This is a genomic window from Methylobacterium sp. CM6244 (assembly GCF_054817885.1).
This window is the reverse complement of record NZ_CM139247.1, coordinates 4,897,843-5,002,500: the sequence shown is the minus strand read 5'-3', so window position 1 is coordinate 5,002,500 and position 104,658 is coordinate 4,897,843. Positions and strand designations below refer to the sequence as shown.

Here is a 104,658-nt window from a genome sequence, read left to right as displayed (position 1 = left end):
GTTGACACGCGCCTTCGTGTCCTGACCCCTTGGCGTGTCATGCCGAACTGGACCGAGGAAGGTGAGACCCGCAGCATCGTTACCTTCGAGCGCGCGTCTGACAGTTAAGAGCCCTGTGGCTCAGGCCGCCTGGGCGGCCGCCGCTCCTTCGGGAATCTCCCTGGAGACGTGAGCCACCGCTTCGCGCAGGGTCGAAAGATCGGCATCCGCACGGGTGCCGAAGGTCGACAGATGTCTGCGGTAGGCGCGGGCCCCCGGGCGCCCAGTGAACAATCCGAGCATATGGCGGGTCAGCGAGTGCAGGCGGATACCTTGCGCCAAAGCCCCGGCAACGATCGGCAAGAACGCCTCCACCGCCTCGAAGGCATCCGCGACCGGGGCCTCCTCGCCGAAGACCAGGCGATCCACATCCAACAGAAGTGCGGGTTCGTGATAAGCCGCGCGGCCCATCATCACGCCGTCGACCGCATTCAGTTGGTTCAGCGTCTCCTCGATCGTGGCGATGCCGCCATTGATGGCGATCGGCAGGGAAGGACGGTTCCGTTTCAGCCGTGCCACACGCTCGTAATCGAGGGGGGGGACATCACGGTTCTCCTTTGGCGACAAACCTTGCAGCCACGCCTTGCGGGCGTGAACGATGAGCCCATCGACACCCGCACGTTCCACGGCATCGACCAGGGAATCGAGCGCGAACTCAGTATCCTGGTCGTCCACCCCAATCCGGCATTTCACCGTGACCGGAACCGAAACCGCGGCCTTCATTGCGACCACGCATTCCCCCACGAGAGTCGGATCCCGCATCAGGCAAGCGCCGAAGCGTCCATCCTGGACCCGATCCGACGGGCAGCCGACATTCAGGTTGATCTCATCGTAGCCGAAGCTTTCCGCGATACGGGCCGCCGCAGCGAGATCCGCAGGCACCGAACCGCCAAGCTGGACCGCTACAGGATGTTCCGCATCCGAGAATCCGAGCAGACGCCCCCTATCTCCGTGCAGAACGGCGTTGCTCGTTACCATTTCGGTATAGAGACGTGCACGGCGCGACAGGACGCGGTGGAACGACCGGCAGTATCGGTCGGTCCAATCCATCATCGGTGCGACCGAAAACCTGTACGGGCTGAAATCGCTGGGTTTTTTAACGCTGTCAGTCACTTCGCTTGCATCTCATGCTGTACTCGGGCCGGCTCAGACAGGCTCGATACGCCTCAAACGTTGTCGCATTTACAGCAATGCTGTAGGACTCTACCCCATGCTGTAGCTCGCTGCGGGGCGTCATGGGAACCATTCTCGAGCGGAAGCGGCGGAACGGTTCCACCGGATACCATGCGCAGATCGCTGTCCAAAGAGATGGGGTTAGCCATCGAGAGACTAAGACCTTCGACAGGCGACCGGCCGCAGCCGCGTGGATAGCCAAGCGTGAGCATGAGCTGTCGCAACCGGGCGCGCTCGCGGCCAGTAAGGTCGAGGATCCGACCCTCGGCGAGGCCATAGATCGCTACACCGCCGATTCCCGCCGTGCGCTCGGACGCACGAAGGTCCAGGTGCTGCGGGCCATCAAGACGTATGATATCGCCGCTTTGCCGTGCTCGGCTGTGACGAGCGCTGAGGTGGTCACGTTCGCTCGTGAGCTTTCGGTCGGGCGCATGCCGCAGACCGTGGGTAATTACATGGCCCATCTGAGCGCCGTGTTTGCCATCGCCCGACCCGCCTGGGGCTATCCCCTCGACCCTTCGCAGATGGATGCCGCTCACAAAGTTGCCAAGCGACTGGGCCTCACCTCCGCCTCGACCATGCGGGATCGTCGGCCAACGCTGGCCGAGCTCGATCAGCTGATGACGCATTTCGGTGAGGTGCGGGTGCGCCGTCCGAGCGCGATGCCTATGCAGCGCATCATCGCATTCGCGCTGTTCTCGACGCGCCGGCAAGAGGAGATCACCCGTATTACGTGGGCTGACCTCGATGAGGCTGGTTCGCGCGTCCTCGTGCGGGACATGAAGAATCCGGGTCAGAAGGTCGGCAACGACGTGTGGTGTGAACTCACATCGGAGGCTATGCGCATCGTGATGGCGATGCCTCCCACCCATCCTACCATCTTCCCCTACACGACAGATGCGATTTCAGCCGCGTTCACGCGGGCCTGCGCCTTCCTTGGCATCGAGGATTTGCATTTCCACGATCTGCGCCACGAGGGCGTCTCTCGGCTGTTCGAGATGGGGCGGACCGTGCCGCTTGCCGCATCAGTGTCAGGACACCGATCCTGGCAGAGCCTACAGCGCTACACCCATGTGCGGGCCGTGGGGGACAAGTATGCCGGCTGGCCGTGGCTGGAAAAAGTGACGAATAAGCTTGTTCCATCAGCCTCTCTTGATCAACTATCTCAATAGAACCTAATTGCGATACGTATAGGATTGGCCCGATATGCCTAGCTACATAAATACTATAATTATCAATGGAAGCAATCATGAGAGATATGAATCGAATTTTGACGCTCCTGATGACGCAACTGCACTTGCAAGCCATCGACAACACCTTCCGACGCGATCTCAAGGTCTAGCAAACCAGTTTAATTGCGTGAGGGCGGAGGTGGACGCTTTAACCTTTTTCCCAAGAATGGCTCGGCCACAAATTGGTTTCCCTGGATATATTGGTCTCAAGGGGCCCGGTCCACTGTACCGCTATGAGGAAGGAGGCCAGCCAGAGCTTCCCCATGACCCGCGCGTAAAGACTTCAAGTATCAACCAGTTGACCATACTTATTAGTTATCTGAAAGAGGTGTTTAGGTCCGTGGAGCCTACAAGTGGCAACATGCAAGTCTATGGCCATACTATTCGAAACGTGTTGCTTTTAAGTTCGATGGAATTTGAAAATGAATGCAGAGGTGTGTTGACTGCAAATGGCTATCCTCAGCCTCCGCGAGATAGATGGACGACTAACGATTTTATCAAAGTTCTTGCGCCGCTTCGCCTCAATGAATATGAGGTGGAGCTTAGCCATTACCCTACCGTTGCGGCGAGGCGTCCTTTCGGCAGCTGGGACGCCAATGCGCCCACATCCTCCCTAGGCTGGTACAATGCCTATAATGCAGTAAAGCATAATCGAGACCTTAATTTTAATCAAGCAACATTGAATTATGCTATTGACGCGATCTGTGCGTGCGCAATCATGTTGACTGCGCAATATAGATTGATAGATGGATGGCATGACCAAATAGGTGGTTTTTTCGATTTTGGCACCACACCTGAGTGGACGTTTGCTCAGCATTATATTTATCGCGATAGTGCGGCTGGGTTGAGAGGATGGCGACCTATAGATTTTAACTTCAGTTAGTAAGCCAGAGGCGCCTCTTTGACTTTGCCTAGTGCGCTAATGCCACACATGTCTCTTATCGTAATCGTTTATACAAAATCCCGCTATCGCCGATTGTATCCCTATGTAAAATCGCATGTGAGAATTCGTCTTCAGGGGTTATTATTGTGGGTCTTATTGCAAAGCTTCGCGAAGGCGTTTTAAAGATCACGGGCGACCCCGTTCAAGCTGGATCGCAATTTCAAGTCAGCATCGACTACAACAAACAAGTATCTATCAGCGATAATGGGCCGTCTCAGGCTGACGTTGCCGTCAAAACAGACGGAAGTCTGCTCGATCGTGTGATGCTCGACGAAGCTGGCGGTCCCGCGCGCGTTTACAGCTACGGCAACTCGGCTGACATTCGGGGGTCAGACTACAACGATTCTATCTACTTGTTTGGGTATGGTTCCTCATATGCCGCCGGCGGTCGAGGTAACGACTATCTCGTGTCGTCAGGCAGTGCAGATCGCCTGTCAGGTGGTCTCGGGCACGACCAGCTAGTTGGAGGCGGCGGGAACGACATCCTGAACGGCGGAGCGGGAGACGACAGCCTCGACGGTGGGGATGGCTTCGACATTGCCGCCTACAACGGGAACCGGTCCGATTTCAAATTGACCACCGTTGGTGACCATTATGTGCTCAATGATCTCCGGTCCAAAGGCCCGGAAGGAACTGACAACCTCTACAATATTGAGCAGCTTCGGTTCAAAGACGGTCTCGTCGATTTGCGTGCACCGTCGACCGATTTGACGGCCACTCTTCGTGAAGGCGTTTTAAAGATCACGGGCGACCCCGTTCAAGCTGGATCGCAATTTCAAGTCAGCATCGACTACAACAAACAAGTATCAATCAGCGATAACGGGCCATCTCAGGCTGACGTTGCCGTCAAAACAGACGGAAGTCTGCTCGATCGTGTGATGCTCGACGAAGCTGGCGGTCCCGCGCGCGTTTACAGCTACGGCAACTCGGCTGACATTCGGGGGTCAGACTACAACGATTCTATCTACTTGTTTGGGTATGGTTCCTCATATGCCGCCGGCGGTCGAGGTAACGACTATCTCGTGTCGTCAGGCAGTGCAGATCGCCTGTCAGGTGGTCTCGGGCACGACCAGCTAGTTGGAGGCGGCGGGAACGACATCCTGAACGGCGGAGCGGGAGACGACAGCCTCGACGGTGGGGATGGCTTCGACATTGCCGCCTACAACGGGAACCGGTCCGATTTCAAATTGACCACCGTTGGTGACCATTATGTGCTCAATGATCTCCGGTCCAAAGGCCCGGAAGGAACTGACAACCTCTACAATATTGAGCAGCTTCGGTTCAAAGACGGTCTCGTCGATTTGCGTGCTCCGTCGACCGATTTGACGGCCACTCTTCGTGAAGGCGTTTTAAAGATCACGGGCGACCCCGTTCAAGCTGGATCGCAATTTCAAGTCAGCATCGACTACAACAAACAAGTATCTATCAGCGATAACGGGCCGTCTCAGGCTGACGTTGCCGTCAAAACAGACGGAAGTCTGCTCGATCGTGTGATGCTCGACGAAGCTGGCGGTCCCGCGCGCGTTTACAGCTACGGCAACTCGGCTGACATTCGGGGGTCAGACTACAACGATTCTATCTACTTGTTTGGGTATGGTTCCTCATATGCCGCCGGCGGTCGAGGTAACGACTATCTCGTGTCGTCAGGCAGTGCAGATCGCCTGTCAGGTGGTCTCGGGCACGACCAGCTAGTTGGAGGCGGCGGGAACGACATCCTGAACGGCGGAGCGGGAGACGACAGCCTCGACGGTGGGGATGGCTTCGACATTGCCGCCTACAACGGGAACCGGTCCGATTTCAAATTGACCACCGTTGGTGACCATTATGTGCTCAATGATCTCCGGTCCAAAGGCCCGGAAGGAACTGACAACCTCTACAATATTGAGCAGCTTCGGTTTCAAGATGGAATCCTAGATCTGTAAAGAGCGGGTTAGCGCAATCGCCAACGCTATCCGCAGAGCTGCTTGCATTCCTTGCGGGCAGCTTCTGCCCGTTCATCGATCCAGCGCGCCAAGTCGTTCAGGTGGACGCCCTTCGCGCAGCGCTCACTTGATTCCATGCGGACGAGCGGCAGGGCAATGGCGCCAGCAGATATCTTCCGGACGAGTTTTTCCGGCGTGAGGTGCGAGAAGTAATCCCTACACACTCGGTCGATCGGGATGACGGCAGACCCGCTGTACTGCGCCATGAGGAGGAAGGCTGTGTTCATGGCCGGTCACCTTCTATCCGCCTGATCTCATCGTCAACGTACCAGCGGGCCTTCTTCAGATCCTCAATGGCGGACGGTGTCTTGAGGCCGGCGCGCCAGAGGTATTTGATGGCGTTGCCGACGTTGAAGCCCATGTGGCGGACGACCGTGATGCACTCCACGCCGCTTGGGTGAGAGGTGTAGTGCTCAGGATGATTCACTACATCTGGCGATGGGGCGGCTTCGTTGATCCTGAACATTAGCGTTGCTCCTCATCACGGCGGGCGGCGCAAGCGCCCATGATCATCAGCCCGAAGGTGAAGAAGACGACGGCGGTAAGGGCGTGGGCGAGGATGGTTCCGATCATGACCATGCTCCGGCTTGCCGGGTGGTCGGCGGATTGATGCGGCGGCGGACGGCGCGGGCCGCCTTCACCAGTTGCTCGCCCTCCATGCGACCGGGCGGGGCGGCGAGGACGAAGGCCGGTCGGCCCGAGAGGATCGCGCGGGCCTCGTCGCGGTAGGCCTCTATCTCCGCCGAGGTGAAGCCGGCGGCGGTGAGGTGGTGGAAGGTACACGCCTCCTCGGGGCCGTGCCGGTGAAGGCGCATGGTCTCCGCCATGAGGCTGATGCGGGTGGCGCGGTCGGGGGCGGCCTGGGCCGCGCGGATGAGGGATGGTGCGGTCACGGCTGGGCCTCGCTGACGAAGAGATCGGGATTCGCGGGACGCGGCATCCGAGGACGCCCGCGACGGGGTTTGCGCTCAGCGAGTTCCGCCTTGAGCAGGGCGGTCGTCGTCTCCCTCAGGCGCTCGCCGATGGAGGCGTGGGCGCGGTGCTGCCGGCGGGCCTTGGTGTAGGCGGCGGACAGTTCGGCGCGGCGGTGGTGAAGGTTGGTCGGTTTCATCGTCAGACCCTCATCGGCATCAGCACGATCGTCAGATCGTCCGAATTCTTGCGCGTCAGGATGGTGGGTGAGCCGGGGTCGCCGAGGGCGATTTCGATGGCGTCGGCGTCGAGGACAGTGAGGATTTCGGCGAGGTAGTCGCCGTTGAAGCCGATGCTGAGCGGCTTGCCGTCGAGTTCGCCGTCCACCTCGTCCGTGGCGTCACCGCTGTCCGGATTGTGCTGGGAGAGCGTGACGCCCGCCTCGGTGATATCGAGCTTCACGGCCCGGCCGCGCCCGCCAGAGACCGTCTTCACCCGGTCGAGCGCGCTGGCGAAGTCGGCGCGGGCCAGGGTGAGGCGGTTGCCGTTCTCGGCCGGGATGACACGCTGGTAGTCAGGGAAGGTGCCGTCGATCAGCTTCGACGTGAGCACCAGGTCATCCCGCTCCAGGCGGATCTTCGTTGTCGATACGGCGACCTGAAAGAACGCCGCGCCGTCCGTGGTGACGACCTTCTTCAGTTCCTCGACGAGTTTGCGGGGCAGGATGATGCCCGGCATGCCGGCGGCGCCTTCGGGGCGCGGCAGGGTGAGGCGTGAGAGCTTGTGCCCGTCGGTGGCGACGGTGCGCAGGCCGTTGTGGTGGTCGCCCTCGGGCCAGGCGTGGAGGTAGACGCCGTTGAGGTAGTACCGCGTCTCCTCGCTGGAGATGGCGAAGGTCGTCTCCGTCACCATGCGGAGCACGTCGGCGACCGGCCACGCGAAGTGATGGCTCATCTCACCGGCCTGGAGGTCGGGGAAGTCTTCGGCCGGCAGGGTGCCGATCTGGAAGCGCGAGCGGCCCGCCTTCAGCACCATGCGGCTGTTGTCCTCGGACTTGTCGAGCGACACGATCGCGCCTTCGGGCAGCTTGCCGACGATGTCGCGCAGCATCTGCGCCGGCACGGTGGTGGTGCCGAGCTCCGCAACCTCAGCCGCGCAGGCGGTGGAGGCTTCCAGATCCAGGTTCGTCGCGCGGAGCGTCAGGCGCTTGCCGTCGGCGGTGAGCAGGGCGTTGGACAGGATCGGAATCGTGTTGCGGCGCTCGACGATCCGCGAGGTGACCGACAGGGCCTTGAGCAGGGCGGAGCGTTCGCAGGTGAGGCGCATGGGTCTGCCGGTGCGAGGGTGAGAAAGGCGGCGGGGCGGCGTGATCGCTGCGCCCCGCCGAAGTGCCTGCGGCGAGAGGGTCCAGGTTGCCGCAGGATCGGGTGTCAGCGCGCGACGGTTTCGGGCGAGCCCTCGAAGGTCGGCAGGGCGGTCTCCTTGCCGGCCTTCGCCAGATCCTGGCTCACGCGGTCGCGCAGCTCGTCCTGCCAGCGATACAGGTCGTAGAACCACGTGACGGTGCCGCCGCCGGCCCTGTAGCGCAGGCGGACCGGGATGCGGACCTGCTCGCCATCGAGGAAGGCCGGCAGGGCGATCATGAAGATGCCCGGCACGGTGATGGCCTCGCCGTTCCGCCCGGTGTGCTCTTCCTGGTAGACGAGCTCGGCCTCGCCAGACTGGAGCTTGATCGCCTGCTTGAAGGTCTGGCCGACGCGGATCTCCAGGCTTCGCGCGAGGTCGATCAGTTCGTTGGGCGTGGCGAACTTCGCCTTGAACAGGCGCTCGTATTCGCCCTTCTCGGCATCGTAGGGTGCGCTCAATTCGGCCGCGTGATCCTCGAGGAAGGCCGCGAAATCGGCCTGGCTCAGCTTCTCGCCGGCATTGTTGATCCAGGCCTCGAATTCGGGCGTGATCGGGAAGGCGTAGTGGACGCGGTGGTCGGCGTTGCGGGGCTCGCCCTTGAGACCGTGATAGTCGAGCACGGCGGTGAGGGCGGGCTTGGGCCAGTCCGTCTTGGCGAAGATCACCGATCCGTCGTCCTTGTGCCGGTTCACCAGTTCGATGAACGAAAGCAGGGTGGTGACGGTGGCCGTGCCCCGGCGGCGCTCGGGTCCGGTGCGGAACTTCTCGATTTCGTCCTTCAAAACGCGGACCGTGCCACCGTTCGGCCCTGGCGTGACGACGACCGGGATAGCGCTCGGCAAGCCGCCGCCGAGGCCGGTGACCGGGATGGTGGTGATGACGGGCGTGACGCCCTGACGGCTAAGATCGGCGATGCGCTGGATCGCTTCTGCGTCGCCGCTCGGGCTCAGGACGGTATTGTTCGTGGCCATGGTGGAATCCTCGGTTGGGGGTGGAAGGGGGGCTCGGCCTCAGTAGCCAGGGACGGCTGGGCGCGGCGGTATGGGGCGCTCGCCGCCCGGTGCATTCGTCCGTGGGGTGATATCGAGGACGTTCGGCACGTCGAGCACAACGAGCTGCTGCTCATCGAACGTTTCGCTGTCGATCGGCTTGCCGTCCTTGAGTTCACGAGACTGGACTGTGATGCGCGTGCATCCGTGCAAGTATTCGTGCCGAGATGTGACGACGCCTTCGAAAGACGTGATGACTTCGCGCACTGTTTGGCCGAGATGAATCATTGCAAAGGTCTTTCCGGCAGCGCTTTAGAGGGAAAGGGTCAGGCGGAATCGCGCTCGCGATCACGGTCCGCGCTGCGGGGGCCTGCGAACATGTCGCTCTGGCTGGGGTGCTGGACGGAGAAGCCGCCTTCCATCGACCAGAAGGGGGTGGCGCCGAAGGATTTCTCCTCGGGCAGCTTCGACTTGACCGACGGCTTCACGTCGACCCGTCCTTCCTGAAAGGCGATGTCGAGCGTGACGGTGAGCGTCACCTTGCCTTTGCCGTCAGGCAGGGCGTCCAGCGCCTGCATGGCGTCGGTCAGGTGCTGGTCGCATTTCTCGGAGAAGCGGCCTCGGCTGAGGACGCCCACCAGATCGGTGAAGCTGCGGATGGGTTTCGTGGACACGGGTTCTCTCCGGCGGTCAGGCGGGGGGAAGGATGGCGCCGAGCGCCGGGGGTGAGCTGAGAGCGCGGGCGACCGCGAGGGTGCCGGCGAGGCCGGGCAGATCGCGGCGGATGCGGCGGGCGACCGGGGTGCGCGCCGTGTCGGCCTGCGAGCAGAGCAGGGTGAGGCAGAGGTTCGCGTTCGTGAGCTGGCCGCGCTCCATTGCGATGCGCGCGAGGCACATCATCGCCCATGCGGTTTCAGCGCCGCGCGCGGTGGCGGACCTGATGAGGCCGTCAGCCATGGTGCGGGCCTCCGCCAAAGCGGTGGTGACCGGCTGCCCAGAGGAGGCCGAAGGCGATGAAGGCGGCGAAGGGTGCGGCGTTGGCGAGGAAGCTGCCCATCACGCCACCGCCGACGAAATGCCGCAAAGGCCAATGCGAGCCAGGGCTTTAACGATAATGTCCTCGCGGACCGCCTGCGTGTCGAACTCACGACAGCTGGCGAGATAGCCAGCGATTTGGTCGTTCGAGAGCGGCCCGAAGAAATAGGCGGCTGTCTTCCCGCACCATCCCAGCTTCTTCGCGAGGTGGCGTGTCAGGGCCGCACGGATCTGTGCGGGCGTGATGGGCTGTAGCTGAGAGACTTCAGACACGGTCGGCTCCATCGCGAGGTGGCGATGGCAGAACGCTACAAGCCGTAGCGATAACCGTCAATACATGGTGTAGCGATAATTCTCGGGCAGCGTAGCGATTGGCGTTGGAAGCGCCATCGTCTCATCCACAGCAATCCACAGGCTGCATCTTTGTTCTTGAAATGTTCTTACAACGGAGCGCAATCTGGGGCTCAACCCCTGGAGGTGCTAATGGCTAGCAGCGATCGATACGCGGTTCAGACTTTTAAGCGCAGCGGCACTGGAGCTTTCAGCGCAGCTCGATCCATCGCTTGCAAGACGGCGGACGAGGCGCGGCTTCAGGCTGAGCGTAGTTGTGCGGGCCGGGACGACGCAGGCGCAGCGGCCTTCTTACTGAAAGGCGATGAATATCTTGGCTCAACCGACGAGCCTATAGCGATCGCAGTCTTTGGGGTCTGCCCGCCAGAGATTGTTGACAATATTCCGTTCTAAATCGCTATTCAGCGGCGACGCTAGGAGCTGACGCTATCTGCGACCAGCGCTTTGCGTGCACCGTACTGATAATGCCAGACGCCCATTTCAAGCGGGCGTCAGTAATAAGGGGTGCGTTATAGCTTTCTAGGTGAAAGCGTCCCTTCTTTGATCCCTGTAATATTCTCTTTAGGTATCGGTCGCCGCTCTGCGTCATGACCGCAGCATAGAATCCGACCAATCTTTCAGGGTTTTCACCATACTCGGAGCATAATACGACATCGTCCGGATCGAATTTGGGGTAACCCGACATGCCGGTGACACGGAACGCAATGGTTCCTTCCTCAATGGGGAATGGAACGCTGATTTCGTAAAGATTGGCTCCTTCGGGTAACTGCTCTGTGCCGGTTTCGATTACACCGCCAGCGCTGATCAGCCCTTTCACGCCGACGATGTTCGTTCCGACCGCCGTCTGTTCGGGAGCGTCGGCATCGCCGAAAAGTATGCCGCGCGCGGTCACCTCCACGCCGTCGAACCGGAAGCGTGCCGCGTAACGCTCGGCGTCGTCCTGCCCAATCGTCCGCGTGCCGTTTTCGTGGGCGCGATAGCTGCTTTCCGCCCACTCGTTCTGCATCGCTGCTTCACGCGCTGACCGGTAGCCGGCGGCTGCCCTGGCGGCTTTGAGACGAGAGCCCTGCGCTTTGCGAATTTTCTGATCGTCCATGCCACACAGTGTAGCGGCGTGAACGCTACGTGCCGTATTGACGACATTCGCTACCTCATGTAGCGATAATGCCATGAACACGTTCTCTGATGTCATCGACGCGCTCGGAATAGCCGTCACGGCTTCAATCCTCGGGATATCGGAGAGCCATGCGCGAACACTCAAGGCTCGCGACAGCATCCCGCCGGCCTACTTCAAGCGGCTGGTGGATTCGGATGAGGGAAAGGAGAAGGGCGTTACCTTTGACCTTCTCTTCGGCCTGCTTGAGAATGTCCCCGACCGGAAGGCCAAGTCCTCATCTGCCGAGGCCGCCGCCTGATGTCAGTGCTGCGCACCCTTCGCCGCCTGGTCGGCCATGTCCTTCCACATCTGCCGACGTCGGGCGGGCTCCATCATGTGGGCCAGCTCGTCGGCATCCTTCGCCGGCAGGGTGAGGGTGCCGATGACGCGCGGCTCACCTGCCGGGCTCCGCTGGTCGATCAACACGATCCGGCAGGCCCCGTCCGGTCCGTACTGGACCTGAAACAGTCCGGTGTCGGGGGCCTGTGGGTGGCTCGCGATGGCTCCATCCCTCGGTTCGTTGTCGTCGCTCATCGTGGTCCCCGTCGGGCCGGTGCGCCGGCCGCGCTGTCTGATGCGCCCGAACATACGGCTGCGCCGTCGGGTGTCGATGAAATTCCCGAGGGGTTCCTTTCATGATCGCGGCCCGTCAGCTTCCCCAGCGGGATTACCTCGCCCTCAAGGCGGCCCTGCGCGATCTGGTCGAGGCCGCAGGCGGTCCCGGCCGCGCCGCGGTAACCTCGCGGGGCAACGCCTCGCTGATGTCGCGCTACGGCGCCGTGCATGAGGACATGCACGCGCCGATCGATGTCATCGCGGACCTCGAGGCGCAGGTGGGCGACCTCATCGTGACGCGGGCGCTCGCCGCGTTGCACGGCTACGTGCTGGTGGCGGACCCTGACATCGCCCCGGCCGCTCCGAATTTCGGCCGGCATGTGGGCCATGTGGCGAAGGAAGCCGGCGACGTGCTGGCCGCGCTCGGCACCGCGCTCAGCGATGACGGCAAGCTCGACGCACGGGAGGCGCAAGCCTGCCTGCCGGAGGTGCGCGAGGCGCAGGCCGCGATGGCGCAGCTCAGACACGATCTGGAACGGGTCGCCGACTCGCCGCCGATGGTGCCGCGACGCGCGCCCGGCTGACCCGCCCTTCCTGTTCCAACCGCCTCTGTTCCTCGCCGCGCGAGCGCTTCGACGCGCCTGCATTCCATGGAGCCCGATCATGACCGGCACCGCTTTTGACGAATGGGTCGACGATGCCCGCGCCGTCAGCATCGCCGTGCCAGTGGAGCGCCGCACGGTGTCGCTGAAATCCAGCGGCGGCGAGCGCGTGGGGCCGTGCCCGGTCTGCGGCGGCAAGGACCGATTTTCGATCAACCTCACCAAGGGGGTGTTCCACTGCCGTGGCTCGGGCCTCGGCGGGGACGTGATCGCACTGACGCAGTATCTTGAGGGCTGTGAGTTCCGCGTCGCCTGCGAGATCCTGACAGGGCGGCCTCCGCCTGATCGCCACCAGGGTGAAACGGCAGAGGCCAAAGCCGCGCGCGAGGCTGCGTGGCGCAAGCGCCAAGCCGAGGCCGCACGGCAGGAAGAGATCAAGGACGCCTCAAAGGCCCGCGCTCGCGAGCGCGAGCGCAGGGCGTGCTGGGACATCTGGTCGAGGGCGATCGGCCTGCCGGGCACGGCGGCGGAGGCCTATCTGACCAAGCGCGGTCTTATCGCCCCGCCGAGCGCCCTGCTGCGCGCGGTTGTCGACCACCCGTATTTCGAGACGGTGGAGACCGGCGCCGAAAAGGTGGTGATCCATCGCGGGCCTGCGCTGGTGGCGATGATTGTCGGGCCGGACGGCCGGTTCGCCGGCCTGCATGCCACCTGGATCGACCTCGCCACCGCCTCGGGCAAGGCTGAGATCGTCCACCCGAAGACAGGCGAGCTGCTGCCGGCGAAGAAAGTGCGGGGCAGCGCCAAGGGTGGACGGATACCGCTCGTCCGCGTGCCGGAGCCGACCGATCTAGTCATGGGCGAGGGGACGGAGACCGTCCTGTCGGTGTGGCGAGCGCGGCCCGTGCTTGATGGACGCTTCGCCACCACCGCGTTCTGGTCCGCCTATAGCCTCGGCAATATCGGAGGCACCGCCACCGATCGGGAGAAGCACCCGTCGGCAACCCTCACGGACAGCCTCGGCCGCACTCGCGCTCGCAAGATCCCTGGCCGGGTGCCGGACCTCGCGCATCCGTCGATTCCGATCCCGCCGAGCGTGCGCAAGGTGTGGCTCCTCGGCGACGGGGACAGCGACCGGGCCTTCACCGAGAACGCCCTGGAGCGCGGCGCTCGCCGGTTCAAGCATCAGCGTCCGGGTTTGGAAGTGGTCGCTTCGTGGGCGCCTGAGGGTGGCGATTTCAACGATGTGCTTCGGAGGGCTGCGGCGTGAACAACCGGGTCGAGCACCTCGCCGAGGGCGTCACCCTCTACCTCGGCGATTGCCGTGAGATCCTGCCGACGCTGGGTCGGTTTGATGCTGCAGTGACAGATCCACCCTACGGGATCGGGGAGTCCGCAGCCAAGAACCGCACTCGCGGTAACAAGGTCGCCGCAGCGAAGGACTACGGCGACGATGCCTGGGATGAACAGCCGGCACCGCCTGAGACGATTGCTTGGATGCGCGAGAATTGCCGGTGGCAGATCATCTTCGGTGGCAACTACTTCACCTTGCCGCCTACCTCATGCTGGCTGGTTTGGGACAAGGAGAACACTGGCGATTTCGCCGACTGTGAGTTGGCGTGGACCAACATGCCGAAGGCCGTCCGTCGGCTTCGCTGGATGTGGAACGGCATGCTTCGCAAGGGGAGGGAGCCGCGCTTCCACCTGACGCAGAAGCCTTTGGGTGTCATGTCTTGGTGCCTGGATCATCTGCCCAAGGATGTCGCCACGGTCTGTGATCCGTTCATGGGATCGGGAACAACCGGCGTCGCCTGCGTAGGCAAAGCGTTGTCGTTCACCGGCATCGAGCGCGAGCCCCGTCACTTCGATACTGCGTGCCGCCGGATTGCTGACGAGCTTTCGCGACCCCGGATGTTCGCTGGGCCTGCGCCCGTGACCAGCGTTCAAGAGGCGCTGCTGTGATCGTCTGGCTCCATTACGTCCGCCATGCCGAAGTTCCGGCTTTTGAGGCCGCCGGCTGGCGCTTCGCCTCTGACCTTGGCCCGACGCACGGCCGGTATTCGGTTCTCATGATCTGGGCCGGTGAGGGCGATCCCGCCTCCGTTGCCCGGCCCTCTGACCTCCCAAGCACATCATTGGACTTCGCATGACCGACGATCCGCGTCACGACATTGCACGGCTGGTCGATGAGGCGCAGCCGATCGGGGCTGAGCCGGTGGGCGGCGAGGGCGAAGAGTTCGACCCGTCTGATAGCTGGGGTGGTGGCGACCCTCCGGAACCACCCTTCGGGGACGGTGAGGATGCTGGCGACGATCCAGGCAAGCCGAATGCCGACGATCTGGCCTGGTGCGCCACCCTCGACCATTCCGACACCGACAACGGCAAGCGGCTGATCCGCCACTTCGGCGCCGACCTATCGGTGGTGGCGCAGGACGAGGTGTCCGGCGGATCGTGGCTTGCCTGGACGGGCACGCATTGGGATCTGGCCGGCGGCCTCGCGCGGGCCAACGTGGTGGTCCAACGCCTCGGCGGCCGGATCATCCTCGAGAGCGAGTTCATCCATCCCACACCGCGCGAGAAAGCGGCGCTCGATGAGGCGCGCGCCCTGGAAGGGAAGGCCAAGGCCGAACTCACCGACGACGAAAAGGTGGCGATCGGCAAGGGGGCGGCGGCGGCCGATGCGCTGGACAAGCGCAGAGGCAAGCGGCGCGCCTTCGGGGTATCCTCAAAGAACAAGGCCCGGATGGAGGCGGCCCTGTTCTGTGCCGGGCCCCGCCTGCGCCGCAACCCGGACGCCTACAACGCCGACCGCTACCGCGTGGCCTGCCTGACGCACACGCTGAGCTTCCGGGCCGAGCAGGATCTGGAATGCCCGGACCCGGACGTGAAGCGCCTGATCGGCATGTGCGACGCCATCGAGGGGCATCGTCGCGACGACTGGATCACCGCCGTGGTCCCGCAACCCTATCGGGAGGACGCCGAAGCGCCCTTGTGGCGGGGCTTTCTGGAGCGGATGCTGCCGGATGCCGACAAGCGGCGCACGGTCCAGATCTTCACGGCTCTGGGCCTGCTCAGCGTGCCCGTCCAGCACCTCATGTTCCACTACGGCCTCGGGGCGAACGGCAAGTCCGTGTTCCTCGAAACCGTGGCCCGTGTGCTGGGGCCGAGCCTCGCGGTCGGTCTGCCGCGCGAATCCATCGTGGGGGGCTCGGAGCGCGCTTCGGGCGGGGCCTCACCCGACATTGCCAGGCTCTACGGTCGACGGTTCGTCCGCGTGCTCGAAGTGGCGGGCAACGTGCCGCTGCAAGAGGACATGATCAAGAAGCTCACGGGCGGCGAGCCGATCCCGGTCCGGTCTCTCTACAAGGGGTATTTCGAGTTCCAGAACTTCGCCACGCCGCACATGAGCGGCAACGATTACCCGACCATTACTGGCACCGATAACGGCATCTGGCGGCGAATGCTTCTGGTGCATTGGGACCAGACCATCCCCGAGGCCGAGCGAGGAGAGTTCGAGGCGGTGGTCTCCCGCTTCGTGCGGGACGAGGGGGCCGGCATCCTCAACTGGCTCATTGAGGGCGTGAAGGATTTCATGACCAATGGGCTCGTGATCGCGCCCTCTGTGACGGCCGACACCAAGGAATACCGGGAGGATATGGACCCGGTGGGCGAGTTCCTGGCCGCCTGCGTGCGGCCCTCGGTGGAGGGTCGGGAAACGGCGCACGCGCTCTATGAGGCGTACCATTCGTGGTCGTTGGCGAACGCGAAGCGAACGCTGTCTCAGAACCGGTTCGGGAAGCGGCTCAAGCAACTCTACGAGCATGGCCCGGTGCAGGGGCGCGTCTTCTATCGCGGGGTCGAACTGCACGACGTTCCCGACCGTCCGGATGCCCCGCAACCCCAAGATCGGATGGATTTCCATCGGTGAGGCTCGCGCGCGCCCTTTTGGGGTGATGATGGTGACCTTCGGGTGATGCTCGTATTCGCATGGTCACCCGCGATTTATCAAGCTGAAACAACGGGTTAAGTGCGACGGGTGACCAAGGTGACCTTTTCGCGCGTAGCTATAGACAAACGGGGTTTCGGGGTCAGCTTCTTTTATTAAACATAGACACTACGTGGAAAAATCATCACCTTGGTCACCCAAGGTATATATCTTGTTGGAAGTGTTGGAGAATTGTTGGGTGATGATTGATTTCGCGATACCCTCCAATCCTCACCTTGGTCACCTGAAGGAGTTAGCCGCTATGCAAGGCGATGTTGCTGGTGCTTCTGCTCTGCGTTCCTTGAGCCCGAAGGATTTCTCACCCGAGCAACTGTCCCGTTGGGTCGGGGCGAGCGAGCTAAAGGCGCAGGCTGAGGCGACCGTCGAGCCTGAGGCTGTGCGCCCTGGTGATGGCGACACGGCTCAGTGGTTCGTAGCTGTGTCCGACCCTCGGCGTGAGACGTCGGTGGCCCGTACCCTGCGGCGCCGGGCCTATCGCACCTATGTGCCGACCATGCGGGTGAGCCGCACGCTGCATCGGCGTCGCGTCACGGAGGAGAGCCCGGCCTTCCCTCGCTACGTGTTCGTGGGTCTGGATGCGGGCCAGACGTTCTACGGCATGCGCGACACGCCTGGGCTGGGTGGGTTGGTGAAGAACCACGGTGCGCCGGTGCTGGTCACCCATGAGATGATCCAGGGCCTGCGGGTCTTGGAGGGTAACGGAACCTGGGACTTCTCTGACGAGGCCGAGAAGGCGCGGGCCGAGGCCGAGGCTGCTAAGGCGCGGGCGGAGGAGTGGGCTCACCGAGAAGCGATCTATGTCGCCGGCCGAAGCGTGGAGTTCACCGAAGGGCCGTTCCGTGGCTTCACCGGCACCGTGGTCGAGTTGCTGCCGGGCGACCGGATCTCCGTGTTGATTACTCTGTTCGGACGGCCGAGCGTCGCGCCAATGCCGCTTGCTTCGGTGAAGGCGCAATGATAGCTCTGATCTTGCGCACGAACTGACTGTTGTAAATTTGCAACCGTCGCTTCGTGCGGTAGCTATGGTGGACGGCCCCGATGCGCGAGCATGCGGGGCTTTTTCGTATCCAGAGGTATGCCCACGCGCCCACGGACTTTCCGTCCTGCCTCCGGGCCTGGATCGGATGCGGATCGCAAGGCTCGCACGCAGGCCTATGATCGACGTCGCCGGGCCGAGACTGAGACCCGCGCCCTCTACGGCACGGCTCGATGGCAGGCGACCCGGCGCGAGCAGCTTCGCATCGAACCGCTGTGCCGCATGTGCCTCGCCCTCGACGTCGTGACTGCTGCCATCGTGTGTGACCACGTCGAGCCGCATCGAGGCGATGTGGTGCGGTTCTGGAGCGGCCCGTTCCAGTCCCTCTGCGTGCCCTGCCACGATGGTGCCAAGCAGGCCGAGGAGCGCGCAGGCCGGTAGGCCTGTCCCTCGGTGTTGCCCCCATGCAACGGTTCGGGTGTGACATTCCTGCCGACACGGCAGGGGGTGGGGGGTGTCGAAAGTCTACAGGGCGACGGCCCTAGACCGGCCCCTCAAGCTCTTCTTTTTCTCCGCGAATTTGCCGGAAACTTTTTTATGAGAGGAGCCAAGCAGCGGTTTGGCTGATCGCCCATGACCCGAGGACGCAAGCCGGACAGCCCGGCTCTACAGGCCGCGAAGGGAAGCCCCGGAAAGCGCGCCCGCGCGGCCCGGACCATGGCTCGAACTGATCGGCTCGCGGCGAACGATCCGCTTCGCCCGCCGGCCTTCCTCACGGATGGCAAGGGCGACGACGCCTTCAAGCTCGCGGTCAAGATCTGGCGCGAGCAAGCTCCGAACCTCCTCCGCCGCAACCTGCTCGACCGGATGGACCGATACGCCTTCGCGCGGTGGTGCGTCTATCAGGCCGAGTGGATCGAGGCGACGCAGACGATCAAGGCCGAGGGCATCACGCGCATGGTCAAGAACGTCAACGGCGATGAGATGCCCCGTCGCCACCCGGCGGCGAACCACCGCGACCGGCTCGAACTGGCGATGGGCAAGCTCGAAGCGGCCTACGGCCTCACCCCGGCCGACCGCTACAAGGTCATGCGCGACCAGGCCGCCAACCCGCTCGGCGGCCTGTTCGACGACGACCAGGATCAGGGCCGCCGACCGGCCTCGCAATCGGGTCCGGCCGAGGTCGATCCGATCGGCTTCATGGCCGACCACGCCACTCCGGCGCCGGGCACTCGGCCGAACTGATGGTCGCTTCAGCCGCCGTCGCGGCGGCGCCCGTCCACCCCGTCGCGCCGCATCGGCCCGAATGGGTGGTCACCGCCGAGGGCCAGACGGCGCTCGCCTTCGTCGCCCTGCATTGGGCGCGCGCGGCGGCGACGCCGGGCGCCTGGTACGATCAGGCCCTGGCCGACAAGGTCGTGACGCTGTGGCCCAACCTGTTCCGGCACACGGAAGGGCGCTGGGCCGGCAAGCCATTCCGCCTCGCCTTCTGGCAGGAATGCGTGGTCCGGCTGCTCGTCGGCTGGAAGACGGCGGATGGGTTCCGGCTGTTCCGCCGGCTGTTCCTCTGGATCGGCCGCAAGAACGGCAAGACCGAGTTTCTGGCGGCGCTCGCGCTGCTGTTCTGGATCTGCGACCGGGAAATGGGCGGGCAGGCCTATGCCATGGCCCGCAATGAGAATCAGGCCAAGCTCGTGTTCGAGAAGGCCAAGACGATGGTGCGCCTGTCGCCGGCCTTCTCCTCGCGTGTCCAGGCGTTCAAGAAATCGCTCTACCTGCCGGACCTTTGGGCCAAGTTCGAGGTCCTGTCCGGGAAGGCCGAGGGTAAGCACGGGCTCTCCGCGTCTGTCATCGTGAGACCATCATGACCCGCAAGCTTCTGCTCGCGGCGCTGGCGTTCGCCTGCCTCGCCGTTTCGATCTTCGTCCCCGTGGCTGCCTTCGCGCAGGTCACCACCACGCCGAGCGTCACCCCGGCGGTGGTCATCCCCTATGGTGAGTATGTGGTGGCGGTGGCGCAGCTGCTCAGCGACATCCTGGTCCCGCTGTTTGTCGCCGTCGTCATGGGGCTTCTCGCCAAGTTCTACCCGATGGCCCGGATGCTGATCTCGGAAGCCCTGGTCGAGCGCACCCTACGGAAGTGGTTTGACTTCGGCGTCAATGCGACGGCCGGCGCAGTGAAGGACAACACCGTCACGGTCCCCGTCGGCGCGGAGATCGTCGCCAACTCCCTTCAGCGCGCGGTGAACCGGGCGGACGTGAACGCCGTCAGCAAGTGGACCATGGATCAGGCCGGCGGGCCGGAGGAGGTCGCCAACAAGCTGTTCCGGATGTTGAAGCTCGATAGGGGCGCCACGGCCTCCGAGATCGTCGCCCCGGCGCTCGCTTCCCTGCCGAAGTAGGGCCGGCGCATGCCCCAGCGCCGCCCGCTCCTCCCCAGCCATCCCGCCGGCCCCTACAGCACCTACAGGCTGTTCGAGTGGTGCATGGCCATGATGATGGTCCTCATCGCCTTCACGCTCGCGATGCCGGGCGACACGATGGAACGCGCCGCTCTGCACCCCATCGCCGAGATGGGCTTCAGCGAGGCCAACATGGCAACCCTGTTCGGCTCCGTCGGGGCGATCAGGATCATGGCTCTGTTCCTCAACGGCTTCATCAACAACGTCACGGTGGGTCCGAAAGGGGCCTACTTCCGCGCCTTCGGGGCCGGCGTGGGCTGCCTCATCATGGGCCAGTTCACGATGGCCCTGGTCTGGGACGCCCTTACCGTCGCGCACGCGCCGAGCTTCGTCATCCCGGTCTTCGGCACCCTCGCGGGTTTCGAGGCCCTATCCGTTTACGTGGCCGTCCTCGACGGTGTCTCTCGGAAGAGCCGCCTCGGCGCGGCGATGGACAAACTTGAGAGGATGGCCGGCTGATGGGGTGGCTGGAATTTCTGGGCAACACCATCGCCCGCCAAGAGGTGATGCAGATCTTCGTCGGCGGGTGCACGATGCTCCTGATCGCGTGGATGGTGACGCGGGCCAGAGGCGACAAGGAACACCTTCCGCCGCCGGCCCCCGCAACGCTGGCCGACGTGCCGCCGCCGTTCCTGCAAGGGCCGCGCGAGGTCATCGATGTGATGAAGGAGCTTCGCGACCTCGCCCGTCGGCAGACCGAGGACACCGGCCGCATCGCCGAGTGCGTGCGGATCATCCGCGAGGAGTCGAAGCAGCACACTCATCTGCTCGCCGCGATTGAGCGAGAGCAGGCCATCGAGAACCGAACGCATGGGCGTGACGCGCACGCTTAGGCCGATTGAATAGGATGGAATCGGTTCTCAGGCCCGGCCGCCGTCATGGCGCGTCGGGCTTGTTTGTTTCTGGCCCGCAAAACCGATCCGTCAGCGTTCGCGCGATCGCTTTCGCCAGTTCCACAGCTACGGCCCTCGTAACGCGCTTAGCCGTCTGCCTCCGGATCGGCTCGTCCTCGAAATAGATGTAGCTCAGCCCCGTCCCGATGGCGTCTCTCACCACCACGGCTTCGCTCTCCACCCGCACCCGAAGCGGCAATCTGACTGGTGTTTCCATCAGCCCATCTTCCAACGCCTCTCTGTCAGATCAATGGCTTGGCTGTGCCTCTTAATCAGCGGCGGGCGCCGGGACCGGCATCAAAACCTCTGCCTCCCGCGCTGGGCGTCCGTAAGTGGCAGCACAATGTTCGCGCACCTTTTCGATCCATTTATCGTACCACCACCAATCTTTAGGACGTAGAGATACGCCAAATCCCTTTTTCGGATCTTGAGCATCCAACTCCTTCCAAAGCTGTATGTGCTCGTAAGCCCCGAACTCAGCGTACCCTTCGCCCTGCATCATTTCGATAATCTGCTTTGGCTTATATTTTTGACGTTCGGTCTCTTTCATAAGTACACGCAGGATTGCATCACTTTCGGGAGTGCCGGCGCGAATGAATTGAATCGCTTCGTCAGCTCCCCCTTTTCGATTTGCGGCCACCTCAATAAAGGCGACTTTATAAGCGTAACGGGGATCTCTCATCATCTCGGCCGCAAGCTTGCTTTCGTAGTCAATTTGCATAGCCTGAATATGGGCTGGCAAGCCTTTTTGCTTCAAAAGCAGGTTGCGCTGATCCCGTGTTATTGTGGAGAACTGCAAAGAAAAAGAAAGGTCCTTTTCCAATCCAAAGCTTGGACCGGCTATTTCCTTAATCGCATTGTTGAAGTTTAGCGCGCAGGCCTGGAGTATTGTACCGAAGCTATCGTCAATCCGATTTGTCAGCTGATGCTCAATCTCATGTCGGATTGTTATTAAAAAAAGAAGGTTCGCCTTGACTTCCTCGCTTAGTGGGCAGCCGCCATGTTTGAGGCATGTTTCTAATTCCCAGTGCTTTGTAGCTCCGTATTTAGTTTTGAGAGGGGAGCCGTCCTTTGAGTAAAAATAAGGGATGGCATTCTTTTTGTAAAAATAATGAAGTAGGTATGTCCAAGCTATCACCGCCGTCACTATGAACATTTCTGTTTTGAAGTGCGCTTTTGGGTTGTTATATCCCTGCACAGCTTGAATGATCGCCTCACGAGCCTTGATTACAAGTTCGTCTCCAATAATATGTCCGCCGGTGTCCCAATCGATCTGCGGCCAACGCTCTAGGAAATCGTTTAGTTCTTCTATCGAAGAAGCATTGACTGCCGCATGCTTGGACCCGTCTCTGATTTCTCCGACTCTTGCATGATTGATTGTTCTAGTTGGCCTAGAGAAATAGGCTTGAATATCCTGATCGGAATACCGTCCGGTTTGCGTCATTTTCTTTACTAGGGCGATTTCCCAGCGCTCCAGCTTGTTCGCTAGGTTCCTGACCCGTTTGGCCATCTTCAACCTTGTTCGCTATAATTTTGGCGTTCCCCAAATCATAGCGGGATAGTTCTAAGGCGGGGCTAACGCTGAGGCGCTAGTTGCAAGCCTCGTAGCGGGTCGGAACGCATTTCAATTAAATCAATAACTTAGGCTTGAAGGGTTCCTAAGCCGGGGAGCTGCACCAAGGGCTGACGCCCTCGGAAGCGTCTACAGCAAAAGTTACAGCATGGGACCGGGAAGCGCGCATTTCCCCTACGCAGCGGAACTCAATCCGTCCCATCCATCATCGGCGCGACCGAGAAACGGATATCGTCAGGTTTCATCATGTCCGCATCAAAGAGACTGGCTCCGGCTTTGCGGGAGTGACGTCTGCCTCGGCTGTTCCAGTCAATGATCGTGCTTGCAATCCGGCCCATGCACGTGAGTGTGGCCATCATTCCCATGCTCATGAGCGTGCGCGTGCCCGTGATCTGCATGGTCATGACCATGATCGTGCGCATGCGAATGGTCGTGCGCATGCGAATGATCGTGATGGTGATCGTGCCCGCACTGGCTATGGTCGTGGGCCTCACGCTCGGGCTTGAAAGCCCGTGAGACCGGGTTCGCGGCGCAGCCCTGGCCACGGACGAGTTCCGCATTCGCCGGAGTCGCGGGAATATAGAGCACGTCGGCGCCGATCTCCGCCGGGACGTGACTGCCGCCGAGCTGCCAGGAAAGCCGCATCAAGCGCGCCGGATTCTCGGCGCGCACTTCGAGCAACGGTTCGGCCGCGGCGCGAACCGTCACCAAGCGTCCATCTTCGAGACGAAAGGCATCGCCGTCCTCGACGGGCGCCGGCTTCGACAAGGCCAGGGTGAAGCTCAGGCCTCCCGCGCCGCTGAGGATCGCGGCCGCCCCCTGGCGACCATCGTGATCGAGCGTGACGCTATCGGCAACGGAATCGGGGCGGATAGCGGCTTTGCGGACGATGGCGGTGGCTCGCAGCATGGCTTCCTCGAACGGTTTAAACTCATCTGGGCATCCGGCGAGGGCGACCCAAGGTGTCTGGCGTGCATCACTAACGGGTTTTTCGCCGGAACGGAAAGCTTGGCCGGAACCGTTCCCCCATCACGTGCATTCCACGAAAGGAATGGCTAAGCTACGTTGCGCAAGGTCACCACGGCGATAAGCCGGGCCAGAAAACGCACAAGGGAGTCTCGGGACCATGAAGAAGCTCATTGCCGCTACCCTCGCCGGGGCTCTCGCCCTCTCCCTCGGCGCCTGCAATACGCCGCAGGATCGTGCACTCGGCGGCGCCGGCCTCGGCGCTTTGGCCGGTGCTGCCATCGGCGGTGCTGCCACCGGTCGGGCCGGCGGCGCTCTTGCCGGTGCGGCCATCGGTGGCGCCAGTGGCGCGATCATCGGCGCCGGCACAGCCCCGCGCTGCCCCTACGGCACGTATCGCGACGCCTACGGCGACGTGTACTGCCGCTGAGATCTTTCCATACGGGAAGAACATCGGGGTCGAGGCGCATGCCTCGGCCCTTTTTCATGACGTGGAGACAAGACGGGCCGGGGGCATTTGCCGTATGCGGGTCTGCGCCGGCGAATGACCGGCCGACGATCCTCTGCGATGCCGATGCTGTCTCACGCTTTTCTCGTTTCGCCCCTCGGATTTGCTCTCCACGCCCATCAAGGCGGTTCCGCATGACCGTCGGGATCTGGGGCAAGCTCGGCGGCGCCGGAATCGGACTGGCCATCGGTGGACCGATCGGCGGTCTGGTCGGCGGGGTCGCCGGTCACTTCCTGGTGGATCGGGAAGGTGCGATCTTCGGCGCGACGCCGAGGGATGTCGTCTTCACCACCGGCCTCGTGGCGCTGGCCGCCAAGATGGCGAAATCGGACGGCGTGGTGACGCCTTCCGAAGTCGAGGCCTTCGCCAAGGTCATCCAGGTCAGCGAGCGGGAGCGGCCCGGCGTCCAACGGCTGTTCGACCTCGCCAAGGGCACCTCGGCCGGGTTCGAGGCCTATGCGCGACAGATGGCGACGGCGTTTCGCGACGAACCGGCTTTGCTGGAGGATGTCCTCGACGGCCTGTTCCACATCGCGAAGGCCGATGGTGCGATCCATGAAGCAGAGGAGCGCTACCTGCGTGCCGTGGCCGAGACCTTCGGCTTCGACGATGTCGCCTTCCGACGGATCGCCGCGCGGCATGTACGGCTCGCCGACGATCCGTATCTAGTCCTCGATCTAGACCATGAGGCGAGCGACGCCGAGGTGAAGGCCCGGCATCGCGCCCTGGTGATGGAGAACCATCCCGATCGCGCCATCGCTCGAGGCGTCCCCCCCGAAGCCGTGACGATCGCGACCGAAAGGCTCGCAGCGATCAACGCCGCCTATGACCGGATCGCCGCCGAACGGCGTTTGCGTTGAGGCGGAACGGAGGAACTGCCGCATGAAGCCCAAACCGGAAAGCCCGGTGGCGACCAGTGTGATGCCGTCGCCCAACCATGGGGAGCGCCGCGACGGGCCGCCGACCATGCTGATCCTGCACTATACCGGAATGGAGAGTGCGGCTGCCGCATTGCAGCGCCTCGCTAACCCGATCTCCGAGGTCTCGGCGCATTACGTGGTGCTGGAAGATGGCCGGGTGATCCAGATGGTGCCGGAATCACGCCGCGCCTGGCACGCTGGGGCCGGTACATGGGGCCGCGCCACGACGGGAATCGAGCGAGACATCAACTCGCGCTCCATCGGCATCGAGATCGTCAATGGCGGGCATGTGGGCGGATTACCCCCCTATCCGCCCGAGCAGATCGACGCGGTGATCGCATTGTCCCAGGATCTCGTTACCCGTTGGAACATCGCACCGTGGCACGTCCTCGGCCATTCGGACGTGGCGCCGGAACGCAAGGAAGATCCAGGCGAGCATTTTCCCTGGCACCGACTGGCCGCGGCCGGAATCGGACATCACGTGCCGGCGTCACCCATCCGCGACGGGCGCTTCTTCGCGGAGGGCGATACCGGACAGCCGATCGAAGCGCTCCAGGCCATGTTCGCACTCTACGGCTACGACATACCCGTGACCGGAGTTTTCGATCGTCGAACCAAGGCGGTCGTCACGGCATTTCAGCGCAGATTTCGTCAGGCGCGCGTGGATGGAGTCGCCGATGCCTCGACGATCACGACCTTGCGCGACTTGCTGGCCGCATTACCGTCGCGGTGATTGCTCGACGCCGCATCCGTCGCTGCACCTGAGCGGTCCGGCCCCATAGTTTGAAGACCGGTTAACCTCGCAGTCATCGGTGACGTCACCGGCACAGGTGCCGGTGACGAACTTCAAGACGGCTCTCAGGCGCGTTGCGACACGGCGTCCCTGTTCTCGTCCTTCGCTACATCCTTGGCTGCGTCCCGCGTGCGCCACAGGCTGTAAGCGACGCCGCCCGCCAGCAGCACCAGCGTCACGACAAGCGACACCCATGGCGGTACATGAACGAGGTCGAACGTGTCGGCCACCACGATTTTCGTCCCGATGAAGATGAGGATGAACGCCAGCGCGGTCTTCAGATAGGCGAAGCGATCGACCATGGCCGCCAGAGCGAAGTAGAGCGCGCGTAGGCCGAGAATCGCGAAGATGTTGGAGGTGTAGACGACGAACGTATCGGTGGTGATCGCGAAAATCGCCGGGACACTATCGACGGCAAAGATCACGTCCGCGCCGTTCACGAGGATCAGGCCGAGCGCAAGGGGGGTGAACCAGAGGACGGACTTGCCGCTCTGCGGATCCGGCTTCCGAACGACGAAGCGTTGGCCGTGCATCTCCGGTGTGATGCGCATCACCTTGCGCAGCATCCGAACCATGGCGTTGTCCTGAATGTCGCCGGCCTCTTCCTCCTTGCCGAACAGCATCTTCAGCCCGGCGAAAATCAGGAAGGCAGCAAAGAACGACAGGACCCAGGCGGCTTGGTGCACGAGCGCGGCGCCGAGCCCGATCATCAGCCCGCGCAGGACCACCGCGGCGAGAATGCCCCAGACGAGAACGCGGTGCTGCGCCGCGCGGGGAATACCCAGGGAGGTGAGAATGACCGCAATGACAAAGACGTTGTCCATGGACAGCGACTTCTCGACCACGAGGCCGGCCACGTATTCCTGAGCGGGCTGTGCCCCGAAATACCACCAGATCCAACCGCCGAAGGCGAGGCCGAGGCTGAAATAGAACGCGGTGAGAAGGAGGCTCTCCTTCACCCCGATCTCGTGGTCCTTGTCCCGATGTAGCAGACCGAGGTCGAAGGCGAGCAGCCCGGCGACCAGGGCGTGGAACCCGAGCCACATCCAGACAGGCTTGCCGAGCCATTCGATGAAGAGAAAGTCGACCATGTGGGACCGTCGATGCTTTGCGAGACGCAGGAAAGCATCGGCTCCGACATCACGGAAGGCGTCAACGCGCATCCGCCAGAGGGGCCCGCAGCCGATTTCCGTAAGCTGGGAACCGCCGGGACGGTAATCAAGAGACGGCATGGCGGCGCCGTCGCGTTCACGCCGAGCGCGGGTTCCGAGAGCTCTACCGGTGTGGCCAACTGGCCGCAGAACGGGGCAAACCGCTCGTCGCCATCGATCGCTTCCTTGTTTTGCTGCACCGCGACGCCCCACAATGGCGGGCGGTTCGGAGCCGGGCGGTGTGAGGGTTCAGAACGTGAGGATCGGACGCATCCTTGGATGGGCGAACTTCGCGCTGGTCCTGGCCGGTTCGGCGCAGGCCGAGGCGACGCGCTTCGTCGTCCCTGAATGCCGGGCCGGTTCGACGCGACAGGATGCGCTCACGGGAGTCGGCGAGCGCGGCGAGTTGATCCTGGCATCGGGCAGTCGCGCGATTCTGGGCGGCATTCGTTGGTCGGTGCAAGAGGATGGCGCGGCCCGTGCCTGGCTTCTCCGGCATCGGGACCGTCCGCTGGAGCTCGTGCCGCGCGGCGAGGCCGACCGATGGGGACGCGCGCAGGTCGATGCGGCCGTTCTCGACGAGGCGGTGGACCTTGCCGGTGGGCTGATCGCGGAGGGACTTGCCTATGTGGATGCCGGCGAACGCGACACGCTGTGCAGACCGGCGCTGCTGAGCCTCGAAACCGAGGCTCGCGGAGCGGCGAGGGGGCTTTGGCGCACGGGCGTGCGTGAGGGCCGGGAGGGTGGCGCGTTGCGCGAAGCGACCGGTCGTTTCATCGTGGCGCAAGGGAGGGTCGTGAATGTCGGCGAGCGGTCGGCCCGGACCTACGTGGATTTCGCCAAGCGGGGTGAAGACGGCTTGACGGTCACCGTGTCGAAGCGCACTTGGCGCCAGTTGCGTGAACGTGGTCTGAGTGCGGCGACGCTACGCGGGCGCCTCGTCCGCGTTCGCGGTGTCGTCGAGGCCTGGCGCGGACCCACCCTCGACATCGCAAGCGCAGACATGATCGAAGTTTTGGATGAGGAGCGGGCGCTTCGGCGCTGAACGGAATGAGCGGGGGGCACACTCGACATCGCGGATTCTGGGCTGGCCGAAGCGGCCTGCTCATGTCGACGCTCATCCTGCCGCTGTTGGTGGGCTGCGGCGCCGATCAGACCGGCGCCCTGTTGCAGCCGGCGGCGATCAAGGTCCCGGTGGAGGCTCCCCGCACCACAGGCCGGGAGCGGACCGCGTCGGATGCCGACCATGCCAAGCTCGTGGCTTCCTTCGGGGGGGAATACCGTTCGCCGGCAGCTCTGCGCCTGCTGACGGAGGTGACCGACCGTCTGGTGAAGGCCACCGACCGTCCGGAGGAGACCTACGCGGTCACGCTTCTCGACTCGCCGGTCATCAATGCCTTCGCCCTGCCCAATGGCCGGCTCTACGTGACCAGGGGGTTGCTGGCGCTGGCTAGCGATACGTCCGAGATCGCCGCCGTGCTGGCGCATGAGATCGCCCACGTCACCCTGCGCCATGCCACGGCGCGCACCGAACTGGCCCTGCGCTCGCAGCTGGTGAGCCGGGTCGTCGCCGACGTGCTCAACGATCCGGCCACCGGCGCCCAATTGCAGAACCAGTCGAAATTCGCCCTGGCCCGGTTCTCCCGCGATCAGGAGCTCGAGGCGGACGGGATCGGTGTCCGGACCCTGGCGCGGGCCGGCTACGATCCGTTCGGTGCGGGCCGGTTCCTCAACTCGCTCAATCGCACCACCAACATGAAGACCGGGACGGGCATGGCCGGCGAGCCCGACATGCTCGCTACCCATCCCGGTACCAGCGAGCGGATCAACCTCGTCACCCGTGCCGCCCGCCTGATCGGCGCGCCCGGCCTCGGCGTCGATGAGCGTGCCCGCTACCTCGCGGCCATCGACGGCATCGCCTATGGCGACAATCCGGGCGACGGGATCGTCAAGGGCCGCCGCTTCCTCCATCCGAGCCTCGGCATCGCCTTCGAGGTACCGGAGGGATTCACGATTGAGAACACGCGGAACGCCGTGCTCGGCGCCACCGGTGAGGGAAGCCGCCGCCTTCTGTTCGATCAGGTCGAAAGCCATGTCGGCCAGAGCCTGGAGGAGGTGCTGCGCGCAACCTGGAGCGACAGCATCGAGGCGAGTTCGGTGGAGAACCGGATGATCGCCGGCAACTCGGCGGTCACGGCGATGTCCCGCGGCAAGGACTGGACCTTCCGCCTCGCCGCTGTCCGGGTCGGGGAGACCACCTTCCGCATGATCATGGCCGCCAAGGGCAGCACGGATCCCGATGGCGCGTTCCGTCGCTGGACCGAGAGCCTGTCCGGCGTCGGCCCCGACGAAGTGAAGTCCCTGCGCCCGCTGCGCATCCAGGTCGTCGTCGCCGGGCCGGCCGATACGGCCGACGAGATGGCGCGCAGGATGGTGGTGCCCGATCGTCCGCTGGACCGCTTCCTCGTCCTCAACGAGCTGGAGCGGGGTGCCGTCATCCGGGCGGGCCAAAGCTACAAGCTCGTCGTCGAGTAGCGAAACACGGTTGCGGTCTGGCACTTCGATGCCGGACCACGCTGTGGTGATTCCCGATTCCACCCAGGTCGTTCATGCTGGTCGTCAGGCCCGCCGCGACGCTCGGGGAGCGCCAACGGTTCGACCGGTGGCGGCGAACGTGGCCGTCATGGGCGTCCTAACCGAGTCTCATCCGAACGGAGTCGTCGATGCACCATCCAGCGTCCGCTGTCCGTATTCTCATCGTGGAGGACGAGGTGACGCTTCTCGAAGTCATCACCGCCCATCTCGAGGAGGTCGGATATGACGTGATCCCGGCGGTCACCGCAGAAATCGCGCTCGATATTCTGCAGCGTGGCGACCCGGTGGACATCCTGTTCACGGACATCCGTCTGCCGGGTGCGATGGATGGATGGCAGCTCGCCGAAGCCGCGCGGGACATCCGTCCCGCCCTTCCGGTGATCTACGCCACCGGCTTCTCTCACACCCCGCCCCGGATGGTAGGCGGCGCGGTCTTCTTCCAGAAGCCCTATCGCGCGGCGGCGGTCATCCGCGCGATCAAACGGTTCGGCGTGTCCCCACCCACCTGATCGGTCAGGCGGCGGCGAGCGCCATCGACATCGATTCCTTCTTCATCAACTCGCGATAGAACCCGTCGAGATGGGTGAGCTTGTCCGGCGAGCCGTCCTGGATGACGCGCCCGCCTTCGAGCACTACGATCCGGTCGAAATCCTTCAGCGTCGAGAGACGGTGCGCGATTGCGATGACGGTCCGCCCCTTCATCAAATTGGCAAGGGCGTGCCGGATCGCCTCCTCGGAATCGGCGTCCAGCGCCGAGGTCGCCTCGTCGAGCAGCAGGATCGGGGAATCCTTCAGGATGGCGCGGGCGATGGCGATGCGCTGGCGCTGACCGCCGGACAGCTTCACACCCCGGTCGCCCACGATCGTGTCGAAGCCCTCTGGCAACGCCTCGATGAAATCGGTGCAATGCGCCGCCGCGGCGGCCTTCCAGACATCCTCGTCCGACGCGTCCGGCCGGCCGTAGCGGATGTTCTCGCGCAGCGTCCGGTGGAACATCGACACGTCCTGGGGCACCACCGTGATGGCTTCGCGCAGGGAATCCTGCGTTACCCGGTTGATGTCCTGACCATTGAGCAGGATCTTCCCGCTCTGGACCTCGTAGAAGCGCTGGAGCAGCGAGAAGAGGGTCGATTTACCGCCACCCGACTTGCCCACGAGACCGATGCGCTGCCCGGCCTCGATCTTCACGTTGAAATCCGTGAAGACCGCGCGACCGTCGGGATACGAGAAGGCGACGTGATCGAACTCGATCTCGGCGCCGGTGCCTGAAAGCGGCATCGCTTCGGGATGGTCGATCAGGTCGTGCGGCTGAAGCAGGGTATGCAGGGCCTCCGACAGCCGGGCCGTATGCTGGGTCGCATCCACCAAGGCGACGGCGAGGTCGCGCGTGGCGGCGAGGATACGGATGCCGAGGGTGCAGACGAGGACCACCTGTCCGTTCGTGGCCTGGCCCGCTTCCCACATGGTGATGGCCCAGTAGAGCAGGCCGAGCACCGCGAAGACCGTGAGGATCGCGTGAACGATCCGAAGCTTTTCGAGGTAGAGCAGCGAGGAGCGGCGCGACCGCATCTCGACGCCGATGGTGCCGTCGAAGCGCTTGTATTCCCGCTTGAACGCCGAGAAGGCGCGGACCAGCGGCATGTTGCCGACGAGATCCACCATCTCGCCATCCACGCTCGCGGCTTTGGCCGCGAAGTCGTGGTGGAGCGGCTTTCCCGCAGCCGCCATCTTGAACATCAGGATGACGACGGCGGCGAAGATGCCGGCCAGGACGCCCGCCATGGTGAGGTTGACGGTGCCGATATAGACGATCGACAGGAAGGCCGCGACGCAAGGCGGCATCACGTTGAACACGAACATGTTCTCGACCGTGAAGATCGCGTTCGAGGTTGCGGTGATGCGCGAGGCGAGAGTTCCGGGCTGCCGGTCGGCGAAGAAGGACGGCGAATGCCCGGTCATGTGGCGGAACAGGTCGCGGCGGATATCACCCGTGACACCGACGAAAGTGAAGGATCCGACGAGGCTCGCCACGCGCCAGAGCATGTTGTCGGCAGCGATGAAGGCGATGAGGACGGCCAGTGCGCCCCAGATCAGGCCTGCATCCGGCCCCTTACTTAGGGCATCGACGACGCCCTTCAGCGCGTAATCCGTGCTCACGGAGAAAGCGACGGCTCCGAGGACAGCGCAGAGGATGACCAGATGGGGAAGGGCCCGCCGCTTCAGGTAACGGGAGACGAAGGCGAAGGGCCTGTCGGCATAGACGCAGAGGTCTTCCATATGGGTGACCATCCCGGTGCTCATTCTTAACTGTCGGATTCTGACGTGACCCTGCAAGCAGGCAGCACGGAACCGTGAACCTATAGGTCGCAACGCAAATCTCGTCCAAGCGTTGCAGGCTGCCGTCAAGCTTGCGCTCTTATACCGAGGAAACCTGAACGGGTCTTGAGCGGCAAGCGAATTCGATGCCGTACCCCCATCAGGTCGCCTCCACCTGACGGGTCTCCGGCATGATCAGGGCGAGGAGGGCGAAGCCCGCCAGACCCACGATGGCGAGGCCGAGGAAGGCGCTGTGGCTGCCGAGGTGGTCGGCCATGATTCCGGCCAGCGACGTCGACAGGGCAGCGCCGATGCCCATGGCGGTTCCGACCGCACCGAGGGCGAGATTGAACCGGCCGGTGCCGCGCGTGACGTCGGACACGACGAGGGGAACCATGACCCCGAACACCGCCGCGGAGACGCCGTCGAAGACCTGGATCGCCACGAGGAGTTCGGGGCTGTCGGTATAGGCGAAGAGCAGGCCGCGGATCGGGAGGGCGGCAAAGCCAATGAGAAGGAGCGGGCGGCGGCCCCATTTCTCGGCGGCCCGCCCGACCGCCGGGCCGGAAATCGCCAGGACGACCTGGGGCACCACGATGCAGGCTGCGATGAGCGCCGTGGCGGTTTCGCTGGCCCGCAGGGTCAACATGCTGCCGACGAGAGGCAGCATTGCGGCGTTGGCCAGGAAGAAAAGGGTCATGCAGGCTGCAAAGCACAGAAGGGGGCGATTGGTGACGATGGCCTTCAGCGCGCTTTCCTTCGGCCCCGACTCCACCGCCTCGGCCTGGTGGGCCTGTAGCGGCGCCGCGCCCGGACGGATGAACGAGAGCGCGATCAGGGTCGGGATCATTAGGAAAGCGGTGAGGTAGAACACCGCGTCGTTCGACAGGTAATAGCCGCAAGCTCCCATCAACGCCGCCGCGACCGCGTTGCCGAGCGCCGAGAAGCTCGCGTTGCGCCCCAGCCGCTCACCGGCACGCTTATGACCCACCAACCCGATGCTGATGGCCGCGATGGCCGGCGTCAGGATGCAGCTCGCGGCGGAATGGGCCGCCATAGCGAGCAGAACGATGAGGAAGCTCGGCCACATGGCGAGGGCGAAGGCGCTGAGCGAGATCGCCACGACCGAGAGCCCCGCCGCGAAGCGTCGCGAACGAACGGCATCGACGAAAGCACCGCCCGGCACCTGACCGAGCAGGCTGACGAGGCTGCCCACCGTGAGGGCGAAACCGATGTCGGATTGCGTCCATTGCGCCTGCGTGAAGTACACGGCGAGGAACGGACCGAACCCGGTCTGGAGGTTCGCGACGAAGAACGCGAAGGCGTCGAGCCCGCGGCTGCTTCTCACCGAAACGGCCTGCATGTCGGTCGAAGCCTCTCCGGGCATCTCGGCATAGGCGTCACGCCGGGGAACCCCTCGCGGTCGAAATTCCGACCGGGGCACTTCGCGGGGTTTGATGACGCGTCGATTCTGCGAGCGGGATGCCGTCATTTGTCCGGCGATTTCTCAGCCGGCTTGTCTGGCATGGGCGTGGCCGCAGGGGTCGACGGCGGCGTGACGGGAGCCTGGACCGGAGCCGCCGGAGTCGGTGCGGCGGGGGGCTGAACCGCAGGGAGCTGCGCTGCCGGGACTGGCGCTGCCGGGCCTTGCGCTGCCGGAACTTGCGCGGGAGCGACTTGTGCAGGGGCCACCTGAGCGGGCGGAGCGGCTTGGCCGGCCGCCGCGTCGCCGTCGGGCGGAACGCTCGGGCTCGCCGGGCCGAGGACGACGATGGGATCGCCCGGCTTGTATTCCGGCGAGACGCGCACCTGGTTCCGGCTCAGTTGAAGGACGAGGCGGCTCGGCTTACCATCCGGCGAGAATCGCATGGCGCGCCAGTCTACCGCGATCTTGCGCGAGCCTACGCCGAGAAAGCCGCCGAAATCGATGATGGCGGCGCGTGGCCGACCATCCTTGTCGAGGATGATGTCGATGATCCGACCCATATCCTCGCCGGTGGAACTGCGCACGGCTTTTCCGAGCACACCCTCGTAATCCTGGGTATCCAGAACCGTCGCGGGTGTCCCTGTAGCCGGTACGGGCGGGGCAGCCGCCGGCTGTGCCGGTGCGGTGATCTGCGGTGGCGGCACCGGCGGCGAGACAGGGGTTGCGGGTGCCGCGGGCGCGGCCGGAGACACGTCGCTCGCCGCACCGGTAGCCGGAGCGGTTCCCTCTGCTGCGGCTCCTGCGGCCCAAAGGGTGATCGACGCGGCGGCAACCAGCCGGACAGTTCTGAACACGTGCGTTCCCCGAAGAAGCATGTCGCCGGCTCCCGCTCGACCTCGGCCATCCCGAGACGTTCTCGCCTGGCATGGAGTGGGAAGGCGTATGAGAGCGGACCAAGGCGAAGTTGTGGATGACGGCGAACCGATCGGCAGAGGAGCGGCTCGTCCCGATCACGGATTGGCAAGAACCGGACCGTGGCGGTCATGGTGGCGTGCAGCGCGGAAGCTGTCCAGGCGAACCGGCGCCCGCCGACACGGAATTTTTCCCTGTCCGCCGCGTGAGGTATGACGAAAGCCCTGTGATCGTCTGGTTTTCGCCTTTGGTGCATCGTAGAGATGCGCGCAAGCGTGCCGAACCACCCGCGCGAACTGAGGTGGAATACTTTTGAGGAACTCGTCGATGCGTATCCCGTCGAAAGCCTGCGCTCTGGCGCTTCTTGCAGCGTCTTTGGGCGGTTGCCAGGCATTGTCCGGCGGCGGTGGCGTCATGCCTGAGAGCGAAGTCGGTCCTCCGCCCTCCATGCGCGGTGCCGTGCCCGGCGCTCAGCGCGCAAGGGCGGCCGAGGTCGATCCCGATGGGGCGCCGCTCCAGACGGCTCCGACGCGGCGCCTGGACCTGCCGAAATCGGCCGGCGGCCAGACCCGCTCCCAGGCGGAGGCGGAGCGCCGGATTCGCCGTGAGGACATCGAGGGCGAAACGACCAGCCGTTCGAGCTCCGGCGGGCTCGCCCCGCAGATGGGGTCGGGCGGCAGTGTCGGCCTCGGCGGTAAGTTCTAGAACCGCGCGACGCGACTGACGGATTCTAAAAGCGCCGCCGATGGAGCCCCCATCGGCGGCGTTGTCGTGTGTGCTGGCAACGATGCCGGTCAGACGAGATCGGCACCACGCGTGTCGGTATCGACCCGACCTTCGGCGGCAACGAGTCCCGTCAGGCCAGCGAGGAGCGCGCCGGAAGCGACGAGGGCGAGGGCAATGGCTGCGATGAACATACCCTCAGTGTTCCTCGTCGCGCTTAAGGGATCGTTCTCTGTCGCGTCTGGGCGGTGTTCCGAGATCGCGCAGATGCGGCGATTCCGGGGGAGGAACGAAAAAAGATTGCACGCTCCCGCGATGCGGCGTCGTCCGGCGACGTACCGTCCTGCCACCCGGCGCAGACCCGATCCTCTCCTTACCACTGGATCATGCGGCGCTTCTCTCGCGAACCGCACAGCGAAGGCCTCGGAACGACTCGGTTGTCTTCCTAACGCATTGTCGGACGACAGGTTTTTCGGACGATGCCCGTTTGGATGCCGCCGGGCCGCTCTGTCGTCCCAGATGACGATCATAGAGGGAGCGGCCGTCATGCGGATCGGATCGCGTCGGGACGGAAGTCCGTGCTCCCGCCTTCGTGGGCTTGCAATATCCCCGCTATCCCCGTCCCTTCTGTGGATGGGCGGTGGGTCTACGTGATTCCCTCTTGGAACGCTCTCAGCACCGCTTAGTTGTTGCAGCTATGCGCTCCGAGGCCCTTGGCCGTGGGCGTGACGGCGCTCAAAGCCAAAAACCGGAGGAACTCATGGCAACCAAGACCACCACCAAGGCAGCCGACAAGCCGGCCGCTGCCAAGAAGACCGCTGCTCCGAAGGCTGAAGGCGCCGCTAAGCCCAACGCGCTGCAGCAGCCGCTGAAGCCCTCCGAGGAACTCGCGGCCGTCGTCGGCTCTGCAGCGCTTCCGCGCGGCGAGGTCGTCAGCAAGGTTTGGGAATACATCAAGAAGCATAATCTCCAGAATCCCGAGAACAAGCGCGAGATCCTGGCCGACGACAAGCTGAAGAAGGTCTTCGGCAAAGACAAATGCACGATGTTCGAGATGAACAAGCACCTCGCTGCCCATCTCAAGTCGGCCTGATGCCGGTGCGGCCCGGCGCTCGAGTGGCGCCGGGCAGGCTCTCTGTGAGTTTCGGCGCGTCCGCTAGCGACCCGAGAGCATTGCGCTCAGGCGATGTGACGGATCACTCCCCCATCGACGCGTAGGGCCGCACCGCTGGTGGCGCTGGCGGCCGGACTGCAGATGTAGGCGACCATGCTGGCGACCTCCTCGACCGTCGCCAAGCGACGAATGAGCGAGGTCGAGCGGTGCTCGGCGACGAAGTTACGTCCCAGCTTGTCGAGATCGACCTCGCCGGTATCCTTAGCCATTTTCGCCATGAAGTCGGCGACACCTTCCGACAGGGTCGGCCCGGGCAGTACGCTGTTCACGGTCACTCCGCTTCCGGCCACCGTCTCGGCGAGGCCCCGTGACACGGCGAGCTGCGCCGTCTTCGTCATGCCGTAATGGACCATCTCGACCGGGATATTCAGGCCCGACTCGCTGGAAATGAAGACGACCCGCCCCCATCCGGCCTCGACCATACCCGGCGTGTAGGCCCGCGAGAGGCGTATGCCGCTCATCACGTTGGTCTCGAAGAAGCGAAGCCAATCGCCGTCGGGGATCTCGAAGAAGGGCTTCGGTTCGAAGATGCCGGTGTTGTTCACCAGGATATCGACCTCCGGCAAACCCTTCACCACGGCCTCCGCGCCGCTCGCCGTGGCGATATCGCCGGGGGCCGCGATGAACGCCGTCGTGCCGGTCTCCTCCGTCAAGCGCCCGATCGCCGCCCGGACCCGGTCCGGTGTGCGCCCGTTGACGGCGACGGTGGCGCCCATTCCGGCGAGGGCCCTGGCGATGCCGTAGCCGATGCCGCCGGTCGAGCCGGTCACCAGGGCACGTCGCCCCTTCAGATTCATGTCCATGAATGTCCTCCTCCGTTGGCAGCCTCGTCGATCAACGCCTCAGGCGATGGGTGGCTGCGTTCGGGGGATCAGCCCGTCGGCTGGCGCCGCATGATGCTGGAGACGGCACCGGCCGCTGACAGGGCGCAGGCGCACCAGAGCGCTGCCCCGATGGAGACGGCCGTACCGCTGGCATGGGTCAGCCCGAAGATGACGGCGACGAGGGCCGCGCCGAGCGATTGCCCCGTCAGCCGCGCCGTCGATTGCATGCCGCTGGCTCCACCGCTGCGCGAACGCGGAGCGCTCGTGACGATCACCTTGTTGTTCGGCGCCTGAAACAATCCGAAGCCGATCCCGCAGACGGTCAGCCGCCAGGCGATATCCACCAGCGTTGGGGCGGCGGGGAGCAAAGCCAGCGCCGCGATGCCGCCGGCCATGAGTGCCAGGCCGATTCCGCCGAGAACACCCGGCGCGTACCGGTCGGCGAGGCGGCCGGAGATCGGCGCCGTGATCGCGATGGCGATGGGCCAGGGCGTCATCAGGAAACCGGTCTCGGTGGCGGATAGGTGCAACGCGTCCTGGAAATAGAAGGGCAGGGCGACATAGGCCATCATCTGCGCCCCGAACGAGGCGATGGAGGTCACCATCGACAGGGCGAAGGCGGGAATGCGCAGCAGGTCCACCGGCAGTAACGGTGTCGCGAGCCGGGCCTGATACAGGACGAAGACGGTGCCGACCGCGAGCCCGGCGGCGATCTCGACAAGGGCGAGCCAGCGCCCGTTCGCTTCGCCGATTCCATCGAGTCCGATGATGAGTAGGCCGAAGGTGAGGGCGTTGAGGAGCGCGCTCGGGACGTCGAACCGGGCCCCGCTCACCGGCGTCACCGGCAAGGTCCGCGCGGCCACCGCCAGGGCCACGAGGCCGACGGGCAGGTTGACCAAGAACAGCCACGGCCAGGTCGCCACGGAGAGGATCGCGGCGGCGACGGTCGGGCCGGTCGCCGAGGCCATGGCGACGATGAGCGCCACGTTGCCGACCCCCCTTCCGATCATGCGATGCGGATAGATGAAGCGCACCAGGGCGATGTTCACGCTCATGATGCCGGCCGCACCGAGCCCCTGGGCGATCCGGGCGACGATGAGCCCAGGCAAGGAGGTCGACAGCGCACAGGCCAGGGAGGCTACGACGAACACGACGAGGCCGGCGAGATAGACCTTCCGATAGCCCAGGATGTCGCCGAGGGAGGCCAGTGGCAGCAGCGACGCGGTCACGGCGATCTGAAAGGCGTTGACCACGAAGATCGCGGAAGCGGGGCTGACCCCGAGATCCTTCGCCATGGCCGGCAGCGCCACGTTGACGATGGCCCCGTCCAGTACCGCCATGGTCATGGCGAGTCCGATGGCGAGAAGCGCAAGCATGCGCTCGCGCACCGGCAGACCATCCATGGGTTTCGCGCCGGGCCGCGATCCGGCTCCGCCGTTATTGAGGGGGTCTGCCTCGTGCGTCATCGCACAGAGCCGTGAACGATCCCTGCTCGCTTCGGCAAGTGCCCTATGTCACCCATCGATCGCAAAGACATCATCGAAGCGTTCCACCGGGGATCACATGCGTCTGGCGACCTTCCTGCTCGGCTTCCTTCTCACGGTCACACCTTCTCTCACGAGAGCCGACGATGCAGGGCCCCTGGGAATTGGCCTGGAGGGCTTTGCCTATCCCCACCCCGTCTGGTTTCTCGACCTGACGCGGGACAACGAGCAGCAGCGCCTCGCCTACATGGACGTCACGCCGACAGGGACACCGAACGGACGCACCGTTCTGCTGCTGCACGGCCGTAATTTCCCGTCGAGTTACTGGGAGCCGGTGATCGGTGCCCTGGCGGGGGCGGGCTACCGCGTGGTCGTTCCCGACCAGCTCGGCTTCGGCAAATCGTCGAAGCCGGTGGGACCGTTCAGCTTCGACGTGATGGCGGCGGAAACCGTATCGCTTCTCGATGCGCTCAATCTCCCGCGCGTCGATGTCGTCGCGCATTCCATGGGCGGTATGCTGGCTGCCCGACTTGCCCGAAACGCGCCGAACCGGGTGAACAGCCTCGTCCTCGAAGCGCCGATCGGTCTTGAGGATTATCGCTTCACCGTCCCGCCCGTTTCCAACGACACGCTGCTTCGCATTGAGGGCGGTGTCACCGCGGACGTCTACCGGCGCCAGCTGATGACGAATTACGCGCTGTCGCTTCCCTCCACGGCGATCGAGCCCTTCGTGGCGATCCGCGAGCGCGTGAAGGGTTCGGGCGAATATCCGCGCTGGCTCCAATCCTTCGTCAATTCCTACCAGATCATCTGGGGCCAGCCGGTGGTGCATGAGATCCCGCTGATCGCCGCGCCGACCCTATTCATCATGGGCGCAAACGATCGCAACGCACCGGGCAAGCCCTTCGCCCCCGAAAACCTGCGCGCCGCCATGGGCGACAATGCCGGACATGCCAAGAGCCTGGCGGCCCGGATGCCGGATGGGCGCGCGGTCGTCTTCGAGGGTGTCGGCCACCTCGTCCATATGGAAGCGACCGATCGCTTCAACGCCACGATGATCGAATTTCTCAACGGCCATTGAACCGGGACGAACAAAGGGAGCCCTCGGATGGATGTCGGCGTGATCGGGTTGGGCCGGATGGGCCGGGGCATGGTGCAGAGCCTCGTCCGGGACGGTCACCGGGTGAGAGTCTGGAACCGGACCGCATCCGCCGCCGACGGTCTAGACGGGGTGACAGTCGCGCATAGCGCAGCGGACGCTTTCACCGGGGACGCGGCGATCACCATGCTCGCCGACGATGCGGCCCTGCGTTCGGTGATCGTGGAGGGCGGACTGCTCGATTCCGGCACGCGGCCCGGCCTGCATCTCAGCATGAGCACGATCTCGGTGGCGCTCGCGCAGGAGCTCACCGCGATCCACGAGCGGGCCGGCGTGCCCTATATCGCCGCCCCCGTCTTCGGCAGGCCGGACGTGGCGCAGAACGGTGCCCTGAACATCGTCGTCGCCGGAGACCCGGATGTCATCGCAAGGGCGCAACCGCTGCTCGACGCCCTCGGCACGAAGACCTGGCCCTTCGGAACCGAGCCGTACCGGGCCAATGCGGTGAAGCTCGCGGGCAATTTCATGCTGATCGCGGCCATCGAGGCCATGGGCGAAGCCGCCGCCTTCGCCGAAGGGCATGGCGTCGCCGGTGCCGATCTCCTCGACCTTCTCACCAACACGCTGTTCGCCTCGCCGGTCTACAAGGGCTACGGCGCATCCATCGCCACCGGGCGCTATGAACCGCCGGGCTTCGGTCTGAGGCTCGGGCTCAAGGATATCGGCCTCGCCCTCGCGGCATCGGGTCAGGCCGGCGTACCGATGCCTTTCGCCAGCGTGCTGCGCGACAACCTCATCGACGCCGTCAGCCACGGCGACGGCGACAAGGATCTCGCCGCCCTGGCGCTGGTCTCGGCGCGGCGAAGCGGGCGGTAGGCCGATCCCGGGGGCGGCCGGGTTACAAGACTGGGGCAGCTTCCTGCTTGGTTAAAGCGCCCCCTCCCGCACCGCGCCAGGATCGGCGAGCGAGTGAAGCAGCCGCGCGGCAGAATGGGCGAAGCGCAGGGTCACCGCCTTGCGGCGGGCGCCGCTCAGCACATGGTCGACCGGGTCACGCAGGATCGCGGCGCTGTAGCCGTCGGCGATGATCAGCCCGGCCTCGTCGGGCGTCAGTCCTTCGGGGAGGGAATCGGGAACGGCGAAATAGAAGCGGTCGCAATAGTCCCGGTAATCCGGCCATTTCTTGTCGGCGCGGAAGTCGGCGACGCTGGATTTGATCTCGACGATGGTCAGCCGGCCGGCCGGGCACAGGGCGATGATGTCCGCCCGCCTGCCATTGGCGAGGGAGAATTCCGGTATCGTCACATGGCCGAGGTCGGCGAACAGCCGGCGGACCCCGCGCTGGACCTGGAGCGCGGTCGCCGATTGCCGGCGGTCCGGCGGCAGAACGAGATGGGCGAGGGCTGCTGACATTGCTTCGCTTGGGGATGGCTTCGCTTGGGGAGAGTGCTGTCTCGAATCGACTGGTCCGCCAGGGAATCAGGTCGGCCCGCCCTTGTCACCTGCGGCAGCCTGCCCGCCCGCCAGTGCGGCGCGGATCGAGTCGAACCCGTCGGTCAGCGCCGCCGGCCCGGGCTGCAGTATCAGAGGTGACTTGATCTCGTGGATACGCCCCGCCGCCACGGCCGGGATCACATCCCAGCCCGGCCGCTCGCGGATCCGCGCCATGTTCACCCGCTTGCCGCACCACGAGGCGAGGATGACGTCCGGCTGCGCGGCGATCACCTGTTCGAAGGTGACGATCCTGTCCTTGGCCGCCGGCTGGCGGGCAAAATCGGGAAAGACGTCGTCGCCGCCGGCATAGCCGATGAGTTCGGAGACCCAGCCGATGCCAGAGATCATCGGCTCGTCCCATTCCTCGAAATAGACCTTCAGGCGGGGCGGGCCGGCATTGTCGAGGGCGGCGGCGCCGAGGCGGTGGGCGTAACCCTGGGCCAGCGCGTCGGCCTTCTCGCTAGCCCCGACCAGAGCGCCCACGGTACGGATCATGGCGAGGCAACCGGCGACGTCGCGCTGGTTGAAGAGATGGACCGATATTCCGGCGCGGGCGAGGTCGGCGACGATCTCGGCCTGCATGTCGGAAAAGGCGAGGACGAGATCCGGCTGCAGGGCGAGGATTTTCGGCAGGTCGGCGCTGGTGAAGGCCGAGACGCGCGGCTTCTCCTTGCGGACGCGGGCAGGCCGCACGGCATAGCCGGACACGCCGACGATCCTGTCCTCCTCACCCAGCAGATAGAGGGTCTCGACGGTTTCCTCGGTCAGGCAGACGATGCGTTCGGGCGGGAACCGGCGCATGCGGCGTCAGGAGTTGAAGAAGCTGATGACGCCCGCGCCCGGCGCGAGCCAGACGAAGGCCCAGACGAAGGCCGAACTCCAATTGGCCAGCTGGAACGGCAGGCGCGGTACCTCGAACATCCCGGCGATGAGCGGCACCACCGCGCGGGCCGGGCCGATGAACCGGCCGATGACGATGCCCCAGGCGCCGTAGCGCCGGCAGAAATCCTCGCCCTTGGCGACCATCTGCGGATAGCGGCTCATTGGCCAGATCGACTTGGCGCCGTGCTGGAAGTAGCGGCCGATCTCGTAGGACACCCAATCCCCGAGCCCGGCGCCGATACCGCCCGCGATCACCATCGGCCAGAACGGGATGCCGCTCGCACCGATCAGCGCGCCGATGGCCACCAGCAGCACCGTGGCGGGGACCAGGATCGATAGGAAGGCCAGCGATTCGCAGAAGGCGAGCACCGCGATGATGAGGGGTGCCCATTCCTTATGCGTCTCCACGAAGGTCAGGATCGTGGTCTTCAGCGCTTCGAAATCCATGGATGCCCCTGCTCGTCGCGCCCGATGTGCGGGAAGGCCGCGATTCCGGCAAGGGTCGATCACGTCACGAGGGGGGCCTCACGTCGGTTGTGAATGCACCGTGGGACAAAACCGGCTACGACGCAGCCCGTCGCGCTCGCACCCGTCGAAGCAAGGCCGAATACGCCGATGAGAATTCTATCGATCCAGTCGCACGTCGCCTTCGGCCATGTGGGCAATGCCTCGGCGGTGTTCCCGATGCAGCGGCTCGGCGTCGAGGTCTGGCCGATCCATACCGTGCAGTTCTCCAACCATACCGGTTATGGCGCCTGGCGCGGCCGTGTGTTCGACGGGCCGATGATCGAGGACCTCGTGCTCGGCATCGCGGAGCGCGGCATGCTCGGGCAATGCGACGGCGTCCTGTCCGGCTATATGGGCTCGGCCGATATCGGCACCGCCATCGTGCGGGCCGTGGCGGCGGTGCGGAGCGCCAACCCGAAGGCGCTGTATTGCTGCGATCCGGTGATGGGCGATACCGGGCGAGGCATCTATGTCCGCCCCGGCATCCCTGAATTCCTGCGGGATCAGGCCCTGCCCGCCGCCGATATCGTCACTCCGAACCAGTTCGAGCTGAACTTCCTGTCGGGCCTGCCTACCGGCACACTCGGCGAGGCCAAGGCCGCGGTGGCGGCGATCCAGGCTTTGGGGCCGCGCGTCGTGCTGGTGACGTCCCTGGTCACCGAGGACACCCCGTCCGAGTCCATCGACCTGATGGCGGGGGAGGGCGGCCTGTTCTGGCGCCTGCGCACGCCGCGCCTCGCCCTCGACGTGAACGGAGCGGGCGACGCCATCGCGGCCCTGTTTCTCGTCCATTACGCCCGCACCGGCTCGGCGGCTTTGGCTTTGGGCATGGCCGGTGCTTCGGTCTACGGCCTCCTGCGCCGCACGGCGGAGGCAGGCTCGCGCGAGATCCTCACCGTCGACGCGCAGGACGAGTTCGTGGCACCCAGCGAGACGTTTCCCGTAGAGCCGATCTGATGGTCAACGAAAAGGAAAAGCCGATGAGCCGCCGCTTCGTCACCCTCGACGTCTTCACCGACACGCCCTTTGCCGGGAATCCGCTGGCCGTGGTGCTGGATTCGGAATGGCTCGACGACGCGGCGATGCAGAGGATCGCGGGTGAGTTCAACCTGTCCGAGACGGTGTTCGTGCTGCCGCCGACGGAGGCACGCCACAAGGCCCGCCTCCGCATCTTCACGCCCACGCGCGAGCTTCCGTTCGCCGGCCACCCGACGCTCGGGGCGGCGATCCTGCTGGCATTGCACGATGCGAAATCCGGCCTCACCGACGCCACCGCCTTCGGTCTCGAAGAGACGATCGGCACCGTGGCCTGCGTCGTCGAAGCGGGCGAGGGGCGCGGCCGTGGTCGCTTCAAGCTCCCGATCCTGCCGCAATACGATGGCGAGGGACCGGACGCGACGCTCCTCGCGCAGATGATCGGGTTGGAGACGCAGGATATCGGCTTCGGGCGCCACGTGCCGAGCCGGCACACGGCAGGGCCGGCTTTCCTGTTCGTGCCGGTCAATACGCGGGCGAAACTCGACGCGGCGCGTATGGACCTCGCCGCCTTCTCCACCCTGGATCCTCAGACGGCGCTCTACCTCTACGCCGTGGACCCGGAGGGCCTCGGCCTCCGCTTCCAGACCCGGATGTTCGCGCCGCATCTCGGCGTGATGGAGGACCCGGCGACGGGGTCCGCCGCCGCGGCCTTCGCCGGCGTGATGATGGAGTTCGAGCCTCTCGGTGACGGCGAGCACGATGTCCTGATCCGTCAGGGGGTCGCCATGGGCCGACCGAGCGAGATCGCGCTTCAGCTGGTCATCGAATCCGGAGCCCTCCAATCCGTCGAGATCGGTGGTTCGGCCGTGGTGATGAGCGAGGGGAACTTGCTTGTCTGACGGCTTCACCCTCACGCGGATCGAGGGGGTGACGGCGCGTCTGGTGCCGTTCGCATGGGAATGGGCGCAGGCCAACGCGGCTCTCATCTCCGAGAACTGGCGTCGCCGCTGCGCCGCGCGGTCCGGGCTGTTCGACGGACGCGTCCTCCTCGCGAGGTCGTGCCGGCTCGAAGGGGCATCCTGTTCCGTCGAACTGTTCGAGACGTCCTACGCGAGCTTCATCACCCACAAGGATCTCGGCTCGCCCGACCCGACCGTTCTGAACGCCTTCGCGGCCATTGCCCCTCACGGGTCGGATGGCGCCGTGCTTCTCGGTGTCATGGGCGCTCACACGGCCAATGCCGGGCAGGCTTATTTCCCCTGCGGCACGCCGGATCTCGACGACGTGCGTGACGGCGATACGGTCGATCTGGCCGGCAGCGCGGAGCGCGAGTTCGTCGAGGAGACCGGCATGGCACTCCCGGCCGATGCGCCGAACCGATGGCTTCTGCTTCGCGGAAAGAGTCAGGCGGCATTTCTGCGGCCCGTGACGTTCCCCGATCAGGCAAATACGCTGCGGCAGGACATGGAGCGCCATCGCCTCGCCGAGATCGAGCCGGAACTGGCTGGTTTCATCACGGTCGCGTCCAGCGACGAGATCGACCCCGGGTCGATGCCCGACTTCGTCCAGGCTTACCTTCGATACGCATTCCCGCCGCCGAGCGCGTCCGCATCCTCGAACGACTGACGCAAAGCCAGGGCTGGAGTCGATATCGCGCGGGCCGCCCTATCGCACCGGGCGCAGGACCAGCCGGTCGCCCCGCACCTCGTAGGAGCCGAGCCTGTCGAGAAAGCTCATCCCGAGGAGGTTGCCCGACAATGCGCCGCGGCGGCTCACCAGGGCCGAGACGCGCCGTTCGGTGATCGTGCCCACGGTGAGGCTGTCGAGATAGACGGGGGCGGCCATCGCGGTGCCGTTCGCGGTCGACACTCGGATCGAGAAGTCGGAGTCCGGCGGCGCGATCCCGATGGCGGCCGCGTTCTCCGCCGTGAGCACGACGGAACTCGCGCCCGTATCGAACTGGAAGACCTGGGCGCGGCCGTTCACCTCTGCCCGCACGGAGAAGGCCCCGTCCACCCGGCGGTTGATCGTGACGCTTCCATCGCCGGATGTGACGGCGCTGCCGGGCCGCAGCGTCCCGACAAGGCGATTGCCGACATCCCCGGCCTCCTCCTTGTAGGCGTAGCCCGCGACCAGGGCGACGGTGAGGGCGGCCCAGAACAGCAGCGCCTTCAGGTTGGTGCCGATCTGTTGGCTGAACCGATGCCAGAACCCGGCGAGGAAGATCGTCAGCAGGGTTCCACTGAAGGCGAGGCGTGCGAGCTGGTCCTTGTCCAGCCCGGCCACCGTGCTCTCACCATCCGAGAGGACGAGAAAGGCGACGATGCCGAGAAGGATCGCGAGGGCGGCGTAGATCATGGCACGGCCACGGCCTTTCCACGCAGGGGATAAGCGGAGCGGAGGCGATGTCCGAGGGTCGCCATGATGGCTTGCCGCTTCGTCTCCGACAGCGAGCCCCACATCCCGATCTCTTCGCGCGTGCGTCCGCAGCCCTCGCAGAGCCCGGTCGCCGCGTCGAGAATGCAGAGCTTCGTGCAGGGGCTCGAAGCCCTCGGGGCGACAGGCTGGGTCATGGCCGTTCCATGCCCTCAGGCGTGGGTCGCGATCAAGCGCCAAAGTGCCATGGTCAGCGCGGGACCGTCGCCACGAGGCCGAGAAGCGCCGCGATCTCCGCCACCTGCTGGCAGGCTCCGATGACGTCGCCGGTCTGGCCGCCGATCTTGGCGCGGGCCAGGGCGGTGAGGCCGAGGGATGCTCCCAGCGCCAGGGCGGGCATCAGCACCATGCCGAGGACAGGCAAGCCGGCGATCCAGCCAATCGCGACGAAGACGAGGGTGAGGGACACGACGATTGCGATGGTCCGGCGATCGGGCACGCCCACCGACGCGCCCGCCCCGCCGGGACGGGCGGGGCCGAGCAGCACCATCGGCGAGAGCGCGGCGCTGCGCGAAAGGGACGCGGCCAGCAGGAGAGCCATCGCCGCCATGGCCCCGGTGCGATCGAGAAGGGTCGCGAATGCGCCGATCCTCAGGGCGAGGGTCAGCACGAGGGCGACGCCGCCATAGGCGCCGATCCGGCTGTCGCGCATGATCTCGATGCGGCGCTCGCGCGTCGTGCCGCCGCCGAACCCGTCCGCCACGTCCGCGAGACCGTCCTCGTGCAGCGCCCCCGTCACCAGCGTCCCCGCCGCCACGGCGAGGGTCGCCGCCAGGAACGGCCCGAGATCCAGCCCCCAGGCGACGAGCAGGATCAGCGCGGAGGGCAGGGCGAGGATGAGACCCGCCACGGGCAGCAGCCGCGGCAGGGTGCGGAAGTCGGGCAAGCGATGCGGGTCGCCCTCGCCGGGAAGGCGCGGCACCGGTAGCCTCGAATAGAACCGCAGGCACATAGCGAGATCGTAGGCCAACGAAGCGCCGGGAAACGTCTCGTCCGGTTCCAGATCCCGGCCTTGTGTCATGGAGGCCTGCCTTCACCGCTCGCGCCCCGTTGGTTATAGCTCGCCCCACAGGCAGGCCGCCATACCGGACGCGCCGAGACCCAAGGCAAGTTTCGCGCGATGACCCAGACACCCCCGACCCACGAACATTCCGACCAGACGCCGTTCTCCGACATCCGCCGCCTGATCGCCTCCGTGCCGGGCGCGGACCGGGATGCCGTCGCGATGGTGCGCGAGCGGGATGCGCTGCTGACGAAGCCGGCCGGTGCGCTGGGTCGCCTCGAGAACCTCGTCGAATGGCTCGCGGCTTGGCAGGGCAAGGGCCAGCCCAGCCTCGACCGCCCTCTCGTCTGCGTCTTCGCCGCCAGTCACGGAGTCACCAAGCGTGGCGTCTCCGCCTTCCCGGCGGAGGTGAACCGCCAGATGCTCGACAATTTCGCGGCGGGCGGCGGCGCGATCAATCAGCTCTGTGCCGCCTACGGCCTCGGCTTCAAGGTCTTCGATCTCGCCATCGACCTTCCTACCGGCGACATCTGCGAAGGCCCGGCCTTCACCGAGAAGGAATGCGTCGCCACCATGGCCTTCGGGATGGAGGCCATCGCCGCAGGCACGGATTGCCTCGGCCTCGGCGAGATGGGGATCGGCAACACCACCATCGCGGCGGCCATCTACGCGGCGCTTTACGGTGGCGAGGCGGCGCATTGGGTCGGGCGTGGCACCGGCGTCGATGCGGCTGGGATCGAGCGCAAGGTCGCGGCCGTGGAGGCCGCCTTGGCCTTCCATGCCGGCCATCTCGACGACCCGCTTCAGGTGCTGTCGCGCCTCGGAGGCCGCGAGATCGCCGCGATGGCCGGCGCCATCCTGGCGGCGCGGATGCAACGCATCCCCGTGGTCATCGACGGCTATGTGGCGACGTCGGCCGCAGCGATCCTCCACGCCATCGATCCCACGATGCTGGACCATTGCCTCGCCGGCCATGTCTCGGCGGAGGGGGCCCATGCGGAGGTTCTGGAACGCCTCGGACTGGTGCCGCTGCTGGCTCTCGGCATGCGGCTTGGCGAAGCGTCGGGCGCCGCCCTCGCCATCGGTCTCCTGAAAGGCGCGCTCGCCTGCCACCGCGACATGGCGACCTTCGCCCAGGCGGGGGTATCGGGGCGCAGCGAGTCATAAACCGGCGCGACCCGCCGCGCGGATCTCGACTTCGCGCGGCTCCAGCCCGGTTCAGGCTGCGCGGGCCGCGCTTCGGCGACCGCGCAGGGTCGTCCCTGAATCCGCTTCCTCGGGGAGGTTGAGGGCGGGCAGCGTGTCCATGACGCGGCTCGCGGGGAAGATCACCACGACTTCCGTTCCCTCGCGCGGCTTCGACTTCAGGTGGAAGTTGCCGCCATGCAGGTCGACCAGCCCCTTCACGATGGGCAGGCCGAGACCCGACCCCTGTTCGGCCGTCTTGATCGCCAGGGAGCCGCGACCGAACGACGACATGACCGTGCCGAGTTCGTCCTCGGGAATGCCCGGCCCGCTATCCTTCACGCTGACATATTGCCCGCCCGACGCGGTCCACCCGACCTTGATCGTGATGTCGCCGCCCGGCGGCGTGAATTTCACCGCGTTGGACAGGAGGTTGAGCACGATCTGGCGCAAGGCCCTCTCGTCCGCCCAGATGCGGGGGAGGGCGGGATCGATGAATTCGTGGAAGGCTTGGCCCTTTCCACGGGCCCGCAAGGCGACCATGTGACGGCACTCGTCCACCGCATGGGCGAGCTGGATCGCCTCTTCGTTGAGCTCGTAGCGCCCTGCCTCGATGCGCGACAGGTCGAGGATCTCGTTGATGAGGTTGAGCAGGTGCATCCCGCTATCGTGGATGTCGCCGGCATATTCCTTGTACGACGGAGCCACGTGGGCGCCGAAAACCTCGTTCTTCATCACCTCCGAGAACCCCAGGATGGCGTTCAGCGGCGTCCGCAATTCGTGGCTCATGGTCGCGAGAAAGCGCGACTTGGCGAGATTGGCCTCCTCCGCGCGTCGCCGCGCCTCGTCGGAATTGCTCTTCGCCTGTTCCAGTTCGATGAAGATGGCGTCCTTTTCCGCCTGCGATTTCAGCGCCCCCACGGCCGACGCGTAGACGCGGCGGGCGAGCCCCAGGAAGAAGATCTGCGATCCGACCACCATGGTGACGAGCAGGATCGTGTCCATGTCCTGCGAGAACGCCAGCAGGGAGAGCGCCGCCAGGATCAGCGGAAGCAGCGCGGCGGCGGCGGCGGCGGGCAGGGTCGCCGCCAGCATCGCGGCCACCGCGGCGGCGATGACGAGGCCGAACAGAACGAAAATGCGGGCGCTGGGCGCGGCTACGAGGATCATCAAGGCCCATGCCGAACTCTGGACGATCTCGCTCAGCATGAAGGCGCTGCGCCAGCGTCTCACCGAGACTGTGTCCGCCGATTGCCGGAGGAAATGATTGGTCAATCCCATCGAGAGGCCGACGCCGCAGATCAGGCAGACGGCCCAGGACAGGGCGACGGGAATCGGCACCCACAGGGAGGACGCCCCGGCGATGACGAGGCCCAGAACGGCATGGGTCAGCCCGGCCCCCGAGCGGTACTCGGCGTAGATCCGGAGCAGCTCGTAATCGAAGGCGCGTTCGAGCCCGTTCGTCGAGGTCAGCCGCTCGCGTGCCGAACGGATGTCGCGGGCCACCTTGCGGCGGCGAACGGATTCCGGTGCCGAAGGACCGCGTCCACGCTGAACCATCTCCGCTGTCAGGTCCGACATCACCGTCTTGGGGATCTTGCGAGGGAAAACGGAGGTCGAAAGGACCTCGGCCTGTCGGTGCAGCGACAAGGCCAAGGTGCGCCAGATACGTTAAGAACGGCCTGCCGCGATCCGAACACTTGTCTCTAAATCGCGTGGCTTCACTCCGCTGACACCCATGCAGGCCCCGCTCCAGCCGCCCGCCTGGTGTGCGAAAGCGCACATTTCCCAGATCGATTCAGTATTTAGAAGTAGTCGAACTTAAAGTCGGAGAGATGTCATGCTGAAGCTGAATGTCGACGGTGCGTCGCATGAAGTCGATGCCGATCCCGACATGCCGCTCCTCTGGGCGTTGCGCGATCATCTGGGCAAGACCGGTACGAAATATGGGTGCGGCATCGCTCAATGCGGCGCCTGCACGGTGCATCTCGACGGTCAGCCCGTCCGCTCCTGCCAGACCCGCATCGGCGATGTGGGCGAGGCGAAGATCACGACGATCCAGGGTGTGTCCGGGCGGGTGGCGGAGGCGGTCCAGACCGCGTGGCGCGGCCTCGATGTGGTCCAGTGCGGTTATTGCCAATCGGGTCAGATCATGTCGGCCATCGGTCTGCTTTCGACCACGCCGAAGCCGAGCGACGCCGAGATCGACAGTGCCATGGATGGCAACATCTGCCGCTGCGGCACCTATCAGCGTGTCCGCGCCGCGATCCACGAGGCCGCGCGCTCTCTCGCCTGATCCGCACCGAAGGCCGGCCCCCAAGGGCCGGCCCTCTCCTGAACCCATGCAATGCCCGCCGTCGTCGCCCTGGAGGAAGCCATGCTGAAGGTCCGTCAGACCAAATCCGAGGCGGCCGCCCCCCGTCCGTCGCGCCGCGCCTTCCTCGGCGGAGCCGGCGTCGCGGCCGGCGCCCTGGTGATCGGCTTCACCCTCGACCCCGCCAAGCCGGTGCGCGCGGCGGCCGGGCCCGATCTCTCCTCCGCCCCGGCTCAACCGAACGCCTTCGTGCGGATCGCCGCCGACGACACCGTCACCGTACTGATCAAGCATCTGGATATGGGTCAGGGCAATACGACGGGTCTCGCCACCATCCTGGCCGACGAACTCGATGCCGACTGGTCGCGCGTGCGCGTGGCCTTCGCTCCCGCCGATGCGAAGCTCTACAACAACCTGCTGATGGGGCCGATCCAGGGGACCGGCGGTTCGACCGCGGTGGCCAATTCCTGGTTCCAGCTTCGCAAGGCCGGTGCCGCCGCCCGCGCGATGCTCGTCACCGCGGCGGCCGAGAAATGGTCCGTCCCGGCCTCCGAGATCACGGTCTCCAACGGCACGGTCAGCCATCTCGCCTCGAAGCGCGAGGAGCGGTTCGGCGCCCTGGCGGAAGCCGCCGCGGCGGTGCCCGTGCCACAGCAGCCGAAGCTGAAGGACCCGAGCCAATGGGTTCATATCGGCAAGAAGCGTCCGCGCCTCGACTCCGCTGCCAAGACCGACGGCACCGCGATCTATTCCATGGACATCCGCCGGCCGGGCCAGGTGACGGCGGTGGTGGCACATGCCCCGCGTTTCGGCGGCATTGTGGCGAAGGTCGACGACAAGGCCGCGCGTGCGGTGCCGGGCGTCATCGACGTGGTGACGATCCCAACAGGCGTCGCCGTTCTCGCCAAGGATACGTGGTCGGCCATGAAGGGCCGCGACGCTCTCTCGGTCACCTGGGATGAGAGCGCTGCGGAGAAGCGCTCCTCGGACACGATCCTCGCCGAGTATCGCGAGACGGCCAAGCGCCCCGGAATCGTCGCGTCGGAGAAGGGCGATCCCGCCGCCGCTCTCGCCGGTTCGGCCAAGGTCATCGAGGCGGAATTCACTTTCCCCTACCTCGCCCACGCGGCCATGGAGCCGCTGAACGCCACGATCGAGCGCGCGTCCGACGGCAGCTACGACATCTATGCCGGCCTGCAGTTCCAGACGATCGAACAGGCGGTCGCCGCCGCGACCCTCGGCGTGACGGCCGACAAGGTCAGGCTGCACACCCAATGGGCCGGCGGATCGTTCGGGCGACGGGCGACGCCGACGGCCGATTACATCGCCGAGGCGGCCTCCATCATGAAGGCGACCGGCGGCAAGGCACCGGTCCATCTGGTCTGGACCCGCGAGGACGACATGGCGGGCGGCTATTACCGCCCGATGGTGCTCCACACCCTCAAGGCCGGGATCGACGCCAAGGGCGCCGTCACCGGCTGGCAGCACCGGATGGTGGGCAAATCGATCATGATCGGCTCGCCCTTCGAGGCGATGCTGGTCAAGAACGGCGTCGATTCCACCACCGTCGAGGGCGCATCGGACACGCCCTACGCCATCCCGGCCTACCGGTTCGAGGTCCATAACGCCCGTGAGGGCGTCCCCGTCCTGTGGTGGCGCTCGGTGGGCCACACCCATACGGCGCAGGCGATGGAGGTGTTCATCGACGAGCTGGCCCATGCCGCAGGGGCCGACCCGCTGGCTTACCGCCTCGGGATGCTCGGCGGCGCGCCGCGCCTCTCCGCCGTTCTGAAGCTCGCCGCCGAGAAGGCGGATTGGTCCAAGCGCAGTAGCGGCAAGGGGCGGGGCCTCGGCATCTCGGCGCACGAATCCTTCGGCTCCTACGTGGCGATGGTGGCCGACATCACGGCGGATGGGAGCCATGTGAAGGTCAACCGCATCGTCGCGGCGGTGGATGTGGGCATCGCCGTCAATCCCGACGTGATCCGCGCCCAGGTGGAGGGATCAGTGGGCTTCGCGCTCTCGTCCGTGCTGCGCAACAGGATCACGCTGACGGACGGGGTGGTGCAGGAGAAGAACTTCGACGCCTACGAGCCGACGCGCATGAGCGAGATGCCGGTGGTGGAGGTCCATATCGTGGCCTCCGACGTTGCCCCGACCGGCATCGGCGAGCCGGGCGTGCCCGTCATCGCCCCGGCGATCTCGAACGCGATCTTTGCCGCGACGGGCCAGAGGCTGCGCTCGCTGCCCCTCGACCTGAGCGGGTTGAAGGGGGTCTGAGCCCGATCGGGAGCGCGCCTCCGCCAGTCGCGGCGGCGTCAGCGCCTCAGGAAGTCGATGAGGTCCGTCGTCAGACGCTCGTGATGGGTGAGCGGGATCGCGTGCGGAGCCCCCTCGTAGATTTCGAATTCCGCGCTCGGCACGGCTGAGGCCGCGACCTTTCCGGTGACGTCGATCGGCACCGTCTGGTCGGCATCGCCATGGATGATCAGGCAGGGCACCGTCACCTTCGTCATGTCGGGACGGAAATCGGTTTCGGAGAAGGCCTTCACGCAGGCGATGGTGGCCTTGGGCGAGGCCAGCATGGCGACCTGACCGGCCCAGGCGATCATCTCGGGCGATGCCGGCGAGGTGAACATGCCGGCACCGAAGAAGCCCTTGTTGAAATTGGCGAGGAAAGACGGCCGGTCCATCCTCAGCCCGTCGATGATCTCCTCGAACACGCTGGCATCCACGCCATCGGGATGGTCCGGGGTCTTCAGCATCATCGGCGTCACCGCCGAGATCAGGACCACCTGTGAGATCCGGGCGCTGCCGTGCCGCGACAGGTAGCGCACCACCTCTCCGCCCCCCATGGAAAATCCGACCAGGGTCACGTCGGTGAGGTCGAGTGCGTCCAGCACCGCTTTCAGGTCGTCGGCGAACGTATCGTAATCGTAGCCCTGCCACGGCTGCTCCGAGCGGCCAAACCCACGGCGGTCATACGCGATGGTCCGGAAGCCCGCCTCGGCCACGGGTACCATCTGATATTCCCACATATCCGCGTCGAGGGGCCAACCGTGAAGGAACACGACGGGCCGCCCGTGACCCCAATCCTTGTAGTAGAGGCTGGTGCCGTCCTGCGCGGTGATGAAGGCCATGGGGTACTCCCTGTGTTCCTCGGTAGGGCGTGCTCGCGGGGGAGGCCGGCGTCGTGGGCTCCTCCGACGATTCAAGCGCGGGGTGCGGCCTCTCGTTCCCACGTCCCGTACTCCCAGGATCCCCTGTTCACACTACCTGTCACGACGTATGACCTCGTTCGAATCGACCGCCGCGTCCCTCCGCGCCTGCCGCCTGTGCCGCGATGCGCCGCTCTATGGCGCGCCCCTGCCGCAGGAGCCCAAACCCATCGTCCAGGGCTCGAGTTCGGCGCGTCTCTGCATCGCCAGCCAGGCTCCGGGGAACCGGGCGCACAAGAGCGGTGTCCCGTTCATGGATCCGTCCGGCATCCGCCTGAGGTCATGGCTCGGCCTGTCCGAGCCGGATTTCTACGACGCCAGCCGGCTGGCCATCGTGCCCATGGGCGCGTGTTTCCCTGGCCTCGACGCGAAGGGGGGCGATAAGCCGCCGCGTCGTGAATGCGCCGAACGCTGGCGGGACACGCTGTTCGAGGGCCTGCCCGAGATGGAGCTCATCCTGATCATCGGCCAATACGCGCAAGCCTGGCATCTCGGCCGGGTCGAGGGTGGTCTCACCGCCATGGTGCGCAACTGGCGAACCATTCTCGATGAGCCGCGCCGGCCGCGCGTGCTTCCCTTGCCGCACCCGTCCTGGCGGAACAACGGCTGGCTCCGGACCAATCCGTGGTTCGAAGCCGAATTGCTGCCGGTGCTGAAGGAGGAGGTTTCCCGGGTGATGACGCGTGGGTGACAGGGCCGCCCGCGTTGACATGGAGCGCCGTGACGGCGATCCGTCACCCGATCCCCCGGAGCCTTCCATGTCCCACGCCGCCTTCGACCCGCGAGACCGCCTCATCGTCGCCCTCGACCTGCCGAGCGTGGCCGAGGCCGAGGCGCTGGTGGACCGCATCGGCGATGCCGCGACCTTCTACAAGATCGGGTACCGGCTGGCCTATTCCGGCGGCCTTCCCCTGGTGCAACGGCTTTCCAGAGCGGGCCTGAAGGTCTTCATCGACCTGAAGCTGCACGATATTGGGAATACCGTGGAAGACGGCGTCCGGGCCCTGTCCGACCTCGGCGCGACCTTCCTCACCGTCCATGCCTATCCGCAGACCATGCGCGCCGCCGTTCGGGGTGCCGGCCGGGGCGGGCCGACGATCCTCGCCGTCACCGTGCTCACCTCCTACGATCAGGCCGATGCGGACGAGGCGGGCTATGCCATGCCCATCGCGGATCTGGTGGCTCTGCGCGCGAGGCAAGCGGCCGAGGCCGGGATCGGCGGCATCGTCTGCAGTGCCGTCGAAGCAGCCTCCGTAAGGTCCGCCATCGGCCCGTCGCGGCTGATCGTGACGCCCGGCATCCGCCCGGCGGGTGACGATCTCGGCGACCAGAAGCGCGTGCTGACGCCGGCGGCCGCCATGGCGGTGGGGATCGATCACATCGTCGTCGGCCGGCCGATCACCCAGAGCGCCGATCCTCGCGCCGCGGCGCATGCGATCCTCGCCCAGATGGGCTGATGATCTCGGCGCGCTACAGCGGCTCGGCCGGTTCCCTGGCCTTGACCGGGGTGGCAGTGCCGGCCGGTTCGTGGAGCGCCCGCAACAGGAAGGCGATCATCGCATCAATGGGTGGCGCCGGCGCATTGGGGTACTGACTGACCAGAACAGGATGGCAATAGCGCGTGATCGCCACGTGCAGGCACGCAGCGGTGGTCGCTGGATCCTCGACTTGGAACTCGCCGCTGCGGACGCCGTCCGTCACCACCCGTTCCAATGCCGCGCCGATCCGGTCGATATGGTGCCGGCACACCCCCCAACTCTCCGTCATGGCGGCTTCCACCATCTCATGGATGCGCGGGTTGTCCTTGCAGCGTTCGATACAGTCGCGGTGAAGCTCCCGGATGATTTCCGCGACCCGCTGGTCCGCGCTGAGGCCGGGAGCCACGGCGATACCCGCGATCAGTGCCTCGACCTCACGGGTGACGCGTTCGACCACCGCCTCGTTGATGGCTTTCTTCGATTCGAAGAACCGATAGACATTGGCCGGGCTCATCCGGAGCGTCTTGGCGATGTCGGAGACGGTGGTCTTCTGGTAGCCGATCTCGCGAAAGAAACGCTCGGCCGTCGCCAGAATCCTGCATCGTGTCGTGGGGGCCGCGTCTTCCAGGCTCGCCTGCAACGGATCGACAGTGATTGTCATAAACGGACCCTAAATCTCCTGCCTCCAGCCGTCAAAAACACGGCGTTGAACAGTGGATCATCGCACGGAACAGATGAACGGTGCAGGAATGATCCCAGCGCTGAATCGAAGCGGCTCGTCCAAGAAACGGTGAGGTCGGCGGAAGGTCTCATCGGACCATCATGAACGATGGATTTGAGGTGGTGGCCGGCGCACGTCGAGACACCGCGTGGGATGTCCGGAGCCACTCGTGTCTTTACCGCCCAGGGATCGCTGACGGCGACGATCCACGATTGCGGGGCGGCCTACGCGCCGTCAGTGATACGACATTCCGGACAGGAGGCCGGGACCGTCGGCGTTCCCGCGAAGAAATGAGTCGACGAGGACTGCAATAACGGACGTCGGGCTCCCGATACACATTGGCCGTGGCCGAAGCGGATGCTCACAACGCCGACTGCAAGAGGGCGTGCGTTTACGAGCCGAACTGCGAACCGAGCTGTTCCAGATACTCGGCCAGGTCCACGCCGCCGACACGCTTGCCGTAATCGAACCGCATGCCCTGTCGGATATCGACGCTCGTCTGCTTCGTCGTCAGCGTGAAGGGCTTCACGCAGATCCAGGCGCCGTCGCGGCGATGTTCGAAGAAATTCAGGATCTCGTGCTTGGCCATCGCAGCCTCCGGTCGATTCTCCAGATCAACCGCTAAGCCGCGTCAGAGTTCAGGCGTCTCGAACTTATATTCGATCCCCACCTGAGCTTGGCCGTAAAGACAAACCCCCGTGCACTGCAACATCGCCGAAGCAATGCACGGAGGAAGGTCGGTTCATGCAATAGCCTTCAGGGCGCCGGTCTTCGTATGAAAATCCGGTCCGTTGAAGGTTTTCTCGACATAGCCGGCACGGATGAGGAAGTCGCCAAAGCGCTCGCCAGCCGTCTTGCCCTGCGCATAAGCTGCGAAGAGCGGATCGAGGATGGTCCTGATCTCGGAGCTGCTCACATCCTCGGCGTAGAGCTTGCCGAGGCGCGAACCATCGAAGGCGGCACCGAGATAGAGGTGGTAGCGCTCCGGGCCGCGACCGACGAAGCCGATCTCCGCGATGAACGGCCGGGCGCAGCCATTCGGGCAGCCGGTCATGCGGATCGTGATCTCGTCGTCCTGCAGCCCGTGCGAGGCGAGGCTCTCCTCCAGTTCCGTCATCAGGTCCGGCAGGTAGCGTTCGCTTTCGGCGAGCGCCAATCCGCAGGTCGGCAGGGCGACGCAGGCGATGGAATTGCGACGCAGGGCACTGGCGCCCTTCTGCATCCCGTATTCGTCCACCAGCGCCTCGATCTCCGCACGCTTCTCGGACGGCACGTTGGCGATGATGACATTCTGGTTGCCGGTGAGGCGGAAGTCGCCCTCGTGGATCTCCGCGATCCGGCGCAGGCCCGCCAGAAGCTTCGGCCCGTCGCCCAGATCGTCCTTGATGCGGCCGGACGGGACGTAGAGGGTCAGGTGGTGGCGGCCATCGTCACCCTCGGTCCAGCCGAAGCGGTCGCCGTTGCCCGTGAAGGTGAAGGGTTTCGGGTCGGAGAGGGGCTTGCCGAAGCGCTTCTCCACCTCGGCGCGGAAGGCCGCGAGGCCGTAGCGCTCGATCGTGTATTTCAGACGGGCGTTCTTGCGGTTCTTGCGGTTGCCCCAGTCGCGCTGGACCGTCATCACCGCCTCGGCGACCCGCACCGCCTCGTCCGGCTTGCAGAACAGCATCACATCGGCGGTGCGCGGGAACGTGTCCGGCTCGCCATGGGTCATGCCCATGCCGCCGCCGACCGTGACGTTCCAGCCGGTGACTTTGTTCTTCTTGTCGAGGATCGCGATGAAGCCGAGATCATGGGCGAAGACGTCGACTTCGTTCGACGGCGGCACCGCGATGACGATCTTGAACTTACGCGGCAGGTAGGTCTTGCCGTAGACGGGCTCGAATTCCGGTTCGCCGCCGATCACCTTCTCGCCATCGAGCCAGATCTCGCGCCAGGCATTGGTCTTCGGCAGGAGCGTGTCGGAGATCGCCTTGCCGAGATCGTATGCAGCCTTGTGGGCACCCGATTGGGCCGGATTCGTCGAGGCCATGACGTTGCGGTTCACGTCGCCGCACGCCGCGATGGTATCGAGCAGGGCCGCGTCGATGGCGGCCATGGTCCGCTTGAGGTTCGACTTGATGACGCCGTGATACTGGAAGGTCTGGCGGGTCGTCGCCCGCAACGTGCCGTTGGCGTAGGTGGTGGCGATGTTGTCGAGGACGAGCCATTGCTTGGGCGTGACGACGCCCCCGGCAATGCGCAGGCGGATCATGAAGCTGTAGGCCTTGTCGAGCTTCTTCTTGGTCCGCTCGGGGCGCAGGTCGCGATCGTCCTGCAGGTACATCCCGTGGAACTTCACGAGCTGGCCATCATCCTCGGAGATCGCCCCCGTGGCATGCTTGAGCAGGCCGTCCGCCAGGGTGCCGCGCAGGAAGCCGCTCGCGATCTTGATGTGCTCGTTATGCGCGAGGCCCGCCTCGCGGGCCGCGTCGGCCTCGTCGATCGGACGGGTCGTCGGCGGGGTCTCGTAGGTGCGGGGAGGAGTCAGGTCGTCCATGGCGATGATCCGGTCTTGTTCAATTCATATTTGGGCGCCGCATGCGCATCCCCATTTGAGCGGGGGAGGAACAACGCGCCTTAGTAGACGTCCTGCTGGTAGCGATGGGCCCGCTCCAGCGCCGCCACCGCGGCTTCGGCATCGGTGTCGCTCAGCGATTTGACCTCGGCATAGGCCTGGACGACGGCGTTGCGCACGTCCTTGGCCATGCGGTTCGCGTCGCCGCAGACATAGAAGCTGGCGCCGCCATCGAGCCATTCCACCACTTCCTTGGCGTGCTGGCGGATGCGGTCCTGCACGTAGATCTTCTCTGGCTGGTCGCGCGAGAAGGCGACGTCGATCTTCGTCAACGAGCGGTCTTCCAGGGCGTCCTGCCATTCGAGCTGGTAGAGGAAGTCGTGAGTGAAGTGGCGGTCACCGAAGAAGAGCCACGAGCGACCGGTGGCCTCGATGGCGCGGCGCTCCTGCACGAAGGCGCGGAACGGGGCGACGCCGGTGCCGGGGCCTACCATGATGATGTCGGTGGCCGGGTCCTGCGGCAGGCGGAAATGCCGGTTCGGCTTCAATTTCACCCGCAGCTTGGCGCCGTTCTTGATCCGGTCGGCCACATGGACCGAGGCGACGCCCGACCGGGAGCGGCCATGGCTGTCGTAACGAACGGCGACGATGGCGAGATGGACTTCGTCGCCCACTTCCTTGCGCGAGGAAGCGATGGAATAGGCCCGCGGCGGCAAGGGCCGCGTGATGGTGTTGAGATGCTCGGCCGAGAACGTCGCGGGAAAGGTCTCGATGAGATCGATGAGGTGGCGACCTTCGATCCAGGCTTTCACCTCACCGCTGTCGATGAGCTTCTGCGCTTCGGAATGGCCCGTCGCCTTCACGAATCGCTCCACCGTGGTGGCCGACAACGTGGTGATGTCGCGCTCCGCGAGGAGCGCCTTGCGCAGGCTCTCGTCCCCGGAGAGATTCGTCGCCTTGAGGATCTCCTCCACGAGGGCAGGATCGTTCTCCGGGTAGATCTCCAGCGAATCGCCGGGCTCGTAGGCGGGGGCACCGTCCGGGAATTCCAGCGCGAGGTGGATCGTCTCCTTGTCCGAAAGTGACGAGTTGAGGTTGATGTGATCCACCACCTCAACCACGACCGGTTCGCGGCTCGGCTCGGCATCGTTGTCCTCGACGGCGGCGCGGCCGGCGAAATCGACCGCCACGACGTTGTCGGCGCTCGGCGCAGGCGCCAGAGCCTTCAGGGTGTTCTTGATCCAATCGGCGGCGGGCTTGTCGAAATCGAGATCGAGATCGGCGCGGTCCACACTACGCTTTCCGCCCAGCGCCTCGAACCGCGCATCGAGCGCCTTCCCGATGGCGCAGAACTCCACATAGGAAGTGTCGCCGAGCGCCAGCACGCCGAAATTCACGCCGTCGAGGCGAGGGGCGCCGTCGCCCATCAATTCGTTATAGGCGCGGGTGGCGCGTGCCGGAGGCTCACCCTCGCCCCAGGTGGCGGCGATGGCGATCACGTTCTTCGCGCCGGGCAGCGTCGCGATGTCGAGGTCGGCGAAATCCACCACTTTCGGCTTGAAGCCGCTTTTCTTGGCCAGCTTGGCCACGGTGCCGGCCAGCGCTTCGCAATTGCCGGATTCGCTGGCGTAGATGATCGTCAACGGCTCGGATGCCTTCGGCGGCGCGGCGGGTGCCACGGCATTCTGGCCGCCGGCCGCATCCAACCCCGCGAGGAAGCCCGCGAGCCAGGCGCGCTGGATCGGCGTCGCTCCGCCGAGGACCGAGTCGAGGCTCGCGCGTTCGCTGTCGTTGAACGGGGCGGTTTGGGGAAGGATCGCTTGTCGTGCCATCGGTAAGCCATGTCGTCCTGAGAGGCCGGCTGTCAACGGGATGTCCGTTTTACAGAACGACGTCGGGGTAGAAGGAGCTGCCTATCCTTGCAGCGCAATAGAGAATTTTATTCTCCCGCCACGACCGAGAGGGTTGGCGTGAAACGACCGTTCGAGGGAGCGGCCGGCAGCGGAAGTGCCGTCGTCGACTTCACTTTTTCCATGGCGAAGCGCGACGTCACGTTCTTGAGCGGCAAGGTGGCGATGAGCTGCTTATAGAATGTGTCGTAAGCCTGCATATCAGCGACAACGACCCGCAACATGTAATCCACATCCCCCGCCATGCGGTAGAACTCCAGCACTTCGGGCATGGCTGCGACGGTCGAGGCGAAGCGCTCGAGCCAATCGCGGGAATGGTCCGACGTCTCGATGGACACGAAGACGGTGAGGCCGAGACCCAGCTTGACGGGATCGAGAACCGCGACCCTGCGGTCGATCACGCCATCGGCTTCGAGGCGCTGGATACGCTTCCAGCAGGGCGTCTGAGACAGGCCGACCTTCTCTCCGATCGTCGCGATCGACAGAGTGGCGTCGTTCTGCAGCAGTGCCAGGATCTTCAGATCGATCGCGTCCATATTGACCTCGCTAAGCAGTTCCGATCGGCGGCGCCGAGGTGCGCGGAGGCACGACGTCGACCGGCGAATTGAGAAGAATATTCCTTCGACAGGCAACCAATCCGGTCGCCGCGCCTTTGCAAACCATAGCGGCGTCCGCGTGGGAATGCCGCGCCGCGATGGCCGCTATGTCTTGACAGCGTTCGTTATAGCGAACATTTCAGGCGTCAGACAAGCAGGCATCTTTCAGGCAGTCGTATCGAGCACCGCAGATGAGCAATTCCCTGGAACGAACGGCGCGGGACCTCGCGTCCACGATGGCCGGCCTCGATCTGCGGGGCCGGATCCGCGCGATCGAAGCCGCGATCCCCGGCCGACTGGTCTTCACGACCAGCCTCGGCATCGAGGATCAGGCTCTGACCCACGCCCTCGCCATGGCCAAGGGGCGGACCGAGATCGTCACGCTCGATACCGGACGGCTCTTTCCCGAGACCTACGATGTATGGGCGGAGACCGAATCGGCCTACGGCATCCGCATCCAGGCCTATGCGCCGGAGCGGCTCGCCGAAGAGGCTTTCGTCCGCGACGAGGGAATCAACGGCTTCCGCCATTCGGTCGCCGCCCGGCAGGCCTGCTGCGGCTTCCGCAAGGTCGAGCCGCTGGGCCGGGCCCTCGACGGCGCCGCCGGTTGGCTGACGGGTCTGCGCGCTGGCCAATCCGCCAATCGCGCGGATACGCCCCTGGCGGAGGCGGACGAGGCGCGTGGTCTCATCAAGATCAATCCGCTGGCGGATTGGACCAGAGCCGATGTCGACCGCTTCGTGATCGACAATTACATCCCCTACAATGTCCTGCACGATCGCGGCTTCCCCTCGATCGGCTGCGCCCCGTGCACGCGCGCCATCAAGGTTGGCGAATCCGAACGCGCCGGCCGCTGGTGGTGGGAGCAGGAATCCAAGAAGGAATGCGGCCTGCACGTGCACCAGCCCGAGGCGAACGTTCAGCCGGGCCAGGAAGCCACCGCTTTCGAATCCATACCCCGCAACAGCAATCTGGAGATGGCCCGATGAGCGCCGCCACCGCCCTGGCCGCCACGCTGCCCGAGCGTCTGACTCACCTGCAGCGTCTCGAAGCCGAGAGCATTCACATCATGCGGGAGACGGTCGCCGAGACCGAGAACCCGGTGATGCTCTATTCGATCGGCAAGGATTCGTCGGTGCTCCTGCATCTGGCGCTGAAGGCCTTCGCACCGGGACGCCTGCCGTTCCCGCTGATGCACATCGATACGACCTGGAAATTCAAGGAGATGATCGCGTTCCGCGATCAGCGCGCCAAGGAGCTCGGGCTCGATCTCATCGTCCACACAAACCAGGACGGCCTGGCCCGGGGCATCGGTCCGATCAGCCATGGTTCGGAAGTCCATACCGACGTGATGAAGACGCAGGGCCTGCGTCAGGCGCTGGACAAGCACAAGTTCGACGCGGCCTTCGGCGGCGCGCGCCGCGACGAGGAGGCGTCCCGCGCCAAGGAACGCATCTTCTCCCTGCGGACGGCCCAGCATCGTTGGGACCCGAAGCGCCAGCGCGCCGAGCCCTGGCACCTCTACAATCTCAAGAAGAAGCGCGGCGAATCCCTGCGCGTCTTCCCGATCTCGAACTGGACCGAGCTCGATGTCTGGCTCTATATCGAGCAGGAGCAGATCCCGATCGTGCCGCTCTACTTCGCCAAGCCCCGCCCCGTGGTGGAGCGCGACGGCCAGTTGATCCTGGTCGACGACGACCGCCTGCCCCTGAACCCCGGCGAGACCCCGCAGAACCTGTCCGTGCGTTTCCGGACGCTGGGCGACTACCCGCTCACCGGCGCCGTGGAGAGCGATGCCGCGACCCTGCCCGAGATCATCGGCGAGACCCTGGCCGCCCGGACCTCCGAGCGTCAGGGTCGCGTGATCGACAAGGACGGATCGGGCGCCATGGAGCGCAAGAAGCAGGAGGGGTATTTCTAAGATGACGATCCATCAGTCACCCGAAGCCTTCGGCTACGACAGCTTCCTCGCCGCTCACCAGAGCAAGGAAGTGCTGCGCTTCATCACCTGCGGCTCCGTCGACGACGGCAAGTCGACCCTGATCGGCCGCCTCCTGCATGACACCAAGCAGATCTTCGACGATCAGGTGACGGCGCTGCAGCGCGATTCGCGCAAGCACGGCACCCAGGGCGCCGAGATCGACCTCGCCCTCCTCGTGGACGGTCTCCAGGCCGAGCGCGAGCAGGGCATCACCATCGATGTCGCCTATCGTTTCTTCTCCACCGACAAGCGCTCGTTCATCGTCGCCGACACGCCCGGCCACGAGCAGTACACCCGCAACATGGCGACCGGTGCCTCCACGGCCGATGTCGCCGTGATCCTGGTGGACGCTCGGCAGGGTCTCACCCGCCAGACAAGGCGGCACGCGCTGCTGGTCTCGCTGCTCGGGATCAAGCGCGTCGCCCTCGCTGTGAACAAGATGGACCTGGTCGGCTGGTCGCAGGGCAAGTTCGAGGAGATCACGGCGGCGTTCGACGCGTTCGCCGCGCCCCTCGGCTTCACCGAGATCCGGCCCATCCCGCTTTCCGCCAAGAACGGCGACAACGTCGTCCTGCCCGGCGCCGCCGTGCCCTGGTACACGGGAACGCCGCTCCTCCAGTACCTCGAAGAGGTGCCGGTTCGGGTCGAGGAGCAGGCCGCTCCGTTCCGTCTTCCGGTCCAGTGGGTGAACCGTCCGAACTCCGACTTCCGCGGCTTCTCGGGCCTGATCGCCAGCGGCCGCGTCGCCCCTGGCGACGCGATCATCGTCGAGCCTTCGGGCCGGACCTCCACCATCGCCCGCATCTACACCGCCGATGGCGACCTGCCGCATGCCGTGGAAGGTCAGTCCGTCACCCTCGTCCTCGCCGACGAGATCGACGCTTCACGCGGTTCGGTGATCGTCACGGCCGATGCGCCGATGCGGGTGAGCGACCGTTTCGACGCCCGTCTCTTCTGGGCGGCCGAGACCGAACTCCTGCCCGGCGCCACCCTGCTCGCGAAGATCGGCACCGTGACGGTGAACGCCACCGTCACGACCATCCATACGCGGATCGATCCCGAGAGCGGCAATCCCGTTCCGGCCGCCCGCCTCGTGGCCAACGACATCGCGGACGTGACCCTGAGCCTGGACCGCGCCGTGGCCATCGATGCCTACGCGGCGAACCGCGATACCGGCGGGTTCATCCTCATCGACCGTGAGACCACCGATACGGCGGCCCTCGGCCTGATCCATGCGGACAAGGCCTCCGCAGCGGAGAAGGACGAGCCGGAGGCGACCCGCGCTGCGAAATCCGGCGGAGGGTTCCTGTCGAAGCTCCGTTGGGTCTTCGGAGGCATCTGACCTCAGGGCACATCTGTCCTCATCAGTACGAAGCGGCCATCCCGGAGCGTCATCGCGCCAGGGGTGGCCGCTTTGACGTGTCCGGCAGCCTTGCCGGCTCACAGCTCCGGGATTAGGGTCCGCGCGCTTTTTGAAGAGGCGCGTATCGGCGCCCATCTGACGTGATCGGAGTAGACCATCATGGGCTTTCTCGCCGACGCCCTGTCCAAGGTGAAGCCGTCCGCCACCATCGCGATGACGCAGAAGGCCCGTGAGCTGAAAGCCGGCGGGATGGACGTGATCAGCCTGTCGGTGGGTGAGCCCGATTTCGATACGCCCGACCACATCAAGGAGGCGGCGATCGACGCGATCCGTCGCGGCGAGACCAAGTACACGCCGGTTTCCGGGATCGTGCCCCTGCGCGAAGCGATCGTGCGGAAGTTCAAGCGCGAGAACGGCCTCGACTACAAGGCGTCGCAGACCATCGTCGGCACCGGCGGCAAGCACGTCATCTACAATGCCCTTCTCGCCACGCTGAACCCCGGCGACGAGGTGGTGATCCCGCGCCCCTACTGGGTCTCGTATCCGGAGATGGTGGTGCTGTGCGGCGGCACGCCGGTCTTCGCCGAGACGGACATGGAGCATGATTTCAAGCTCCAGCCGGAAGAACTCGAGCGGGTGATCACGCCGAAGACCAAGTGGATCATTCTCAACTCGCCGTCGAACCCCTCCGGCGCGGCCTATGCCCGCGACGAGATGAAGAAGATCACCGACGTCCTCATGCGGCATCCCCATGTCTGGGTGCTCACGGACGATATGTACGAGCACCTCTGCTACGGCGATTTCGAGTTCGTCACGCCGGCTCAGGTCGAGCCCGGCCTCTACGACCGGACGCTGACCATGAACGGCGTCTCGAAAGCCTATGCGATGACCGGCTGGCGCATCGGCTACGCCGCCGGTCCCGAGCACCTCATCAAGGCGATGGATTTCGTCCAGGGCCAGCAGACCTCCGGCGCTTCCTCGATCTCCCAATGGGCGGCGGTGGCGGCCCTCGACGGCACGCAGGAGCATCTCGCCCGTTTCCGCGCCGCCTTCCATGAGCGCCGCGACCTCGTGGTCTCCATGCTGAACCAGACCAAGGGCCTCAAATGCCCGACGCCGGAAGGCGCCTTCTACGTCTACCCGTCCTGCGCCGAGACGATCGGGCGCAAGACGCCTTCGGGCAAGGTCATCGAATCGGACGAGGATTTCGTGCTGGAACTGCTCCAGGCCGAAGGTGTCGCCGCCGTTCACGGCTCGGCTTTCGGTCTCGGACCGAACCTGCGCATCTCCTACGCCACGTCGAACACGGCGCTGGAAGAGGCCTGCACCCGCATCCAGCGTTTCTGCGGCTCGCTGAGCTGAGACGGCGAGCGACGATTGCCGCCAACCCGGTGCCAAGAGGCAGCGCGGTCGAAACCCGCTTCGATCGGAGCGGTGGGAATATCCTCACCGTTCCGACCTGCAATGACGCTGTCCCGGGTGTGAGCCGGGAATGCCGGCAGGGACGAGCCTCGCCGAGGCCGATCCCATCCTGTCCCGAGTTCCGCCAGCGGAAGAGCCTGCGGCGGAAGGGTCCTATGCGGCCGGATCGGTTGCCGGCTCGGTGTTGGATGGCTACATCGGCGGTCCCCGCGGCTAATGCGTTCGACGGTTTCGCGAACCCTCTCGGACTTGCGTGGCTGCAGGGCTTGCCGTGACGGGGCGATGCGGACCAGTTCTCTGCGTCGATCCTGTGAGGCCTGGTGGGCCGGGTCGCGTCAGGTGTGTCACGAGTGCGGGGAACAGGAACCGTCGCCGTGGCTGATGGCCCACGCTCATTGCGCGCTCAGCTTGTCGAGCCATTTCAGGACAAGTGCCGGACGAGTGCTTGAGCGGATTGGTTTACCGACTTCACGCACAAGTGAGACGGGCCGGGGAACCGGCCAGGTTCCTCCGCGTAGTCTCGGGCTCCTCCTCATGCGCCGCCTTCTTACCAACGGCACCAAGGCGATCGTCGCCATTGCCGCGCTTTCCACCGCCGCCCATTGGGCCATGCGCCTCCAACGCGAGCCCGCGCTGTCCGCCGTGCCGGTGGCAGCGGTGAAGGACCCGGTGGCGACGGGGTCGATCCCTGTGAGAGCCGTCGAATCCCCCGCGGGTGATCGCCTCGTGGACGTGACACGCGGGCTCGACCAGAAGCGTCTGGGCGAGTTGATCTCCGGGGCCGCCGTGACCAAGCCCAAAGCCGAGAAAACCGTCGCCACGCACTGAAGGGGCGACGCTCGCCGGAAGCGTCACGCGATGGTCAAAGGCACGTGGTTCGGTGTGGCCGACCCGTTGCAACAGGCTTTCGCATGATGGACCGATCCGCTCTGACCCGCCGCCAGACCATGGCAGGCGCCGCCGCACTGGCGCTGTCGGCCAGTTCCGCCCGGGCGTCGGACCGTGCGACGGGCATGGTCTACGAGAGTGTCTCCGGCGAACGGATCGGCATCCCGGATGTCGCCGTCTCCAACGGCCGGGACGTGGTCCTCACCGATCGTCAGGGCCGCTACGGCCTCGATGTGTCGGATGGCGACACCGTCTTCGTGGTCAAGCCGTCGGGCTTTGCCCTGCCGCGCGACGAGAACAACATCCCGCGCTTCAGCTACCTCCACCAACCGCAGGGGACGCCCCCCGAATTGCGGCTGCGCTATCGGGGCATCGACCCGACGGGACCGATTCCCGCCTCCATCGATTTCGCGTTGTCGCGCCAGGCGGAACCGGATGCCTTCGAGGTGATCCTGTTCACCGATCCGCAGCCCGAGAGCCCGGTGGAACTCGGCCATGTCCGCGATACGGCGGTGACGCGCGTCCTGGGGACGAAAGCCGCCTTCGGCATGACCACGGGCGACATCCTGTTCGACGATCTCTCGTTCTACGGCCGCTCGAACCGCATCATGGGGCGCATCGGCATTCCCTGGTTCCATATCGGCGGCAATCACGATCTCAATTTCGAGGCGCCCGACGCACGCTACAGCCGCGAGACCTTCAAGCGGGTCTACGGAGCGCCGTACTACGCCTTCCACCACGGCAAGGCGCTGTTCCTGATGCTGGACACCGTCCATTATCTCGGCGCCGCATCGGGGGCGGGCGATGGGGTAGGGCGCTACGAAGGGCGCATCGGCGAACGCCAGCTCGCCTTCGTCGCCAACATGCTGGCGCAGACGCCCAAGGATCGCCTCGTGGTCATCGCGATGCATATCCCGCTCTACACCGACCTCAACCCGGACGATCCGCGCCAGAACGTGATGGACCGCGAGCGCCTCCTGGACCTTCTGGGTGACCGCCCGGTATTGAGCCTCGCCGGCCACACCCACACGACGGAGCATCATTATCCCCGTGCGGGCGGCGCGGGGAGCCACCATCACCACGTCCTCACCGCCGTCTCGGGCTCGTGGTGGAGCGGCCCCTCTTCCCGCACCGGCATCCCCTCGGCCGACAGCCGCGACGGAACACCGAATGGCTTCCATGTCCTGTCGGTGGACGGCGCCGGCTACACGACCCGCTACCGCCCGGCCCAGGGCGAGCCGGACGAGGGGATGCGGATCGTTCTGGAGAGCCAGTATCGCGGCGGCGCGGGCGAGGTGCTGCGCGATTACCGGCCGATGCAGACCCTGCGGTCGCCGGTGCCGCGAGAGAGCCTCTCCGCCACCAATCTGGTGGTGAACGTCTTCGACGGCGGCCCGCGCACGCGGGTCTCCTATCGGATCGGCAGCGGCCCGGCGGTCGCGATGGTGCGGACGAGACGCCCCGATCCATTCGTGAACGAGGTCTACCTCCGCTATCCCGAGGCGAAGAAACCCTGGGTGAAGGCGGAGCCTTCGAGCCATATCTGGGTGGCACGTCTCGACGGGGACATCCCGGCCGGCAGTCACCGCATCACCGTGGATGTCGAGGACGAGTACGGTCGTCCGCTCTCCTCCGGTCTGGTGCTGGAAGTCACCGGCGAAGTCGGGTCATCGCGGGGCTGAGTCGAAGAGCCCGCCCGTTTTGGGGCGGGCGGAGCGTAAGCCCGGTGTCAGGCGGCCAATTGGCGAGCGCCGTGGTTACCCTCTTGGATCTCCTCGACGATCTTGGCGCAGAACGCGTCGAGGTCGCCCGGATTGCGGCTGGTGACGATCCCCTTGTCGGTCACCACCGCCTCGTCGTGCCACTGGCCGCCGGCATTGATGACGTCCGTCTTGATCGATGAGAACGAGGTCAGGTTCAGGCCCTTCACGGCACCGGCCTCGATCAACAGCCAGGGCGCGTGGCAGATGGCGGCCACGACCTTGCCGGACGTCAGAAAGGCCTTGATGACCTCTAGGGCCTTCGGCTCGAGCCTCAGCTTGTCCGGGTTGATCTGACCGCCAGGGAGGACGAGCGCGTCGAAATCGGCCGGGTCGATGTCCTCGAGATCCTTGTCGACCGCAACGTTCTTGCCCCAATCGGTCTTGTCCCAGCCGCGAATGGATTCCCGCGATTCGCGTGACTTCGGCGATGCGACTACGACGCTCGCTCCGGCCCCCCTGAGATTCTGCAGCGGAACGGTGAGCTCGGTTTCCTCGAAACCGTCTGTCGCGACGATGAGAACCTTCGACTGCTTGATGTCGGCCATGGCAGATCTCCGCATGTGTTCAAAGAGGTAGCGGAAGAACCGGTGGCGGCTGAGGCAGGTTCCTGGACGGGCCGAGGCGCAATGCAGCCAAGGCCGCAGCACAAGGCTCGAATTCATGCTTTGCTGGAACTGGCGAGGATCGGGGCGGGTTGGTCCGACAGACGACCGACTCAACGTCGGAACGCGATCCACCTAGAAGCGCGATCCACCTAGAAGCGCGATCCACCTAGAAGCGAAGGAGACGCTGAATGGCCAATCCAGGCCTACCGATCCCCGAGCCGCTGCCGGGCGGAATCCCCGGTGATCTGCCACCGCCGCCGCTGCCGCCCGATGAAGGGCCGGATATCGGCCCGACCGGACCACGGACCCCGTATCCTGTCGACGATCCCGGCGTCGACGAGCCGAAGGGACCGGGCTCCGAGCCCGATTATCTGCCGGGCGGACCGACCGACCCCGGCGTCAGGATGTGATCGAGGGGTCTAGTGATCCCCGTGTGACGCGCGCACGTCCCGGGGCGCACTGAGGATTTCAGAGAGGCTCGTCACCACGTGGCGGGCCTCTTCGTCCGTCAGGCGCAGCTGGAAGGGGGGAAGCGCTCCGGCCTGCAAGGCGACCACGGCCTGTCCCTGCTCGTCGGTGCCGACCTCAATGGCGGACGAGGTGACTTCGAGCATGGCGATATCCTCGTCGCTCAGATCGTCCGGCAGGTCGACATCGTCCGGCTCGTCGATCGCGGTCAGCAGCTGTCCCACCGCACGCACGAGCGCACGGGCCGCCCGCGCATCCATGACGACGGCCGTGGCCTGATCGTCCTTCTGGAATGAGAGCTGGATGTTCGCGCCTTCGAGGGAAACCGAGATGCCCGCCATGAACCGCCTGATTGCGTCGCCTAACTGCCTGGAACAGGTCCCATATATGCATGTCGCGGACCGAAAAACACGGGGTCCGCTCGGAGTCCCATGAGAGTGCGGCGTGCCGGTGCGGCAGGCAAGATCGACCCGGGTGCCTTGTTGCCGCCGCACAATCAGCCTACATGGAGGACAGCGGGCATTAGTGAGCCGAACGCAACGTGCATCGCACGTCTCACGACCTGCTGATCCCGTCAAATGTAAAAGAGGACCGGCGCCGGGTATCTCGAGCAGATGCACGTCTTTGGTCAACGAACGATACGAGGTTCTATTCGTGAATACCGGCACTGTTAAGTGGTTCAACGAAACCAAAGGCTACGGCTTCATTCAGCCCGATGACGGCGGCAAGGACGTGTTCGTTCACATCTCCGCCGTCGAGCGCGCGGGAATGCGCAATCTCATTGAAGGTCAGAAGGTCTCCTACGAGATCCAGACCGACAAGCGCAGCGGCAAGGACTCGGCTGGTAACCTCCAGGCGGCTTGACGCCCCCGGCGCCAGCCCTCGGGGCTGGCGTCACCATCGGCCATCGAGCGCCGTGTCCGCCGCCATCCCGACGATCTCCTCTGGGGAGACGAGTTCGCTGAGGATGGCATCCCTCCCACCCATCAAACCTCTGACTTACGGAACACGGAGCTAAGCTCGTTGTTCTGCACACCAAGAAAATCTGAAAGATCACAAGAAAACATGTTGTTCGAATACACCCGGCGCCGCGGCGTCCGTTCGCCCATCACCGATGCGGCGACATTCAAGGTAGGAAAGCTGAAGCAGACGACGTCGCGTGATGCGCAGGACATCGATCTCAGCCACCTGATCGACACCTCTTACAACTACCATTCGCCCCGTGAACTGCGCTGGCACCTCGCCGAGCGGCTCGGAGTGGCTCCCGAAGTGGTCGCGGTTCGCGAACACGCCTGATCGGGCTTATCCTGCGTCGAGGGCATCGTCCCCGCGCTGATGGACGTTTCGCGCCGAGTTCCTCACAGGGCTCGGCGTTTGCGTGTCCGGGCCAATCGCGCCGGCATGGGGGCGGGGGAGAATCACCTTCGGTCGTCTCGACCATCGGGTGTCCCACACCTCGCCGGATGCCCGAGCTTACCGGGTTGAACACTCAGGTCGATGGCGCCACGGAGCACCGGAACGCGGCCGGATTTGTCGATCGGCCCGGAGACCTCGAAAGCCTCGCCGATGGCGGTCGAAACCCGGCTCGATTCCGGTCGATTTCACCGCCGCATCCACACACAATCGACGCTTCGCCAGGCTGCGAAGGGAATGACGCGTCGTCGCGATGACGAACGCTTCAGACCCGCGTCAGGGCTGCAACGACATCGTCGCGCAGGGTGTCCGACATCGCGATCAGGGCCCCGTGGACGGGATCTGGTCTATTGTAGGTCGTGCGATTTCCCCGTAGGTCGCTCACCGATCCTCCCGCCTCGCGCAGGAGCAGGTCGGCCCCGGCGAGGTCCCAGTCGCGCGCGTCGGACGAAACGAGGCCGATATCGATCGATCCCTCAGCGACCCTGGCCACCCGCAAAGCAAGGGACGGCACACGCGGGACGATCTCGAAATCGACCGCTTTTCCGTCAACGGAGCCGCCCCGTGCAAGCTTATCGGCCATCGGTTTCGGCCCTGTCACCCGCGCGCCAGCGAGTCCGGCCTGTTGCGAGACCGACAGCGAAACGCCGTTGCACGTCGCGCCAGCACCCGCCACCGCCTCGTAGAACTTGTCGCTGACGGGAGCATGGACGAAGCCGAGAACCGGCTGCCCCTGAGAGAGCAGAGCCACCGAAATCGACCAATCGGGATGGCCTGTGAGGAAGGCACGGGTGCCGTCGATGGGATCGACGATCCAGACGAGGTCGGAGCCCAGGCGAATTGGATCGTCGCTCGTTTCCTCCGAAAGCCAGGCGGCTTTTGGCAGCAAAGCACTCAGCCTGATCTTCAGGAACGTATCCACCGCCACATCGGCTTCCGTCACCGGAGAGCCACCGGCCTTCGACCATGTCCGGGCCGTCGTCTGTCCGTCCGCCCGGAAGTAGGGAAGGGCGAGGGAGGCAGCTTCGCGGATCGCCGCCCGCAGATCAGGGACGAGGGCCTTGGCGGCTTCGATCGGCATCGTGTCGGACATGCGTCTCCGAATCTTCGGGTTTTCTCGAGAAGGGATGCGAATCGGGCCTTTCCGCGCCCTGCGGCGGGAAGAGACTGATACCGTTGTAGGGCGGGCATCCCATGCCCACAAGGATCGAGAATCCGGAGATGCACCGCGATCCTGAGGAATGAAGCAAGGAAGTGTTGAGCATCCCAATCGCTTCCCCGCCGTCCACGATCGCTTAACTGTGGCTATTAAGGCGGTTTGAGGAGGTTAGACGCAAATCTGCTTGTCATAAGAGACGGCCCGACAGAGGCCGATCACACCAACAGGGCGTCGGACCAATGAACACTTTCTCAAACATGAATCCAACCGAGACAAACGTCGGCATCGCCACCGATCACTGCCTGCAGGATGGCGTGGTGCTGAGCTCCGTGGCGTTCACTGCTTCGGTTCTGCCGATCACCGGCCGCGTCGCCGGTGGTACCGTGGCCATCGGTGTCGCCCTGGCCTTCGCCTCCGAGGATTCCGATGCCTGCGACGAGGATCGCTTCGCCCTTCTGCTCGTGGACGAGACCGGTGCCACGCTGGGTCGTCTTGGACCTTATGGCGATGACGATGTGGTCGCGATCTGGCGTGATTGCTCGGCCCGGACCGGCCTGCCGCGGATGATCGTGCGGGAAGACGGCACCCTCGCAACCGTGTCGCGCCAGCTCGGCCGTGTCGCTCTCGGAACGACCCGCACCCGCCGTCGTCACGGCCTGCTCAATGGCCGCCGCCCGCGCTTCCTCGTCCGTCGTAAGACCGGTGTGTTGCCGGTGCGTCCCCTGATCTATCGCGGCGAGAGCGAGATCGTCGGAGGCGCGCTGTCCTGAAGCCGGACCAGCTTCAGAAGAGGGCCTGCCACAGGGCATCGGCCGACAGGCCAGCGAAAAGTATCAACCCGGCATCGCGGTTAGAGCGGAAGAGCAGCAATGCCCCGCGCCCGTCACCGGATTTCAGACGGAAAACCTGCCATCCGAGATGGGTGGCAAACAAGGCAACGCCGAGAAACCCGACAGGGCCCGCACCAGCCAGTGCCGCAGCTGTGGCAATGGCGGCGGCCGAGACCGCGTAGCACAGGCCGATGGCGGGCTTCAGACCACGGCCGAACAGGCGGGCCGACGAGCGGATGCCGGCGATCTCGTCATCCTCGATGTCTTGAACCGCATAGATCGTATCGTAGCCGACGATCCACGCAAACGCGCCGACATAGAGAGCCAAGGCCGGCGCACTAAGACTGCCGAAGGCGGCGACCCAGCCCATCAGCGCTCCCCACGAGAAGGCGAGGCCGAGCACCGCCTGGGGCATCGACATCACCCGTTTCATGAACGGATAGATCGCCACTGGCAGGAGCGACGCCATGCCGACCCAGATGGCGGTAGCGTTGAATTGTAGTAGCACGGCCAGACCGACCAGCGCCTGCATCACGAGGAAGATGGCGGCGGACCGCGTCTTCACCTGCCCGGAGGGGAGGGGGCGCGAGCGCGTGCGCTCCACCTGCGCGTCGAGATCACGGTCGGCGATGTCGTTGTAGGTCGAGCCCGCCCCTCGCATGGCAATGGCGCCGATCAGGAACAGGAGCAGATGCGCCGGGTCCGGAAACGGCTTGTAACCGGCGAGCGCCGCCAGGGCGGCCGACCACCAGCACGGTAGGAGCAGTAGCCACCAGCCGATCGGCCGGTCGATGCGGGCGAGGCGGAGATAGGGACGGAGGCCGCGCGGGGCGAGACGATCGACCCAGTGGCCGGCGACAGCATCCGCGACCTTTCCGTCTGCGCCGTCTGGCGAGGTCACGCCCGCCATGGGCGGGCGCAACCGTGGACCGAAATGGCAGCCAAGGCCTAGAGCGCGCCCTGCGGCATCTTCAAGCTGCCCGTCAGGCCTGGCCCGCCGAGCATGCCACCACCGCTACCGCCGCCGCCGTTCTGGGCCTGCGCCCGCGCCTGGGCTTCCATCTTCGCGGCCTGGGCGGCGACGCCGCAGATCTTGGTGCGGATGCCGGCGACCTTCAGATGGTCGGCCTTGAAGCCTTCGGCGAAGGAATCGGGAATGGAACACCATTCCTTGTTGGCGGCGATCCACTTCACGCCTTCGTTGCCGTTGGTCTGCAGCTTGCCGAACAGCGCGCAGGCTTCGGCGGGGGTCATCTTCTTCTTGGAGTTCGACGCGGCATTCGCCTTGGCCACGAGATCCTTGCGCGACTGGAGCGTCTTCTGGATCTCACCGCATTCCGCGTTCTGCGCGAAGGCGGGACCAGCGATGAGAACGGAGCCGAATGCAGCTCCGGCGACGGCCGCGATGATCTTCGATGACATGAGTTGGATTTCCCTCTCCCCCAATCTACACCGGTGCCTTGCCGTGGCTGCCGGAGCGATTGCCGAACCTCGTTGACGTCTCGCCATAGGAATGTGGCGTCTTTCAAGACGTAAATGGCCGGTAAGGTTTGCGTTTGGGGAAACTCGACAAAATCCAGCGCTGTTGCCCCGGCGCATCACCCGCAATCGGGCACCGGCGTTGACAGGCCTGCGGACGCGGGCGACCACGCTGAGCCATGGCAGCATACGACTTTACCGCCCCCCGCCTTTTCGTCGAATCCGACCTTCGTGAAGGCACTGTCCTTCCCCTGGAACGCGCCCAGGCGAACTACCTGCTGAACGTCCTGCGGCGTGGCCCGGACGATCCCGTCCTCGTCTTCAACGGCCGCGACGGCGAATGGCGCACCCGCATCGCCCAGAGCGGGCGCAAGAGCGCAGAACTGATCGTCGTCGAGCAGGTACGCCCTCAATCCGAACGTGCCGACCTGCATTACCTCTTCGCGCCACTGAAGACCGCTCGGCTCGACTATCTGGCGCAGAAGGCCGTGGAGATGGGAGCCGGCACCATCCGGCCGGTCTTTACCCGCTACACGCAAGGCGAGCGCATCAATCTCGATCGCCTGCGCGCCAACGCCATCGAAGCAGCTGAGCAATGCGGCATCCTAGCGATTCCCGAACTTCCCGATGCGGTCCGGCTCCCCGTAGCGCTCGCGGAACTCGCGCCCGAACGCCTCCTCGTCTTCTGCGACGAGAACGCCGCGGTGGCCGATCCTGTCGCGGCCCTGCGCTGCGCCGCCGACCCGGCTGCGCCGCCGCCCCTGGCGGTTCTGATCGGGCCTGAGGGTGGGTTCTCGGCAGAGGAGAGGGAAATGATCGCTGCGCGGCCCAACACGGTCGCGCTATCCCTCGGACCTCGGATCCTACGGGCGGATACGGCGGCCGTGGTGGCTCTCACCTTGGTGCAGTCTGTGCTGGGAGACACACGCTGATGAGCCCCCCACCACGCCGCGTTGTTCATGGCTCGCGGCTGGACTAAGGAGTCGCCATCTTCAAAGGGGCTCCTCCGCTGCGGTCCGGCCTGCCTCTCACCACACACGACCTTCATCACGAGGCAGCGCATGGCGCGCGATACGTCCGACACGACACCGCTGACGAAGCGGGACGAACTGATCGCGTGGTTCGCCGAGGGCGAAAAACCGCCCGAGAGCTTCGCCGTCGGCACGGAGCACGAGAAGGTTCCGTTCTACCGGAACGGTAACGCACCGGTTCCCTATGCGGGCGAGACTGGAATCCGCGCGCTCCTCGAAGGCGTTGCGCGCGAAACGGGCTGGGAGGCGATCGAGGATGCCGGCAACCTGATCGGCCTCGCCGGAAATGACGGGGGAGCGATTTCGCTCGAACCTGGCGGGCAGTTCGAATTGTCCGGCGCGCCGCTAAGTGATGTCCATGCCACCGAGCGTGAATTGCGCAGCCATCTGGAGGCGACCGCTCGTGCGGCCGACCCACTCGGAATCGGTTTCCTCGATCTCGGCATGAGTCCGAAATGGACCCGTGAGGGAACGCCGGTCATGCCCAAGAGCCGGTACAAGATCATGGCCGGCTACATGCCCAAGGTCGGCTCCCTCGGCCTCGACATGATGCTGCGTACCGCCACGGTGCAGGTGAATCTCGACTTCTCCTCAGAAGCGGACATGGCGGCCAAGATGCGGGTCGCCCTGGCGCTGCAACCGGTGGCGACGGCGCTCTTCGCGAACTCCCCCTTCACCGACGGGCGCCCCAACGGCTTCCTCTCGCGACGCTCCGAGATCTGGCGTGATACCGATGCCGACAGGACTGGCATGCTGCCCCGCGCCTTCGAGGCTGGCTTCGGGTATGAGGCATATACCGACTGGCTGCTCGACATGCCGATGTATTTCGTCAAGCGCGGGGAGACCTATCACGACGTCAGCGGCGCCTCGTTCCGCGATCTCATGGATGGGCGGCTCGCGGCACTTCCCGGCGAGAGGGCTACGATGTCGGACTGGGCGAACCATGCCTCCACGGCTTTCCCCGAGGTCAGGCTCAAGCGATACATCGAGATGCGCGGCTCAGATGTGGGCGGCGCGGACATGATCGTCGCGCAGGCGGCGTTCTGGGTCGGGCTGCTCTACGACGATGCCGGGCTCGCGGCGGCCTGGGACATTGCCAAGGCTTGGAGTACCGCAGAGCGCGAATGCCTTCGCGCCATCGTGCCACGTCTCGGCCTCGCGACACCGATCGCCGGACGCAGTCTGGGCACTGTGGCAGCGGAAGCCCTGGCCATCGCCCGCAAGGGTCTTGAAGCGCGCGGGCGCCGTGATGCCCAGGGACGCGATGAAACTCACTTCCTTCAGCCCCTCGAAGCCATCGTCGCCAGTGGTCATTCGCGTGCTGAGGATAGGTTGGCGGATTACGAGGGTCCATGGCGGCGCTCCGTCGATCCGGCGTTCACGGAATGCGTCTTCTGAAGAGAGGTTATTGACTATAAAACCATGTCTTCTTGAAACGACAATTGTGCCGGGGCACACGTTCGGCCGATAATGCCTCGTCTGTTCCGGAACGGTTCATCAAAGATGGTGTTTTAACGGTGCAGGTACACTCGAATTAGGAGATCGCCCGCATGTTGCGCATCATGTCCCTGGTCCTTGCCGGTTCGACCGCCGTCGGTCTGGCGGCAGCTCCTCTTTCCGGCGCACAAGCCGCCCCGATGCCCGCGCTGACCTCGGCGCAGGTCGCCGGCAGCGGCTCGGCCGTGGAGACCGTGCGTTACGGCCGCTATTACGGCGGCGGCTACGGCTACCGTCGCGGCTATTACGGTGGCGGCTATCGCCGTGGCCCCGGCATCGGTGGAGCCCTCGCGGCGGGTGCCGCTCTGGGCATCATCGGCGGCGCCATCGCGGCGAGCCAGGCTCCCCGCTACGGCTATTACGACCGCGGCTACGCACCAGCCTATGGGTATGCCCCGGCCTATGGCTACGCGCCCGCCTATGGCTACGCCCCGGCCTACGGCTATCCTGCCTACGGCTACTAACATCATCCACGGAGCCTCGTCTTCGGCTCAAGCCCCGCCCGAGGCTCCAGCCTCGGGCGGGGCTTGTCGTATCGTTGGACAGATATGACCGACGCGCCACTCGTCCTCGATCTCAGCGGCCTGAAATGCCCCCTGCCGGTGCTACGCACCCGCAAGGCCATGCGCGGCCTAGAACCGGGGGCGCAGCTGACCATCCTCTGCACCGATCCGGTCTCGGTGATCGACATCCCCCATCTCGTCACCGAAGAGGGCGATCGTCTCGTCGGTCAGGGCCGCGACGACGGCGTCTTCAGCTTCACCATTGAGAAGGGCGGCACCTGAAAACTCGTTCATTCCGCACTGTCTTCGCCTCAATGATGCGGCAACTCGCGGTTAGGTGATCCCGAAGAAGGCCGCGTGACCGCCCGTGGCCGGAAGACGGGAACGACTATATGGCGCCGGTGATCCGTGGCACCCGCATCCTGCACGATGGCTGGAGCCGCTTTCTCGTGGCAGAAGTCACGATGCCGGACGGCACGCGCCTGACCCGCGAGATCGAGGATCACGGCCGCGCGGTGGGGGTTCTGCCCTATGATCCCGAGCGCCGCGTGGCGCTTCTGGTGGAGCAGTTCCGGCCACCCACCTTCTTTGCGGCCGGTACCCTGTCGCTTCTTGAGATCCCGGCTGGACTCCTCGACGAATCTGAGCCCGAGGACGGCGCGCGCCGCGAGGCCTTCGAGGAGACCGGCGTCCGCCTCGGCACCCTCGAACGCCTGACAACTGGGTGGTCAATGCCCGGGATTTCTACCGAACAGATGGACCTGTTTCTAGGTGCCTATAGCGCCGCCGACCGCTCCGGCCCCGGCGGTGGGTTGGCCGAGGAACATGAAAGCATCACTGTTCACGAGATGCCCCTGGCCACCCTCGCCGCCATGAGCGATCGGGGCGAGATCACCGACATGAAAACCCTGGTGCTTCTCTTCGCACTGCGGCTTCGTCGGCCGGATTTGTTCGCCTGAAGCACCAATCCGGTGGGTACGGCGCGCGTCCTGTTCGATCTGATTGCCGGCACCGTCACCCTGTCCACGAACACGGGCGGCGTCTTTACTAACCTCGCCGGCTCCATCGAGAAGGTTTCGGCGGACTTCTACCTCATCACCATCACCGCAATCTGCGCCACCACCGCCCTCGTGTCCCGCTTCTGCTTAGGCGACGACGCGAAGGCTCTCGCGTATCTCGGCGGCACGACCAAGAGCATGGACCTTTGGGCGTGCTCCTTCGCTCGGGCGGACTAGCCCCAGCACCCTTCGTTTGACCACCTCATCGCAGTAAACCGCGCCGCCCCGAGGGTGCCACACTAAGGCGATGACTGGGCCGCCCGTCGGCAGAGGGATCTCGAATTACATGAGCCGAAAATCAGAGAGGCCCCCGTCGTCTTCGCCCATTGCCGCCGATCAGCCCGCGCGGTTTATGCATTTCCGTGCAAAGAGCGCCGACCTGCAGGCAATACCTGAAGTTTTGGACAGGCCCGTGCCCTGTTTTAGCGTAATATTTATAGTCGCATAGGCGCTCGCCGCACCTTCGTAGCGGTTAAAGCTTCTGGCCAGTAGCCGGCCCATTCGATGAGCGCGATCGCCAAGGCAATAGCGATCACGGCCAGCGCAATAATCGCCTCGGTCTTCGTCCAACGCCGTCGCGTCCACCGGCTTAAGATGATCGTCAGTCGTAGAAGCTGATCCATCCGGGCAGCTTATCACCGCAAAGCCGGCCGGTCGCCGCACATGCTCAAGCCAGTAGCCAGCGGCCGAGATGCACGGCGCCAAGGGCCATAAGACCAAGCCCGACTGCTTCCACGGCAACGAGACAAGCCAGGATCGCGTCCTGTGCAAACCCTTCAGCAAAATGCTCTTCCGGCTCCGGCAAGTGCCCGTTGTCGAAGTGCTGCATTCCAAAATCCGCCCCCGGTCCGGATAGCCGAGCGTAGGCACTTAATTTTGTATTCACTATTCGGGAGACTACGCATGGGCGCGACCGCCATCATGACGCATCTGGGCCTTGCTGCGCTTAAATCGCGGCAAGGCGTGCAGCTGGAAGCCTAACTCGACGGCGTCGGTGTGTCGACGACCGGCTACGGCCACGCGAGACCAGTTCCTGACGCCCTGCACCAAGGTGGCGCTGAAGGCCCCCCGCAGTACCGACGCGAAGCCGGTCAGCGCGCCGCTTACTGCATCGGTGCCGCTGGACGTTCCACCCGTCGTGCCAGCGCCGTTCCAACAGGTGCCGCGCGAAGTCACCGGCGTGATGGAGGAGATGCGCGACTTCGCCCGGCGGCAGACCGTGGACATCAACAGCATCGCCGAGTGAGTGCGGACCATGCGGGATGAGGCGAAGCAGTACACAAGCTTGCTGGCTGCAATCGAACGAGAGCAGGCCACCGAGAACCGGACGCACGGACGCGACGCGCATGCTAAGCGCGCTCCTCCGTCCCAATTAAACCGACGCGCTTCCGCGCCTGTTTGTCGTCCTGAGAGCACGATATGACCCGCCAAGTGAGAACCAGAGCGGGCTTTTTTGTTACAGAGCCGCCGTAACAACACCAGCCAAGCTGAAACCTTATCGGGATCTCAGTGCTTATCTGGCTTGAGCGAAACACTGCTGCCTCGATTTGGATACATCCATGAATAAATTGATCCTTGTTACCGCTACGATTCTGCTCGCTGGTCCTGCTCTCGCTCAGGGTGTTGCCCCAAGCCAGCCAAGCGGGTCAGGAACGGTCATCGAAAACCAGCCGAACACGACCGGCAATGACCGCGACGTGACAGTTTCGCGTGGGGCGACTGGTGCCGAAACGGCTACGAGCGACTCGGCCGCGGGCGGCAATGCCAATCAGCCTTCGCGTGCCGTGCCAAACGGTAGCGCTGGCGGCGGCGGTGGGGGCAACGGCGGGCTCTGATCTCCACTCTGAGAAAGCCGGCTCATAAGCCTCGCAGACATTAACCCACCCGGCTGACGCCGCGGCGGGTTTTTCGTTCGCGGCCTTGCAACGAGACATCCGGTCACCGTTTCATCCGGCTACCGGCGCAGTTTAACGGTTAGATCGCAAGCCTAAGAAACCTGAACCAGGGGTGCGACTCCCCTTGGTGGCTCCATCCTTCTCCTCAAGCCCGACTGCCGTCACGGCCATGAAGGCTTTCCCGCGTTTTAGGAGCACTGTCGGGGCAATTCCGCTGCCGTGTAACAGGCATGAGCGTGTATTTCGCCCCGAACAGACCCTGCCCGCGCGGGTCCCGCCCCCGCAGGTATTCGGTGAGTTGTGTGCGCCTAAGCACATCAAGCTTATGTCGGAAATCTTCGTAATCGCGAATGGATTGCCAACTCACTATCGTTGATCCTAACTCCTAGCTTGGCACTGAGCGGGCATAGAGATGGATCGACATGTCGGCGACGCAAGAAACGCTTTTGAGCAAGCTCATCACGTGGGCGAGGGGCGCAGTGCAGAAGTTTTTGCAGACAGGTCCGGACGAGTACTCAAACTCTATAAAGCAAAATGGGGCAAGCAGCTGGCGAAAAAAGAGTTCGTTGCGACATCTTTTGCCCGTTCCCATGGCCTGCGTGTCCCGGCTCCTTTGGGCATAATTGAGCAAGATGGACGAAATGGTGTTATATTTGAACATATTTACGGCAAAACAGTCCTAGAACATTTTAAAAGTAACCCGCTCGGAATGTTAGGCGCGTTACGAAAACTTGCCGTCATTCAGTATAGCATTCATAAAATTGAAAACCCGCCGCTTCCGGACCAACAAGACGCGATTCGTATTCAGGTATCCAGAGCTCGGGTGCCGTCCTGGTTGAAACAGACAACGCTCGCGGTTCTCGACCGCTTACCGGATGGTAACAGGCTTTGTCATGGGGATCTCCATCCGGAGAACGTTCTCTACACATCCGAGGGCTTGGTCGTCATAGACTGGGAGAAGTCAACATCTGGTCATCCGGCGGCAGATGTCGCCCGTACCGACCTCATCATCCGATCCGGACGCGTCGGCGAGACTCGCGCGCTAAGAAAAGCGATAGACAGAATTATTCGTAAAGCTTTGGCAGAATTTTATATTCGGCAGTATTGCCAGTTGAGCATGATCAGCAGGCAGGATGTCATGGCTTGGCGTTTGCCGATGCTTGTTGCTCGCCTTTCCGGTCAGGTTGCTGCAAATGAGCATGAAATTCAGGCAGAAGCTTCAGAGCTCGGAACTCAGTTCGCGCATCTCGTATGAAGAATGGTCACATCGCCCCTAGCTGAACTCAAGCGCGGCGAGCGCAAGCGGAGGCCAGACTCGTAGGTATTGACAGTCAGGTTTCCCTCCCTACCTAGCGCCTCCTTGAGGAGGCTGTCATGAAAAATAATTCAGATTATTTTTACGATGTGCAATATGAACCCGGCGGCTGGTCAGTTATCGACCGGGAAACGAAAGATGCGACGCTGGTACAGGGCGTTCGTCAGGTGGGCCTATCCAGAGAGGACGCCGACAACGTCGCTGAGGCTTTAAATGCCATGGAAGCCGAGAAGCCGGGATTATCTGCCACTTCGACGGATAGCCTTAGTCAGGTCTACGCCCCCCAAACTCAGCCGTCAGCGCCCTTACGGTCACCTTCGCCATCTCCACCGCCTCGGCCCGTGTGACGCGCTTGGCGCTCTGCCGACGGAAGGGCATGGGACAAAAGGCGTGTGCGTCAAAGGTATTATCGCCTCTTATCCCGCATGCGCCGTCGGCAGTTCCGATATCTGTGTCGTGTAGCGGGGGGCTCCGCATCTTGAACTTCGTCGACCAAGTCCGCTTCTCCTCTAGGCCGGCCCGCACGAGAACAACAGCGCCGCGTCCGAAGCGCCGATTGCACTCGTCCATCGCGGCCATCAATGGAGCGTTGCGCTTGCGGTCGAGCGGTCCGATCAGGGTCCGTCGGGTGTCATCGAGCAGCTTGAGGTCGGTGGTGATGACGCCGGCCTTGCTGTAGCGCCATGGCCGGTCGCCTGGCGCCTCACGCCAGATACAAGCGACGCCCTCACGCGCCGCCTTGGTCAGTCGCCAGTGTGCCGTTCGTCGCCTCAGGTAACGTAACCGTCGTCGAGACGGAGCGCGTCGGGTCCCCGCAGTCATGTTCAGACGTGTGCCAGAAAACCGAGACCTGGGTCGTACCGAGCCCGCCCCGGCGCACCTTCTCACCCAATCGGGTCGCGTGAGCGGACACCGCCTGCTCCATCGTTGCGCCGGCCTCGATCCGGCTGGGAGAACGGCCGCGTAAGGACACAACCCTTCCGTTGAGCCGGTAACAGTTCGAGCGGAAGGCAGCACACACCGCGCAGTTCATGGATGATGAGGCCTCCGACCACCGTCATCGCCTTGCGGACGGGACGCGGCTCGAGGTCGCGAAAGTCGGCGATCGAATCGACGCCCACGCCTTCTAGCTTCGCTAGCGAGGCGCGGCCGATGTCCCACACATGACCCTGACGGTAGATTGCCGTTTCTATTAATAGATATTGCTTTATGACAGTCACCAATCTCAGATAGTATAGATGGAAGTGCCGGATGAACGACAGGAAAGTCTTTCATTGGGAAAGCGACGATTTAGACCATTTGCCCCCCCAATCGAGGCGTGACGTGATAGAAATACCTCTTGGATCATCTATCTTAACGGGCGAGCACTCAAGCATGTTTCAGCGCGTAGACGCTGTTCGACGGCCCTGTGAGGACGAACAGAAGCGCAAGCGTGAGGCCGAGGATCGCGCCCTTCGCGGCCGCTTCGAGGAGTGCATGCGATCGGAGCCGAGAAGGCAGGCCTGATCGTGTCTCGCGTGGTAGAGGGGCCGGCAGCCATTGGAGGTGCAACGGTTCAGCCCAAGTCAGAGTTCTTGACTTTGACCCTCAGCATCTGGGGTCGAGGGAGCAGAACATGATCGGACGTTTTGGGTTGAGCCTCGTACTCGCGACCGCTGCGGCCAGTGCCGCGATGGCCGCACCGATGTCCGCCGAGGACAAGGCCACTTTACAGATGCAATGCGCTGGAGACTTCACAACCTTCTGCGCTGGCATGCCCCCCGAGGATGGCCCCGAGACGCAGGCCTGCTTCCAAAAGAACATGTCGAAGCTGTCGCCGGGATGCCAGAGCGCGATCCAGGCCTACAAGAAGAAGGGCTGACTTGGTCGGCAGGCGATCCTACGCCTCCTCTATCCGTCCTTCGAAAGCAGGCATCGTTTGATCACCCGATGATGTCATCCAGGAATGGCACTGAGCTCCGAGCTTCCGCTACTAGACACGCTTCCTACTCATGCCACCGGACATGCCCTCGCAGCAGCAGTTGCCCTTCCTGGCCTTCATCCCGCTATGGCCCATCGTCATCGAGCCTTTGCCACACATCGGCGCCTTACCTTTGGCTCCACCACAGCAATCCATCGCCAGCGCTGGGGCCGAGCCCATCACGACCATGGCAGCGGCCATCAGTATTAGCTTCTTCATGGAACTCTCCTCCTCGTTGATCCCTGGCTTACCAGCCCATGCAGCGTTGGCGGATGTGGCCCATCGCTCCGCCCCGTGGTTAAAAATTGCGGATCCGTCGGTTTGGACGCCCAGAGTGGTCAGCGAGCAACAGGCGGCGATAGGGGCGGCTTTATTTTGCGTGCGCACGCGACGTTGCAGCCGTCACGGTATCCCGTCAACGGCGATAGCGCGGCGCGCAGTCTAGCCTTTCCGGCGGCCCGGGCCACGCCCATGAGGCGAGGCACCGGGGTTGTTTTGCCCCTCGCGAGCAACCGCTGCGGGGAGGTTTATTACCCTCAGACCTGGGGCTTGCCGCGCCGCCTACGGTCGCGTTGCGCGGTCGGGAGCGCATCCGGCACAAGGGTCGCGGTAACGGGGTTTGGGAAGTGGTCGAAGGCTGCGCCGGTCGCGGCATCGACACCGATTCCGATTACGCCGCCCACCAACACGTTTCCGGCCATTCCTGCGGCGCCGGTCCCCACGACCTTCGTGCGCACAGGGATGACCTCCGGCCGATATCCGGGCTTTACGAAGGTGACATCAAACTCGTCCGACCGGTCGACGTCCAAAGAGCAGGGCGTTGCAGGGCAGGCGTAGCCTTTGGTGGTGGTCATCGTTGCGCCGGGCGGCTCAGTCTGAAAGGCCATCTTCTCCGACGTACCGCGGGTAATACTTCCACACGCGCCGACGCTCGCCGCGACGAGAGCCGCAGCCACAAGAATTCGCCCAGTCATGACGTCCCCCAATGCCGCGTGCATAGGCGGCAATGGGTTGTGCCGAGCCTGTGATTTCTACGCAAGACTGAGATTGCTCGCGTCACTGCGCAGCCGTTAACTGTTGCACAGAAACTTCTTAGATGTGGCGTAGCGCTGTCCGGTAGCGCGCCAGGCTCATAACCTGGAGGTCAGCGGTTCGAATCCGAGCGCCGCAACCAGCATCACGCTGAGGCGTAACCATGGCTCGCCTAAGCACCCTTAAGCCCCGCTGGGAACCCTAGACACTTGCACGGCCAGCGGGACTTCCAGACGACGACGAAGTCGAGGACATCGGGCCGCTTGACCCAACGAACCTACCGCTGCCGGAGGCGATCGGGCGCAAGGAGAACTTCCTGGGCCTCCAGCGCAAACAGGAGGCCGAGAAGAACGACAAGAAGCTCGTTGACCGCGAGCCGGCCGGTCGCCGCGCAAGCCCTGACATCGTGAGTATCACCATGGACGTCGCTGCAATTCAGCGTGTTCTATCTGCGCGCGGTTTTGGCTCTGGCCCTATCGACGGGAAGAAGGGCAAGACGACCACAGAGGCGATCAAGGCGTTCGAGGTCGCCAATGGCCTCGGTGTCGATCGCAAGGTCAGGCCACCCACCTCAGCTCCCCTGTTCCCGGAGTTGGTCCCGACACGTATCGACGATCTGCCGACCTTCCCGCCGGCCGCCATCAATCCCGAGGTGCGGCCACCTGCAACCCGCTTGCCCCGTCAGCGCGATTGTATGACCTTCTTACGTCCGAAGCCTTTTCAAGAACGCTTGCCCCCGCAGCGGCGTCACCAAGTCGGAGATGGTTCGAGAACTCATCGCCCAGCGCCTCGAATTCGAGGGCGTTGCAATCCCAGAAGCTGTAGCGCGTCGCCGCGTTCGGCTCCCTCTTGATTCCCGGCCGAAGGCCTGATCATGGATCAGAATTCAGCCCGCGCCCTGATGATCTCGGCCGCGAAGTCGAAGGGCTATGTCCTTCAGCCGGAAGCTGCCACAGCCGCAACTGTGAAAGTCTTCGGCAGCGTTCGACTCGATCACAGATCGGGCAGCAAGGTCCCGTTTGACGGCGAACACCGCGCGTTCCGGGTACTGGACGGCAGAGCGGTAGATCTCGACCTCGCCACTCACGCTATCGCACTAGATGTTTGGTCCCGGCATTTGGTGGAGCGGGTTTGACGTGAAGCGACCTGCCCCTACCCCTCTGGCTCGTGGCATGATGGCGTTCCGAGCCGGTCTACAGGCCGACCGGGATGCGCAAGCCGTGGGTAAGCAGCGACCGTTGCTGAGCAGGGCAACTCATAGCTCCCCGCCGGATCAACCGAACGGCGCAAGCGACCATCACCAACACAAACTCCGAACTTGCCGCCCGCATCAAAGCGGAGGCCGGAGTTCATGAACCGCGCTGCAGATGGAATGGGAGATGAGCAGTCTGAGCGACCTTGAGGCCGAAGCGCGGCAAGCGACGGGCCTACTGACCGGCGCCATGCGAAGGTATGCCGATCCCAGCACGAGCGTCAGCGAGGCGGAGGGCACAGCCGCGCTGGTCGCCGCCTGGAAAGCCAAGGCGAAGGCCAACCCTGACGCTCAGCCAGCGACGATGCGGGAAATCATCATGAGGTAGGCTGCCGAAGCGATGGCAGCGGCATCGATGGCGCGCTGGGCCGTAGACGCGGCAAGAGCCGAAGCCGTAGAGTAGGTCAAAGCATTGCGGTTGGCGCGAGAGGATGAAGGCTATCAGGCTCGCAAGGCCGCGAAGGAAGCTTTCGAGGAACGGAAGCTGCGCCGCACTCACTGAGTGAGTGGGACCGAAACGGAGAAAAGCTTCTAGGATAACTCAGGGCGGCCGAGAGGCGTTGTGGGCTATTGACAGCCGGAAGCTTCATGAATGCCGCCAGTGAGTCTCTGAGCGAATCCTACGGACCGTTTCAAGCGGCGCTTCGCCAGCTTCGGTCCATTCTAGGACGACGCAATGAGTGTTTGTGCCCTAAAAAAGGCTTCGCGGCCAACGCTAGAGAATCGCACCCCCCACCGCACCCCAAAACGTAAAGCTGGGGTGCAGCACCTATAAAATTCTCAGCTAAGCCCTTGAAATTGCTGGTGCCGCAAGAGGGATTCGAACCCCCGACCCCCTCATTACGAATGAGGTGCTCTACCAGCTGAGCTATTGCGGCGAGATCCGTAGTGCGACGGCTGGTGCCGCTTCGGATCGTTGCGGCTTCATATCCGCACGCTCGACCGATGGCAAGGCGGCCCGCGTCGTCTTCGTGATGCAACTGTGCCACGGACGGTGCATCACGGTCCCGCGATGCGCCATGCTGCCTTGACGCGGAGCGATGCGGCTTCGAAGGCTCGCGGCACGTTTCAGGAAAAGCTATGTCCCTCATTGCCCGCTTGCGTGCCTATGCTGCCGACGCGTTCGGCCTGTCCGCGAGCCCGGACGATTCGGAAGCTGTAGATGAGCGCTTGGCGGCGATTGCCCTTCTCGTCCATGTGGCGCGGGTGGATGGCGTTCTCGACGGGGCCGAGTCGGAGCGGCTCTGCCGCTTGGTCGAGGGACGCTATGCCGGCAACCGAGAAGAGGCCGAAGCGCTGATCGCTCGTGCAGCCGGTGTCGATGCCCAGACCCGCGACATGGCGCTGCTCGTGGAAATGATGGGCCACGAGTTCGGCGAGACGGAGCGCGCGCGGCTGCTCTCCATGGCATGGTCGGTGGCCGGCGCCGATGGCACGGTTCATGAGTTCGAAGAGGCGTTGGTCTGGCGGCTCGGTCGCCTGCTCCGGTTCGATGACACGGCGATCCGTCTCGCCAGGGCCGGCGCGGAATCGGGGGCGGTCTCCTAGCGGCAGCTCGGCAGACGATCCTCGGCTTCGCCGGGCCGGACCAGGCCGGAAGAAAGAATCGCGGCGCGATGATCGTCAGCTTCACCTTGATCCTCCTGGCCCAACTCGTCGGAGAGGTGCTCGCACGTGCCACGGCCCTCTCAGTCCCGGGTCCGGTCATCGGGATGGCACTGCTTCTCTTGTTCATGGTTCTGCGCGACCGCTGGTCCGGCATTGCCTCACGCGTCCTCGCTGCGCCCCTCGTGGACGGCACCCTCGAGCGTTCCGGCAAAGGGCTGCTCGCCCATCTGTCGCTGATGTTCATCCCGGCCGGCGCCGGTATCGTCGGACGGCTCGACGTGCTCGAAGCTCATGGCCTGGCGCTGGCCTGCGTCGTTGTCGTCTCGACATTGGCGACCCTCACAGCGACGGCGCTCACCTTCGTCGCCGTCAAGCGTTGGGTCGCCCCGGTGAGGAAGCCATGACCGGCGATTTCGCGCTCTGGGTCTATCTCTCGCGCACGCCCCTGCTGTGGCTGACCGTGACTCTGCTGGTCTATGCGGTGGCCGACCGCATCGCCACGGCAACGAACAGGCATCCCCTGGCGAATCCCGTAGTCGTCGCCATCATCCTGATGGCTGGCGTGCTTAAGCTGACGGGAACGCCCTACGCGACTTATTTCGACGGTGCCCAATTCGTCCACTTCCTGCTCGGGCCCGCCACCGTGGCCCTGGCGATCCCGCTCTACGAATACCGCGCCACGGTGCTCCGCTCGCTGGCGCCAATGCTGGCAGCTCTCCTCGTGGGCTCCGTCGTGGCTCTCATCTCGGCCATGACGTTGGGCACGGCCTTCGGCATCCCGCACGACGTCATCATCGCCCTCGTCCCGAAATCGGTGACGACCGGTGTCGCGATGGGCATTGCTCAGAATCTCGGCGGCGATCCGACCCTCGCAGCCGTGCTGGTGATGTTGACCGGTATGACCGGTGGAATCCTGGTGACGCCGCTCATGAATCTGCTCCGCATTCAGGACATGCGGGCACGGGGCTTCGCCGCCGGTCTCGCCGCGCACGGTGTCGGTACCGCACGGGCGTTTCAGGTGAACGAGGTGGCGGGTGCTTTCGCGGGAATCGCACTCGGTCTCAACGCTTTCATCACGGCGATCCTCGCACCGCTCGCCGTGACGTTTTTGCGCTGACGTCACCCCCCTATTTGGCGAGCGCAGCTTCAGGCATTTCTGTCGGGATGAAGCGGCCGTCCTGGCCCGGTTTCATGTCGATGCGCGTGTCGTGAAGGGCGTGCAGCGTCGAGCGATGGCCGATGGAAACGATGGTCGTCCCCGGCAATCGCTCGCGCAGCATGCGGTAGATGCCGGCTTCGCTCGGCTCGTCGAGGGCGGCAGTGGATTCGTCGAGGAAAAGCCACGCGGGCTTCGCCAGCACGGCGCGGGCGATGGCCAAACGCTGCTGTTCACCGCCGGACAGTCGCTGGTCCCAGGCATCGATCTCGTCGAGACGGTCGGCGAGCTGCGGCAGTTGCGCGGCAATCAAGGCTTCGCGGATCGCCTCGTCGGAGAACTGGTCGGTGGTGCTGGGATAGACCACCGCGCCACGCAGGGTTCCGAGTGGAATATACGGCCGCTGCGGCAGCACCAGCGCTGACTGACCTTCGGGCACGTCGATCCGGCCCTTGCCGAACGGCCAGATCCCGGCGATTGCCCGGAACAGGGTCGACTTGCCCGATCCAGACGGGCCGGTGACGAGAGTGGCGGCACCCTTGGTGAGGGTAAACGACTTGGCGGAGACAATCTCGCGACCATCGGGCAGCGCCAGGGTCATGCCGGACGCCGTCACGGCCGGGCCCGGTCCACTGCCCTGCACCAAGCCGTATCCGGCACCGGACAGGGCCTCCGCCTTCGTCATCGCCCGCTTGAACGACGTCAGGCGGTTGGTATTGGCGCGGTACGACGCGATGGTAGTGTAGGAATCGATGAAGAAGGACAGGGAACCCTGGACGCTGCTGAAGGCGTTCGCCGTCTGCTGGAACTGGCCGAGGGTAATTTTCTTAAGGAAGTAGGATGGAGCGGCGAGGATGTAGGGAAACACCACGCTGATCTGGTTGTAGGACAGGGTGAAGCTGCCGATCTTAATCCGCCGGTAGATGATGGCGAGGTAGTTCTCGATGATCTCCCGGAACAGCTCGCGCAGTCGCAAGGTCTCCGACCGCTCACCGCGCAGCAGGGCAATCTGCTCGGAATAGATCCTGGTCCGCGCGAGTGAGAAGCGAAAATCGGCCTCCACCTTCTCCTGCCGGAAGTCGAGGCCGATGAGTGGACGGCCGATGAGATGGGTCAGCCAAGTTCCAACCACCGCGTAGACGATGACCAGCCACACCAGGAAGCCGGGCACTACCATGTCGGTAAAGGGAAGAACGAAATCCCGCGACAGCCCCCAAAGGATAACCATGAAGGAAACCAGGGTAGCGGCCTGGGACAGGAGCCGGATTGACAGGCTCGTCGTCTGCTGGATGAAGAGGTTGACGTCGCTCTGGATGCGCTGATCCGGGTTGTCGGCCGGTTCGTCGGTGAAGGGTATGCGGTAATGCGTGCCCCCACCGAGCCAGCGGCTGTAGAGGCTGCGTGCGAGCCAAGTGCGCCAGCGGATGTGTAGCGAAGCATCGACGAAAGTGTCGAACATGCCGATGATGACCCAGATCGTCGCAAGAGGCACGAAGATCCAGACGAGCTGATACCAGAATGCGTCGGCGTTATACTCTTGCAGCGCGTTGAAGAGGTCGCGGTACCAGAAGTTCAGGCGCAGTTGTAGCGCAACCTGCGCAAAGGTGATGAAGATCGAAAGCGCAACGAGGCGCCGTGCGACGCGGCCTTCGGTACCGCCGAAGAAACGGAACGGTCGGATTTCCCGGTTCGGCTCCTCGCGTGCGGCGAAGAACGGATCGGCGATGCGGGTGATCGCGCGGATGGGTTCGAGATGGGAAATTCCGAACACGATGCCTGCGAAGACCACCGCGCCCGTGGCCGCGAAGGCAGGCGGCAGCAGTGCCGCCAGCGTCTCCGGCAGAAAACCGGATGCTGCCAGTTGCTTGGCACCGGCTAGGAACAAATACCCGATACCGTAGACGGAAACGAATACCTTGAGATAATCTGAGAGCTTGGCGGAGGCAAAAAGGATCACCACCATCGCGAAGCCGCTGAGGCTGACGTAGAGCGGTGTCGAGGTGCCCGGCAGGATCAGAAGAACGAGGGCAAAGAGCGCCGTTATGGCGGCCTGCAGGCCGAGGCCTGTCCTGAGTACGGCCACGCGCGTCTCCTCAACTCGGTAAATTCAAATGTGCGAATGGGTCTTCGCCCGCCGGATTAGCACCCGGTCGTGACGGCGGCAGTGACGGCCGGTCGTGGCGAGATCGTGGCGAGGGCTTCACCCGCCGGATGCGTCAGATCGGATCAGGGCCAATCCCAGTCGCCGTAATCGGGCTCGCGACAGCGGTACCCCACGGGGCATTCCATATTATCGCGGGTCGGGACGAAACGCAGCTCGGCGATTTCCGTCAGGCCGCAAAGGCTGCGATCGCTGACGAAGCGTTCCGTCTTTACCGGCTGCTCCCCCCTGCCGGACCTATCCGCCTTGCCCACGGACCAGGACAGGACCGCCGATCCGTCGCGCTTCACGAGCGCCATCGCGTCCGCGCAGGACATCCGCGGAGTGGGGGGAGGCGTCTGAGCGCCGGCCGAGTTGGCGATGACAACGCAGACGGCGATGGCGAGGCGTCTCGTCACGATGGATCTGCGCGCTGGTATGTTTCTCACAAGCTTGAGCATGGCAGTTTTGGCAAGCGACGGGAAGGCCTTGCCGTTCGCTCGCCCTATTCCCGGAGTCTATCCACCGCTATCAAACGCACCGAGACAGAATAATCACACACCTGTCCTGACGAGAGCCGACCTTGAGAATGATAACGGCCTGCATGTCGGACGGGGTGGGGGATCGAATGTCGCGGAATAGTGAGGTGGTGGGTGCCGCCGAGAAATTGGCGCGCACGTGATTGGCTCGGCCTCAGGGTCGGGCTTGACGGGAGACAACGATGGCCGCCGGCATCGAAAGCGAGGATATGAGAAACGAGGACGGCACGCCGTCAGTGACGGTGACCGGACCGTCGGGAGGGTCGCGCCGTGCCTTGATACTCCCAGTATCCCTCGCCATGGGCTGGGGCGTTCTCCTCGGCTACAGCACAGTTCTGTTGACTAACGATACCCCTGTCCGCCCTGAGACCGGCACGGCACAGGCTGCCTTGAACGAGCCGGGTCCGTTCGAGAACACGGCGGCATCCTCACGCTTGCCCCGTGCCAATGCGCCCTGGTCGGATGTGGGGCTTGGCTCTGCTCACGCTGGAGTGCCTGCCCGGGACAGGCTCGCTGCATCCCCTGCCCAGCCGGGCATCCGGCCGGTCGCGCTCAAGCAGGATACGGAAGTGACGCCACGCGCCGATGCCCCCGCTACCGCTTCTCCACCGATCGAGGCGGCGGCTTATGTCGGCGTCTGGGGGCCGAACGAGGTGGCATGCCGCCGCGGCGCGCGGCGCCGTGGATACATACCGGCGCGGATCACCGAGAATGGCGCGCGGGCGGGAAATACCGTCTGTACCTTCCGCGACGGACGGCGCATGGGCGCGAGTTGGAGCGTGGCGGCATCCTGCAGCGATGGCGGCCGGCGCTGGACATCCCAAGTGAAGCTGATCGTCGAGGGCGACCGTCTCACATGGTCGAGTGCAAAGGGCGACGCCTCTTACGTCCGGTGCAATCGCCGCGCAGGGTAAACACCGCCGATACTGAAGTCTCGCCGGCTCTCTGCCGTGACGGGCTGAAATCTCGGGCGAAGGTTTCACGGATTCAAGTCGGCCAAATCCGTCCGCGCGACGACATTTAACCGCCCAGCGCCCGGTCTTGTCCGATCATCCGTAACGAAAAGAGGGTCGTCTTGCGACGACCCTCTCCGCTCTCGCGGCGGTAACCGCGAGAGCATCCATTCCACGTGACGATAGGGACTTTTTTAGAAGTCCATGCCGCCCATGCCGCCGCCGCCCGGCATCTGGGGAGCGCCGCTGTCCTTCTTCGGAGCATCGGCGATCATGGCCTCGGTGGTGACGAGGAGACCGGCGATCGAGGAGGCGTCCTGCAGGGCGGTGCGCACGACCTTGGCCGGGTCGACGATGCCGGCCTGGATCATGTCGACATACTCTTCGGTCTGGGCGTTGAAGCCGTAGGTGATCGAAGAGCTGTTGTCGGTGATCTTGCCGACCACGATCGAGCCTTCGACGCCCGAGTTGGCGGCGATCTGGCGGATCGGGGCCTCGAGGGCCTTCAGCACGATCTTGATGCCGGCCTGGACGTCCGGGTTGTCGCTCTGGAGAGCGCGGACGGCCTCACGGGCACGGAGGAGGGCGGTGCCGCCGCCGGGGACGATGCCTTCTTCCACCGCAGCGCGGGTGGCGTTGAGCGCGTCGTCGACGCGGTCCTTCTTCTCCTTGACCTCGACCTCGGTCGCGCCGCCGACGCGGATGACCGCGACGCCGCCGGCGAGCTTGGCCAGGCGCTCCTGGAGCTTCTCACGGTCGTAGTCCGAGGTGGTCTCCTCGATCTGCGCCTTGATCTGGCCGACGCGGGCTTCGATGTCCGCCTTCTCGCCGAGACCGTCGATAATCGTGGTGGTCTCCTTCTCGATGCGGATGCGCTTGGCGCGGCCGAGCATCGGGAGGGTAACGTTCTCGAGCTTGATGCCGAGGTCCTCGGCGATCATCTGCCCCTGGGTCAGGATCGCGATGTCCTCGAGCATGGCCTTGCGGCGATCGCCGAAGCCCGGAGCCTTGACGGCAGCGACCTTGAGGCCACCGCGCAGCTTGTTCACGACGAGCGTGGCGAGAGCCTCACCCTCGATGTCCTCGGCGATGATGACGAGCGGCTTGCCGGTCTGCACCACGGCCTCGAGAACCGGCAGCATCGCCTGGAGCGACGAGAGCTTCTTCTCGTGGATGAGGATGTAGGGGTCCTCGAGCTCGGCAACCATCTTCTCCGCGTTCGTAATGAAGTACGGGGAGAGGTAGCCGCGGTCGAACTGCATGCCCTCGACGACGTCGAGCTCGGTCTCGGCGGTCTTGGCTTCCTCGACGGTGATGACACCCTCGTTGCCGACCTTCTGCATGGCGTGGGCGATCATCTCGCCGATTTCCTTGTCGCCATTGGCCGAGATGGTGCCGACCTGGGCGACTTCCTCGGACGAGGCGACCTTCTTGGCGCGGCTCGTGATGTCCTTCACGGCGGCGGTGGTGGCGAGGTCGATGCCGCGCTTCAGGTCCATCGGGTTCATGCCGGCGGCCACGTACTTGGCGCCTTCACGGACGATGGCCTGGGCCAGGACGGTGGCGGTGGTGGTGCCGTCGCCAGCGATGTCGTTGGTCTTCGAGGCCACTTCGCGCACCATCTGGGCGCCCATGTTCTCGAACTTGTCGGCGAGCTCGATCTCCTTGGCGACGGTGACGCCGTCCTTGGTGATGCGCGGAGCGCCGAAGGACTTCTCGATGACGACGTTACGGCCCTTGGGGCCGAGGGTCACCTTGACGGCATCGGCGAGGATGTCGACGCCGCGGAGCATCTTCTCGCGGGCATCTGAGCCGAAGCGTACTTCTTTCGCTGCCATGTATAGATCCTCATCAAGTTGAGAGCCTTGAGGCGCTCACCGAAGGGCGCGCTCGAAAGGCTCGGATGGAAGAAGGAAGAGGGCCGGGTCGCTTTAGGCGACGACGCCCATGATGTCGGATTCCTTCATGATCAGGAGGTCCTGACCGTCGATCTTGACTTCGGTGCCGGACCACTTGCCGAACAGGACGCGGTCACCGGCCTTGACGTCGAGCGGGTTCACGCGGCCGGCCTCGTCACGGGCGCCAGGGCCGACGGCGACGATCTCGCCCTCTTGCGGCTTCTCCTTGGCGGTATCGGGGATGATGATGCCCCCCTTGGTCTTCTCTTCGCCTTCGATACGGCGGACGACGACACGGTCGTGCAGCGGACGGAACTTCATGAGCTGCCCTCTTGCTTCAAATTCATGGATGGCGTTGATGCGGCCGAAGGGCTCGCCCAACCCAGGCTGTTAGCACTCCCGAGCGAAGAGTGCCAAAGCAAGGGCGGAGGTAGGCTCAAGCTCCTTGCGAGTCAAGACGCGGACGACGCGTCATGCCGCGTTTGCGCAGCATGTTCTGCTCTCCGGTCGCTGACAGACGGATGACAATCACCCCATGATCAGCCTTCAGGGACCGCAAGGCGCGGTCGAGCATTCCGGCGCAGCCAATGGCGGCGGCGTGCCGAGCCATGCGATCTGGATCGACCTCAACGATCCGAGTGCCGAGGAAGCGGAGCATATCGAGGCCGCCACCGGCCTGCGCGTCCCCTCGCGAAAAGCCCTGAGCGAGGTCGAGAATTCGAGCCGCCTGCGCCGGCTCAAGAACGGTCTTTCGCTCTCCACACCGATGATCACCTTCGACAAGGTGGATTCGCAGCTGACCCCGCTCGGCTTCGTACTGACCCGGGACCGGCTCATCACCGTCAGGTTCAATGAGCTGCGCGCCTTCGAGGAGGTCAAGAAGCGCATCGGCGACGGTGACGGCGCTTGCCAGACCGGCACCGAGATCTTCCTGCTCCTGGTGGAGGAGCTGGTGGACAGCCTCGCCGACGCCCTGGAGGAGATGGGCGCCGATCTCGACGCGCTCTCGACCCGGATCTTCGACTTCGACGTGAGGGCAGGGGGCGTCGCCGGCGATTCCGGCAAGACCCCGCGCCGCCGCGACCTCGCGCTGCGCCGAATCCTCCGCAGCGTCGGTCGGCGGGGCAAGGCGCTCGGCAAGATCCGCTCGAGCCTGCTCGGTCTCGAGCGCATCCTCCCGTTCGTCGCCGGCGAGTGCGAGCACCTCCTCGGCGCCACGGAGATGCCGCGCTTCGAGACCCTGCGCCGGGACATCGCCTCCCTCGACGAGTTCGAGATCCGCTTGTCCGAAAACGTCCAGTTCCTGCTCGACGCCACTCTCGGCCTCATCAACATCGAGCAGAACAACACGTTTCGCGTGCTCACCGTCGTCTCGGTAGTGGGCGTGCCGCCGACCCTGATCGCGTCGATGTACGGCATGAACTTCAAGCACATGCCGGAACTCGACTGGGCCTATGGCTATCCCTATGGTCTGTCGCTGATCGTCATCAGCGCGATCATCCCCATCGTCTTCTTCAAGCTGCGCGGCTGGTTCTGACGCGCGTTCGATCGAGCGTTTTCGGGGTTTAGGGAAATCTTTTCGGCCCGGCGCACAAGGATTGGGAGCATCGCCGGCAATCCGGCGACCAGAGTCGACCGCATGGCCGTAATCTTCGCCTTCATCCTGAATGCCGGGCTCAATTTCGGCCTCGGCCTCCTTCTGGCCAAGCTCATGGGACCGGCGGATTTCGGCCTGTTCGGCCTCGCCACCACGGGTGCCGTGGTGCTCAACACCCTGGTCTTCGAGTGGCTGCGGCTGTCGGCGACACGGTTCTATTCCAACCGCGTCCGGCGCGAGGAACCTTGGATCCGCCATGGGCTGGACCGGGCCTACGCCATCCTGGCCGTCCTCCTTCTGCTCGCATCGACTCTCTGCGCCGTCGTCGGCGCGACTGTGGAAATGAACACGGAGGGCCGTTTCGCCATCGCGGCTGGGGCTGGCCTCGCCGCCTTCGGCATCGGCCTGTTCGATTATCACGCAGCCCTCACTCGGGCACGATTCGACGGCGGCCTCTATCTCAAGCTCACCCTCATCAAGAACGGCCTGTCGTTCCTGCTCATGGCGGGCGCAGCCTGGCTATTTCCGCAGCCGCTCTGGGTGCTGGTCGCTTGCGGGCTCAGCCAGTTTCTACCCGTCGTGGTGCTGCGCAAGCCGCTGCTCGATCCACCCGTGCCGATCGTCCGTGTTCGGATGGGGGAGACTTGGCGGCTGTTTCGCGCCTACGGGCTTCCGCTGATCGTGGCGAACGCGATCTACCAGATCACGCCGTTCCTCAACCGTAGCGCCATCGCCATGTCGTTCGGCTTGGCGGAGGCCGGTTATTTCACCCTTGCGGCGGATGTCGCCTCGCGCAGCCTCAGCATGATCGGCACGGCCTTGGACCTTATCCTGTTCCAGCTCGCCGTGCGGGTGGACGAGCACGAGGGCCATGTGGCGGCTGAGGCCCAGATCGGCCGAAATGCGGCCATCGTGGTGGCGCTCATGGTGCCTTGCGCCGGCGGACTCTGGGCTGTGCTTCCAGCACTCCAAGGGCTCGTCGTGCCGGAGGCTTATCGCGGCCCCTTCGCCCTCTATGCGCTGATCCTTATCCCCGGCCTGCTCTGCGGCACATTGCTCAATTTCGGGCTCAACCCGATCTTCCAGATCCGGCGCAAGACGGTGCCAGTCATCGCCGCCGCCCTTGTCGGCCTTGCCGTGAATGCCATCTGCCTGGTCGTCCTGCCCTCGCATTTCGGGGCGCCCGGCATCGCCATGGCGCAGAGCGCCGGCCTCGTCGCCTCGACGCTCTGGCTCGCAGTCCGGGCCCTCGCGGGTCCGGAGCGCCTGCGGATCGACTGGTGGGAGATCTTCGCCGCCTGTACCGCTACCCTGGCGATGATGGCCTGCCTGGCACCGTTCAGGCACATGGATCCGACCATGGCACTCGCCATCTGCCTACCTCTCGGTGTGCTGGTCTATGCCCTGCTCGTTGCGGTGTTTGACATCGCCGGATTACGCGGCCTCGTGACGACCTATCTGCGGCAGCGCGCCGTCACCCCGGCGGCGTGAGACAGAACGCACCGCTTGAAAGCGGGGCGTCCCTTCCCGCATATGGTCGTCTGAAGATGCCGTCGAGCATCGCAGCGGGCAGGAAACGATGCGGTCATACGAGCCTCAGGACGAGGGCGAGGCACAAGCCATCGTCGCCGCCGCCGCCGGCCGGTCAGAGTCGATGCGGCTCGTCGGCGGGGGAACCAAGGCCGCGATCGGCCGCCCCGCCCAGGACGAAGCCACCCTCTCTTCCCTTCGTCTGACTGGGATCACCCTCTACGAGCCGGCCGAGATGGTGGTCGCCGCCCGGGCCGGAACTCCCCTCGCGCAGGTTCAGGCCTTGCTGGCGGAACGCGGCCAGATGCTGCCCTTCGAGCCGATGGACCATCGCATCCTGATGGGCTCGGCCGGGGAGCCGACCTTTGGTGCCGTGGCAGCGACCAACAATGCGGGACCGCGCCGGATCAATGCGGGGGCGGCCCGCGACAGCCTCATCGGCGTCCGTTTCGTCAACGGGCGCGGGGAGGCCATCAAGTCCGGCGGCCGGGTGATGAAGAACGTCACCGGCCTCGACCTCGTCAAGCTCATGGCGGGCTCGTGGGGCACCCTCGGCCTGCTCACCGAAGTGACATTCAAGGTGCTTCCCGTCCAGGAACGGGTGACGACCTTGGCCTTCTCCGGCCTCAATGATGCAACGGCGGTGGCCGCTCTCAGTGCCGCCCTCGGATCACCGTTCGAACTCACGGGTGCGGCTCACCTGCCGAGCGGCCTCGACGGGCCGAGCCCGCGCACTCTGATGCGCCTTGAGGGTTTCTCGGAATCCCTCGATTACCGCCTCAGCGAATTGCGCAAGCTCCTCAGGCGGTTCGGAGAGCCGGAGATCATCGAGGGCGAGATCGGAGCCGTTCTGTGGGCTGCGATCCGCGATGTCATCCCACTGACGGAACCGCGCGCATCCGCCGTCTGGCGAATTTCCACCGCACCGATGCAGGGTCCTGCGGTCACGGCCGCCATCGCGGCGCAGCGTCAGGCGCGTTGGTTCTACGATTGGGGCGGCGGCCTCGTCTGGCTGGCCACGTCGGCGGAGGGCGATGCCGGCGCCGAGACCATCCGCGACGTACTCCGCACCACCGGCGGGCACGCCACCCTGGTGCGGGCGCCGGATTCAGTCCGCGCGGCGACCGCCGTCTTCGAGCCTCTGTCAGATCCGCTGCTTCGTATGACGGCCGGGATCAAGGCGGCGCACGATCCGAAGGGGGTTTTCAATCCCGGCCGGATGTATGCTGGCATCTGACCCCCGTACGGTTCCCGCCCCAGCGATCCGGTTCTCGCCCGATGCCAGAACCAAGCTTTCAGCATCCGGCCCAAACGTTGACCGCGACAATCTCACCCGCAGCGGCCTCATGATCCTGAATGGCTTTCGCGCTATCCCCGCCGGGTGTGCGGAGGTTTAGAGCCGTTCCAAGGCTCGGCTTCCGCCGAAATTTTCTCTAAGCTGCTTGAAACAGCGCCGGGCGGCGACAGACCACCCAGCAAGAAAACGATATCGGGACCCTGAGGAAACGCCGTGCAGACCAATTTTAGCCTGACGCAGCTTGCCGACCCGGCGATGGCCGCTTCGGAAAAGATCCTGCGTACTTGCGTGCATTGCGGGTTCTGCACCGCCACCTGCCCGACCTATCTCCTCCTCGGCGACGAACTCGATTCCCCGCGCGGCCGCATCTACCTCATCAAGGACATGCTGGAGGGCGGCAAGCCGGCGACGCCCGAAGTGGTCAAGCATGTCGACCGCTGCCTGTCCTGCCTGTCCTGCATGACGACCTGTCCGTCCGGTGTGCATTACATGCACCTCGTGGATCACGCCCGCACGCATATCGAGGAGACCTATCGCCGGCCGTTGAGCGACAGGCTCCTGCGCAGCGTGCTGGCCTTCGTGCTGCCCTATCCGAACCGCTTCCGCCTCGCGCTTCTCGCCGCCAAGATCGGCTCGCCGTTCCGGCCCCTCGTCGCCCAGTTGCCCCGTGTCGGCAACCGCCTCGCGGCGATGCTCGACCTCGCCCCCGCGCTCCTGCCCAACCGCACCGTCAACGACCGTCCCGGGACCTTCCCCGCCGACAATAGCGCCCGGGAAGCCAGCGCCCTGCTCCAGGGCGAGGCCGCACCCGCCCGCGCCGGCCGGGTCGCACTCCTGCGCGGCTGCGCCCAGAGCGTGTTGCGGCCGGATTTCAACGAGGCGGCGGTCCGGCTTCTCACCCGCCACGGCGTCGAGGTGGTCCAGGCGAAGGGGGAGGGGTGCTGCGGCGCGCTCACCCACCATATGGGCAAGTCCGAGACCTCCCATGCCCAGGCCAAGCGCACCATCGATGCCTGGATCGCCGAGATGGACGGCGACGGCCTCGACGCGATCATCGTCACGGCCTCGGGCTGCGGCACGACGATCAAGGATTACGGCTTCATGTTCCGCGACGACCCGGCCTATGCGGACAAGGCGGCGCGGGTCTCGGCCGTTGCCAAGGACGTCACCGAATACGTCGCCAACCTCGGCCTGATGCCACCGCTGTTCGAGAGCGACCTCGTAGTTGCCTACCATTCCGCCTGCTCGATGCAGCATGGCCAGGGCATCCGCACCGAGCCGAAGAACCTGCTCAAGAAGGCCGGCTTCACCGTGAAGGACGTGCCCGAGGGCCATATCTGCTGCGGCTCGGCCGGCACCTACAATATTCTGCAGCCGGAGATTGCCGGGCGGCTCCGCGACCGGAAGGTGGCGAATATCGAGCGCATGCGCCCCGATCTCATCGCCACCGGCAATATCGGCTGCGCCACGCAGATCGGGAACGGCACGAGCATCCCCATCGTGCACACGGTGGAACTGCTGGACTGGGCGACGGGCGGGCCGAAGCCGGCGGTGCTCGAGGGATTGGGCGGGACGCGGGTGCTGGAGGCGGCGGAGTAATCCCGAAGCGGCGCCAAGACCTGACCATTTCCCCAAGACCTGCGCATTTCCTGTCGATGGCTCGGATGGACAGCGGACGGGAAAAGGGGGTCAGGGGGTTCCGGATCCGGTCACCGGAATCCAGCGATAGCCTGTCCCTCGCGGTTCAACATGGCCGAGCGACGGGAACGCCGTGTGATAGCCCGCGACCAGCAGCCTCTGGGTGGCGGCCATCGCGTAGATCGCCCGACGGGTCGCGATGCCCTGATCCTTGTCGAGATCGAACAAGGCGTGCCATTCAGGGTGGCTCAGGGACGCCATCTCGTGATGGGCGCAATCGCCCCACACGAGCATCCGTTGCCCCTCGCTCTCGCAATGGAAGGCAAGGTGCCCCGGTGTGTGCCCGAACGCCGCCACCACGTCGATGCCGGGCGCGACCGTGTCGCCCGGTTTGACGAAGCGGATGCGGTCGCGCAGCGGGACGAGGTGGCTGCGCACCACTGCGGCCGACCGGTAGGTGTTGCTGTCCGCCGGCGCCGACAGGCGCTCCTCCGCCGTCCAGAAGCGGTATTCCGCCTCTCCCACGACGTAGGCCGCGTTGGGAAATTGCGGAATGCCGCCCTCCAGGAGGCCGCCGATATGGTCGGTATGGCAATGCGTGATCACCACGAGGTCGATCGTCTCCGGCGCGATTCCGGCGCGCCGTAGCGCCTGACCCAGCCGCCCTCCCGCTGGCCTGGGGATGAAGCCGACCTCGCCGTTTCCGGCATCGAAGAGGATGCGCTGTGTGCCGGTCTCGATCAGCGTCGGGGTGAAGCCCGGCGTGAACCGGTCCGGCGGAAGCCAGTTCTCCCGCATCAGCGCTTGCACCTCCTCTCTCGGCCGGTCCTCACCGACGATCGGCCACGGCCCGTCGATGGTCTCGTCCGCATCGAGCAAGGTGGTGATGGTGAAGGCGCCGAGCCGGATGCGTCGCGATGAAGGTGCCTCGGCGAGGGCAGCCGCCCCGGCCAGGGCCGGCCTCGCGCCGGAAAGAGCGAGGCCCGCGAGTGCGCCCGTGACAAGGCGTCGGCTCAACGTGATCATCGTCGCAGGATCTCCGGCTGACCCCGCCGCGCCGGCGGGCCGCGAGGCGGGGATCACCGGCCTAGCGCGTGGGGAGGGGGCACCACTTGAACGAACGTGCTGGCCCAGAGCTCGGCCCCCTTTGGCACGTCGAGGGCGGGCACACCTTCTTTGCCGGACCGCTCGCCTACAACGCCAGCCACCAGCATGGTGCGCCGGTCTATCTGGCCGGCCTGTATGGACCTTTCCGCATCCGGTTCAGGCCCGGTCCATGGATCGCCTGCCGCACGGCCTTCGTCCCGGCGGGGATGCGGCACGAACTCGATTGTGCCGGCGATCCCTTGGGCGTCCTCTATCTGGAGCCGGAGGCCGGAGCGCGGGCTCTCCTGGGCCTGATCTCCGCCGGCGAAGACATCGACGGCGCACGCGTCGCCATGCGGGGTGAGATAGAGCCGTTGCGTGCGCTCTACGAATGCCGGCGCGCCACGGTCTGGGCCGGGCAGGCCATCGCCGATCTCGCCGGTTTCGCGGTGCGTCGGAACGAACCGACGCTCGATGGGCGCATCACCCGGATCATGGCCGATCTCGGCACCCGCCAGGACACCAGCATGTCGGCGCCGCGCCTCGCGGCATCCGTCGGGCTGTCATCCTCGCGGATGCAGCACCTGTTCACCCGCGAGGTCGGAGTTCCATTCCGGCGCTATCGGTCATGGCTGCGCATGCGGCGGGCAATCCACGCCGTCATTCGGGGTGAAACCTTCACGGTCGCGGCCCACGACGCGGCCTTCGCCGATCAGGCCCATTTCGCCAACGCCTTCCGGCAGACGTTCGGCGCACCCGCCTCGGCGAGCCTCGTCGGTATCCGGCGGCCATAAACGCCCAAGGCCTCAGTTCGGCCGGCGCACTTCAGCCAGCACGAACACCCGGATCGCCGAGGACAGGTTCTGCGCGCCCCGCGCCTCGTCGATCTCGCCGATCAGCACCTGCACCGACTGTTCGCGGGCGGCGGCGATCTCGCGCAAAGCCTCCCAGAACGGCGTCTCCAACGACACGCTGGTCCGGTGGCCGGCGATCATGACTGAGCGTTTGGTGGTGCCGGTGGTCATCGAGCGCGCAACCCTCCCCCCTCTGCTGGGGAGGGTGCCTGCGGAGCAGGCGGGAGAGGGGGCGACCTCTCCGGAGATGGCGCTCCCCTCTCTCGACCCTCGCTCACGCGAGGGCCACCCTCCCCCGCAGAGGGGGGAGGGGGAACCGTTGCGCTTGTCACCCGTCCGAATCCGGTCCCACGAGCTTGTGGCCCTCGTGGCGCGAGAACTCGATGGCCTTCTTGGCCTCGGCCAGGGTCTTGGCCTTCTTAGGCCGGCCGAAGGCGATGCGGTTGTCCTCCGCCTTCGCCTCCTTCTCGGCCCGCGCCTTGCCCTTGCGGACCGAGCGCAGGTTGATGATCTCGGCCATGAGCTTCCCCGTCAGTCGACGCTCGGTGCCAGCATGGTCTCGGGGCGCACGACGCGGTCGAACTCCTCCTCCGTGACGTAGCCGAGGCGCAGGGCCTCTTCCTTCAGGGTGGTGCCGCGCTTGTGCGCGGTCTTGGCGATCTCGGCAGCCTTGTCGTAGCCGATGGAGGGGGCCAGCGCCGTCACCAGCATGAGCGAGCGGCTCATCAGGTCGGCGATCTTGTCCTCGTTGGCCTTGATGCCGACGACGCAATTGTCGGCGAAGCTCACGGCGGCATCGGCGAGGATGCGGATCGATTGCAGCACCGCATTGGCGATGACCGGCTTGAACACGTTGAGCTCGAAATTGCCCTGGGAGCCGGCGAAGCTCACCGTGGTGCCGTTGCCGATCACCTGGGCGCAGACCATGGTCAGCGCCTCGCACTGCGTCGGGTTGACCTTGCCCGGCATGATCGAGGAGCCCGGCTCGTTCTCCGGCAAGGAGAGTTCGCCGAGGCCCGAGCGCGGGCCGGAGCCGAGGAAGCGGATGTCCTGGGCGATCTTGAATAGGCCCGCCGCCAGGGCCGAGAGCGCACCTTGCGTGAAGACGAGGGCATCGTGGGTGGCCAGCGCCTCGAACTTGTTGGCGGCCGAGGTGAAGGGCAGGCCGGTCAGCTCGGCGACCTTGGCCGCAAACTTCTCCGCGAATTCCGGATGGGCGTTGAGGCCGGTGCCGACCGCCGTGCCGCCCTGTGCGAGAGCCAGCACACCCGGAAGCGTCGCCTTCACGCGCTCAGTGCCCAACGCCACCTGCGCGACATAGCCCGAGAATTCCTGGCCCAGCGAGACGGGCGTCGCGTCCTGCAGGTGGGTCCGGCCGATCTTGACGATGGACGAGAACGCCTCGGACTTCGCCTGGAGCGCGTCGTGCAAGTGCTTCAGGGAGGGCAGCAGCCGGTCGTTGATCTCGCGCGAGACCGCGATGTGCATCGCCGTGGGGAACACGTCGTTGGAGGATTGGCCGCGATTGACGTGATCGTTGGGATGGACCGGCGACTTGCCGCCCCGCTTTCCGCCGAGCAGCTCGTTGGCCAGGCTCGCGATGACCTCGTTGGCGTTCATGTTCGACTGGGTGCCCGAGCCCGTCTGCCAGACCACGAGGGGGAATTCCTGGTCGTGCTCACCGGACACCACCTCGGCGGCGGAGGCGGCGACGGCCTGGGCCACCTTCGGGTCGAGGGCGCCGAGATCCTGGTTCACCAGGGCGGCGGCCTGCTTCACCATCCCGAGGGCATGGACCAGGGGGGCCGGCATCTTCTCGGTGCCGATCTTGAAATTCTGGATCGAGCGCTGGGTCTGCGCGCCCCAGTAGCGATGGGCCGGAACCTCGATGGGGCCGAACGTGTCGGACTCGGTCCGGGTGGCGGACGGTTCGGTGGGGCTTTCGAGCGGCGACATCGTGGCCTCTTAGATGGCGGAGTATGCGGCCCTACTTAGACGGTGCGGGGCCAAACCGCGATGGTGCTTTTACCAAAGGCGTCACAGGTCCGTGCCAGAGTCAGGCACCGCCCCCGCGTCGAATCCAACGAGGATACATGCCGATGCCCGTGGACGCAGCGACCATGGAGCCCGATGCCCGACCGCGTTTCCGTCCTTCCGTTCCCCGCCCGCTTCGCGAACAGCCGGGGCTGTTCGCCTTCCTGAAGGCGGTGCGCGCCAATCCGATCACCACGTGGCTCGACGAGCATTTCGTTGAGCCGGTCGTGGCGCGAGAGGGTGCGATGGGCCGCGTGACCGTGGTCAGTGACCCTGCCCTGATCCGCTACCTGTTCGTCGAGAACGCCGCCAATTACCGCAAGGACGACCTGCAGCGCCGGGTTCTCGCGCCGGGCCTCGGCAACGGCCTTCTCACGGCGGAGGGCGAGGAGTGGAAACTGCAGAGGCGCACCCTCGCGCCGATTTTTTCGGCCCGCCACGTCCTCGGTTTTGCCGCTCCCATGAATGAGGCCGGGGCAAAGATCGGCCGTCGCCTCGCCCGACGCGATGGCACCACCGTCGACGTGGCGCTGGAAACGACCCGGGTCACCCTCGACGTCCTCGAACGAACCATCTTCACCGAGGGGCTCTCCAGCGATCCCGACGCTCTCGGCCGCGCCATCACGCGCTTCCTCGAATCGGTAGGGCCGGTGGACCCGATGGACGTATTCGGTGTCCCCGCCTTCGTGCCGCGTATCGGCCGCCTCCGGGCGAGGCCCGCGATCCGCTTCTTCGAGGAGGTCGTGAACGCGCTCATCGAGCGCCGGCGCGCGCAACTCGATGGCGGAACGGCGCCTTCCGATCTTCTGACCTTGCTGCTTCAGGCTCAGGACCCTGAAACCGGCAAAGGTCTCAGCGACTTCGAAGTCCGCGCCAACATCGTCACCTTCATCGCTGCCGGTCATGAGACGACGGCGAATGCGCTGACCTGGGCTCTCTATTGTCTGTCGCAGGATCACGAT

General features: G+C 64.9%; 122 protein-coding genes, 2 tRNA genes and 1 pseudogene (2 of these 125 cut by a window edge). 71 read left to right on the top strand and 54 right to left on the bottom strand.

Annotated elements, in window-relative coordinates; translation table 11 throughout:
- Positions 1-108 carry the final stretch of a lipocalin-like domain-containing protein gene (locus ACYQML_RS23695; protein WP_461234229.1) on the top strand. It extends 408 nt beyond the left edge of the window, so the window shows 108 of its 516 coding nt (coding positions 409-516); its start codon lies beyond the left edge, outside the window; its stop codon occupies positions 106-108.
- A gap of 12 nt (positions 109-120) precedes the next feature.
- Here ACYQML_RS23695 and dusA read toward each other — a convergent pair whose 3' ends face one another.
- Positions 121-1,152, bottom strand: coding sequence for a tRNA dihydrouridine(20/20a) synthase DusA (dusA, locus tag ACYQML_RS23690; protein WP_461234228.1), 1,032 nt, complete (start codon positions 1,150-1,152; stop codon positions 121-123).
- 122 nt (positions 1,153-1,274) lie between these two features.
- Here dusA and ACYQML_RS23685 point away from each other — a divergent pair, with 122 nt between their 5' ends.
- The 3 genes from ACYQML_RS23685 to ACYQML_RS23675 all read left to right on the top strand — a co-directional run bounded on the left by ACYQML_RS23685 (position 1,275) and on the right by ACYQML_RS23675 (position 5,309).
- On the top strand, positions 1,275-2,384 hold the full coding sequence (locus ACYQML_RS23685) for a tyrosine-type recombinase/integrase (RefSeq protein WP_461234227.1): 1,110 nt from the start codon (positions 1,275-1,277) through the stop codon (positions 2,382-2,384).
- Between the two features lie 199 nt (positions 2,385-2,583).
- Positions 2,584-3,327, top strand: a complete 744-nt coding sequence (locus tag ACYQML_RS23680) for a hypothetical protein (protein ID WP_461234226.1) — start codon at positions 2,584-2,586, stop codon at positions 3,325-3,327.
- A 146-nt stretch (positions 3,328-3,473) separates the two neighbouring features.
- Positions 3,474-5,309, top strand: coding sequence for a hypothetical protein (locus tag ACYQML_RS23675; protein ID WP_461234225.1), 1,836 nt, complete (start codon positions 3,474-3,476; stop codon positions 5,307-5,309).
- Between the two features lie 26 nt (positions 5,310-5,335).
- Here the strand turns inward: ACYQML_RS23675 and ACYQML_RS23670 are convergent, their stop codons facing one another.
- The 11 genes from ACYQML_RS23670 to ACYQML_RS23620 all read right to left on the bottom strand — a co-directional run bounded on the left by ACYQML_RS23670 (position 5,336) and on the right by ACYQML_RS23620 (position 11,159).
- Complete coding sequence (locus ACYQML_RS23670; protein ID WP_461234224.1) at positions 5,336-5,596, bottom strand: pyocin activator PrtN family protein; 261 nt, start codon at positions 5,594-5,596, stop codon at positions 5,336-5,338.
- A complete protein-coding gene (locus ACYQML_RS23665; RefSeq protein ID WP_461234223.1) occupies positions 5,593-5,835 on the bottom strand; it encodes a DUF3310 domain-containing protein in 243 nt (80 codons plus the stop codon). The genes ACYQML_RS23670 and ACYQML_RS23665 overlap by 4 nt, the downstream gene beginning before the upstream one ends.
- A gap of 103 nt (positions 5,836-5,938) precedes the next feature.
- Positions 5,939-6,262, bottom strand: a complete 324-nt coding sequence (locus ACYQML_RS23660; protein WP_461234222.1) for a hypothetical protein — start codon at positions 6,260-6,262, stop codon at positions 5,939-5,941.
- Positions 6,259-6,480, bottom strand: a complete 222-nt coding sequence (locus tag ACYQML_RS23655) for a hypothetical protein (RefSeq protein WP_461234221.1) — start codon at positions 6,478-6,480, stop codon at positions 6,259-6,261. The genes ACYQML_RS23660 and ACYQML_RS23655 overlap by 4 nt, the downstream gene beginning before the upstream one ends.
- A gap of 2 nt (positions 6,481-6,482) precedes the next feature.
- Positions 6,483-7,607, bottom strand: a complete 1,125-nt coding sequence (gene dnaN, locus ACYQML_RS23650) for a DNA polymerase III subunit beta (protein WP_461234220.1) — start codon at positions 7,605-7,607, stop codon at positions 6,483-6,485.
- Positions 7,608-7,711: 104 nt separating this feature from the next.
- On the bottom strand, positions 7,712-8,659 hold the full coding sequence (locus ACYQML_RS23645; protein WP_461234219.1) for a DUF2303 family protein: 948 nt from the start codon (positions 8,657-8,659) through the stop codon (positions 7,712-7,714).
- Positions 8,660-8,698: 39 nt separating this feature from the next.
- Entirely contained in the window at positions 8,699-8,965 is a 267-nt protein-coding gene (locus tag ACYQML_RS23640; protein ID WP_461234218.1) for a hypothetical protein, read from the bottom strand.
- Between the two features lie 38 nt (positions 8,966-9,003).
- Complete coding sequence (locus tag ACYQML_RS23635; protein ID WP_420604727.1) at positions 9,004-9,351, bottom strand: hypothetical protein; 348 nt, start codon at positions 9,349-9,351, stop codon at positions 9,004-9,006.
- Positions 9,352-9,367: 16 nt separating this feature from the next.
- Positions 9,368-9,634, bottom strand: coding sequence for a hypothetical protein (locus ACYQML_RS23630; RefSeq protein ID WP_461234216.1), 267 nt, complete (start codon positions 9,632-9,634; stop codon positions 9,368-9,370).
- 99 nt (positions 9,635-9,733) lie between these two features.
- On the bottom strand, positions 9,734-9,985 hold the full coding sequence (locus ACYQML_RS23625; protein ID WP_461234215.1) for a hypothetical protein: 252 nt from the start codon (positions 9,983-9,985) through the stop codon (positions 9,734-9,736).
- Positions 9,986-10,460: 475 nt separating this feature from the next.
- Complete coding sequence (locus tag ACYQML_RS23620; RefSeq protein WP_461234214.1) at positions 10,461-11,159, bottom strand: S24 family peptidase; 699 nt, start codon at positions 11,157-11,159, stop codon at positions 10,461-10,463.
- A gap of 73 nt (positions 11,160-11,232) precedes the next feature.
- Here ACYQML_RS23620 and ACYQML_RS23615 point away from each other — a divergent pair, with 73 nt between their 5' ends.
- The gene (locus tag ACYQML_RS23615) at positions 11,233-11,478 is read left to right on the top strand and encodes a hypothetical protein (protein WP_461234213.1); all 246 of its coding nucleotides are present in this window, start codon (positions 11,233-11,235) and stop codon (positions 11,476-11,478) included.
- A gap of 2 nt (positions 11,479-11,480) precedes the next feature.
- On the opposite strand, the gene ACYQML_RS23610 is transcribed toward ACYQML_RS23615, so the two are convergent.
- Positions 11,481-11,753, bottom strand: coding sequence for a hypothetical protein (locus ACYQML_RS23610; protein ID WP_461234212.1), 273 nt, complete (start codon positions 11,751-11,753; stop codon positions 11,481-11,483).
- Between the two features lie 101 nt (positions 11,754-11,854).
- On the opposite strand from ACYQML_RS23610, the gene ACYQML_RS23605 reads away from it, so the two are divergent.
- From ACYQML_RS23605 to ACYQML_RS23555, 11 genes are all read left to right on the top strand, one after another.
- Positions 11,855-12,358 (top strand): phage regulatory CII family protein, encoded by a 504-nt coding sequence (locus ACYQML_RS23605; protein WP_461234210.1) that lies wholly within the window; start codon positions 11,855-11,857, stop codon positions 12,356-12,358.
- A gap of 79 nt (positions 12,359-12,437) precedes the next feature.
- Positions 12,438-13,646 (top strand): DUF7146 domain-containing protein, encoded by a 1,209-nt coding sequence (locus ACYQML_RS23600; RefSeq protein WP_461234209.1) that lies wholly within the window; start codon positions 12,438-12,440, stop codon positions 13,644-13,646.
- Complete coding sequence (locus ACYQML_RS23595; protein WP_461234207.1) at positions 13,643-14,338, top strand: DNA methyltransferase; 696 nt, start codon at positions 13,643-13,645, stop codon at positions 14,336-14,338. The genes ACYQML_RS23600 and ACYQML_RS23595 overlap by 4 nt, the downstream gene beginning before the upstream one ends.
- Positions 14,339-14,522: 184 nt before the next feature.
- Positions 14,523-16,304: a DNA primase family protein gene (locus tag ACYQML_RS23590; protein WP_461234206.1), complete on the top strand. Its 1,782-nt coding sequence runs from the start codon at positions 14,523-14,525 to the stop codon at positions 16,302-16,304.
- A gap of 259 nt (positions 16,305-16,563) precedes the next feature.
- A complete protein-coding gene (nusG, locus tag ACYQML_RS23585) occupies positions 16,564-17,340 on the top strand; it encodes a transcription termination/antitermination protein NusG (RefSeq protein WP_461235775.1) in 777 nt (258 codons plus the stop codon).
- 117 nt (positions 17,341-17,457) lie between these two features.
- A complete protein-coding gene (locus ACYQML_RS23580) occupies positions 17,458-17,799 on the top strand; it encodes an HNH endonuclease (protein WP_461234205.1) in 342 nt (113 codons plus the stop codon).
- Between the two features lie 192 nt (positions 17,800-17,991).
- The gene (locus ACYQML_RS23575; RefSeq protein WP_461234204.1) at positions 17,992-18,603 is read left to right on the top strand and encodes a phage terminase small subunit P27 family; all 612 of its coding nucleotides are present in this window, start codon (positions 17,992-17,994) and stop codon (positions 18,601-18,603) included.
- Positions 18,603-19,226, top strand: a complete 624-nt coding sequence (locus ACYQML_RS23570) for a terminase large subunit domain-containing protein (RefSeq protein WP_461234203.1) — start codon at positions 18,603-18,605, stop codon at positions 19,224-19,226. The genes ACYQML_RS23575 and ACYQML_RS23570 overlap by 1 nt, the downstream gene beginning before the upstream one ends.
- Complete coding sequence (locus ACYQML_RS23565; protein WP_461234202.1) at positions 19,223-19,759, top strand: hypothetical protein; 537 nt, start codon at positions 19,223-19,225, stop codon at positions 19,757-19,759. The genes ACYQML_RS23570 and ACYQML_RS23565 overlap by 4 nt, the downstream gene beginning before the upstream one ends.
- A gap of 9 nt (positions 19,760-19,768) precedes the next feature.
- Positions 19,769-20,278: a hypothetical protein gene (locus tag ACYQML_RS23560; protein ID WP_461234201.1), complete on the top strand. Its 510-nt coding sequence runs from the start codon at positions 19,769-19,771 to the stop codon at positions 20,276-20,278.
- A complete protein-coding gene (locus ACYQML_RS23555) occupies positions 20,278-20,652 on the top strand; it encodes a hypothetical protein (protein ID WP_461234200.1) in 375 nt (124 codons plus the stop codon). The genes ACYQML_RS23560 and ACYQML_RS23555 overlap by 1 nt, the downstream gene beginning before the upstream one ends.
- A gap of 328 nt (positions 20,653-20,980) precedes the next feature.
- On the opposite strand, the gene ACYQML_RS23550 is transcribed toward ACYQML_RS23555, so the two are convergent.
- The 3 genes from ACYQML_RS23550 to ACYQML_RS23540 all read right to left on the bottom strand — a co-directional run bounded on the left by ACYQML_RS23550 (position 20,981) and on the right by ACYQML_RS23540 (position 22,930).
- Complete coding sequence (locus ACYQML_RS23550; protein ID WP_461234198.1) at positions 20,981-22,222, bottom strand: DUF3644 domain-containing protein; 1,242 nt, start codon at positions 22,220-22,222, stop codon at positions 20,981-20,983.
- Between the two features lie 251 nt (positions 22,223-22,473).
- Entirely contained in the window at positions 22,474-22,689 is a 216-nt protein-coding gene (locus ACYQML_RS23545; protein WP_461235787.1) for a hypothetical protein, read from the bottom strand.
- Complete coding sequence (locus tag ACYQML_RS23540; RefSeq protein ID WP_461235774.1) at positions 22,595-22,930, bottom strand: urease accessory protein UreE C-terminal domain-containing protein; 336 nt, start codon at positions 22,928-22,930, stop codon at positions 22,595-22,597. Before ACYQML_RS23540 ends, ACYQML_RS23545 begins: the two co-directional genes overlap by 95 nt.
- Between ACYQML_RS23540 and ACYQML_RS23535 the strand changes: the two genes are divergently transcribed.
- From ACYQML_RS23535 to ACYQML_RS23520, 4 genes are all read left to right on the top strand, one after another.
- Positions 22,898-23,344, top strand: coding sequence for a hypothetical protein (locus tag ACYQML_RS23535; protein ID WP_461235786.1), 447 nt, complete (start codon positions 22,898-22,900; stop codon positions 23,342-23,344). The two genes, ACYQML_RS23540 and ACYQML_RS23535, sit on opposite strands and share 33 nt — an antisense overlap.
- Positions 23,345-23,411: 67 nt before the next feature.
- Positions 23,412-23,681: a hypothetical protein gene (locus tag ACYQML_RS23530; protein WP_018042474.1), complete on the top strand. Its 270-nt coding sequence runs from the start codon at positions 23,412-23,414 to the stop codon at positions 23,679-23,681.
- A 212-nt stretch (positions 23,682-23,893) separates the two neighbouring features.
- Entirely contained in the window at positions 23,894-24,619 is a 726-nt protein-coding gene (locus tag ACYQML_RS23525) for a TerB family tellurite resistance protein (RefSeq protein ID WP_056428741.1), read from the top strand.
- A gap of 22 nt (positions 24,620-24,641) precedes the next feature.
- Positions 24,642-25,412, top strand: coding sequence for an N-acetylmuramoyl-L-alanine amidase (locus ACYQML_RS23520; protein WP_461234197.1), 771 nt, complete (start codon positions 24,642-24,644; stop codon positions 25,410-25,412).
- Positions 25,413-25,537: 125 nt separating this feature from the next.
- On the opposite strand, the gene ACYQML_RS23515 is transcribed toward ACYQML_RS23520, so the two are convergent.
- The gene (locus tag ACYQML_RS23515) at positions 25,538-26,563 is read right to left on the bottom strand and encodes a TerC family protein (protein ID WP_461234196.1); all 1,026 of its coding nucleotides are present in this window, start codon (positions 26,561-26,563) and stop codon (positions 25,538-25,540) included.
- 274 nt (positions 26,564-26,837) lie between these two features.
- Between ACYQML_RS23515 and ACYQML_RS23510 the strand changes: the two genes are divergently transcribed.
- The 3 genes from ACYQML_RS23510 (at position 26,838) to ACYQML_RS23500 (ending at position 29,727) form a co-directional block, all read left to right on the top strand.
- Positions 26,838-27,668, top strand: a complete 831-nt coding sequence (locus tag ACYQML_RS23510; protein WP_461234195.1) for a DNA-binding protein — start codon at positions 26,838-26,840, stop codon at positions 27,666-27,668.
- Positions 27,669-27,730: 62 nt separating this feature from the next.
- Positions 27,731-29,158, top strand: coding sequence for a M48 family metalloprotease (locus ACYQML_RS23505; protein WP_311276191.1), 1,428 nt, complete (start codon positions 27,731-27,733; stop codon positions 29,156-29,158).
- A 188-nt stretch (positions 29,159-29,346) separates the two neighbouring features.
- Entirely contained in the window at positions 29,347-29,727 is a 381-nt protein-coding gene (locus tag ACYQML_RS23500) for a response regulator (protein WP_461234194.1), read from the top strand.
- 4 nt (positions 29,728-29,731) lie between these two features.
- Here ACYQML_RS23500 and ACYQML_RS23495 read toward each other — a convergent pair whose 3' ends face one another.
- The 3 genes from ACYQML_RS23495 to ACYQML_RS23485 all read right to left on the bottom strand — a co-directional run bounded on the left by ACYQML_RS23495 (position 29,732) and on the right by ACYQML_RS23485 (position 33,814).
- A complete protein-coding gene (locus tag ACYQML_RS23495) occupies positions 29,732-31,495 on the bottom strand; it encodes an ABC transporter ATP-binding protein (protein ID WP_056428957.1) in 1,764 nt (587 codons plus the stop codon).
- 199 nt (positions 31,496-31,694) lie between these two features.
- Positions 31,695-33,026, bottom strand: a complete 1,332-nt coding sequence (locus ACYQML_RS23490) for an MFS transporter (protein WP_461234193.1) — start codon at positions 33,024-33,026, stop codon at positions 31,695-31,697.
- Positions 33,023-33,814, bottom strand: a complete 792-nt coding sequence (locus ACYQML_RS23485; protein WP_461234191.1) for a PRC-barrel domain-containing protein — start codon at positions 33,812-33,814, stop codon at positions 33,023-33,025. Before ACYQML_RS23485 ends, ACYQML_RS23490 begins: the two co-directional genes overlap by 4 nt.
- 385 nt (positions 33,815-34,199) lie before the next feature.
- Here ACYQML_RS23485 and ACYQML_RS23480 point away from each other — a divergent pair, with 385 nt between their 5' ends.
- Entirely contained in the window at positions 34,200-34,577 is a 378-nt protein-coding gene (locus ACYQML_RS23480; RefSeq protein WP_056428763.1) for a hypothetical protein, read from the top strand.
- 89 nt (positions 34,578-34,666) lie between these two features.
- Here ACYQML_RS23480 and ACYQML_RS23475 read toward each other — a convergent pair whose 3' ends face one another.
- Positions 34,667-34,789 carry a hypothetical protein gene (locus ACYQML_RS23475; RefSeq protein ID WP_311276195.1) on the bottom strand — a complete coding sequence of 41 codons (123 nt, stop codon included), beginning with the start codon at positions 34,787-34,789 and terminating at the stop codon, positions 34,667-34,669.
- 566 nt (positions 34,790-35,355) lie between these two features.
- Between ACYQML_RS23475 and ACYQML_RS23470 the strand changes: the two genes are divergently transcribed.
- The gene (locus ACYQML_RS23470; RefSeq protein ID WP_056428766.1) at positions 35,356-35,688 is read left to right on the top strand and encodes an SWIB/MDM2 domain-containing protein; all 333 of its coding nucleotides are present in this window, start codon (positions 35,356-35,358) and stop codon (positions 35,686-35,688) included.
- Positions 35,689-35,774: 86 nt separating this feature from the next.
- Here ACYQML_RS23470 and ACYQML_RS23465 read toward each other — a convergent pair whose 3' ends face one another.
- Together ACYQML_RS23465 and ACYQML_RS23460 are read right to left on the bottom strand one after the other, a co-directional pair.
- A complete protein-coding gene (locus ACYQML_RS23465; protein ID WP_461234190.1) occupies positions 35,775-36,572 on the bottom strand; it encodes an SDR family NAD(P)-dependent oxidoreductase in 798 nt (265 codons plus the stop codon).
- Positions 36,573-36,640: 68 nt separating this feature from the next.
- Positions 36,641-38,059: an MFS transporter gene (locus ACYQML_RS23460; RefSeq protein WP_461234189.1), complete on the bottom strand. Its 1,419-nt coding sequence runs from the start codon at positions 38,057-38,059 to the stop codon at positions 36,641-36,643.
- A 97-nt stretch (positions 38,060-38,156) separates the two neighbouring features.
- On the opposite strand from ACYQML_RS23460, the gene ACYQML_RS23455 reads away from it, so the two are divergent.
- Both ACYQML_RS23455 and ACYQML_RS23450 read left to right on the top strand, forming a co-directional pair.
- Complete coding sequence (locus ACYQML_RS23455) at positions 38,157-39,158, top strand: alpha/beta fold hydrolase (RefSeq protein ID WP_461234188.1); 1,002 nt, start codon at positions 38,157-38,159, stop codon at positions 39,156-39,158.
- A gap of 27 nt (positions 39,159-39,185) precedes the next feature.
- The gene (locus ACYQML_RS23450) at positions 39,186-40,052 is read left to right on the top strand and encodes an NAD(P)-dependent oxidoreductase (RefSeq protein ID WP_461234187.1); all 867 of its coding nucleotides are present in this window, start codon (positions 39,186-39,188) and stop codon (positions 40,050-40,052) included.
- Between the two features lie 51 nt (positions 40,053-40,103).
- On the opposite strand, the gene ACYQML_RS23445 is transcribed toward ACYQML_RS23450, so the two are convergent.
- The 3 genes from ACYQML_RS23445 to ACYQML_RS23435 all read right to left on the bottom strand — a co-directional run bounded on the left by ACYQML_RS23445 (position 40,104) and on the right by ACYQML_RS23435 (position 41,999).
- Positions 40,104-40,589 (bottom strand): MmcB family DNA repair protein, encoded by a 486-nt coding sequence (locus ACYQML_RS23445; protein ID WP_056143956.1) that lies wholly within the window; start codon positions 40,587-40,589, stop codon positions 40,104-40,106.
- A gap of 66 nt (positions 40,590-40,655) precedes the next feature.
- A complete protein-coding gene (locus ACYQML_RS23440; protein ID WP_461234186.1) occupies positions 40,656-41,471 on the bottom strand; it encodes a cobalamin-binding protein in 816 nt (271 codons plus the stop codon).
- Positions 41,472-41,477: 6 nt separating this feature from the next.
- Positions 41,478-41,999 (bottom strand): DedA family protein, encoded by a 522-nt coding sequence (locus ACYQML_RS23435; RefSeq protein ID WP_056257668.1) that lies wholly within the window; start codon positions 41,997-41,999, stop codon positions 41,478-41,480.
- Between the two features lie 168 nt (positions 42,000-42,167).
- On the opposite strand from ACYQML_RS23435, the gene pdxY reads away from it, so the two are divergent.
- The 3 genes from pdxY to ACYQML_RS23420 are packed head-to-tail and all read left to right on the top strand — an operon-like array spanning position 42,168 to position 44,663.
- A complete protein-coding gene (gene pdxY, locus ACYQML_RS23430) occupies positions 42,168-43,016 on the top strand; it encodes a pyridoxal kinase PdxY (RefSeq protein WP_056428789.1) in 849 nt (282 codons plus the stop codon).
- A 23-nt stretch (positions 43,017-43,039) separates the two neighbouring features.
- Positions 43,040-43,936: a PhzF family phenazine biosynthesis protein gene (locus ACYQML_RS23425; protein WP_461222569.1), complete on the top strand. Its 897-nt coding sequence runs from the start codon at positions 43,040-43,042 to the stop codon at positions 43,934-43,936.
- The gene (locus ACYQML_RS23420) at positions 43,929-44,663 is read left to right on the top strand and encodes an NUDIX hydrolase (RefSeq protein ID WP_461222570.1); all 735 of its coding nucleotides are present in this window, start codon (positions 43,929-43,931) and stop codon (positions 44,661-44,663) included. The genes ACYQML_RS23425 and ACYQML_RS23420 overlap by 8 nt, the downstream gene beginning before the upstream one ends.
- A 39-nt stretch (positions 44,664-44,702) precedes the next feature.
- Here the strand turns inward: ACYQML_RS23420 and ACYQML_RS23415 are convergent, their stop codons facing one another.
- The 3 genes from ACYQML_RS23415 to cobS are packed head-to-tail and all read right to left on the bottom strand — an operon-like array spanning position 44,703 to position 46,494.
- Positions 44,703-45,395 (bottom strand): retropepsin-like aspartic protease family protein, encoded by a 693-nt coding sequence (locus ACYQML_RS23415; RefSeq protein WP_419952352.1) that lies wholly within the window; start codon positions 45,393-45,395, stop codon positions 44,703-44,705.
- Positions 45,392-45,610: a DUF1289 domain-containing protein gene (locus ACYQML_RS23410; protein WP_461222571.1), complete on the bottom strand. Its 219-nt coding sequence runs from the start codon at positions 45,608-45,610 to the stop codon at positions 45,392-45,394. Before ACYQML_RS23410 ends, ACYQML_RS23415 begins: the two co-directional genes overlap by 4 nt.
- A gap of 53 nt (positions 45,611-45,663) precedes the next feature.
- Positions 45,664-46,494 (bottom strand): adenosylcobinamide-GDP ribazoletransferase, encoded by an 831-nt coding sequence (gene cobS / locus ACYQML_RS23405; protein WP_461222572.1) that lies wholly within the window; start codon positions 46,492-46,494, stop codon positions 45,664-45,666.
- A gap of 99 nt (positions 46,495-46,593) precedes the next feature.
- Here cobS and cobT point away from each other — a divergent pair, with 99 nt between their 5' ends.
- Positions 46,594-47,643 carry a nicotinate-nucleotide--dimethylbenzimidazole phosphoribosyltransferase gene (gene cobT / locus ACYQML_RS23400; protein WP_461222573.1) on the top strand — a complete coding sequence of 350 codons (1,050 nt, stop codon included), beginning with the start codon at positions 46,594-46,596 and terminating at the stop codon, positions 47,641-47,643.
- Positions 47,644-47,694: 51 nt separating this feature from the next.
- Here cobT and ACYQML_RS23395 read toward each other — a convergent pair whose 3' ends face one another.
- Positions 47,695-49,242: a sensor histidine kinase gene (locus tag ACYQML_RS23395; protein ID WP_461234185.1), complete on the bottom strand. Its 1,548-nt coding sequence runs from the start codon at positions 49,240-49,242 to the stop codon at positions 47,695-47,697.
- 259 nt (positions 49,243-49,501) lie between these two features.
- Between ACYQML_RS23395 and ACYQML_RS23390 the strand changes: the two genes are divergently transcribed.
- The gene (locus tag ACYQML_RS23390; RefSeq protein ID WP_056428807.1) at positions 49,502-49,957 is read left to right on the top strand and encodes a (2Fe-2S)-binding protein; all 456 of its coding nucleotides are present in this window, start codon (positions 49,502-49,504) and stop codon (positions 49,955-49,957) included.
- Between the two features lie 81 nt (positions 49,958-50,038).
- Positions 50,039-52,255 (top strand): xanthine dehydrogenase family protein molybdopterin-binding subunit, encoded by a 2,217-nt coding sequence (locus ACYQML_RS23385; protein ID WP_461225299.1) that lies wholly within the window; start codon positions 50,039-50,041, stop codon positions 52,253-52,255.
- A 38-nt stretch (positions 52,256-52,293) separates the two neighbouring features.
- Here the strand turns inward: ACYQML_RS23385 and ACYQML_RS23380 are convergent, their stop codons facing one another.
- Positions 52,294-53,115 carry an alpha/beta fold hydrolase gene (locus ACYQML_RS23380; RefSeq protein ID WP_461222574.1) on the bottom strand — a complete coding sequence of 274 codons (822 nt, stop codon included), beginning with the start codon at positions 53,113-53,115 and terminating at the stop codon, positions 52,294-52,296.
- A 148-nt stretch (positions 53,116-53,263) separates the two neighbouring features.
- Here ACYQML_RS23380 and ACYQML_RS23375 point away from each other — a divergent pair, with 148 nt between their 5' ends.
- Together ACYQML_RS23375 and pyrF are read left to right on the top strand one after the other, a co-directional pair.
- A complete protein-coding gene (locus ACYQML_RS23375) occupies positions 53,264-53,884 on the top strand; it encodes a uracil-DNA glycosylase family protein (protein WP_461234184.1) in 621 nt (206 codons plus the stop codon).
- Positions 53,885-53,951: 67 nt separating this feature from the next.
- The gene (gene pyrF, locus ACYQML_RS23370; RefSeq protein ID WP_461222576.1) at positions 53,952-54,650 is read left to right on the top strand and encodes an orotidine-5'-phosphate decarboxylase; all 699 of its coding nucleotides are present in this window, start codon (positions 53,952-53,954) and stop codon (positions 54,648-54,650) included.
- A gap of 13 nt (positions 54,651-54,663) precedes the next feature.
- Here pyrF and ACYQML_RS23365 read toward each other — a convergent pair whose 3' ends face one another.
- From ACYQML_RS23365 to ACYQML_RS23345, 5 genes are all read right to left on the bottom strand, one after another.
- A complete protein-coding gene (locus ACYQML_RS23365) occupies positions 54,664-55,332 on the bottom strand; it encodes a TetR/AcrR family transcriptional regulator (protein WP_419952346.1) in 669 nt (222 codons plus the stop codon).
- 451 nt (positions 55,333-55,783) lie between these two features.
- Complete coding sequence (locus ACYQML_RS23360; protein WP_056428824.1) at positions 55,784-55,981, bottom strand: hypothetical protein; 198 nt, start codon at positions 55,979-55,981, stop codon at positions 55,784-55,786.
- Positions 55,982-56,134: 153 nt separating this feature from the next.
- Complete coding sequence (locus tag ACYQML_RS23355) at positions 56,135-57,928, bottom strand: NADPH-dependent assimilatory sulfite reductase hemoprotein subunit (RefSeq protein WP_461222577.1); 1,794 nt, start codon at positions 57,926-57,928, stop codon at positions 56,135-56,137.
- A gap of 80 nt (positions 57,929-58,008) precedes the next feature.
- Entirely contained in the window at positions 58,009-59,778 is a 1,770-nt protein-coding gene (locus tag ACYQML_RS23350; protein WP_461234183.1) for a diflavin oxidoreductase, read from the bottom strand.
- Between the two features lie 107 nt (positions 59,779-59,885).
- Positions 59,886-60,392 (bottom strand): Lrp/AsnC family transcriptional regulator, encoded by a 507-nt coding sequence (locus ACYQML_RS23345; protein WP_018042510.1) that lies wholly within the window; start codon positions 60,390-60,392, stop codon positions 59,886-59,888.
- A 251-nt stretch (positions 60,393-60,643) separates the two neighbouring features.
- Between ACYQML_RS23345 and ACYQML_RS23340 the strand changes: the two genes are divergently transcribed.
- From ACYQML_RS23340 to ACYQML_RS23310, 7 genes are all read left to right on the top strand, one after another.
- Complete coding sequence (locus ACYQML_RS23340) at positions 60,644-61,441, top strand: phosphoadenylyl-sulfate reductase (RefSeq protein ID WP_461234182.1); 798 nt, start codon at positions 60,644-60,646, stop codon at positions 61,439-61,441.
- Positions 61,438-62,373, top strand: a complete 936-nt coding sequence (gene cysD, locus ACYQML_RS23335; RefSeq protein ID WP_056428839.1) for a sulfate adenylyltransferase subunit CysD — start codon at positions 61,438-61,440, stop codon at positions 62,371-62,373. The genes ACYQML_RS23340 and cysD overlap by 4 nt, the downstream gene beginning before the upstream one ends.
- A 1-nt stretch (position 62,374) precedes the next feature.
- Positions 62,375-63,775, top strand: a complete 1,401-nt coding sequence (cysN, locus tag ACYQML_RS23330) for a sulfate adenylyltransferase subunit CysN (protein WP_207412545.1) — start codon at positions 62,375-62,377, stop codon at positions 63,773-63,775.
- A gap of 180 nt (positions 63,776-63,955) precedes the next feature.
- The gene (locus ACYQML_RS23325; RefSeq protein ID WP_461234181.1) at positions 63,956-65,158 is read left to right on the top strand and encodes a pyridoxal phosphate-dependent aminotransferase; all 1,203 of its coding nucleotides are present in this window, start codon (positions 63,956-63,958) and stop codon (positions 65,156-65,158) included.
- A gap of 130 nt (positions 65,159-65,288) precedes the next feature.
- Positions 65,289-65,435, top strand: coding sequence for a hypothetical protein (locus ACYQML_RS23320; RefSeq protein WP_461234180.1), 147 nt, complete (start codon positions 65,289-65,291; stop codon positions 65,433-65,435).
- A gap of 317 nt (positions 65,436-65,752) precedes the next feature.
- Positions 65,753-66,046 (top strand): hypothetical protein, encoded by a 294-nt coding sequence (locus ACYQML_RS23315; RefSeq protein WP_461234179.1) that lies wholly within the window; start codon positions 65,753-65,755, stop codon positions 66,044-66,046.
- Positions 66,047-66,129: 83 nt separating this feature from the next.
- Complete coding sequence (locus tag ACYQML_RS23310) at positions 66,130-67,788, top strand: calcineurin-like phosphoesterase C-terminal domain-containing protein (protein ID WP_461234178.1); 1,659 nt, start codon at positions 66,130-66,132, stop codon at positions 67,786-67,788.
- Between the two features lie 47 nt (positions 67,789-67,835).
- On the opposite strand, the gene ACYQML_RS23305 is transcribed toward ACYQML_RS23310, so the two are convergent.
- Complete coding sequence (locus ACYQML_RS23305) at positions 67,836-68,414, bottom strand: type 1 glutamine amidotransferase domain-containing protein (protein WP_311276217.1); 579 nt, start codon at positions 68,412-68,414, stop codon at positions 67,836-67,838.
- Positions 68,415-68,662: 248 nt separating this feature from the next.
- Here ACYQML_RS23305 and ACYQML_RS23300 point away from each other — a divergent pair, with 248 nt between their 5' ends.
- Positions 68,663-68,884, top strand: a complete 222-nt coding sequence (locus tag ACYQML_RS23300; protein ID WP_056428854.1) for a hypothetical protein — start codon at positions 68,663-68,665, stop codon at positions 68,882-68,884.
- Positions 68,885-68,893: 9 nt separating this feature from the next.
- Here the strand turns inward: ACYQML_RS23300 and ACYQML_RS23295 are convergent, their stop codons facing one another.
- Positions 68,894-69,283, bottom strand: a complete 390-nt coding sequence (locus ACYQML_RS23295; protein WP_056428856.1) for a hypothetical protein — start codon at positions 69,281-69,283, stop codon at positions 68,894-68,896.
- A gap of 313 nt (positions 69,284-69,596) precedes the next feature.
- Between ACYQML_RS23295 and ACYQML_RS23290 the strand changes: the two genes are divergently transcribed.
- Together ACYQML_RS23290 and ACYQML_RS23285 are read left to right on the top strand one after the other, a co-directional pair.
- Positions 69,597-69,806 (top strand): cold-shock protein, encoded by a 210-nt coding sequence (locus ACYQML_RS23290; RefSeq protein WP_026175704.1) that lies wholly within the window; start codon positions 69,597-69,599, stop codon positions 69,804-69,806.
- A gap of 201 nt (positions 69,807-70,007) precedes the next feature.
- Positions 70,008-70,238 carry a hypothetical protein gene (locus ACYQML_RS23285; protein ID WP_056428857.1) on the top strand — a complete coding sequence of 77 codons (231 nt, stop codon included), beginning with the start codon at positions 70,008-70,010 and terminating at the stop codon, positions 70,236-70,238.
- 382 nt (positions 70,239-70,620) lie between these two features.
- Here the strand turns inward: ACYQML_RS23285 and ACYQML_RS23280 are convergent, their stop codons facing one another.
- A complete protein-coding gene (locus ACYQML_RS23280; RefSeq protein WP_461234176.1) occupies positions 70,621-71,448 on the bottom strand; it encodes a 3'(2'),5'-bisphosphate nucleotidase CysQ in 828 nt (275 codons plus the stop codon).
- Between the two features lie 305 nt (positions 71,449-71,753).
- Between ACYQML_RS23280 and ACYQML_RS23275 the strand changes: the two genes are divergently transcribed.
- Complete coding sequence (locus ACYQML_RS23275; protein WP_461234175.1) at positions 71,754-72,284, top strand: DUF6101 family protein; 531 nt, start codon at positions 71,754-71,756, stop codon at positions 72,282-72,284.
- A gap of 13 nt (positions 72,285-72,297) precedes the next feature.
- Here ACYQML_RS23275 and ubiA read toward each other — a convergent pair whose 3' ends face one another.
- Complete coding sequence (gene ubiA, locus ACYQML_RS23270) at positions 72,298-73,254, bottom strand: 4-hydroxybenzoate octaprenyltransferase (RefSeq protein WP_461234174.1); 957 nt, start codon at positions 73,252-73,254, stop codon at positions 72,298-72,300.
- Positions 73,255-73,292: 38 nt separating this feature from the next.
- Positions 73,293-73,766, bottom strand: a complete 474-nt coding sequence (locus tag ACYQML_RS23265; RefSeq protein WP_056428862.1) for a hypothetical protein — start codon at positions 73,764-73,766, stop codon at positions 73,293-73,295.
- Between the two features lie 236 nt (positions 73,767-74,002).
- On the opposite strand from ACYQML_RS23265, the gene ACYQML_RS23260 reads away from it, so the two are divergent.
- The 6 genes from ACYQML_RS23260 (at position 74,003) to ACYQML_RS23235 (ending at position 78,089) form a co-directional block, all read left to right on the top strand.
- A complete protein-coding gene (locus ACYQML_RS23260) occupies positions 74,003-74,755 on the top strand; it encodes a 16S rRNA (uracil(1498)-N(3))-methyltransferase (RefSeq protein ID WP_461234173.1) in 753 nt (250 codons plus the stop codon).
- A gap of 129 nt (positions 74,756-74,884) precedes the next feature.
- Entirely contained in the window at positions 74,885-76,252 is a 1,368-nt protein-coding gene (locus ACYQML_RS23255) for a glutamate--cysteine ligase (protein WP_461228146.1), read from the top strand.
- Between the two features lie 152 nt (positions 76,253-76,404).
- Positions 76,405-76,815, top strand: a complete 411-nt coding sequence (locus ACYQML_RS23250; protein WP_461234172.1) for a hypothetical protein — start codon at positions 76,405-76,407, stop codon at positions 76,813-76,815.
- Between the two features lie 84 nt (positions 76,816-76,899).
- Positions 76,900-77,136 (top strand): sulfurtransferase TusA family protein, encoded by a 237-nt coding sequence (locus ACYQML_RS23245; RefSeq protein WP_207412554.1) that lies wholly within the window; start codon positions 76,900-76,902, stop codon positions 77,134-77,136.
- A gap of 110 nt (positions 77,137-77,246) precedes the next feature.
- A complete protein-coding gene (locus ACYQML_RS23240; protein WP_207412555.1) occupies positions 77,247-77,813 on the top strand; it encodes an NUDIX domain-containing protein in 567 nt (188 codons plus the stop codon).
- A gap of 12 nt (positions 77,814-77,825) precedes the next feature.
- Positions 77,826-78,089, top strand: coding sequence for a hypothetical protein (locus ACYQML_RS23235; protein WP_461234171.1), 264 nt, complete (start codon positions 77,826-77,828; stop codon positions 78,087-78,089).
- A 490-nt stretch (positions 78,090-78,579) separates the two neighbouring features.
- Here the strand turns inward: ACYQML_RS23235 and ACYQML_RS23230 are convergent, their stop codons facing one another.
- Positions 78,580-78,741, bottom strand: coding sequence for a hypothetical protein (locus ACYQML_RS23230; RefSeq protein ID WP_461234170.1), 162 nt, complete (start codon positions 78,739-78,741; stop codon positions 78,580-78,582).
- A gap of 222 nt (positions 78,742-78,963) precedes the next feature.
- Between ACYQML_RS23230 and ACYQML_RS23225 the strand changes: the two genes are divergently transcribed.
- From ACYQML_RS23225 to ACYQML_RS23210, 4 genes are all read left to right on the top strand, one after another.
- Positions 78,964-79,158, top strand: a complete 195-nt coding sequence (locus tag ACYQML_RS23225; protein ID WP_461234169.1) for a hypothetical protein — start codon at positions 78,964-78,966, stop codon at positions 79,156-79,158.
- Positions 79,159-79,471: 313 nt separating this feature from the next.
- Positions 79,472-79,747, top strand: coding sequence for a hypothetical protein (locus tag ACYQML_RS23220; RefSeq protein ID WP_246747982.1), 276 nt, complete (start codon positions 79,472-79,474; stop codon positions 79,745-79,747).
- Between the two features lie 472 nt (positions 79,748-80,219).
- Entirely contained in the window at positions 80,220-81,062 is an 843-nt protein-coding gene (locus ACYQML_RS23215; RefSeq protein ID WP_461234168.1) for a phosphotransferase family protein, read from the top strand.
- 119 nt (positions 81,063-81,181) lie between these two features.
- Positions 81,182-81,469, top strand: coding sequence for a hypothetical protein (locus ACYQML_RS23210; RefSeq protein ID WP_461234167.1), 288 nt, complete (start codon positions 81,182-81,184; stop codon positions 81,467-81,469).
- A 69-nt stretch (positions 81,470-81,538) separates the two neighbouring features.
- On the opposite strand, the pseudogene ACYQML_RS23205 reads toward ACYQML_RS23210, so the two are convergent.
- Positions 81,539-82,291, bottom strand: a pseudogene (locus ACYQML_RS23205) (DUF4113 domain-containing protein); the annotation flags it as partial.
- Positions 82,292-82,737: 446 nt separating this feature from the next.
- Here ACYQML_RS23205 and ACYQML_RS23200 point away from each other — a divergent pair.
- Positions 82,738-82,983 carry a hypothetical protein gene (locus tag ACYQML_RS23200; RefSeq protein ID WP_461234166.1) on the top strand — a complete coding sequence of 82 codons (246 nt, stop codon included), beginning with the start codon at positions 82,738-82,740 and terminating at the stop codon, positions 82,981-82,983.
- Positions 82,984-83,094: 111 nt separating this feature from the next.
- Here the strand turns inward: ACYQML_RS23200 and ACYQML_RS23195 are convergent, their stop codons facing one another.
- Both ACYQML_RS23195 and ACYQML_RS23190 read right to left on the bottom strand, forming a co-directional pair.
- Positions 83,095-83,301, bottom strand: coding sequence for a hypothetical protein (locus ACYQML_RS23195; RefSeq protein WP_461234165.1), 207 nt, complete (start codon positions 83,299-83,301; stop codon positions 83,095-83,097).
- Positions 83,302-83,618: 317 nt separating this feature from the next.
- Positions 83,619-83,936: a translation initiation factor 2 gene (locus tag ACYQML_RS23190; RefSeq protein WP_461234164.1), complete on the bottom strand. Its 318-nt coding sequence runs from the start codon at positions 83,934-83,936 to the stop codon at positions 83,619-83,621.
- Positions 83,937-84,179: 243 nt separating this feature from the next.
- Between ACYQML_RS23190 and ACYQML_RS23185 the strand changes: the two genes are divergently transcribed.
- The 4 genes from ACYQML_RS23185 (at position 84,180) to ACYQML_RS23170 (ending at position 85,694) form a co-directional block, all read left to right on the top strand.
- A tRNA-Met gene (locus ACYQML_RS23185) sits at positions 84,180-84,256 on the top strand.
- A 276-nt stretch (positions 84,257-84,532) separates the two neighbouring features.
- Positions 84,533-84,967: a peptidoglycan-binding domain-containing protein gene (locus ACYQML_RS23180; protein WP_461235773.1), complete on the top strand. Its 435-nt coding sequence runs from the start codon at positions 84,533-84,535 to the stop codon at positions 84,965-84,967.
- Positions 84,968-84,988: 21 nt separating this feature from the next.
- On the top strand, positions 84,989-85,249 hold the full coding sequence (locus ACYQML_RS23175) for a hypothetical protein (RefSeq protein ID WP_461234162.1): 261 nt from the start codon (positions 84,989-84,991) through the stop codon (positions 85,247-85,249).
- A gap of 244 nt (positions 85,250-85,493) precedes the next feature.
- Complete coding sequence (locus ACYQML_RS23170) at positions 85,494-85,694, top strand: hypothetical protein (protein WP_461234161.1); 201 nt, start codon at positions 85,494-85,496, stop codon at positions 85,692-85,694.
- A 474-nt stretch (positions 85,695-86,168) separates the two neighbouring features.
- On the opposite strand, the gene ACYQML_RS23165 is transcribed toward ACYQML_RS23170, so the two are convergent.
- Positions 86,169-86,244, bottom strand: a tRNA-Thr gene (locus ACYQML_RS23165).
- A 202-nt stretch (positions 86,245-86,446) separates the two neighbouring features.
- Here ACYQML_RS23165 and ACYQML_RS23160 point away from each other — a divergent pair.
- The 3 genes from ACYQML_RS23160 (at position 86,447) to ACYQML_RS23150 (ending at position 88,091) form a co-directional block, all read left to right on the top strand.
- A complete protein-coding gene (locus ACYQML_RS23160) occupies positions 86,447-86,914 on the top strand; it encodes a tellurite resistance TerB family protein (protein ID WP_056424570.1) in 468 nt (155 codons plus the stop codon).
- 68 nt (positions 86,915-86,982) lie between these two features.
- On the top strand, positions 86,983-87,378 hold the full coding sequence (locus tag ACYQML_RS23155) for a CidA/LrgA family protein (RefSeq protein WP_461234160.1): 396 nt from the start codon (positions 86,983-86,985) through the stop codon (positions 87,376-87,378).
- Positions 87,375-88,091, top strand: a complete 717-nt coding sequence (locus ACYQML_RS23150) for an LrgB family protein (RefSeq protein ID WP_461234159.1) — start codon at positions 87,375-87,377, stop codon at positions 88,089-88,091. Before ACYQML_RS23155 ends, ACYQML_RS23150 begins: the two co-directional genes overlap by 4 nt.
- A gap of 10 nt (positions 88,092-88,101) precedes the next feature.
- Here ACYQML_RS23150 and ACYQML_RS23145 read toward each other — a convergent pair whose 3' ends face one another.
- Together ACYQML_RS23145 and ACYQML_RS23140 are read right to left on the bottom strand one after the other, a co-directional pair.
- Complete coding sequence (locus ACYQML_RS23145) at positions 88,102-90,213, bottom strand: ABC transporter ATP-binding protein/permease (protein ID WP_461234158.1); 2,112 nt, start codon at positions 90,211-90,213, stop codon at positions 88,102-88,104.
- A 143-nt stretch (positions 90,214-90,356) separates the two neighbouring features.
- Entirely contained in the window at positions 90,357-90,689 is a 333-nt protein-coding gene (locus tag ACYQML_RS23140; protein WP_461234157.1) for a hypothetical protein, read from the bottom strand.
- 302 nt (positions 90,690-90,991) lie between these two features.
- Between ACYQML_RS23140 and ACYQML_RS23135 the strand changes: the two genes are divergently transcribed.
- A complete protein-coding gene (locus ACYQML_RS23135; RefSeq protein WP_461234156.1) occupies positions 90,992-91,723 on the top strand; it encodes a hypothetical protein in 732 nt (243 codons plus the stop codon).
- 233 nt (positions 91,724-91,956) lie between these two features.
- On the opposite strand, the gene groL is transcribed toward ACYQML_RS23135, so the two are convergent.
- Together groL and groES are read right to left on the bottom strand one after the other, a co-directional pair.
- Positions 91,957-93,600, bottom strand: coding sequence for a chaperonin GroEL (gene groL, locus ACYQML_RS23130; RefSeq protein WP_461234155.1), 1,644 nt, complete (start codon positions 93,598-93,600; stop codon positions 91,957-91,959).
- A gap of 93 nt (positions 93,601-93,693) precedes the next feature.
- Positions 93,694-93,981, bottom strand: coding sequence for a co-chaperone GroES (gene groES, locus ACYQML_RS23125; protein WP_018042554.1), 288 nt, complete (start codon positions 93,979-93,981; stop codon positions 93,694-93,696).
- A 214-nt stretch (positions 93,982-94,195) separates the two neighbouring features.
- Here groES and ACYQML_RS23120 point away from each other — a divergent pair, with 214 nt between their 5' ends.
- The 4 genes from ACYQML_RS23120 to ACYQML_RS23105 all read left to right on the top strand — a co-directional run bounded on the left by ACYQML_RS23120 (position 94,196) and on the right by ACYQML_RS23105 (position 99,683).
- A complete protein-coding gene (locus ACYQML_RS23120; protein ID WP_056424594.1) occupies positions 94,196-95,197 on the top strand; it encodes a magnesium transporter CorA family protein in 1,002 nt (333 codons plus the stop codon).
- 102 nt (positions 95,198-95,299) lie between these two features.
- Positions 95,300-96,748, top strand: coding sequence for a lipopolysaccharide biosynthesis protein (locus ACYQML_RS23115; protein ID WP_461234154.1), 1,449 nt, complete (start codon positions 95,300-95,302; stop codon positions 96,746-96,748).
- Positions 96,749-96,836: 88 nt separating this feature from the next.
- Entirely contained in the window at positions 96,837-98,024 is a 1,188-nt protein-coding gene (locus tag ACYQML_RS23110; RefSeq protein ID WP_461234153.1) for an FAD-binding protein, read from the top strand.
- A gap of 273 nt (positions 98,025-98,297) precedes the next feature.
- Positions 98,298-99,683: a heterodisulfide reductase-related iron-sulfur binding cluster gene (locus ACYQML_RS23105; protein ID WP_461234152.1), complete on the top strand. Its 1,386-nt coding sequence runs from the start codon at positions 98,298-98,300 to the stop codon at positions 99,681-99,683.
- Between the two features lie 90 nt (positions 99,684-99,773).
- Here ACYQML_RS23105 and ACYQML_RS23100 read toward each other — a convergent pair whose 3' ends face one another.
- Positions 99,774-100,748, bottom strand: coding sequence for an MBL fold metallo-hydrolase (locus ACYQML_RS23100; protein ID WP_461234151.1), 975 nt, complete (start codon positions 100,746-100,748; stop codon positions 99,774-99,776).
- 86 nt (positions 100,749-100,834) lie between these two features.
- On the opposite strand from ACYQML_RS23100, the gene ACYQML_RS23095 reads away from it, so the two are divergent.
- Positions 100,835-101,602, top strand: coding sequence for a helix-turn-helix domain-containing protein (locus ACYQML_RS23095; RefSeq protein WP_461234150.1), 768 nt, complete (start codon positions 100,835-100,837; stop codon positions 101,600-101,602).
- A 12-nt stretch (positions 101,603-101,614) separates the two neighbouring features.
- Here the strand turns inward: ACYQML_RS23095 and ACYQML_RS23090 are convergent, their stop codons facing one another.
- The 3 genes from ACYQML_RS23090 to fumC all read right to left on the bottom strand — a co-directional run bounded on the left by ACYQML_RS23090 (position 101,615) and on the right by fumC (position 103,618).
- A complete protein-coding gene (locus ACYQML_RS23090) occupies positions 101,615-101,833 on the bottom strand; it encodes a ribbon-helix-helix domain-containing protein (protein WP_056424607.1) in 219 nt (72 codons plus the stop codon).
- 157 nt (positions 101,834-101,990) lie between these two features.
- On the bottom strand, positions 101,991-102,182 hold the full coding sequence (locus tag ACYQML_RS23085; protein ID WP_207413679.1) for a DUF4169 family protein: 192 nt from the start codon (positions 102,180-102,182) through the stop codon (positions 101,991-101,993).
- 11 nt (positions 102,183-102,193) lie between these two features.
- Complete coding sequence (gene fumC, locus ACYQML_RS23080; RefSeq protein ID WP_461234149.1) at positions 102,194-103,618, bottom strand: class II fumarate hydratase; 1,425 nt, start codon at positions 103,616-103,618, stop codon at positions 102,194-102,196.
- 143 nt (positions 103,619-103,761) lie between these two features.
- Between fumC and ACYQML_RS23075 the strand changes: the two genes are divergently transcribed.
- On the top strand, positions 103,762-104,658 hold the 5' portion of the coding sequence (locus ACYQML_RS23075; RefSeq protein ID WP_461234148.1) for a cytochrome P450. The gene runs 498 nt beyond the window's last position; 897 of the gene's 1,395 nt are visible here — the first part of the coding sequence; the start codon lies at positions 103,762-103,764; the stop codon falls past the right edge of the window.

What these genes read in the sequence shown, in the direction of transcription:
- ACYQML_RS23685 (WP_461234227.1), top strand. Translation starts at nt 1,275, where the DNA reads ATGGGAACCATTCTCGAGCGGAAGCGGCGGAACGGTTCCACCGGATAC.
- ACYQML_RS23670 (WP_461234224.1), bottom strand. Translation starts at nt 5,596, where the DNA reads ATGAACACAGCCTTCCTCCTCATGGCGCAGTACAGCGGGTCTGCCGTC.
- ACYQML_RS23665 (WP_461234223.1), bottom strand. Translation starts at nt 5,835, where the DNA reads ATGTTCAGGATCAACGAAGCCGCCCCATCGCCAGATGTAGTGAATCAT.
- ACYQML_RS23655 (WP_461234221.1), bottom strand. Translation starts at nt 6,480, where the DNA reads ATGAAACCGACCAACCTTCACCACCGCCGCGCCGAACTGTCCGCCGCC.
- dnaN (WP_461234220.1), bottom strand. Translation starts at nt 7,607, where the DNA reads ATGCGCCTCACCTGCGAACGCTCCGCCCTGCTCAAGGCCCTGTCGGTC.
- ACYQML_RS23645 (WP_461234219.1), bottom strand. Translation starts at nt 8,659, where the DNA reads ATGGCCACGAACAATACCGTCCTGAGCCCGAGCGGCGACGCAGAAGCG.
- ACYQML_RS23640 (WP_461234218.1), bottom strand. Translation starts at nt 8,965, where the DNA reads ATGATTCATCTCGGCCAAACAGTGCGCGAAGTCATCACGTCTTTCGAA.
- ACYQML_RS23630 (WP_461234216.1), bottom strand. Translation starts at nt 9,634, where the DNA reads ATGGCTGACGGCCTCATCAGGTCCGCCACCGCGCGCGGCGCTGAAACC.
- ACYQML_RS23620 (WP_461234214.1), bottom strand. Translation starts at nt 11,159, where the DNA reads ATGGACGATCAGAAAATTCGCAAAGCGCAGGGCTCTCGTCTCAAAGCC.
- ACYQML_RS23615 (WP_461234213.1), top strand. Translation starts at nt 11,233, where the DNA reads ATGAACACGTTCTCTGATGTCATCGACGCGCTCGGAATAGCCGTCACG.
- ACYQML_RS23610 (WP_461234212.1), bottom strand. Translation starts at nt 11,753, where the DNA reads ATGAGCGACGACAACGAACCGAGGGATGGAGCCATCGCGAGCCACCCA.
- ACYQML_RS23605 (WP_461234210.1), top strand. Translation starts at nt 11,855, where the DNA reads ATGATCGCGGCCCGTCAGCTTCCCCAGCGGGATTACCTCGCCCTCAAG.
- ACYQML_RS23600 (WP_461234209.1), top strand. Translation starts at nt 12,438, where the DNA reads ATGACCGGCACCGCTTTTGACGAATGGGTCGACGATGCCCGCGCCGTC.
- ACYQML_RS23590 (WP_461234206.1), top strand. Translation starts at nt 14,523, where the DNA reads ATGACCGACGATCCGCGTCACGACATTGCACGGCTGGTCGATGAGGCG.
- nusG (WP_461235775.1), top strand. Translation starts at nt 16,564, where the DNA reads ATGATTGATTTCGCGATACCCTCCAATCCTCACCTTGGTCACCTGAAG.
- ACYQML_RS23580 (WP_461234205.1), top strand. Translation starts at nt 17,458, where the DNA reads ATGCCCACGCGCCCACGGACTTTCCGTCCTGCCTCCGGGCCTGGATCG.
- ACYQML_RS23575 (WP_461234204.1), top strand. Translation starts at nt 17,992, where the DNA reads ATGACCCGAGGACGCAAGCCGGACAGCCCGGCTCTACAGGCCGCGAAG.
- ACYQML_RS23570 (WP_461234203.1), top strand. Translation starts at nt 18,603, where the DNA reads ATGGTCGCTTCAGCCGCCGTCGCGGCGGCGCCCGTCCACCCCGTCGCG.
- ACYQML_RS23565 (WP_461234202.1), top strand. Translation starts at nt 19,223, where the DNA reads ATGACCCGCAAGCTTCTGCTCGCGGCGCTGGCGTTCGCCTGCCTCGCC.
- ACYQML_RS23560 (WP_461234201.1), top strand. Translation starts at nt 19,769, where the DNA reads ATGCCCCAGCGCCGCCCGCTCCTCCCCAGCCATCCCGCCGGCCCCTAC.
- ACYQML_RS23555 (WP_461234200.1), top strand. Translation starts at nt 20,278, where the DNA reads ATGGGGTGGCTGGAATTTCTGGGCAACACCATCGCCCGCCAAGAGGTG.
- ACYQML_RS23550 (WP_461234198.1), bottom strand. Translation starts at nt 22,222, where the DNA reads ATGGCCAAACGGGTCAGGAACCTAGCGAACAAGCTGGAGCGCTGGGAA.
- ACYQML_RS23545 (WP_461235787.1), bottom strand. Translation starts at nt 22,689, where the DNA reads ATGACCATGCAGATCACGGGCACGCGCACGCTCATGAGCATGGGAATG.
- ACYQML_RS23540 (WP_461235774.1), bottom strand. Translation starts at nt 22,930, where the DNA reads ATGCGGCTTTCCTGGCAGCTCGGCGGCAGTCACGTCCCGGCGGAGATC.
- ACYQML_RS23530 (WP_018042474.1), top strand. Translation starts at nt 23,412, where the DNA reads ATGAAGAAGCTCATTGCCGCTACCCTCGCCGGGGCTCTCGCCCTCTCC.
- ACYQML_RS23525 (WP_056428741.1), top strand. Translation starts at nt 23,894, where the DNA reads ATGACCGTCGGGATCTGGGGCAAGCTCGGCGGCGCCGGAATCGGACTG.
- ACYQML_RS23520 (WP_461234197.1), top strand. Translation starts at nt 24,642, where the DNA reads ATGAAGCCCAAACCGGAAAGCCCGGTGGCGACCAGTGTGATGCCGTCG.
- ACYQML_RS23515 (WP_461234196.1), bottom strand. Translation starts at nt 26,563, where the DNA reads ATGGTCGACTTTCTCTTCATCGAATGGCTCGGCAAGCCTGTCTGGATG.
- ACYQML_RS23510 (WP_461234195.1), top strand. Translation starts at nt 26,838, where the DNA reads ATGGCGGGCGGTTCGGAGCCGGGCGGTGTGAGGGTTCAGAACGTGAGG.
- ACYQML_RS23505 (WP_311276191.1), top strand. Translation starts at nt 27,731, where the DNA reads ATGTCGACGCTCATCCTGCCGCTGTTGGTGGGCTGCGGCGCCGATCAG.
- ACYQML_RS23500 (WP_461234194.1), top strand. Translation starts at nt 29,347, where the DNA reads ATGCACCATCCAGCGTCCGCTGTCCGTATTCTCATCGTGGAGGACGAG.
- ACYQML_RS23495 (WP_056428957.1), bottom strand. Translation starts at nt 31,495, where the DNA reads ATGGAAGACCTCTGCGTCTATGCCGACAGGCCCTTCGCCTTCGTCTCC.
- ACYQML_RS23490 (WP_461234193.1), bottom strand. Translation starts at nt 33,026, where the DNA reads ATGACGGCATCCCGCTCGCAGAATCGACGCGTCATCAAACCCCGCGAA.
- ACYQML_RS23480 (WP_056428763.1), top strand. Translation starts at nt 34,200, where the DNA reads ATGCGTATCCCGTCGAAAGCCTGCGCTCTGGCGCTTCTTGCAGCGTCT.
- ACYQML_RS23475 (WP_311276195.1), bottom strand. Translation starts at nt 34,789, where the DNA reads ATGTTCATCGCAGCCATTGCCCTCGCCCTCGTCGCTTCCGGCGCGCTC.
- ACYQML_RS23470 (WP_056428766.1), top strand. Translation starts at nt 35,356, where the DNA reads ATGGCAACCAAGACCACCACCAAGGCAGCCGACAAGCCGGCCGCTGCC.
- ACYQML_RS23465 (WP_461234190.1), bottom strand. Translation starts at nt 36,572, where the DNA reads ATGGACATGAATCTGAAGGGGCGACGTGCCCTGGTGACCGGCTCGACC.
- ACYQML_RS23460 (WP_461234189.1), bottom strand. Translation starts at nt 38,059, where the DNA reads ATGACGCACGAGGCAGACCCCCTCAATAACGGCGGAGCCGGATCGCGG.
- ACYQML_RS23455 (WP_461234188.1), top strand. Translation starts at nt 38,157, where the DNA reads ATGCGTCTGGCGACCTTCCTGCTCGGCTTCCTTCTCACGGTCACACCT.
- ACYQML_RS23450 (WP_461234187.1), top strand. Translation starts at nt 39,186, where the DNA reads ATGGATGTCGGCGTGATCGGGTTGGGCCGGATGGGCCGGGGCATGGTG.
- ACYQML_RS23445 (WP_056143956.1), bottom strand. Translation starts at nt 40,589, where the DNA reads ATGTCAGCAGCCCTCGCCCATCTCGTTCTGCCGCCGGACCGCCGGCAA.
- ACYQML_RS23440 (WP_461234186.1), bottom strand. Translation starts at nt 41,471, where the DNA reads ATGCGCCGGTTCCCGCCCGAACGCATCGTCTGCCTGACCGAGGAAACC.
- ACYQML_RS23435 (WP_056257668.1), bottom strand. Translation starts at nt 41,999, where the DNA reads ATGGATTTCGAAGCGCTGAAGACCACGATCCTGACCTTCGTGGAGACG.
- pdxY (WP_056428789.1), top strand. Translation starts at nt 42,168, where the DNA reads ATGAGAATTCTATCGATCCAGTCGCACGTCGCCTTCGGCCATGTGGGC.
- ACYQML_RS23425 (WP_461222569.1), top strand. Translation starts at nt 43,040, where the DNA reads ATGAGCCGCCGCTTCGTCACCCTCGACGTCTTCACCGACACGCCCTTT.
- ACYQML_RS23415 (WP_419952352.1), bottom strand. Translation starts at nt 45,395, where the DNA reads ATGATCTACGCCGCCCTCGCGATCCTTCTCGGCATCGTCGCCTTTCTC.
- ACYQML_RS23410 (WP_461222571.1), bottom strand. Translation starts at nt 45,610, where the DNA reads ATGACCCAGCCTGTCGCCCCGAGGGCTTCGAGCCCCTGCACGAAGCTC.
- cobS (WP_461222572.1), bottom strand. Translation starts at nt 46,494, where the DNA reads ATGACACAAGGCCGGGATCTGGAACCGGACGAGACGTTTCCCGGCGCT.
- cobT (WP_461222573.1), top strand. Translation starts at nt 46,594, where the DNA reads ATGACCCAGACACCCCCGACCCACGAACATTCCGACCAGACGCCGTTC.
- ACYQML_RS23395 (WP_461234185.1), bottom strand. Translation starts at nt 49,242, where the DNA reads ATGTCGGACCTGACAGCGGAGATGGTTCAGCGTGGACGCGGTCCTTCG.
- ACYQML_RS23390 (WP_056428807.1), top strand. Translation starts at nt 49,502, where the DNA reads ATGCTGAAGCTGAATGTCGACGGTGCGTCGCATGAAGTCGATGCCGAT.
- ACYQML_RS23385 (WP_461225299.1), top strand. Translation starts at nt 50,039, where the DNA reads ATGCTGAAGGTCCGTCAGACCAAATCCGAGGCGGCCGCCCCCCGTCCG.
- ACYQML_RS23380 (WP_461222574.1), bottom strand. Translation starts at nt 53,115, where the DNA reads ATGGCCTTCATCACCGCGCAGGACGGCACCAGCCTCTACTACAAGGAT.
- ACYQML_RS23375 (WP_461234184.1), top strand. Translation starts at nt 53,264, where the DNA reads ATGACCTCGTTCGAATCGACCGCCGCGTCCCTCCGCGCCTGCCGCCTG.
- pyrF (WP_461222576.1), top strand. Translation starts at nt 53,952, where the DNA reads ATGTCCCACGCCGCCTTCGACCCGCGAGACCGCCTCATCGTCGCCCTC.
- ACYQML_RS23365 (WP_419952346.1), bottom strand. Translation starts at nt 55,332, where the DNA reads ATGACAATCACTGTCGATCCGTTGCAGGCGAGCCTGGAAGACGCGGCC.
- ACYQML_RS23360 (WP_056428824.1), bottom strand. Translation starts at nt 55,981, where the DNA reads ATGGCCAAGCACGAGATCCTGAATTTCTTCGAACATCGCCGCGACGGC.
- ACYQML_RS23355 (WP_461222577.1), bottom strand. Translation starts at nt 57,928, where the DNA reads ATGGACGACCTGACTCCTCCCCGCACCTACGAGACCCCGCCGACGACC.
- ACYQML_RS23350 (WP_461234183.1), bottom strand. Translation starts at nt 59,778, where the DNA reads ATGGCACGACAAGCGATCCTTCCCCAAACCGCCCCGTTCAACGACAGC.
- ACYQML_RS23345 (WP_018042510.1), bottom strand. Translation starts at nt 60,392, where the DNA reads ATGGACGCGATCGATCTGAAGATCCTGGCACTGCTGCAGAACGACGCC.
- ACYQML_RS23340 (WP_461234182.1), top strand. Translation starts at nt 60,644, where the DNA reads ATGAGCAATTCCCTGGAACGAACGGCGCGGGACCTCGCGTCCACGATG.
- cysD (WP_056428839.1), top strand. Translation starts at nt 61,438, where the DNA reads ATGAGCGCCGCCACCGCCCTGGCCGCCACGCTGCCCGAGCGTCTGACT.
- cysN (WP_207412545.1), top strand. Translation starts at nt 62,375, where the DNA reads ATGACGATCCATCAGTCACCCGAAGCCTTCGGCTACGACAGCTTCCTC.
- ACYQML_RS23325 (WP_461234181.1), top strand. Translation starts at nt 63,956, where the DNA reads ATGGGCTTTCTCGCCGACGCCCTGTCCAAGGTGAAGCCGTCCGCCACC.
- ACYQML_RS23320 (WP_461234180.1), top strand. Translation starts at nt 65,289, where the DNA reads ATGCCGGCAGGGACGAGCCTCGCCGAGGCCGATCCCATCCTGTCCCGA.
- ACYQML_RS23315 (WP_461234179.1), top strand. Translation starts at nt 65,753, where the DNA reads ATGCGCCGCCTTCTTACCAACGGCACCAAGGCGATCGTCGCCATTGCC.
- ACYQML_RS23310 (WP_461234178.1), top strand. Translation starts at nt 66,130, where the DNA reads ATGATGGACCGATCCGCTCTGACCCGCCGCCAGACCATGGCAGGCGCC.
- ACYQML_RS23305 (WP_311276217.1), bottom strand. Translation starts at nt 68,414, where the DNA reads ATGGCCGACATCAAGCAGTCGAAGGTTCTCATCGTCGCGACAGACGGT.
- ACYQML_RS23300 (WP_056428854.1), top strand. Translation starts at nt 68,663, where the DNA reads ATGGCCAATCCAGGCCTACCGATCCCCGAGCCGCTGCCGGGCGGAATC.
- ACYQML_RS23295 (WP_056428856.1), bottom strand. Translation starts at nt 69,283, where the DNA reads ATGGCGGGCATCTCGGTTTCCCTCGAAGGCGCGAACATCCAGCTCTCA.
- ACYQML_RS23285 (WP_056428857.1), top strand. Translation starts at nt 70,008, where the DNA reads ATGTTGTTCGAATACACCCGGCGCCGCGGCGTCCGTTCGCCCATCACC.
- ACYQML_RS23280 (WP_461234176.1), bottom strand. Translation starts at nt 71,448, where the DNA reads ATGTCCGACACGATGCCGATCGAAGCCGCCAAGGCCCTCGTCCCTGAT.
- ACYQML_RS23275 (WP_461234175.1), top strand. Translation starts at nt 71,754, where the DNA reads ATGAACACTTTCTCAAACATGAATCCAACCGAGACAAACGTCGGCATC.
- ubiA (WP_461234174.1), bottom strand. Translation starts at nt 73,254, where the DNA reads ATGGCGGGCGTGACCTCGCCAGACGGCGCAGACGGAAAGGTCGCGGAT.
- ACYQML_RS23265 (WP_056428862.1), bottom strand. Translation starts at nt 73,766, where the DNA reads ATGTCATCGAAGATCATCGCGGCCGTCGCCGGAGCTGCATTCGGCTCC.
- ACYQML_RS23260 (WP_461234173.1), top strand. Translation starts at nt 74,003, where the DNA reads ATGGCAGCATACGACTTTACCGCCCCCCGCCTTTTCGTCGAATCCGAC.
- ACYQML_RS23255 (WP_461228146.1), top strand. Translation starts at nt 74,885, where the DNA reads ATGGCGCGCGATACGTCCGACACGACACCGCTGACGAAGCGGGACGAA.
- ACYQML_RS23250 (WP_461234172.1), top strand. Translation starts at nt 76,405, where the DNA reads ATGTTGCGCATCATGTCCCTGGTCCTTGCCGGTTCGACCGCCGTCGGT.
- ACYQML_RS23245 (WP_207412554.1), top strand. Translation starts at nt 76,900, where the DNA reads ATGACCGACGCGCCACTCGTCCTCGATCTCAGCGGCCTGAAATGCCCC.
- ACYQML_RS23240 (WP_207412555.1), top strand. Translation starts at nt 77,247, where the DNA reads ATGGCGCCGGTGATCCGTGGCACCCGCATCCTGCACGATGGCTGGAGC.
- ACYQML_RS23230 (WP_461234170.1), bottom strand. Translation starts at nt 78,741, where the DNA reads ATGCAGCACTTCGACAACGGGCACTTGCCGGAGCCGGAAGAGCATTTT.
- ACYQML_RS23220 (WP_246747982.1), top strand. Translation starts at nt 79,472, where the DNA reads ATGAATAAATTGATCCTTGTTACCGCTACGATTCTGCTCGCTGGTCCT.
- ACYQML_RS23215 (WP_461234168.1), top strand. Translation starts at nt 80,220, where the DNA reads ATGGATCGACATGTCGGCGACGCAAGAAACGCTTTTGAGCAAGCTCAT.
- ACYQML_RS23210 (WP_461234167.1), top strand. Translation starts at nt 81,182, where the DNA reads ATGAAAAATAATTCAGATTATTTTTACGATGTGCAATATGAACCCGGC.
- ACYQML_RS23200 (WP_461234166.1), top strand. Translation starts at nt 82,738, where the DNA reads ATGATCGGACGTTTTGGGTTGAGCCTCGTACTCGCGACCGCTGCGGCC.
- ACYQML_RS23195 (WP_461234165.1), bottom strand. Translation starts at nt 83,301, where the DNA reads ATGAAGAAGCTAATACTGATGGCCGCTGCCATGGTCGTGATGGGCTCG.
- ACYQML_RS23190 (WP_461234164.1), bottom strand. Translation starts at nt 83,936, where the DNA reads ATGACCACCACCAAAGGCTACGCCTGCCCTGCAACGCCCTGCTCTTTG.
- ACYQML_RS23180 (WP_461235773.1), top strand. Translation starts at nt 84,533, where the DNA reads ATGGACGTCGCTGCAATTCAGCGTGTTCTATCTGCGCGCGGTTTTGGC.
- ACYQML_RS23175 (WP_461234162.1), top strand. Translation starts at nt 84,989, where the DNA reads ATGGATCAGAATTCAGCCCGCGCCCTGATGATCTCGGCCGCGAAGTCG.
- ACYQML_RS23170 (WP_461234161.1), top strand. Translation starts at nt 85,494, where the DNA reads ATGAGCAGTCTGAGCGACCTTGAGGCCGAAGCGCGGCAAGCGACGGGC.
- ACYQML_RS23160 (WP_056424570.1), top strand. Translation starts at nt 86,447, where the DNA reads ATGTCCCTCATTGCCCGCTTGCGTGCCTATGCTGCCGACGCGTTCGGC.
- ACYQML_RS23155 (WP_461234160.1), top strand. Translation starts at nt 86,983, where the DNA reads ATGATCGTCAGCTTCACCTTGATCCTCCTGGCCCAACTCGTCGGAGAG.
- ACYQML_RS23150 (WP_461234159.1), top strand. Translation starts at nt 87,375, where the DNA reads ATGACCGGCGATTTCGCGCTCTGGGTCTATCTCTCGCGCACGCCCCTG.
- ACYQML_RS23135 (WP_461234156.1), top strand. Translation starts at nt 90,992, where the DNA reads ATGGCCGCCGGCATCGAAAGCGAGGATATGAGAAACGAGGACGGCACG.
- groL (WP_461234155.1), bottom strand. Translation starts at nt 93,600, where the DNA reads ATGGCAGCGAAAGAAGTACGCTTCGGCTCAGATGCCCGCGAGAAGATG.
- groES (WP_018042554.1), bottom strand. Translation starts at nt 93,981, where the DNA reads ATGAAGTTCCGTCCGCTGCACGACCGTGTCGTCGTCCGCCGTATCGAA.
- ACYQML_RS23120 (WP_056424594.1), top strand. Translation starts at nt 94,196, where the DNA reads ATGATCAGCCTTCAGGGACCGCAAGGCGCGGTCGAGCATTCCGGCGCA.
- ACYQML_RS23115 (WP_461234154.1), top strand. Translation starts at nt 95,300, where the DNA reads ATGGCCGTAATCTTCGCCTTCATCCTGAATGCCGGGCTCAATTTCGGC.
- ACYQML_RS23110 (WP_461234153.1), top strand. Translation starts at nt 96,837, where the DNA reads ATGCGGTCATACGAGCCTCAGGACGAGGGCGAGGCACAAGCCATCGTC.
- ACYQML_RS23100 (WP_461234151.1), bottom strand. Translation starts at nt 100,748, where the DNA reads ATGATCACGTTGAGCCGACGCCTTGTCACGGGCGCACTCGCGGGCCTC.
- ACYQML_RS23090 (WP_056424607.1), bottom strand. Translation starts at nt 101,833, where the DNA reads ATGACCACCGGCACCACCAAACGCTCAGTCATGATCGCCGGCCACCGG.
- ACYQML_RS23085 (WP_207413679.1), bottom strand. Translation starts at nt 102,182, where the DNA reads ATGGCCGAGATCATCAACCTGCGCTCGGTCCGCAAGGGCAAGGCGCGG.
- fumC (WP_461234149.1), bottom strand. Translation starts at nt 103,618, where the DNA reads ATGTCGCCGCTCGAAAGCCCCACCGAACCGTCCGCCACCCGGACCGAG.